The organism is Frigidibacter sp. MR17.24, assembly GCF_037095655.1.
Classification (GTDB): domain Bacteria; phylum Pseudomonadota; class Alphaproteobacteria; order Rhodobacterales; family Rhodobacteraceae; genus Frigidibacter.
In genome coordinates this window covers 89671-201258 of the sequence record NZ_JBAWKE010000004.1, presented here as the reverse complement: position 1 = coordinate 201258, position 111588 = coordinate 89671, and the positions used below count along the sequence as shown (strand labels likewise).

Annotated in this window: 107 protein-coding genes and 1 tRNA gene (2 of these 108 cut by a window edge); 60 read left to right on the top strand and 48 right to left on the bottom strand. The window is 71.7% G+C overall.

Annotation, left to right across the window (positions count from 1 at the left end; translation table 11 throughout):
- Window positions 1–104: the final stretch of an SDR family oxidoreductase gene (locus V8J39_RS15340; protein ID WP_336461803.1), read on the top strand. It extends 637 nt beyond the left edge of the window; only the last 104 of its 741 coding nucleotides appear in the window; the start codon falls outside the window, past its left edge; the stop codon is at window positions 102–104.
- Between the two features lie 37 nt (window positions 105–141).
- Window positions 142–351 carry a tautomerase family protein gene (locus V8J39_RS15335; protein ID WP_336461802.1) on the top strand — a complete coding sequence of 70 codons (210 nt, stop codon included), beginning with the start codon at window positions 142–144 and terminating at the stop codon, window positions 349–351.
- A gap of 30 nt (window positions 352–381) precedes the next feature.
- On the opposite strand, the gene V8J39_RS15330 is transcribed toward V8J39_RS15335, so the two are convergent.
- Window positions 382–585 carry a SlyX family protein gene (locus V8J39_RS15330; protein WP_336461801.1) on the bottom strand — a complete coding sequence of 68 codons (204 nt, stop codon included), beginning with the start codon at window positions 583–585 and terminating at the stop codon, window positions 382–384.
- A 195-nt stretch (window positions 586–780) separates the two neighbouring features.
- Here V8J39_RS15330 and hisS point away from each other — a divergent pair, with 195 nt between their 5' ends.
- The 4 genes from hisS (at window position 781) to V8J39_RS15310 (ending at window position 5314) form a co-directional block, all read left to right on the top strand.
- Entirely contained in the window at window positions 781–2286 is a 1506-nt protein-coding gene (gene hisS / locus V8J39_RS15325) for a histidine--tRNA ligase (RefSeq protein ID WP_336461800.1), read from the top strand.
- Window positions 2283–3410 (top strand): ATP phosphoribosyltransferase regulatory subunit, encoded by a 1128-nt coding sequence (locus tag V8J39_RS15320; RefSeq protein ID WP_336461799.1) that lies wholly within the window; start codon window positions 2283–2285, stop codon window positions 3408–3410. The genes hisS and V8J39_RS15320 overlap by 4 nt, the downstream gene beginning before the upstream one ends.
- Complete coding sequence (hisG, locus tag V8J39_RS15315; RefSeq protein ID WP_336461798.1) at window positions 3407–4096, top strand: ATP phosphoribosyltransferase; 690 nt, start codon at window positions 3407–3409, stop codon at window positions 4094–4096. Before V8J39_RS15320 ends, hisG begins: the two co-directional genes overlap by 4 nt.
- Before the next feature lie 117 nt (window positions 4097–4213).
- Window positions 4214–5314 carry an AbrB family transcriptional regulator gene (locus tag V8J39_RS15310; protein WP_336461797.1) on the top strand — a complete coding sequence of 367 codons (1101 nt, stop codon included), beginning with the start codon at window positions 4214–4216 and terminating at the stop codon, window positions 5312–5314.
- On the opposite strand, the gene doeB is transcribed toward V8J39_RS15310, so the two are convergent.
- Both doeB and V8J39_RS15300 read right to left on the bottom strand, forming a co-directional pair.
- Window positions 5311–6348 carry a N(2)-acetyl-L-2,4-diaminobutanoate deacetylase DoeB gene (doeB, locus tag V8J39_RS15305; RefSeq protein ID WP_336461796.1) on the bottom strand — a complete coding sequence of 346 codons (1038 nt, stop codon included), beginning with the start codon at window positions 6346–6348 and terminating at the stop codon, window positions 5311–5313. The genes V8J39_RS15310 and doeB overlap by 4 nt on opposite strands.
- Window positions 6349–6541: 193 nt before the next feature.
- A complete protein-coding gene (locus V8J39_RS15300) occupies window positions 6542–7261 on the bottom strand; it encodes a GntR family transcriptional regulator (RefSeq protein WP_336461795.1) in 720 nt (239 codons plus the stop codon).
- A gap of 246 nt (window positions 7262–7507) precedes the next feature.
- On the opposite strand from V8J39_RS15300, the gene V8J39_RS15295 reads away from it, so the two are divergent.
- The 6 genes from V8J39_RS15295 (at window position 7508) to V8J39_RS15270 (ending at window position 12799) form a co-directional block, all read left to right on the top strand.
- On the top strand, window positions 7508–8494 hold the full coding sequence (locus V8J39_RS15295) for an ABC transporter ATP-binding protein (protein WP_336461794.1): 987 nt from the start codon (window positions 7508–7510) through the stop codon (window positions 8492–8494).
- Between the two features lie 114 nt (window positions 8495–8608).
- Complete coding sequence (locus V8J39_RS15290; protein ID WP_336461793.1) at window positions 8609–9874, top strand: ABC transporter substrate-binding protein; 1266 nt, start codon at window positions 8609–8611, stop codon at window positions 9872–9874.
- A gap of 76 nt (window positions 9875–9950) precedes the next feature.
- Window positions 9951–10814 carry an ABC transporter permease gene (locus V8J39_RS15285; RefSeq protein WP_336461792.1) on the top strand — a complete coding sequence of 288 codons (864 nt, stop codon included), beginning with the start codon at window positions 9951–9953 and terminating at the stop codon, window positions 10812–10814.
- A 2-nt stretch (window positions 10815–10816) separates the two neighbouring features.
- Window positions 10817–11653 (top strand): ABC transporter permease, encoded by an 837-nt coding sequence (locus V8J39_RS15280; protein ID WP_336461791.1) that lies wholly within the window; start codon window positions 10817–10819, stop codon window positions 11651–11653.
- A 1-nt stretch (window position 11654) separates the two neighbouring features.
- The gene (locus V8J39_RS15275) at window positions 11655–12302 is read left to right on the top strand and encodes an aspartate/glutamate racemase family protein (RefSeq protein ID WP_336461790.1); all 648 of its coding nucleotides are present in this window, start codon (window positions 11655–11657) and stop codon (window positions 12300–12302) included.
- 188 nt (window positions 12303–12490) lie between these two features.
- Entirely contained in the window at window positions 12491–12799 is a 309-nt protein-coding gene (locus V8J39_RS15270; RefSeq protein WP_336461789.1) for a hypothetical protein, read from the top strand.
- A gap of 130 nt (window positions 12800–12929) precedes the next feature.
- Here V8J39_RS15270 and V8J39_RS15265 read toward each other — a convergent pair whose 3' ends face one another.
- From V8J39_RS15265 to panB, 3 genes are all read right to left on the bottom strand, one after another.
- Window positions 12930–13592 (bottom strand): DUF1523 family protein, encoded by a 663-nt coding sequence (locus tag V8J39_RS15265; protein WP_336461788.1) that lies wholly within the window; start codon window positions 13590–13592, stop codon window positions 12930–12932.
- 73 nt (window positions 13593–13665) lie between these two features.
- Complete coding sequence (gene panC, locus V8J39_RS15260; RefSeq protein ID WP_336461787.1) at window positions 13666–14535, bottom strand: pantoate--beta-alanine ligase; 870 nt, start codon at window positions 14533–14535, stop codon at window positions 13666–13668.
- A complete protein-coding gene (gene panB / locus V8J39_RS15255) occupies window positions 14532–15362 on the bottom strand; it encodes a 3-methyl-2-oxobutanoate hydroxymethyltransferase (protein ID WP_336461786.1) in 831 nt (276 codons plus the stop codon). Before panB ends, panC begins: the two co-directional genes overlap by 4 nt.
- A gap of 175 nt (window positions 15363–15537) precedes the next feature.
- Between panB and V8J39_RS15250 the strand changes: the two genes are divergently transcribed.
- A complete protein-coding gene (locus tag V8J39_RS15250; protein WP_336461785.1) occupies window positions 15538–15879 on the top strand; it encodes a cupin domain-containing protein in 342 nt (113 codons plus the stop codon).
- 92 nt (window positions 15880–15971) lie between these two features.
- On the opposite strand, the gene V8J39_RS15245 is transcribed toward V8J39_RS15250, so the two are convergent.
- Entirely contained in the window at window positions 15972–16850 is an 879-nt protein-coding gene (locus V8J39_RS15245; protein ID WP_442902599.1) for a L,D-transpeptidase, read from the bottom strand.
- Between the two features lie 601 nt (window positions 16851–17451).
- On the opposite strand from V8J39_RS15245, the gene V8J39_RS15240 reads away from it, so the two are divergent.
- The 4 genes from V8J39_RS15240 (at window position 17452) to V8J39_RS15225 (ending at window position 21414) form a co-directional block, all read left to right on the top strand.
- Window positions 17452–17799 (top strand): hypothetical protein, encoded by a 348-nt coding sequence (locus V8J39_RS15240; RefSeq protein ID WP_336461784.1) that lies wholly within the window; start codon window positions 17452–17454, stop codon window positions 17797–17799.
- 2 nt (window positions 17800–17801) lie between these two features.
- Entirely contained in the window at window positions 17802–19310 is a 1509-nt protein-coding gene (locus V8J39_RS15235; protein ID WP_336461783.1) for a sulfotransferase, read from the top strand.
- 1 nt (window position 19311) lies between these two features.
- Entirely contained in the window at window positions 19312–20595 is a 1284-nt protein-coding gene (locus V8J39_RS15230) for an arylsulfotransferase family protein (protein ID WP_336461782.1), read from the top strand.
- Window positions 20596–20691: 96 nt separating this feature from the next.
- A complete protein-coding gene (locus V8J39_RS15225; protein WP_336461781.1) occupies window positions 20692–21414 on the top strand; it encodes an SDR family oxidoreductase in 723 nt (240 codons plus the stop codon).
- A 90-nt stretch (window positions 21415–21504) separates the two neighbouring features.
- On the opposite strand, the gene V8J39_RS15220 is transcribed toward V8J39_RS15225, so the two are convergent.
- Window positions 21505–21981 carry an Lrp/AsnC family transcriptional regulator gene (locus V8J39_RS15220; RefSeq protein ID WP_336461780.1) on the bottom strand — a complete coding sequence of 159 codons (477 nt, stop codon included), beginning with the start codon at window positions 21979–21981 and terminating at the stop codon, window positions 21505–21507.
- A 172-nt stretch (window positions 21982–22153) separates the two neighbouring features.
- Between V8J39_RS15220 and V8J39_RS15215 the strand changes: the two genes are divergently transcribed.
- The 4 genes from V8J39_RS15215 to lpdA are packed head-to-tail and all read left to right on the top strand — an operon-like array spanning window position 22154 to window position 27168.
- On the top strand, window positions 22154–23404 hold the full coding sequence (locus tag V8J39_RS15215) for a thiamine pyrophosphate-dependent enzyme (RefSeq protein WP_336461779.1): 1251 nt from the start codon (window positions 22154–22156) through the stop codon (window positions 23402–23404).
- Window positions 23404–24420, top strand: coding sequence for an alpha-ketoacid dehydrogenase subunit beta (locus tag V8J39_RS15210; protein WP_336461778.1), 1017 nt, complete (start codon window positions 23404–23406; stop codon window positions 24418–24420). The genes V8J39_RS15215 and V8J39_RS15210 overlap by 1 nt, the downstream gene beginning before the upstream one ends.
- Before the next feature lie 2 nt (window positions 24421–24422).
- Window positions 24423–25781, top strand: coding sequence for a dihydrolipoamide acetyltransferase family protein (locus V8J39_RS15205; RefSeq protein WP_336461909.1), 1359 nt, complete (start codon window positions 24423–24425; stop codon window positions 25779–25781).
- A gap of 1 nt (window position 25782) precedes the next feature.
- Window positions 25783–27168 carry a dihydrolipoyl dehydrogenase gene (lpdA, locus tag V8J39_RS15200; protein ID WP_336461777.1) on the top strand — a complete coding sequence of 462 codons (1386 nt, stop codon included), beginning with the start codon at window positions 25783–25785 and terminating at the stop codon, window positions 27166–27168.
- 9 nt (window positions 27169–27177) lie between these two features.
- On the opposite strand, the gene V8J39_RS15195 is transcribed toward lpdA, so the two are convergent.
- The 6 genes from V8J39_RS15195 to V8J39_RS15170 form a co-directional block, all read right to left on the bottom strand.
- Window positions 27178–28470, bottom strand: a complete 1293-nt coding sequence (locus tag V8J39_RS15195) for an MFS transporter (protein WP_336461776.1) — start codon at window positions 28468–28470, stop codon at window positions 27178–27180.
- A 256-nt stretch (window positions 28471–28726) separates the two neighbouring features.
- The gene (locus V8J39_RS15190; RefSeq protein WP_336461775.1) at window positions 28727–29107 is read right to left on the bottom strand and encodes a DUF1850 domain-containing protein; all 381 of its coding nucleotides are present in this window, start codon (window positions 29105–29107) and stop codon (window positions 28727–28729) included.
- A complete protein-coding gene (locus tag V8J39_RS15185) occupies window positions 29104–31212 on the bottom strand; it encodes a TRAP transporter permease (protein WP_336461774.1) in 2109 nt (702 codons plus the stop codon). Before V8J39_RS15185 ends, V8J39_RS15190 begins: the two co-directional genes overlap by 4 nt.
- 140 nt (window positions 31213–31352) lie before the next feature.
- The gene (locus V8J39_RS15180) at window positions 31353–32306 is read right to left on the bottom strand and encodes a TAXI family TRAP transporter solute-binding subunit (RefSeq protein WP_336461773.1); all 954 of its coding nucleotides are present in this window, start codon (window positions 32304–32306) and stop codon (window positions 31353–31355) included.
- A 200-nt stretch (window positions 32307–32506) separates the two neighbouring features.
- On the bottom strand, window positions 32507–33796 hold the full coding sequence (locus V8J39_RS15175) for a sigma-54-dependent transcriptional regulator (RefSeq protein ID WP_336461772.1): 1290 nt from the start codon (window positions 33794–33796) through the stop codon (window positions 32507–32509).
- Window positions 33793–35598: a sensor histidine kinase gene (locus V8J39_RS15170; protein WP_336461771.1), complete on the bottom strand. Its 1806-nt coding sequence runs from the start codon at window positions 35596–35598 to the stop codon at window positions 33793–33795. Before V8J39_RS15170 ends, V8J39_RS15175 begins: the two co-directional genes overlap by 4 nt.
- A gap of 295 nt (window positions 35599–35893) precedes the next feature.
- Here V8J39_RS15170 and V8J39_RS15165 point away from each other — a divergent pair, with 295 nt between their 5' ends.
- Complete coding sequence (locus tag V8J39_RS15165) at window positions 35894–36439, top strand: hypothetical protein (protein WP_336461770.1); 546 nt, start codon at window positions 35894–35896, stop codon at window positions 36437–36439.
- 6 nt (window positions 36440–36445) lie between these two features.
- On the top strand, window positions 36446–38995 hold the full coding sequence (locus V8J39_RS15160) for an HWE histidine kinase domain-containing protein (protein ID WP_336461769.1): 2550 nt from the start codon (window positions 36446–36448) through the stop codon (window positions 38993–38995).
- 7 nt (window positions 38996–39002) lie between these two features.
- Here the strand turns inward: V8J39_RS15160 and V8J39_RS15155 are convergent, their stop codons facing one another.
- Both V8J39_RS15155 and V8J39_RS15150 read right to left on the bottom strand, forming a co-directional pair.
- Window positions 39003–42242, bottom strand: a complete 3240-nt coding sequence (locus tag V8J39_RS15155) for an efflux RND transporter permease subunit (RefSeq protein ID WP_336461768.1) — start codon at window positions 42240–42242, stop codon at window positions 39003–39005.
- 3 nt (window positions 42243–42245) lie between these two features.
- Window positions 42246–43481, bottom strand: a complete 1236-nt coding sequence (locus V8J39_RS15150) for an efflux RND transporter periplasmic adaptor subunit (protein WP_336461767.1) — start codon at window positions 43479–43481, stop codon at window positions 42246–42248.
- A 259-nt stretch (window positions 43482–43740) separates the two neighbouring features.
- Here V8J39_RS15150 and V8J39_RS15145 point away from each other — a divergent pair, with 259 nt between their 5' ends.
- From V8J39_RS15145 to V8J39_RS15125, 5 genes are all read left to right on the top strand, one after another.
- Complete coding sequence (locus V8J39_RS15145) at window positions 43741–43926, top strand: zinc-finger domain-containing protein (RefSeq protein ID WP_336461766.1); 186 nt, start codon at window positions 43741–43743, stop codon at window positions 43924–43926.
- 93 nt (window positions 43927–44019) lie between these two features.
- On the top strand, window positions 44020–44484 hold the full coding sequence (locus tag V8J39_RS15140) for a globin domain-containing protein (protein ID WP_336461765.1): 465 nt from the start codon (window positions 44020–44022) through the stop codon (window positions 44482–44484).
- 179 nt (window positions 44485–44663) lie between these two features.
- The gene (polA, locus tag V8J39_RS15135; protein WP_336461764.1) at window positions 44664–47510 is read left to right on the top strand and encodes a DNA polymerase I; all 2847 of its coding nucleotides are present in this window, start codon (window positions 44664–44666) and stop codon (window positions 47508–47510) included.
- Window positions 47511–47931: 421 nt separating this feature from the next.
- Entirely contained in the window at window positions 47932–50871 is a 2940-nt protein-coding gene (gene ileS / locus V8J39_RS15130) for an isoleucine--tRNA ligase (protein WP_336461763.1), read from the top strand.
- Window positions 50871–51338, top strand: coding sequence for a methylated-DNA--[protein]-cysteine S-methyltransferase (locus V8J39_RS15125; RefSeq protein WP_336461762.1), 468 nt, complete (start codon window positions 50871–50873; stop codon window positions 51336–51338). The genes ileS and V8J39_RS15125 overlap by 1 nt, the downstream gene beginning before the upstream one ends.
- Here V8J39_RS15125 and V8J39_RS15120 read toward each other — a convergent pair.
- From V8J39_RS15120 to fsa, 5 genes are all read right to left on the bottom strand, one after another.
- Complete coding sequence (locus V8J39_RS15120) at window positions 51335–52288, bottom strand: hypothetical protein (RefSeq protein ID WP_336461761.1); 954 nt, start codon at window positions 52286–52288, stop codon at window positions 51335–51337. The genes V8J39_RS15125 and V8J39_RS15120 overlap by 4 nt on opposite strands.
- Window positions 52289–52372: 84 nt before the next feature.
- A complete protein-coding gene (locus V8J39_RS15115) occupies window positions 52373–53074 on the bottom strand; it encodes a CDP-alcohol phosphatidyltransferase family protein (RefSeq protein ID WP_336461760.1) in 702 nt (233 codons plus the stop codon).
- Window positions 53075–53259: 185 nt separating this feature from the next.
- On the bottom strand, window positions 53260–54183 hold the full coding sequence (locus V8J39_RS15110; RefSeq protein WP_336461759.1) for a tyrosine recombinase XerC: 924 nt from the start codon (window positions 54181–54183) through the stop codon (window positions 53260–53262).
- On the bottom strand, window positions 54180–54908 hold the full coding sequence (locus V8J39_RS15105; RefSeq protein ID WP_336461758.1) for a DUF484 family protein: 729 nt from the start codon (window positions 54906–54908) through the stop codon (window positions 54180–54182). Before V8J39_RS15105 ends, V8J39_RS15110 begins: the two co-directional genes overlap by 4 nt.
- Before the next feature lie 295 nt (window positions 54909–55203).
- Window positions 55204–55857 (bottom strand): fructose-6-phosphate aldolase, encoded by a 654-nt coding sequence (gene fsa, locus V8J39_RS15100; RefSeq protein WP_336461757.1) that lies wholly within the window; start codon window positions 55855–55857, stop codon window positions 55204–55206.
- Between the two features lie 104 nt (window positions 55858–55961).
- On the opposite strand from fsa, the gene V8J39_RS15095 reads away from it, so the two are divergent.
- The gene (locus tag V8J39_RS15095) at window positions 55962–58181 is read left to right on the top strand and encodes a primosomal protein N' (protein ID WP_336461756.1); all 2220 of its coding nucleotides are present in this window, start codon (window positions 55962–55964) and stop codon (window positions 58179–58181) included.
- A 58-nt stretch (window positions 58182–58239) separates the two neighbouring features.
- On the opposite strand, the gene V8J39_RS15090 is transcribed toward V8J39_RS15095, so the two are convergent.
- From V8J39_RS15090 to V8J39_RS15080, 3 genes are all read right to left on the bottom strand, one after another.
- Window positions 58240–59079, bottom strand: coding sequence for an anti-sigma factor family protein (locus tag V8J39_RS15090; RefSeq protein WP_336461755.1), 840 nt, complete (start codon window positions 59077–59079; stop codon window positions 58240–58242).
- Window positions 59076–59645: a sigma-70 family RNA polymerase sigma factor gene (locus V8J39_RS15085; RefSeq protein WP_336461754.1), complete on the bottom strand. Its 570-nt coding sequence runs from the start codon at window positions 59643–59645 to the stop codon at window positions 59076–59078. Before V8J39_RS15085 ends, V8J39_RS15090 begins: the two co-directional genes overlap by 4 nt.
- 68 nt (window positions 59646–59713) lie before the next feature.
- Window positions 59714–60124, bottom strand: coding sequence for a COG4315 family predicted lipoprotein (locus V8J39_RS15080; protein WP_336461753.1), 411 nt, complete (start codon window positions 60122–60124; stop codon window positions 59714–59716).
- A 212-nt stretch (window positions 60125–60336) separates the two neighbouring features.
- On the opposite strand from V8J39_RS15080, the gene V8J39_RS15075 reads away from it, so the two are divergent.
- The 4 genes from V8J39_RS15075 to V8J39_RS15060 all read left to right on the top strand — a co-directional run bounded on the left by V8J39_RS15075 (window position 60337) and on the right by V8J39_RS15060 (window position 63022).
- Window positions 60337–60918, top strand: a complete 582-nt coding sequence (locus tag V8J39_RS15075) for an adenylate kinase (RefSeq protein WP_336461752.1) — start codon at window positions 60337–60339, stop codon at window positions 60916–60918.
- Between the two features lie 86 nt (window positions 60919–61004).
- Complete coding sequence (msrA, locus tag V8J39_RS15070; protein ID WP_336461908.1) at window positions 61005–61649, top strand: peptide-methionine (S)-S-oxide reductase MsrA; 645 nt, start codon at window positions 61005–61007, stop codon at window positions 61647–61649.
- A 98-nt stretch (window positions 61650–61747) separates the two neighbouring features.
- Window positions 61748–62629 carry a 50S ribosomal protein L11 methyltransferase gene (locus tag V8J39_RS15065; protein WP_336461751.1) on the top strand — a complete coding sequence of 294 codons (882 nt, stop codon included), beginning with the start codon at window positions 61748–61750 and terminating at the stop codon, window positions 62627–62629.
- 81 nt (window positions 62630–62710) lie between these two features.
- Complete coding sequence (locus tag V8J39_RS15060) at window positions 62711–63022, top strand: hypothetical protein (protein ID WP_336461750.1); 312 nt, start codon at window positions 62711–62713, stop codon at window positions 63020–63022.
- Window positions 63023–63194: 172 nt separating this feature from the next.
- Here the strand turns inward: V8J39_RS15060 and V8J39_RS15055 are convergent, their stop codons facing one another.
- Window positions 63195–63386, bottom strand: a complete 192-nt coding sequence (locus V8J39_RS15055) for a DUF1127 domain-containing protein (protein ID WP_336461907.1) — start codon at window positions 63384–63386, stop codon at window positions 63195–63197.
- Between the two features lie 361 nt (window positions 63387–63747).
- On the opposite strand from V8J39_RS15055, the gene ruvC reads away from it, so the two are divergent.
- The 10 genes from ruvC (at window position 63748) to V8J39_RS15005 (ending at window position 74038) form a co-directional block, all read left to right on the top strand.
- Window positions 63748–64311 carry a crossover junction endodeoxyribonuclease RuvC gene (ruvC, locus tag V8J39_RS15050; RefSeq protein ID WP_336461749.1) on the top strand — a complete coding sequence of 188 codons (564 nt, stop codon included), beginning with the start codon at window positions 63748–63750 and terminating at the stop codon, window positions 64309–64311.
- Between the two features lie 3 nt (window positions 64312–64314).
- Complete coding sequence (gene ruvA / locus V8J39_RS15045) at window positions 64315–64998, top strand: Holliday junction branch migration protein RuvA (RefSeq protein ID WP_336461748.1); 684 nt, start codon at window positions 64315–64317, stop codon at window positions 64996–64998.
- Between the two features lie 87 nt (window positions 64999–65085).
- Window positions 65086–65493: a DUF6636 domain-containing protein gene (locus V8J39_RS15040; protein WP_336461747.1), complete on the top strand. Its 408-nt coding sequence runs from the start codon at window positions 65086–65088 to the stop codon at window positions 65491–65493.
- A gap of 145 nt (window positions 65494–65638) precedes the next feature.
- On the top strand, window positions 65639–66583 hold the full coding sequence (gene htpX, locus V8J39_RS15035) for a zinc metalloprotease HtpX (RefSeq protein WP_336461746.1): 945 nt from the start codon (window positions 65639–65641) through the stop codon (window positions 66581–66583).
- Window positions 66584–66670: 87 nt separating this feature from the next.
- The gene (gene ruvB / locus V8J39_RS15030; protein ID WP_336461745.1) at window positions 66671–67711 is read left to right on the top strand and encodes a Holliday junction branch migration DNA helicase RuvB; all 1041 of its coding nucleotides are present in this window, start codon (window positions 66671–66673) and stop codon (window positions 67709–67711) included.
- 189 nt (window positions 67712–67900) lie between these two features.
- On the top strand, window positions 67901–68689 hold the full coding sequence (rpiA, locus tag V8J39_RS15025; RefSeq protein WP_336461744.1) for a ribose-5-phosphate isomerase RpiA: 789 nt from the start codon (window positions 67901–67903) through the stop codon (window positions 68687–68689).
- A gap of 81 nt (window positions 68690–68770) precedes the next feature.
- Complete coding sequence (gorA, locus tag V8J39_RS15020) at window positions 68771–70129, top strand: glutathione-disulfide reductase (RefSeq protein ID WP_336461743.1); 1359 nt, start codon at window positions 68771–68773, stop codon at window positions 70127–70129.
- 67 nt (window positions 70130–70196) lie between these two features.
- Window positions 70197–71390 (top strand): FtsH protease activity modulator HflK, encoded by a 1194-nt coding sequence (hflK, locus tag V8J39_RS15015; protein WP_336461742.1) that lies wholly within the window; start codon window positions 70197–70199, stop codon window positions 71388–71390.
- 1 nt (window position 71391) lies between these two features.
- Window positions 71392–72339 (top strand): protease modulator HflC, encoded by a 948-nt coding sequence (gene hflC / locus V8J39_RS15010; protein WP_336461741.1) that lies wholly within the window; start codon window positions 71392–71394, stop codon window positions 72337–72339.
- 223 nt (window positions 72340–72562) lie between these two features.
- Window positions 72563–74038, top strand: a complete 1476-nt coding sequence (locus V8J39_RS15005; protein WP_336461906.1) for a Do family serine endopeptidase — start codon at window positions 72563–72565, stop codon at window positions 74036–74038.
- Window positions 74039–74152: 114 nt separating this feature from the next.
- Here the strand turns inward: V8J39_RS15005 and V8J39_RS15000 are convergent, their stop codons facing one another.
- The 3 genes from V8J39_RS15000 to V8J39_RS14990 form a co-directional block, all read right to left on the bottom strand.
- Window positions 74153–74611: an SRPBCC family protein gene (locus tag V8J39_RS15000; RefSeq protein ID WP_336461740.1), complete on the bottom strand. Its 459-nt coding sequence runs from the start codon at window positions 74609–74611 to the stop codon at window positions 74153–74155.
- Complete coding sequence (locus V8J39_RS14995) at window positions 74608–74928, bottom strand: ArsR/SmtB family transcription factor (RefSeq protein ID WP_336461739.1); 321 nt, start codon at window positions 74926–74928, stop codon at window positions 74608–74610. Before V8J39_RS14995 ends, V8J39_RS15000 begins: the two co-directional genes overlap by 4 nt.
- An 86-nt stretch (window positions 74929–75014) precedes the next feature.
- Window positions 75015–75524: a peptidoglycan-binding domain-containing protein gene (locus V8J39_RS14990; RefSeq protein WP_336461738.1), complete on the bottom strand. Its 510-nt coding sequence runs from the start codon at window positions 75522–75524 to the stop codon at window positions 75015–75017.
- A 261-nt stretch (window positions 75525–75785) separates the two neighbouring features.
- Here V8J39_RS14990 and V8J39_RS14985 point away from each other — a divergent pair, with 261 nt between their 5' ends.
- From V8J39_RS14985 to purU, 3 genes are all read left to right on the top strand, one after another.
- Window positions 75786–76109 (top strand): 2Fe-2S iron-sulfur cluster-binding protein, encoded by a 324-nt coding sequence (locus V8J39_RS14985; RefSeq protein ID WP_336461737.1) that lies wholly within the window; start codon window positions 75786–75788, stop codon window positions 76107–76109.
- A gap of 2 nt (window positions 76110–76111) precedes the next feature.
- Window positions 76112–76828, top strand: coding sequence for an FG-GAP repeat domain-containing protein (locus V8J39_RS14980; RefSeq protein ID WP_336461736.1), 717 nt, complete (start codon window positions 76112–76114; stop codon window positions 76826–76828).
- 126 nt (window positions 76829–76954) lie between these two features.
- On the top strand, window positions 76955–77839 hold the full coding sequence (gene purU / locus V8J39_RS14975) for a formyltetrahydrofolate deformylase (RefSeq protein WP_336461735.1): 885 nt from the start codon (window positions 76955–76957) through the stop codon (window positions 77837–77839).
- Window positions 77840–77983: 144 nt separating this feature from the next.
- Here purU and V8J39_RS14970 read toward each other — a convergent pair whose 3' ends face one another.
- Window positions 77984–78217, bottom strand: coding sequence for a hypothetical protein (locus V8J39_RS14970; protein ID WP_336461734.1), 234 nt, complete (start codon window positions 78215–78217; stop codon window positions 77984–77986).
- Between the two features lie 247 nt (window positions 78218–78464).
- Between V8J39_RS14970 and V8J39_RS14965 the strand changes: the two genes are divergently transcribed.
- Window positions 78465–78734, top strand: a complete 270-nt coding sequence (locus tag V8J39_RS14965; RefSeq protein ID WP_336461733.1) for a hypothetical protein — start codon at window positions 78465–78467, stop codon at window positions 78732–78734.
- On the opposite strand, the gene purD is transcribed toward V8J39_RS14965, so the two are convergent.
- Window positions 78731–79993: a phosphoribosylamine--glycine ligase gene (gene purD, locus V8J39_RS14960; protein ID WP_336461732.1), complete on the bottom strand. Its 1263-nt coding sequence runs from the start codon at window positions 79991–79993 to the stop codon at window positions 78731–78733. The genes V8J39_RS14965 and purD overlap by 4 nt on opposite strands.
- A gap of 84 nt (window positions 79994–80077) precedes the next feature.
- Between purD and xseA the strand changes: the two genes are divergently transcribed.
- Complete coding sequence (xseA, locus tag V8J39_RS14955) at window positions 80078–81667, top strand: exodeoxyribonuclease VII large subunit (protein WP_336461731.1); 1590 nt, start codon at window positions 80078–80080, stop codon at window positions 81665–81667.
- Here the strand turns inward: xseA and V8J39_RS14950 are convergent.
- Both V8J39_RS14950 and V8J39_RS14945 read right to left on the bottom strand, forming a co-directional pair.
- On the bottom strand, window positions 81664–82101 hold the full coding sequence (locus tag V8J39_RS14950; RefSeq protein WP_336461730.1) for a hypothetical protein: 438 nt from the start codon (window positions 82099–82101) through the stop codon (window positions 81664–81666). The genes xseA and V8J39_RS14950 overlap by 4 nt on opposite strands.
- Before the next feature lie 11 nt (window positions 82102–82112).
- Window positions 82113–83267 carry an alkane 1-monooxygenase gene (locus V8J39_RS14945; protein ID WP_336461729.1) on the bottom strand — a complete coding sequence of 385 codons (1155 nt, stop codon included), beginning with the start codon at window positions 83265–83267 and terminating at the stop codon, window positions 82113–82115.
- A gap of 149 nt (window positions 83268–83416) precedes the next feature.
- On the opposite strand from V8J39_RS14945, the gene ftsY reads away from it, so the two are divergent.
- Window positions 83417–84592, top strand: a complete 1176-nt coding sequence (gene ftsY, locus V8J39_RS14940; protein WP_336461728.1) for a signal recognition particle-docking protein FtsY — start codon at window positions 83417–83419, stop codon at window positions 84590–84592.
- Between the two features lie 26 nt (window positions 84593–84618).
- On the opposite strand, the gene parE is transcribed toward ftsY, so the two are convergent.
- The 4 genes from parE to V8J39_RS14920 all read right to left on the bottom strand — a co-directional run bounded on the left by parE (window position 84619) and on the right by V8J39_RS14920 (window position 88840).
- Window positions 84619–86577: a DNA topoisomerase IV subunit B gene (gene parE, locus V8J39_RS14935; RefSeq protein ID WP_336461727.1), complete on the bottom strand. Its 1959-nt coding sequence runs from the start codon at window positions 86575–86577 to the stop codon at window positions 84619–84621.
- Window positions 86578–86710: 133 nt separating this feature from the next.
- Entirely contained in the window at window positions 86711–87046 is a 336-nt protein-coding gene (locus V8J39_RS14930) for a hypothetical protein (RefSeq protein ID WP_336461726.1), read from the bottom strand.
- 225 nt (window positions 87047–87271) lie between these two features.
- Window positions 87272–87925: a glutathione S-transferase family protein gene (locus V8J39_RS14925; RefSeq protein ID WP_336461725.1), complete on the bottom strand. Its 654-nt coding sequence runs from the start codon at window positions 87923–87925 to the stop codon at window positions 87272–87274.
- 339 nt (window positions 87926–88264) lie between these two features.
- Complete coding sequence (locus V8J39_RS14920; protein WP_336461724.1) at window positions 88265–88840, bottom strand: FMN-dependent NADH-azoreductase; 576 nt, start codon at window positions 88838–88840, stop codon at window positions 88265–88267.
- 139 nt (window positions 88841–88979) lie between these two features.
- Here V8J39_RS14920 and V8J39_RS14915 point away from each other — a divergent pair, with 139 nt between their 5' ends.
- A complete protein-coding gene (locus tag V8J39_RS14915) occupies window positions 88980–89897 on the top strand; it encodes a LysR family transcriptional regulator (RefSeq protein WP_336461723.1) in 918 nt (305 codons plus the stop codon).
- Window positions 89898–89944: 47 nt separating this feature from the next.
- Here V8J39_RS14915 and V8J39_RS14910 read toward each other — a convergent pair whose 3' ends face one another.
- The gene (locus V8J39_RS14910; RefSeq protein WP_336461905.1) at window positions 89945–90367 is read right to left on the bottom strand and encodes an ArsR/SmtB family transcription factor; all 423 of its coding nucleotides are present in this window, start codon (window positions 90365–90367) and stop codon (window positions 89945–89947) included.
- 234 nt (window positions 90368–90601) lie between these two features.
- On the opposite strand from V8J39_RS14910, the gene V8J39_RS14905 reads away from it, so the two are divergent.
- From V8J39_RS14905 to V8J39_RS14885, 5 genes are all read left to right on the top strand, one after another.
- The gene (locus tag V8J39_RS14905; RefSeq protein WP_336461722.1) at window positions 90602–90934 is read left to right on the top strand and encodes an AtpZ/AtpI family protein; all 333 of its coding nucleotides are present in this window, start codon (window positions 90602–90604) and stop codon (window positions 90932–90934) included.
- 3 nt (window positions 90935–90937) lie between these two features.
- On the top strand, window positions 90938–91690 hold the full coding sequence (locus V8J39_RS14900) for a F0F1 ATP synthase subunit A (RefSeq protein WP_336461721.1): 753 nt from the start codon (window positions 90938–90940) through the stop codon (window positions 91688–91690).
- Window positions 91691–91746: 56 nt separating this feature from the next.
- Window positions 91747–91980 (top strand): F0F1 ATP synthase subunit C, encoded by a 234-nt coding sequence (locus V8J39_RS14895; RefSeq protein ID WP_066809443.1) that lies wholly within the window; start codon window positions 91747–91749, stop codon window positions 91978–91980.
- 96 nt (window positions 91981–92076) lie between these two features.
- Entirely contained in the window at window positions 92077–92631 is a 555-nt protein-coding gene (locus tag V8J39_RS14890; protein WP_336461720.1) for a F0F1 ATP synthase subunit B', read from the top strand.
- A gap of 3 nt (window positions 92632–92634) precedes the next feature.
- The gene (locus V8J39_RS14885) at window positions 92635–93189 is read left to right on the top strand and encodes a F0F1 ATP synthase subunit B (protein ID WP_336461719.1); all 555 of its coding nucleotides are present in this window, start codon (window positions 92635–92637) and stop codon (window positions 93187–93189) included.
- 161 nt (window positions 93190–93350) lie between these two features.
- On the opposite strand, the gene V8J39_RS14880 is transcribed toward V8J39_RS14885, so the two are convergent.
- From V8J39_RS14880 to V8J39_RS14870, 3 genes are all read right to left on the bottom strand, one after another.
- Window positions 93351–94118 (bottom strand): FadR/GntR family transcriptional regulator, encoded by a 768-nt coding sequence (locus V8J39_RS14880; RefSeq protein ID WP_336461718.1) that lies wholly within the window; start codon window positions 94116–94118, stop codon window positions 93351–93353.
- A 157-nt stretch (window positions 94119–94275) separates the two neighbouring features.
- On the bottom strand, window positions 94276–94935 hold the full coding sequence (locus V8J39_RS14875; RefSeq protein ID WP_336461717.1) for an OmpA family protein: 660 nt from the start codon (window positions 94933–94935) through the stop codon (window positions 94276–94278).
- 326 nt (window positions 94936–95261) lie between these two features.
- Window positions 95262–96158 carry a methylated-DNA--[protein]-cysteine S-methyltransferase gene (locus V8J39_RS14870; RefSeq protein ID WP_442902598.1) on the bottom strand — a complete coding sequence of 299 codons (897 nt, stop codon included), beginning with the start codon at window positions 96156–96158 and terminating at the stop codon, window positions 95262–95264.
- A gap of 111 nt (window positions 96159–96269) precedes the next feature.
- Between V8J39_RS14870 and nth the strand changes: the two genes are divergently transcribed.
- On the top strand, window positions 96270–96914 hold the full coding sequence (nth, locus tag V8J39_RS14865; protein ID WP_336461716.1) for an endonuclease III: 645 nt from the start codon (window positions 96270–96272) through the stop codon (window positions 96912–96914).
- Window positions 96911–97897 (top strand): adenosine kinase, encoded by a 987-nt coding sequence (locus V8J39_RS14860; RefSeq protein ID WP_336461715.1) that lies wholly within the window; start codon window positions 96911–96913, stop codon window positions 97895–97897. Before nth ends, V8J39_RS14860 begins: the two co-directional genes overlap by 4 nt.
- 40 nt (window positions 97898–97937) lie before the next feature.
- On the opposite strand, the gene V8J39_RS14855 is transcribed toward V8J39_RS14860, so the two are convergent.
- Window positions 97938–99515, bottom strand: coding sequence for an MHYT domain-containing protein (locus V8J39_RS14855; RefSeq protein ID WP_336461714.1), 1578 nt, complete (start codon window positions 99513–99515; stop codon window positions 97938–97940).
- Between the two features lie 288 nt (window positions 99516–99803).
- On the opposite strand from V8J39_RS14855, the gene V8J39_RS14850 reads away from it, so the two are divergent.
- Window positions 99804–100739, top strand: a complete 936-nt coding sequence (locus V8J39_RS14850) for an MYG1 family protein (protein ID WP_336461713.1) — start codon at window positions 99804–99806, stop codon at window positions 100737–100739.
- Between the two features lie 422 nt (window positions 100740–101161).
- Here V8J39_RS14850 and V8J39_RS14845 read toward each other — a convergent pair.
- The 4 genes from V8J39_RS14845 to V8J39_RS14830 all read right to left on the bottom strand — a co-directional run bounded on the left by V8J39_RS14845 (window position 101162) and on the right by V8J39_RS14830 (window position 104734).
- Window positions 101162–101237, bottom strand: a tRNA-Ala gene (locus V8J39_RS14845).
- Between the two features lie 168 nt (window positions 101238–101405).
- Window positions 101406–101741: a TIGR02300 family protein gene (locus V8J39_RS14840; protein ID WP_336461712.1), complete on the bottom strand. Its 336-nt coding sequence runs from the start codon at window positions 101739–101741 to the stop codon at window positions 101406–101408.
- 112 nt (window positions 101742–101853) lie between these two features.
- The gene (locus tag V8J39_RS14835) at window positions 101854–103458 is read right to left on the bottom strand and encodes a DHA2 family efflux MFS transporter permease subunit (protein ID WP_336461711.1); all 1605 of its coding nucleotides are present in this window, start codon (window positions 103456–103458) and stop codon (window positions 101854–101856) included.
- A 4-nt stretch (window positions 103459–103462) separates the two neighbouring features.
- A complete protein-coding gene (locus V8J39_RS14830; RefSeq protein WP_336461710.1) occupies window positions 103463–104734 on the bottom strand; it encodes an HlyD family secretion protein in 1272 nt (423 codons plus the stop codon).
- 192 nt (window positions 104735–104926) lie between these two features.
- On the opposite strand from V8J39_RS14830, the gene V8J39_RS14825 reads away from it, so the two are divergent.
- Window positions 104927–105646: a TetR/AcrR family transcriptional regulator gene (locus tag V8J39_RS14825; protein ID WP_336461709.1), complete on the top strand. Its 720-nt coding sequence runs from the start codon at window positions 104927–104929 to the stop codon at window positions 105644–105646.
- A 111-nt stretch (window positions 105647–105757) separates the two neighbouring features.
- On the opposite strand, the gene V8J39_RS14820 is transcribed toward V8J39_RS14825, so the two are convergent.
- Window positions 105758–108895 (bottom strand): hypothetical protein, encoded by a 3138-nt coding sequence (locus V8J39_RS14820; protein ID WP_336461708.1) that lies wholly within the window; start codon window positions 108893–108895, stop codon window positions 105758–105760.
- A 138-nt stretch (window positions 108896–109033) separates the two neighbouring features.
- Here V8J39_RS14820 and V8J39_RS14815 point away from each other — a divergent pair, with 138 nt between their 5' ends.
- Entirely contained in the window at window positions 109034–109693 is a 660-nt protein-coding gene (locus V8J39_RS14815; protein WP_336461707.1) for a thiamine pyrophosphokinase, read from the top strand.
- On the opposite strand, the gene V8J39_RS14810 is transcribed toward V8J39_RS14815, so the two are convergent.
- Together V8J39_RS14810 and V8J39_RS14805 are read right to left on the bottom strand one after the other, a co-directional pair.
- Window positions 109677–110636, bottom strand: coding sequence for a DMT family transporter (locus tag V8J39_RS14810; protein WP_336461706.1), 960 nt, complete (start codon window positions 110634–110636; stop codon window positions 109677–109679). The two genes, V8J39_RS14815 and V8J39_RS14810, sit on opposite strands and share 17 nt — an antisense overlap.
- Before the next feature lie 103 nt (window positions 110637–110739).
- On the bottom strand, window positions 110740–111588 hold the 3' portion of the coding sequence (locus V8J39_RS14805; RefSeq protein ID WP_336461705.1) for an L-serine ammonia-lyase. The gene runs 531 nt beyond the window's last position; 849 of the gene's 1380 nt are visible here — the last part of the coding sequence; its start codon lies beyond the right edge, outside the window; its stop codon occupies window positions 110740–110742.

Sequence of the window (111588 nt, the reverse complement as noted above, 5' to 3'; positions counted from 1 at the left end):
TCGGCGCGCCGCGCGACATCGCCCCGGTCGTGCGCTTCCTCGCCGGACCCGACAGCGCCTGGGTCAGCGGCCAGGTGATCCGCGTCAACGGCGCGATGCTCTGACCCCCGCCGGACCGTCCCCGATCAACAGGAGACGCAGATGCCCTTCGTCAACATCAAGACCCCCGAGGCCGCGCTGTCGGCCGCCCAGAAGACCGAGATCGCCCACCGCGTGACCGAGATGCTGGTGGGCTACCTGTCCGAGGCCGCGCGCCCCCACACCATGGTCCTGATCGAAGAGGTGAAGGACGGCGGCTACCACCGCGCCGACGAACTCTTCACCATCCCCGCGCCCTACCGCGCCGGCTGACGCCGCGCCGATGTCCCGGGGCCGCCGCGCTCACCAGTGCGGCGGCCGCTGGTCGGCAAGCGGGATCGTGTTCGACGCGTCGGCCTCGCGTTCGGCCTCGCGTTCCATCAGCAGGCCCACCCGGGCGCCCAGGCGCTGGATCTCGCGGTCCTGCCGCGCGACCACGGCGCTCAGCTCGTCGACGGTGCGCAGCAGGTGCGCGACGGTCTCTTGCAGCTTCTCGATCTCGGTCATGGGCTCATCCTGCCGGGCTGTCCCCGTTAACGGCGCGTCGCGGCGGCGCGCGGTGGGGGTGTACGGGGGGTGTACAGGGGGTGCACGCGATGTGCACGGGGTTTTCCGGGCGTTTTCGCCCCTCTCGCTTGTTCGCCATGCCCGCCTCGGCTAAGACCCGCGCGGACCCGTGACCAGACGAACGAGGCGAGGCCAATGGCCAAGGACAAGGCTCCCCGCAGACCGCGCGCCGAAACCCCCCGGGGCTTCCGCGACTATTTCGGCGCCGAGGTGACCGAACGCAAGGCGATGCTCGACGCCATCGCCGGGGTCTACCATCGCCACGGGTTCGAGCCGCTGGAAACCTCGGCCGTCGAGACGGTCGAGGCGCTGGGCAAGTTCCTTCCCGACGTCGACCGCCCGAACGAGGGCGTGTTCGCCTGGCAGGAAGACGCGGAATCCGAAGGGAAAACCGGCGACTGGCTGGCGTTGCGCTATGACATGACCGCGCCGCTCGCGCGGGTCGCGGCGCAATTCCGCAACGACCTGCCCTCGCCCTACCGCCGCTATGCGATGGGGCCGGTCTGGCGCAACGAAAAGCCGGGCCCGGGCCGCTTCCGCCAGTTCTACCAGTGCGATGCCGACACCGTCGGCGCGCCCTCGGTCGCGGCGGATGCCGAGATCTGCGCCATGCTCTCGTCGGCGCTGGAAACCGTGGGCATTCCCCGCGGGGACTACCTGGTGCGCGTCAACAACCGCAAGGTCCTGAACGGCGTGATGGAAACCGCGGGCGTGCTCGACCCCGCCGATCCCGACCGCTTCACCGCCGAACGTGGCATCGTGCTGCGCGCGATCGACAAAATCGACCGGCTGGGCGATGCGGGCGTGCGGGCGCTGCTGGGCGAGGGGCGGCTCGACGAGAGCGGCGATTTCACCAAGGGGGCCGGGTTGTCCCCCGAACAGGCCGAGATCGTCATGGGCTTCATGTCGGCCAAGCGCGCCGACGGCCCGGCCACCGTCGCGCGCCTGGGCGAGCTGATCGGCGTGTCGCAGGTCGGCCGCGAGGGCGTGCAGGAGCTTGAGACCATCGCCGAGCTTCTCGACGCGCAGGGCCTCGGCCCCGACCGGATCGAGATCGACCCCTCGGTGGTGCGCGGCCTCGGCTACTACACCGGCCCGGTCTACGAGGCGGAGCTGACCTTCGAGATCCTCGACGAGAAGGGGCGCAAGCGCTCGTTCGGCTCGGTCGCGGGCGGCGGGCGCTATGACGATCTGGTGAAGCGCTTCACCGGCCAGTCGGTGCCGGCGACGGGCGTGTCGATCGGCGTCGACCGGCTGCTGGCCGCGCTGCGCGCCAAGGGCCGGACCGACGGCGCGACCGCCGGCCCGGTGGTCGTGACGGTGATGGATCGGGACCGGATGGCCGACTACATGGCGATGGCGGGCGAGCTGCGCGCCGCCGGCATCCGCGCCGAGGTCTACCTCGGCAACCCCAAGAATTTCGGCAACCAGCTGAAATATGCCGACAAACGGGCCTCGCCCGTGGCGGTGATCCAGGGCGGGGACGAGGCCGGCAAGGGCACCGTCGTGCTCAAGGACCTGATCCTCGGCGCGAAGATCGCGCAAGGCGCCAGCCTCGAGGAATGGAAGGCCCGCCCCGCGCAGGTCGAGGTGCCGCGCGCCGGGCTGGTCGCGGCGGTGCAGCGGATGCTGGCCGAATGACCGCCGCCCCGACCAGCGGCACCCGCGCGACCAAGGCCGCCGCCCGCGCGACCGGCGAGCGGCTGCTGCAGGCCTTCGCCCTGGCCGGCGCGGCCGAGGTCGAGGCCGACATCCTCCTGCCCGCCGAGGTGCTGCTGGACCTCTATGGCGAGGACATCCGCGCCCGCGCCTTCGTCACCCAGGACCCGCTGCGCGGCGAGATGATGATGCGCCCCGACTTCACCGTGCCGGTGGTGCAGATGCACATGGCGCGCGGCTCGGACCCGGCGCGCTACTGCTACATGGGCGAGGTGTTCCGCAAGCAGGAGCATCGCGGCCCCCGCACCGCCGAGTATTTCCAGGTCGGCTACGAGCTCTTCGCCCGCGCCGCGCCGCCCGAGGCCGATGCCGAGGTCTTCGCGCTGATCTCGCGGCTGCTGGCGCACCTGCCGCTGACGCCGGTGATCGGCGACATCGGCATCCTGACGGCCGCGGTGCGCGGCCTGCCGACGCTCGACAGCCGCAAGGCCGCGCTTCTGCGCCACATCTGGCGCCCGCGCCGGTTCCGCGCGCTGATCGAACGCTATGCCGGCGCGGCGGCGATGCCGCCCGGCCGGCAGGTGCTGCTGTCGGGCGGCGCCGGTTCGGACGCGCCGTTCATCGGCCTGCGCGGCGAGGCCGAGGTCGAGGCCCGCATCGCCGCGCTGCAAGAGGATGCCGCCGCGCCGCCGATCCCGGCGGCCGAGGTCGCGCGGCTGGGCCAGCTGTTCGCGCTCGTGGCGCCCGCGCCCGAGGCGCTGGAGCGGCTGGCGGCGCTGGCGGCCGAGATGCCGGCGATCGCGCCCGCCGTGGCGCAGCTGGGCGCGCGGCTCGCGGCGATGGCGGCGCGCGGCGTCGATCTCGACACGCTGACCTACGACGCCAGCCACGGCCGCGGCACGATGGAATATTACGACGGCTTCGTCTTCGCCCTGCGCCAGACGACCGCCGGCCGGGCCGATCCGCGGCTGCCGCCGGTGGCCACCGGCGGGCGCTATGACGCGCTGACGGCGGTGCTGGGGGCGGCGGCGGGCCACGGCTCGATCCCGGCGGTGGGCGGCGTGATCCGCCCGGGCCTCGTCGCGGAACTGGAGGCGGCGCGATGACGCTGAAACTGGGCGTGCCCTCGAAGGGGCGGCTGATGGAGAAGACCTTCGACTGGTTCGGCGCGCGCGGCATCACCCTGTCGCGCACCGGGTCCGAGCGGGAATATTCCGGCCGTGTCGAAGGGATCGAGGGCGTCGAGCTGGTGCTGCTGTCGGCGGGCGAGATCCCGCGCGAACTGGCGGCGGGGCGGATCCACCTGGGCGTCACCGGCTCGGACCTCGTGCGCGACAAGCTCGCCGACTGGGAGGAGCTGGCCGAAGAGCTGGCGCCCCTGGGCTTCGGCCATGCCGACCTGATCATCGCGGTGCCGGGCTGCTGGATCGATGTCGACACGCTCGAGGATCTCGACGCGGCGGCGGCGGCGTTCCGGCGCGCGCACGGCTTCCGGTTGCGCATCGCGACCAAGTACCACCGGCTGGTGCGCGAGTTCCTGCAGGAGGCGGGCGTCGCCGACTATCAGCTGGTCGACAGCCAGGGCGCGACCGAGGGCACGGTGAAGAACCTCACCGCCGAGGCGATCGCCGACATCACCTCGTCGGGCGAGACGCTGAAGGCCAACCACCTCAAGATCCTGTCGGACGGGCTGATCCATCAAAGCCAGGCCTGCCTGTTCCGCGCCCGCACCGCCGACTGGTCCGAGGCCGGGCGGATCTGGGGCACGCTTGCCGGGCGGCTGGGGCTGTGATCACGGGGGCGGTGTGCCGGTGCGGCATCGCGCCTTGACGCGGCGCGGCGACACGCCTCTAGTGCCGGCCATGACAGCCTGCCGCGCATCGACCTGCCGCCAGACCGGGAGGACCCGATGATCCCCGCAAATCCGCCGCCTCGCGCGCCCGGCCCCGCCACGCGGCTGGGCCGACTGCCGCTGGCGCTGCGCTGGCTGGTGCTGTGCGCGGTGTCGCTGGTGTTTCTCGTCGTGCTCGAACTGGTGGGCCTGCCGGCGGCGCTGCTGCTGGGGCCGATGGTCGGCGGCATCCTGTGCGGCCTTGGCGGCTGCGGGCTGGCGCTGCCCGGGCTGCCCTACCGGCTGGCGCAGGCGCTGGTCGGCTGCATGGTCGCCCAGACGCTGACCACGCCGGTCCTGCGCGAGATCGCGGGGCGCTGGCCGATCTTCGTGCTGGGCGTGTTCTCGGTGATTGCCGCGGCGATGGCGCTGGGCGTGCTGCTGGCGCGGGCGCGGGTGCTGCCGGGCACGACCGCGCTCTGGGGCTCGTCCCCCGGCGGGGCCAGCGCGATGACGATCATGTCGGCGCAGTACGGCGCCGACCAGCGGCTGGTCGCGCTGATGCAGTACAGCCGCGTGCTGGTCGTGGCGAGCGCCGCCGCGGCGGTGGCGCAATACGTCACCGGCGGGCAGGGCGGCACCCAGGTGCACGGCTGGCTCGAGATGCCGCGGGCGGTTCCCTTCCTGCAGACGCTGGCGCTGGCGGCGGGATCGGTGCTGGTGGCGGCGAAGGTGCGCATCCCCTCAGGGCCGCTGCTGCTGCCGATCTTCGTCGGCTCGACGCTGAACAACCTCGGGATCATCGAGATCGAGGTGCCGCAGCTGCTGCTGGCGCTGGGCTATGCCGCGATCGGCTGGGGGGTCGGGCTGCGCTTCGACCGCGAGGTGATCGGCCATGCCGCCCGGGCGCTGCCGCGGGTGGTGCTGATGATCGTGACGCTGGTCGCGATCTGCGCGGGCTTCGCCTTCCTGCTGGTGGAATTCGCCGGCATCGACCCGCTGAGCGCCTATCTTGCCACCAGCCCCGGCGGGCTGGACGCGGTGGCGGTGATCGCGGCCTCGGCCAAGGTCGACGTGGCCTTCGTCATGGCGATGCAGACCGCGCGGGCGGTGGTCGTGATCCTGTGCGGGCCCTGGATCACCCGGATCGCCGTGCGCTGGACCGGCCACCGCGGCTAGGCCTCCGACGGCGCGATCTCGGTCGCGATCACCGCAAGGCAATCGCCCATCTTCACCAGCCCCGGGAAATGGCGTGCCGCCAGCAGCCCGGTCATGGCGGCCGTGACCGTCACCGGCGCGGTCCCGGTGCGCGCGGTGTCGAAGATCAGCGCGATCGGCTCGCCCTGCATCACCGGACTGCCAAGGTCGCGCAGCGGCTGGCACAGGCCCGCGGCCCCGGCGATGTGGAAGGCGCGCGGGTCCGACATGCTCAGCCAGCGCGTCGGCGCGGTTTTGGCGGGGGCGGCCTTGGCGGGCAGGATCCCGGCATGGGCCAGCAGCCCGCGGATGCCGCGCGCGGCGATGGCCGCGCTTGCGGCGGTGACGGTGCCGCCGCCGCCCAGCTCGGTCGTCACGAAGGTCTTTCCCATCGCCTCGGCCGTGGTGTCGAGCATGCCGACCGCGTCCAGCTCGCGCATCTGCATCGAGAACGGCGCCCCGAAGGCGGCGACGGCGGCGCGGCAGCGCGCGCTGTGCTCGGCCTGCGCCAGCTCGTGCGCGGCGGCGAAGGGCAGGAAATCGAGCGTGCGGCCGCCGGAATGGATGTCGAGCACGATGTCGGACGCGGGCAGCAGATGGCGGGTGACATAGTCGGCGATCTTCTGGGTGACGGTGCCGGCGGGGTGGCCGGGAAAGCTGCGGTTGAGATTGCCGCGGTCGATGGGCGAGGTCCGCGTCGCGGCCAGGAAGGCCGGGTGGTTCAGCGCCGGCAGCACGATCACCCGCCCGGCGATCTCGTCCGGGGCGAGGCTGCGCGCCAGATCCCACAGCGCGGCGGGGCCCTCGTATTCGTCGCCGTGGTTGCCGCCGATCAGCAGCGCGGTCGGGCCCGGGCCGTTGGCGATCACCGAGATCGGGATCATCACCGCCCCCCAGGCGCTGTCGTCGCGGCTGTGGGGCAGGTGCAGGTGGCCGTGGCGCGCGCCGTCGTCCGCAAGCGCGATTGTGGCGGTGACGGGCGAGGGCGGCAGGTCGGGGGCGGGTCGGTCGGTCATGGGCCTCCTGGGTGGGGGGCGCGATCGGCCGCGTGGCCCCGCCCGACGCTCGCCGCTGCCGGGCGCGATGGCAAGGGGGCGGCGCGGTGGGGGGGCGGCGCGGGGGGGGGCGCTGCCCCCGTCGCGGCGGGGCCGCGACTCCCCCGGGATATTTGGGCCAATGCGAAAGCGGGAACCGGGTGCGGCGGGGCCGTCAGTCGCGGCGCAGCGCGGCGCGCAGGCTGGGGCTGCCCTCGGGCGCGCCGTGCAGGTCGAGCGAGGACAGCAGGTCGATGAGGTGGCTTTTCATCAGCGCCTCGGCCTGGTCGCCGTCGCGGGCCGCGAGCGCGCGCAGCAGCGCGTCATGGGCATGGCTTTCGCAGATCGCCGTGCGGCGCTGCCAGTAGAGCGAGATGATCAGCGAGGAGCGCGAGATCAGCGAGGTGATGAACTCGCAGATCGTGTCCTGGTCGGCGATGCGCGCGATCTCGACGTGGAACAGGCCCGAGAGCCGCAGCGCCCGGCCGGTGTCGCCCGCGTCGAGCGCCGCGTGCTCGTCGCGGATGTGGCGCTCGAGCGCGGCGAGATCGGCCGGCGTCGCCCGCTCGGCGGCCGAGCGGGCCGTCCGCGGCTCGAGCAGGGCGCGGGCCTCGAAGACCTCGCGCGCCTCGCGGGCGGTGGGCTGCGCGACGAAGGCGCCGCGGTTGCGCTTGAGCACCAGCAGGTGGTCATGCGCCAGCCGCTGGAAGGCGGCGCGGATCACCGTGCGCGAGACGCCGAAGATCTCGCCGACCTCGTCCTCGGACAGCTTGGTGCCGGGCGCGAGCCGGTGTTCGTGGATCGCCAGCGCAAGTTCGGTCGCCACCCCCTCGCTGGTGGCGGGGGCGGGGGCGTCGGGGTCGCGCGCGGCCGGGCTGGTCAGGTCCTGTGACATGGCACGATTCTCGGTCCTGCGCCCCGGACCCGCAAGCGGGCGATGCGTCGCGGCCTCGTATCGGAAAGTGTATACGATTCTTGATGCAATCGAACACCAAAGCCGATCCGATCTGCCCAAGCTTTGGGCAGGAAAGAAATTCGGGCCGAATCGTGCAGTTTTCCCTGCCGGCGCGGCCCCGGTCTGCGCCAGCATCGGCCCCGGAAGCACGGCTGCAGGACGGGGGCGGAAATGGCGGGAACGGGGATGCGCACGGGGCATGATCTCGAGCTGGTGAGCGTCACCAAGCGCTATGGCCAGACCGTGGCGGTGAATGCCGTGACCCACCTGTTCAAGGGCGGCAGCTATGTCTGCCTGCTGGGGCCCTCGGGCTGCGGCAAGTCGACGACGCTGCGCATGATCGCGGGCCACGAGAGCGTGACCGAGGGCGCGGTGGTGCTGGCGGGCTCCGACGTGTCGCAGCTGCCGCCGGCCAAGCGCGGCACGGCGATGATGTTCCAGAGCTATGCGCTGTTCCCGCACCTGTCGGTGGCCGACAACGTCGCCTTCAGCCTGAAGATGAAGGGCGTCGATGCCGAGACTCGCCGCCGGAAGGCGATGGAGATGCTCGAGCTTGTCGACATGGTGCGGCTGGCCGAGCGGCGGCCGGCGCAGCTGTCGGGCGGGCAGCAGCAGCGGGTGGCGCTGGCGCGCGCGCTCATCACCGATCCGCAGGTGCTGCTTCTGGACGAGCCGCTGTCGGCGCTGGACCCGTTCCTGCGGCTGAAGGTGCGGGGCGAGCTGAAGCGGCTGCAGCGCGAGCTGGGCATCACCTTCATCCACGTCACCCACGGCCAGGACGAGGCGCTCGCGCTGGCGGACGAGATGGTGCTGATGAACAACGCCGTGATCGAGCAGGCCGGCGCCCCGCGCGAGATGTTCAACGCCCCGCGCACCGAGTTCGTGGCCCGCTTCATGGGCGGGCACAACGTGATCGCGCTGCCCTCGGGCAAGCTTGCCGTGCGCGCCGACGAGGTGCGCTTTGCGCCGCCGGGGCCGCTGGGCGGCACCGAGGCGGTGATCCGCGCGGTCGAGTACCAGGGCGCGCATGTCGCGGTGACGGCGCAGGCCGCGGGCGAGCAGGAGATCCTGGCGCTGATCCCCGAGGGCGAGTTCTTCGCCGATCCGAAATCCCCCGGCGAGGCGGTCAGCTTCGTCTGGGACGAGGGGCGGGCGCACCGGCTCGAGGCCTGAGGCCGCCCCCAGATCCGAAATCGCCGGGCCCCGTCGCGGGCCCGGCCCGAGACGGCGGCGCGCGATGCCGGCAAGGACGGCGCGCTTGGCCCGAAAAACCACAGGAGAGGACCAATGAAAAAGAACCACTACAGCCGCCGCAGCCTGCTGAAGACCGGCGCGGCCGTCGCCGCCGCCACCGCCTTCCCGGCGCCGATGATCTGGGCGCAGGACATCAAGAACGTCACCCTGCGCCAGTTCGGCACCGGCGTGTCGAACCTCAACGAGGTCGCCGCGAAGGTGAAGGAAGACCTCGGCTTCACGCTCGAGATGACCGCGCTTGACAGCGACGCCGTCACCCAGCGCGCCGCGACCCAGCCGGGCAGCTTCGACATCGCCGACATCGAGTACTGGATCTGCAAGAAGGTCTGGCCGACCGGCAACCTGCAGGCGATGGACGTCTCGAAGATCAAGAACTACGACAAGATCGTCGGCATCTTCAAATCCGGCAAGCTGAACCCCGACAGCGTGATCGCCCAGGGCACCGCGCCCCACACCGTGGGCTTCGTCGAGGGCCAGGGCTCGACCACCTTCGCCTCGGAAGAGACGAACTGGATGACGCTGATCCCGACGATCTACAACGCCGACACGCTGGGCATCCGCCCCGACCTGATCGGCCGGCCGATCGAGAGCTGGACCGAGCTGCTGAACCCCGAGTTCAAGGGCAAGGCCTCGATCCTCGACATCTCGTCGATCGGGATCATGGACGCGGCGATGGTCTGCGAGGCCATGGGCGAGGTCGCCTATGGCGACAAGGGCAACATGACCCGCGAAGAGATCGACAAGACCATGGCGATCTTCACCGAGGCCAAGCGCGCCGGCCAGTTCCGCAGCTTCTGGAAGACCTTCGACGAGTCGGTGAACCTGATGGCCTCGGGCGAGGTGGTGATCCAGTCGATGTGGTCGCCCGCGATCACCGCGGTGAAGTCGCGCGGCATCGACTGCGTCTACCAGCCGCTGAAGGAAGGCTATCGCTCGTGGGGCGGCGGGATCGGCCTGTCGAAGGCGCTGTCGGGCATCGAGCTGGACGCGGCCTATGAATACATCAACTGGTACCTCTCGGGCTGGGTCGGCGGCTTCCTCATGCGCCAGGGCTACTACTCGGCCGTGCCCGCGACCTCGAAGGAGTTCATGACCGAGAACGAGTGGGGCTATTGGTTCGAGGGCAAGGAAGCCACCGACACCATCACCAACCCGCAGGGCCAGCCGATGGCCAAGGCCGGCGAGAAGCGCGATGGCGGCTCGTTCGAGGAGCGCATGGGCCACGTCGCCTGCTGGAACGCCGTCATGGACGAGAACCAGTACATGGTGCGCAAGTGGAACGAGTTCATCGCCGCCTGAGCGCGTGACACGGGCAGGGGGGCTTTCCGCCCCCCTGCACCCCCCGAGGATATTTGAGCAAAGTCGAAGAGGGACGATGGAGCGCCTGCTGAAATCGCGGCACGTGACCGGGTGGCTGCTGGCCTCGCCGCTGGTGCTTGTGCTGTTCTTCTTCCTGATCCTGCCGATCGTCATGATCGTCGTGGTCAGCTTCTGGAGCGCGACCGAATTCTCGATCGTCCCGGATTTCTCGTTCGAGAACTACGCGTTCCTGTTCGGATCCGACGTGACCTACCGGGTGTTCCTCAACACCGCGAAATACGCGCTGATCACCTGGGCGTTCACGCTGGCGATCGGCTTCACCGTCGCCTATTTCCTGGCATTCCACATCCGGTCGACCGGCTGGCAGACGGCGCTGTTCCTGCTGTGCACGATCCCGTTCTGGACCTCGAACATCATCCGCATGATCAGCTGGATCCCCTTCCTGGGCCGCAACGGCATCGCGAACTCGACCCTGCAGGCCTGGGGGGTGATCGACCAGCCGCTGGACTGGCTGCTGTTTTCCGACTTCTCGGTGATCCTGGCCTTCGTCCACCTCTACACGCTGTTCATGGTGGTGCCGATCTTCAACACGATGATGCGCATCGACCGCTCGCTGCTGGAGGCCGCGAACGACGCCGGCGCCACCGGCTGGCAGACGCTGTGGAACGTGATCATCCCGCTGTGCAAGCCCGGCATCATGATCGGCACGATCTTCGTGGTGACCATGGTCATGGGCGATTTCATCACCGTGCGCTTCATGTCGGGCTCGCAGTCGGCCAATGTCGGGCGGCTGATCTCGAACGACATCGCGCTTCTGCAATACCCCTCGGCCGCCGCGACCTCGGTCGTGCTGCTGGCGACGGTGCTGATCACCATCGGGATCATGCTGCGCTTCGTCGACATCCGGAAGGAGCTGTGAGCATGGAGCCGCGTCCGAAGTCCTTCTACCTGCTCGCCGCCGTCTTCGCGCTGTTCCTCGCGTTCCTCTACGGGCCGACGATCACCATCGCCATCCTCAGCTTCCAGGGCCCCGAGGGCGGGCTCACCTTCCCGATGCGCGGGGTGTCGACCTACTGGTTCCAGGACCTGTTCCGCCAGCAGGCGGTGGGCGACATCTGGGGCGCGTTCCGGCGCAGCTTCGCGCTGGGCCTGATGGTGATGGTCGCGACCGTGGTCATCGCGCTGATGGGGGGGCTGGCGTTCCGCAAGCGCTTCGCCGGGTCGGGGGCGCTGTTCTACCTGATCATCACCGCGCTGGTGATCCCGTCGATCCTCGTGTCGCTGGGCGTGGGCCTGATCTTCTCGCAATCGGGGCTCAGCGTGCACTGGGCGACCTCGGGCTTCGGCTCGCAGCTGACCTGGACGCTGCCCTTCGGCCTTCTGATCATGTTCGCGATCTTCAACCGCTTCAACCCGGCCTACGAGGAGGCGGCACGCGACCAGGGCGCCACCGCCTGGCAGACGATCCGCCACGTGGTCGTGCCGATGATCGCGCCGTCGCTGTTCGGGGTCGCGCTGTTCGGCTTCACGCTGAGCTATGACGAATTCGCCCGCACGCTGCTGACCGCGGGCAGTTACAACACGCTGCCGCTCGAGATCTACGGCATGACCACCAACGTCACCACGCCGGTGATCTTCGCGCTGGGCACGCTGACGACGATCTTCTCGTTCCTCGTGATCGGCGTCTTCATGGGCGCGCTGTGGATCAGCGCGCGGCGCCGCGCGCGGCTGGGCTCGGACGCGGGCAAGGGCGTCTGACGTGACCCGCATCCTGTTCATCAACCCGAACTCGACCGAGGCGATGACCGAGGCGATGGTCGAGGCCGCGCGCGCCGCCGTGCCCGGGCCCGAGGTGATCGGCTGGACCAATGCCGAGGGGCCAGCGGTGATCCCGGGCGAGGAGGACGGCGCCGCGGCGGTGCCCGGGATCCTCGCGCGGCTGCCGGCCGCGCGCGCGGCCGGGGCCGAGGCGATCGTGATCGGCTGCTTCGACGACACCGGTCTGGCCGAGGTGCGCGCGGCCGCGCATTGCCCGGTGATCGGCATCGGGCAGGCGGCGTTCCACGTGGCCGCGCTGCTGGGCGCCCGGTTCTCGGTGGTGACCACGCTCGCGGTCTCGGTGCCGGTGATCGAGGCCAACATCGCCGCCTATGGCCTGGCGGGGGCCTGCGCGAGGGTCCGGGCGAGCGGGATCCCGGTGCTGGATCTCGAACCCGCGTCGGCGGCGACGATCGAGCGGCTGGTGGCGGCGCTGGCTTTGGCCGAGGCCGAGGATGCCCCGGCGGCGCTGGTGCTGGGCTGTGCCGGGATGGCGCCGCTGGCCGGTCCGCTGCAGCCGCGGCTTCGCGCGCGGCTGGTCGACGGCGTGGCCGCGGCGGCGCGGCTGTCGGTTGCCCTCGCGGCATAGGCGGCGCCGGGTGAGCGGGGCGCCGCCGGCGGCCCGCGCCGCCAGCCGAAAGTCGCCGAAATCGCATCCTGTGTTTGCGGGACTCAGCCTATGGGTGTTAGCCCTAGAGAACGGCAGAGTCGAAACGCCGCGGCGCCCCCGGGACAATCCCGGGCCAGGGACCCGCGGGAAGACCAGAGGGCACAGGCATGGATATGGAAGGCATCGAGCCCGGGGGCGCCCCGGCGCGCGGCCCGGTCCGCGAAGCGATGTTCCTGGACGCCGAGGCGGAGCGCTTCCTGCTCGCGCGGCTGAACGGGATTTCGGACGTCAATGTCCGGGTGATGGGCGGTGACCCCGTCGCCGGGCCGGAAGTGGTGGATTTCCTGCGCAGCGCGGGGTTCATGGTGACCTCGGAAAGCGTCGAGCGGATGGTTCCGCCGCCGCTGACCCGCTTTGCCCTGCGCTTCGCGGGGCGGTCGGCCACGCTCACCGTCGCACCCGAGGTCGGGGCCTGAAAACGGGGCCCGAGATCTAGGCTTGGGATCGGGGCCTGAGGTCGGGGTCTGAGCCCGGACCCGTACACGCAAGCAGGCCCCGAAACGGGCGCCATCCTTGGTGCGGGGCCGCCGCGGCGGCCCCCTGCGGTCAGGTGAACCAGCTTTTCAGCCGCGCGCGGAAGCGGCCGGTGGCGGTGCGCGCGCGGCGACCGGCGGCGGCGCCGCGGTCCTCGAGCCCCTCCCAGCCCTCGCCGATGCCCTCGAGCGCAGGCTCGATCCGGCGGCGGGTGAAGTTCAGCCACAGCCGGCGCAGCGTGAGCACGCCCAGCACCACCACGATCAGGAAGATGATGTTGAACCACGGCACGATGGTGACGTCCGGCCCGTCGACCGGCCGGATCGCGACCGCGTTCGGGAAGATCGTGAACAGCTGGTTGCGCCAGCCGTAGCGCGTCACCACCACCCACTGCGGCGCGGCCGAGGTCGAGCGCAGGTTCGCCGCCTGCGTCTGCAGGTCGTAGCTGTCGAACTTGAAATAGGGCGGCCAGCCCCAGCCGGTGTCCTCGTTGCGGAAGACCAGCGGCTTGCCGTTCTCGCGCAGCGTCTCGATGAACTTGACGTCGCGGGTCGCCTGCCCGCCGGCCGTGCCGGATTCCGCGGCCTGGAAGAACATCGCGTTCGAGCCGAAGTCGATGCGCCGGGTGTCGGTGTCGACGATGCGCACCACGTCGTGGCGGGGCAGGGTATAGTGCAGGAAGCCCGCCACGATCAGCAGGACCAGCGCCGCAACGCCCCATTTCACGTATCGCATCGCCCGCTCCACCTTTGTTCAGGCTCAATATGGGCGATCGGGTCGCGGGCTGCCACCCCCCGGGCGGGTGGCGTCAGCCGGCGGGGACGGCGATCGGCACGTTGTCGATCAGCCGCACCGGCCCGGCCCAGGCCGCCACGAACAGCCGCGCGGGGCGGCCCTCGATGGCGGGGCCCAGCGTTTCGGCATCGCGCAGCTCGAGATAGTCGATGCTGTCGAACCCCGCGCCGAGGACCGCGGCGCGCGCCGTCTCGAGCACCGGGCCCGGCGCGCGGCCCTCGGCGATCTCGGCCGCCGCGCCCAGCAGCGCGCGCGGCAGGGCCGCCGACATCGCGCGGGCGTCATGCGTCAGGCGCTGGTTGCGCGACGACAGCGCCAGCCCGTCGGGTTCGCGCACGGTGGGGCAGGGCACGATCTCGCAGTCGAGGTTCAGGTCGCGCGCCATCCGGCGCACCACCTGCAGCTGCTGCCAGTCCTTCTCGCCGAACATCGCGCAGTCGGCCGAGGTCATGGTCAAGAGCTTGGTCACCACCGTCGACATGCCGTCGAAATGGCCCGGGCGATACTCGCCCTCGAGCGGCGCGGTCAGGCCCGAGACCGAGACCGTGGTCGCGAAGCCCTCGGGATAGACCTCGTGCTCGGCCGGAACGAAGACGGCGTCGACCGCGAAGGGTTCGAGCAGGACCGCGTCGGCCTCTTCGGTGCGGGGATACTTCTCGTAATCCTCGCGGCTGTTGAACTGGCGCGGGTTGACGAAGATCGTGACGATCACCCGCTCCGCGCGGGTGCGGGCGGCGGCGACCAGGCTGATGTGGCCCGCGTGCAGCGCGCCCATCGTCGGCACGACGGCGATGCGCTCGCCCGCCCGGCGCCAGGCGCGGGTCAGGGCGCGCAGGTCGTCGAGACGGCGCAGGATCGGGACTTCGGGGCTGGTGTCGCTCACGCCTGGGTTCCTTCGTCGGCAAAGCCATGTTCGGGGCCGGGGAAGCGGCGGGCGCGCACGTCCTCGGCATAGGCGGCGACGGCGGCCGTGGCGTCGCGGCCCAGTTCGGCATAGCGGCGCACGAATTTCGGCCGGAACTCGGCGAACAGGCCCAGCATGTCGTCGATCACCAGCACCTGCCCGTCGCAGGCCGCGCCGGCGCCGATGCCGATCGTGGGCACGGCGATCTCGTCGGTGATCCGCTGCCCGAGGCTGGCGGGCAGCTTTTCCAGGACGACCGAGAAGGCGCCGGCCTCGGCCAGGGCGCGGGCATCGGCGGCGATGCGGTCGCCCGCGGCGCCGCGGCCCTGCACCCGGTAGCCGCCCAGCGTGTTGACCGCCTGCGGTGTCAGCCCGACATGGCCCATCACCGGGATGCCGCGGGTCACCAGGAATTCGACCGTCGGCGCCATGTGCGCGCCGCCCTCCAGCTTGACCGCCTGGGCGCCGGTCTCGGCCATCACCCGCGCGGCGGCGGCGAAGGCCTGCTGCGGCCCGGCCTCGTAGCTGGCGAAGGGCAGGTCGACGACCATCGCCGCGCGCGACAGGCCGCGGGCGACGGCGCGGCCGTGCAGGATCATCATGTCGAGCGTCACGCCCAGCGTGTCGGGCAGCCCGTGCAGCACCATGCCGACCGAGTCCCCCACCAGCACGAGGTCGCAGGACTGGTCGGCGATGCGCGCGACCGGCGTGGTGTAGGCCGTCAGGCAGACGATCGGCTCGGCGCCCTTGCGGGCCCGGATCGTCGATGGCGTCTGCCGCCGGCCGGTCTCGGATTGCGCGCTCATGTCTTCCCCCCCCGGGCAGTGCCGTCGCGGCCTTCTAGACCCCGGTTCCCGTCGATCCAACCGTCTTTTCGTCCTGCCCGCGCAGCGGCCGGCTTATCGGGCGGCCCGAACCGGGGTAGATCTGGCCCGGCCGGCGGCCGCGCCCGCCCCGATCCCTGCCGTGAAGGACCCGCCCATGCAGCCCATCCAGATCATCGACCGCTCGACCCTGGTGCCCGAAGTCGACCGCCCCGAGGCCGAGCGCGTGCTTGACGGCGACCCGGTGCACACCACCTGGCTGGCCGAGGAGCGCGACGATTTCTGGAGCGGCATGTGGCAGACGACGCCCGGCACCTGGCGCGTGAACTTCACCGAGTGGGAATTCATCCACGTCCATTCCGGCCTGTCGATCCTGACCGACGAGGACGGGGTCGAGACGCGCCTGTCGGCCGGGACCAGCGTCATCATCCGTCCCGGCTTCAAGGGCACCTGGACCTGCATCGAGACGACGCTGAAGGATTTCGTCATCCGCGCCTGAGGCGTCGGGGACGCGAAAAAGGGCGGCGACCGCGGTCGCCGCCCCTGTCCGATGCGCGGGCCGGTGGCCCCCGTCTGGATCAGCCCGGCAGATCAGCTCGGCGGCTGGTCGTAGATGCCCTGCGCGTTCAGCGCGGCTTCCGAGCCCAGCGAGTTCGAGCCGCTGACCGAGCTGCCGGCGAAGAACGGCGCCCAGGGGGTCTGGCCCATGCGGATCTGGCTCTGCACTTCGGGCGAGAGCGAGGCCATCGGGATCATCAGCCCGTCCGGCCCCTCGACCATCTCGCCTTCCAGCGCCAGCGACTCGTCGGGGGTGCGGACCTTCACCGGCGTGCCCAGATCGGTGCGGCTGTAGAGGTCGAGGATATCCTGGTTGTACAGCCGGATGCAGCCCGCCGAGGTGGCGCGCCCGATCGTCGAGGCGTTGTTGGTGCCGTGGATCCGGTAATAGGTGTCGCGCCCGCCGCGGTAGAGATAGAGCGCGCGCGCCCCGAGCGGGTTCTCGAGCCCGCCGGGCAGGCCGTCCTTCACCGGGCCGTAGACCTCGGGTTCGGTGCGCACCATGTTCGCGGTCGGCGTCCAGCGCGGCCACTCGGCCTTGCGGTTGATCACCGCCGCGCCCGAGAAGCCCTTGCCCTCGCGGCCGACGGCGATGCCGTAGCGCGTGGCCATGCCGCCCTCTTCCACGTGGTAGAGCACGCGGGCATAGGGATCGACGACGATGGTGCCGGGGCTGTCGGGACCGTTGTAGGGCACTTCGGCCCGTACGGTCGCCGCGTTGAGGTAGCCGGTGTTCACCGCGGGGATGACATAGTCGCCGTCGGGCACCGCCTGGTAGCGCGCCACGACTTCGGGCGGGGGGCCTGCGGGCCGGGGCGCGGCGTCGTTGACGGCGCCGCCGCCACAGGCGGCCAGGGCGAGCAGGGAAAGGGCAGCGACCGCCATCTTCGTGCGGGTGTGCAGCAGGATCACCTCGGAATACCTCGTTGGTTCGTTAACAGGCGCCGCCGGCGAGGTCCGGCAGGGAACCGCAGAAGGTCCCGTGCCGGCAAGCGGGCGGGCGACGCCCTATCAGGACATGGGCGAAAGGCCCGTCAACCCCTTGCAGTTCCACGGCGCGGAAAATGAAGTTCCGCCGATGCAGGAATCCTGCGGGCGCACGGCGCGGCGGCGGGCCTGCGCGCCAGCGCCGCCGGCTCGCGCGGGCCGGCTTCGCCTTTCGCGCACTGGGGCTTGCCGGGATTCGGACGCCGCGCGCCGGCGCCGCGTCCCTCGCGCTCGCAGCATCGTGACGGGAATTTCCGCGACCGGCCATTGACCGGGGGGATTTGGCGCGCGCCGCGGGCCGATCCCTGCCGACCCGCCGATGCCCGGCGCGGCTTTCCGCCGGAGCGGGAAATTCACCAGGAACCTTCGCCCCGGGAGAACATAGGTGTCGCACAGCCGGGTCGTCGGGGAAGCATGTTGCGCAACCCGCCCCCCGCGACCGGCCAGACGTCTGTCGACCCCGCGCCGCTTCGGGCGCGGCCGTCCCGGTTCCGGCCCCCGCGGGCCCCCTTGAGGAGTGACGACCATGACGACCAAGGCTGTTTCGACCCTGTCCCCCACCCGCGTCCCTCACCGCATTCCCCGGGCGCTCGTGCCCGCCGCCGCCGCTGCCGTCGCCGTGCTGGCGCTGATGCCCGGCGCCGCCCATGCCTATGTCGGCCCCGGCGCCGGGCTGACCGCGATCGGCACGATCCTCGCGCTGATCGGGGCGGTGTTCTTTGCGCTGGTGGGCTTCGTGTGGTACCCGGTCAAGCGCCTGCTGCGCCGCGGCCGCGCCGCGCCCGGCCCCGTCGCGCCCGGCCCCGTCGCGCCCGGCCCCGTCGCGCGCCCCCCGCACGACCAGCCCGCCGCCAGCGCCCCGCGGGGGCACTGAGCATGGCGACGCTGGTTGCACTCGGCCTGAGCCTGATCGCCTTCGTGACCTCCCTGAAGATGATGCGCGCCGAAGAGGTCGGGTCCGGCCTCGTCGCGACCGCGCGGCGGGCCGGTGCCACCATGTCGTCGCCCGACCTTGGCGACGACGAGAAGGAGGCGGCGATGAAGGCCGCCGCCGGGCGGCTGTTCCTGGGCTTCTTCCGCATCGGCGGCATCGGCCTCGCGGCGCTGGTGATCGCGGGAGCGATCGTCTGGGCCGGGGCGGGGCTGGGGCTCTACACGCTTGACGAGGCGGTGGCGCTTGCATCGAACGGGGTCTTCCTCGTGGCCTCGACGGTGATCGCGGTCGCGCTGTGGCTGGCGATGCCCCGCCGCGGCGTCGCCCCGAGGGTCCGTGACAGGGCCCGTGACAGGGCGCGGCCCGTGGCCAAGGCGCGGCCCGACGACGTTCCCTACGGCGCCATGGACCGGGCGCTGCACCGGCTCGCCTTCTCGGCGCCGGGGCTGCAGAAGGCGCTGGCGCGGGTCGAGACCCAGCGCTTCGCCGACCGCATCGACCCCGAGACCGCGCGCCGCCCGGTCTTCGTGACCTCGCTTGCCCGTGCGGGCACCACGATCCTGCTGGACGTGCTGGCGCGCCAGCCCGACTTCGCCGCCGCGACCTATCGCCAGATGCCCTTCGCGCTGGCGCCGCTGATGTGGTCCGAGATGACGCGCGGCCACCGCAAGGCCGCGGCCGAGGTCGAGCGCGCCCATGGCGACGGGCTGACCGTCGGCTTCGACAGCCCCGAGGCCTTCGAGGAGATGGCCTGGCTCGCCTTTTGGAAGGACCATTACGCCCCCGACCACATCCGTCCCTGGGCCGCCGACGCGTGCAACCCGGCGTTCGAGGAGTTCTTCGCGCTCTACCGCGCCAAGATCGTCGCCACCCGCCCCGGCGCCCTGCGCTATCTGGCCAAGAACAATGCCTCGATCACCCGGCTGGGCTATCTGCGCCGGATCTGCCCGGACGCGACCGTCGTGATCCCGGTGCGCGACCCGGTCGCCCATGTCCGCTCGCTGATGCGCCAGCACGCGCGCTTCACCCGGCTGCACGCGGCCGAGCCGTTCGGGCGGCGCTACATGGAGGGGATCGGGCATTTCGAATTCGGCGCCGCGCTGCGCCCGATCCTGTTCGACGGCGCCCCGCCGCAGGGCGACGAGGCCGACCACCCCGACTTCTGGCTGCGCTACTGGGCCGATGTCTACGAGGGGGTGCTGGCCACGGCCGATCACGACGCGGTCTTCCTTGACCACGACGCGCTTTCGGCCGAGCCGCGCCGCCACCTGCCGGGCCTGGCGCGGGCGGTGGGGCTGGCCGCGCCCGCGGGGCTGGTGTCGCTTGCGCACCGCTTCCGCGCGCCGCGCCCGGTGGCGCTGCCCGCCGAGGCCGATCCGCGGCTGGTCGCGCGGGTGCGCGACATCCACCGCGCGCTGCGCGCCCGCAGCCGCATCACCCCGGAGGCCTGAGATGTCCGACAAAGCCCCCCTCGTGCTGTTCGCGGCCTCGGTCGCGGTGCTGGCGACCGGCTACGGCGTCGTCGCCGCGCGCAACGACTGGTTCCCCAACCCGCAGGTCACGCTGGCGCTGGACACGATCGACGACCTGCGCGCGAACTGGAAGAACGACGTCGGGCTAGAGCCCACGCGCCACCTCGTGCCCGCGCGCAAGCCCGGCGAGGCCGAGCGCTTCACCGTGGCGATGCCCGACCGGGTCACGCCGGGCTACACGCTCGTCGCGGGGCTGTCGCGCGACCAGGACCGCTCGCCCTTCACCGTCACCCTCTTCGACGACCGGGGCCGGACCGTGCACGAATGGCCCATTGATTACGCGAAGGCCGACCCCGAGGGGCCGAACCCGCTCAACACCATGCTCCACGGCATGGAGGTCGAGCCCGACGGCTCGCTCATCGCGACCTTCGACGGCGGCAACGCCATCGCGCGCTTCGATGCCTGCGGCGCGCCGATGTGGTCGACGTTGGGCGAGTTCCACCACGTCATCAGCCGCGACACCGACGGCAACCTGCTCAGCTGGCGCGGCAACATGGCGGTGCACGTCGACCGCGACACCGGCGCGGTCAGCGACCTTGTCAGCGTCGACGACATGATCGCCGCGGGCGGGGGGCAGGAGGGGATCATCGGCATCCGCAGCTTCGTGCAATACGGCGAGAAGCCCCTCGTCTACGAAAGCGACCCGTTCCACGCCAACGATGTCGAGGCGCTGAGCCCCGAGATGGCGGCGGCCTTCCCGCAGTTCGCGGCGGGCGATCTGCTGGTCTCGCTGCGCGAGATCAACATGATCGCGGTGGCGGACCGCGAGACCGGCGCCTTCAAGTGGTACAAGCACGGCCCTTGGCTCAAGCAGCACGACCCCGATTTCGAACCCGACGGCACGATCAGCGTCTACGACAACCATTCCGGCTCGGGCCGGTCGCGGATCCTGTCGGTCGATCCGAAGACCGACGCGGTCAGGGTGATCTTCGCGGGGTCCGAGGCGCTGCCGTTCTACAGCTGGCAGCGCGGCAAGCACCAGACGCTGCCCGGCGGCAACATCCTGATCACCGAGGCCCAGCATGGCCGGGTGTTCGAGATCACCCCCGACGGCCAGCTGGTGTGGGAACGCGACATGGGCTGGGACGAGAACCAGAACCTGATCGTCACCGAGGCGCGCCACGTCGCCCCCGATTTCTTCACGGATGGCCTGCCGCGCTGCGGCGAGGTGACGGCGGCGGCGGGCCACCTGCAGAAGCTGTGACGGCGCGGCGGGGCAGGCCGTGGCTTGTGCCCGGGCGGGGCATCGCTAGTCTCGCCCGCGACGCGCCGATGCCGACACCCCGAGAGGAGACTGCCCATGTCCGCCCCGCTGAAAGCCATCGTCACAGGACACAGCCGCGGCCTTGGCGCGGCGATCGCCGCCGAGCTTGCCGCCGCCGGCGCCGAGGTTCTCGCGATCTCGCGCCGCGCCTCGGGGGCGGCGGGGCTGAAGGAAGTGGCGCTGGACCTATCCGACAGCGCCGCGCTCGCGGACTGGCTCGGCTCGGGGGCGCTGTCGGACTTTCTCGCGGGGGCGGGCGAGGTCGTGCTTGTGAACAACGCGGGCATGGTCGACCCGATCGGGCCCGCGGGCAGCAACGCGCCGGGCGCGGTCGCGACGGCGGTCGCGCTGAACGTCGCGGCGCCGCTGATGCTGGCCGAGGCGGTGATCGCCGCGCGCGCCGGTGCGACGCCGCTGCGGATCTGCCACATCTCGTCGGGCGCGGCGCGCAACGCCTATGCCGGCTGGTCGGTCTATTGCGCGACCAAGGCCGCGCTCGATCACCACGCCGCCTGCGTGCTGGCCGATGCCCTGCCGGAGGTGCGGATCGAAAGCCTCGCCCCCGGCGTCGTCGACACCGACATGCAGGGCACGATCCGCGCCACGCCCGAGGCGCGCTTCACCTCGCGCGCGCGCTTCGTCGCGCTGAAGGAGGACGGCGCGCTCGCCTCGCCCGCGGCGGCGGGGGCGAAGATCGCGGCGCACCTGCTCTCGCCCGGCTTCGGAGAGACGATCGCCACCGACATCCGCAACCTGTGACGTGATCCGGGCCCCCGTCGGCCCTCGTCGGCCCCGTCGGCGCCGCGCCGTCCGACGGCGGCGAACGGGGCGAGCGACGCGCGAACCGGGCTAGTCCGGGACCGCCGCGCTCGTCTGCTTGAGACAGCGCAGCGTGAAGCTGGACCGCGAGTGCCGGATCCCTGGCACGCGGTACAGCTTCGTGCGCAGGAATTCCTCGTAGCCCGCGGTGCCGTTCACCGCGACCTTCAGGAAATAGTCGTATTCCCCGGTGGTCAGCCAGACCTCCAGCACCTCGGGGATCGCCACCATCGCCCGCCCGAACGCCTCGAGCGCCGCGTCGTCGTGGTGATCCAGCGCGATCTCGAGGATCACGGTCTCGGCCGCGCCCAGCAGCCGCTGGTCCAGAAGCGCGGCATAGCCGCGGATGAAACCCAGCGTCTCCAGCCGCCGCGTGCGCTGCCAGCAGGGGCTGGGGGTCAGGCCCACCGCCTCGGCCAGCTGGGCGTTGCTCTGGCGCCCGTCGCGCTGCAGCTCGCGCAGGATCCGCCGGTCGATGCGGTCGAGTCGGTGGCTCTCGCTCTCCACGAACGATCCTTTCGCCGGCTTGGACAATCCCCGGAAGAAGCTTCTGCCAGCTTGGCCCTGCGCTCAAGGATCGGCAGGACATTCCGTGGCGTCTCTGCGAGGCTGGTGCCAACGGGTCCGACCCGGGCGTTTGAGGAGGCGCCCCGGACCCGGCCATGGGAGGAGACCGAAGGTGGCCGACAGCGACCCCCGCATTGCCCCGCTCAGCCTGACCGTTCCGGAACCGGCGGTGCGCCCCGGCGGCCAGCCCGATTTCTCGGGCGTGCCGATCCCGCGCGCGGGCACCGTGCGCCGCCCGGCGGTGGATGAAGAGCCCGAGGCGATGCGCGACCTCGCCTTCACCATCATCCGGGTGCTGAACCGCGACGGCGCGGCCGTCGGCCCCTGGGCCGAGGCGCTGGCGCTGCCCGACGACGAGCTGCTGACGGGCCTGCGCCACATGATGCTGCTCAGGATCTACGACGCGCGGATGATGACGGCGCAGCGCCAGCAGAAGACCAGTTTCTACATGCAGCACCTGGGCGAGGAGGCGATCAGCTGCGCCTTCGCCCGCGCGCTGTCGCCTGGCGACATGAACTTTCCGACCTACCGGCAGGCGGGGCTGCTGATCGCGGGCGGCTATCCGCTGTCCGAGATGATGCACCAGGTCTATTCCAACGACGGTGACCGGCTGCGCGGGCGGCAGCTGCCGGTGCTGTATTCGTCGAAGCCGCACGGGTTCTTCACCGTTTCGGGCAATCTCGCGACGCAGTTCCTGCAGGCGGTGGGCTGGGGCATGGCCTCGGCGATCTCGGGCGATCGCAAGATATCGGCCGGCTGGATCGGCGACGGCTCGACGGCGGAAAGCGACTTTCACGCCGCGCTGGTCTTCGCCTCGACCTACAAGGCGCCGGTTGTGCTGAACATCGTCAACAATCAATGGGCGATCTCGACCTTCCAGGGCATCGCGCGGGGCGGCGCGGGCACCTTCGCGGCGCGGGGGCTGGGCTTCGGCATCCCGGCGCTGCGGGTGGACGGCAACGACTATCTCGCGGTGCGGGCGGTGGCCGACTGGGCGGTGGCGCGGGCGCGGGCGAACCTGGGGCCGACGGTGGTCGAATACGTCACCTATCGCGCCGGCGGGCACTCAACCTCGGACGATCCCAACGCCTATCGCCCGGCCGAGGAAAGCGCGGCCTGGCCGCTGGGCGACCCGGTGGTGCGGCTGAAGGCGCATCTGATCGCGCGCGGCCTGTGGTCCGAGGAGCGTCATGCCCAGGCCGAGGCCGAGATCCTGGCCGAGGTCACCGCGGCGCAGAAGGCGGCCGAGGCGATCGGCACGCTGCACACCGGACGGCGGCCCAGCCCCCGGGACATGTTCGAGGATGTCTATGCCCAGATGCCGCCGCATCTGCGGCGCCAGCGGCAGGAGGCGGGATTCTGATGCCGCGGATGACGATGATCGAGGCGATCCGCGACGCGATGGACGTGTCGATGGCCGCCGACCCCGCTGTGGTCGTCTTCGGCGAGGACGTGGGCTATTTCGGCGGCGTCTTCCGCTGCACCGCCGGGTTGCAGAAGAAATACGGGCCCTCGCGCTGCTTCGATGCCCCGATCTCGGAATCCGGCATCGTCGGCGCGGGGATCGGCATGGCCGCCTATGGCCTGAAGCCGGTGGTCGAGATCCAGTTCGCCGACTACGTCTATCCGGCCTATGACCAGATCGTGTCCGAGGCCGCGCGGCTGCGCTATCGATCGGCGGGGGAGTTCACCTGCCCGATGGTGATCCGGATGCCGACGGGGGGCGGCATCTTCGGCGGCCAGACCCATTCGCAGTCGCCCGAGGCGCTGTTCACCCATGTCACCGGCCTGAAGGTCGTGGTCCCGTCGAACCCGCAGGATGCCAAGGGCCTGCTGATCGCCGCGATCGAGGACCCGGACCCGGTTGTCTTTCTCGAACCGAAGCGGCTTTACAACGGGCCGTTCGACGGCTGGCACGACCGGCCGGTCACGGCCTGGAAAACCCATGCGCAATCGGAGGTTGCCGAGGGGCATTACAGTGTCGCCCTGGGCCAGGCCGCGGTCCGGCGCGAGGGGCGGGCTGTCACGATCCTGGCCTATGGCACGATGGTGCATGTCGCGCTCGCCGGCGCCGAGGCGGCGGGGGTGGATGCCGAGGTCATCGACCTGCGCACGCTGCTGCCGCTCGATCTCGAGGCGATCGTGACCTCGGTCAGGAAGACCGGGCGCTGCCTGGTGCTGCACGAGGCGACGCTGACCTCCGGCTTCGGGGCCGAGCTTGCGGCGCTGGTGCAGGCGGAATGCTTCTACCACCTCGAGGCGCCGGTGCGGCGGGTGGCGGGCTGGGACACGCCCTATCCGCATGTCCACGAATGGATCTATTTCCCCGGCCCCGAACGGGTGGCGCGGGCGCTGACCGAGCTTGTGGAGGAGGCGTGAGCATGGGGATCCTGTCGATCCGGCTGCCCGACATCGGCGAGGGCATCGCCGAGGCCGAGCTTGTCGAATGGCTGGTGGCCGAGGGCGAGGTGATCCGCGAGGACGCGCCGATGGCCGCGGTGATGACCGACAAGGCCACGGTCGAGATCCCGTCGCCCGCCACCGGCAAGGTCGTGTGGCTTGGCGGTGCGCCGGGGCGGATGATGGCCGTGGGGGCCGAGCTGATCCGGCTCGAGGTCGAGGGGCCGGGCAACATGAAGCCCGCGGCGCCCGACACCGCCCCGGATGCGGCCAAGGCCGCGACCGACCCGCCCGCCGCGACCAAAGCCGCGACCAAGGCCGGGCCTGAAGCCGATACCGAAGCCGATAGCGAAGCGGATGCCGGGCCCGGGCCCGCAGCCGAACCTCGCCCCGATGCCGCAAGCAGGGCCCCGGCGCGGGAGACAGCCACGGGCAAGGCATCCGCAGGGTCCGGACGGGCGGTGCCGGCACCGCGGGGTGGCAGCGGGCGACCGCTCGCCGCGCCCTCGGTGCGGGCCCGCGCGCGCGAAGCCGGGGTGGACCTGCGGCAGCTGCGCGGCACCGGCCCCGCGGGCCGGATCACGCGCGGCGACCTTGACGAGTGGCTGGCGGGGGGCGCGCCCGCCCCCCGCTCCGCGCCCGCCGACGGCGCGGTCGAGGAGATCCCGGTGATCGGCCTGCGCCGCCGCATCGCCGAGCGCATGGCCCAGGCCAAGCGCGAGATCCCGCACATCACCATCGTCGAGGAGGTGGACATGCAGGCGCTCGAGGATCTGCGGGCGCGGCTGAACGCCGAGGCGGGCGAGCGGCTGACGCTGCTGCCGTTCCTGATGAAGGCCATCGTCCGCGCGGTGCAGGCGCAGCCCGGCCTGAACGCGCATTACGACGCCGAGGCGGGGGTGATCCGGCGCTTCGGCGCGGTGCATGCGGGCATCGCGACCCAGACCCCGGGCGGGCTGATGGTGCCGGTGGTGCGCCATGTCGAGGCGCTGGGCCTGCGCGAGAGCGCGGCCGAGCTTGCCCGCGTCACGGCCGCCGCGCGCGAGGGCCGCGCCACCCGCGACGAGCTGACCGGCTCGACGATCACCGTGACCTCGCTCGGGCCGCTCGGCGCCATCGCCTCGACCCCGATCATCAACCGCCCCGAGGTCGCGATCGTCGGCGTCAACCGGATGGCGGTGCGCCCGTTCTGGACCGGCACCGCCTTCGAGCCGCGCAAGATGATGAACCTGTCGTGCAGCTTCGATCACCGGGTGATCGACGGCTGGGACGCCGCGGTCTTCGTGCAGAAGCTCAAGACGCTTCTGGAAGCCCCGGCCCTGATCTTCGTGGACGGCTGACATGACGGACCTGACCTGCAAGCTTCTGATCATCGGCGCCGGCCCCGGCGGCTATGTCTGCGCGATCCGCGCGGGACAGCTGGGCATCGACACTGTCATCGTCGACCCCGAGCCGCCGGGGGGCACCTGCCTCAACGTCGGCTGCATCCCGTCGAAGGCGCTGATCCACGCCGCCGAGGAATTCCACCGCGTCGCCACCGCGGCGCAGGGGCCGCTGGGCATCACCGCCGGCGCGCCCGCGATCGATCTTGCGCGGACCACGGGCTGGAAGGACGGGATCGTCGGGCGGCTGACCGGCGGCGTCGCCACGCTGCTGAAGCGGGCGAAGGTGCGCCACGTCACCGGCCGCGCGACCCTGCGCGACGGCAAGTCCGCCGTCGTCGCCACGGCCGATGGCCCGCTGCGGATCGAGGCCGAGACCATCGTGATCGCCACCGGCTCGGCCCCGGTCGAGGTGCCCTCGCTGCCCTTCGGCGGCAGCGTGATCTCGTCGACCGGAGCGCTGGCGCTGACCGAAGTGCCGCGCCGGCTTGCCGTCGTCGGCGGCGGCTACATCGGGCTCGAACTTGGCACCGCCTTCGCCAAGCTCGGGTCGAGCGTCACGGTGGTGGAGGCGGCCGCGCGGATCCTGCCGCAGTACGATGCCGAGCTGACGCGCCCGGTCTCGGCCCGGCTCGAGGCGCTGGGCGTGCGGGTGCTGACCGGCGCCAAGGCCGAGGGGCTGGGCGCGGCGGGCGGGCTGCGGGTCTGGACGACCGATGGCCATGACGAGATCGCCGCCGACCGGGTGCTGGTCACGGTCGGGCGGCGTCCGGTGACCGCGGGCTTCGGGCTCGAGTCGCTGGACCTCGCGATGGACGGGCCGTTCCTGCGGGTGGACGAGCGCTGCCGCACCTCGATGCGCGGGGTCTACGCGATCGGCGACGTGACCGGCGAGCCGATGCTGGCGCATCGCGCGATGGCGCAGGGCGAGATGGTGGCGGGTCTGGTCGCCGGCGAGCGGCTGGGCTGGGACCGGCGCGCGATCCCCTCGGTCTGCTTCACCGACCCCGAGATCGTCAGCGTCGGGCTTTCGCCCGAGGCGGCGCGGGCGGCGGGCGAGACGGTCGAGGTCGCAAGCTTTCCCTTGGCCGCCAATGGCCGCGCGCTGACCACGGGGCGCGAGGACGGCTTCGTGCGCGTCGTCGCCCGCGCCGGGGATCACCTCGTGCTGGGGCTGCAGGCGGTGGGCGCAGGACTGTCCGAGCTGGCCGCCGCCTTCGCGCTGGTGCTGGAGAACGCGCTGGTGCTCGAGGACGTGGCGGGCACGATCCATGCCCATCCGACCGAGGGCGAGGCGCTGCACGAGGCCTGCCTGCGGGCGCTGGGCCGCGGGCTGCACCTCTAGCGGCGCGGATCAGCCGCGCAGGCGCAGCGCGAACAGGCTGCCGCCGATCGCGATCAGCACGAGCACGACTGAGAACACCTCGAAGGCCGGCAGCAGGCCGATCACGTCGCTGAGCCCGCCGATCATCATCGTCGGCACCGAGTTCGCGAGGTAGCCGACGATGTAGAAGCGCGACACCATGCTGGCCCGCCGCTCGGGCGGGGCGGCGCCGGTGACCAGCCCCAGCGCCCCGACGAAGGCCGCGCCGTAGGCCAGCCCGCTGAGCGGCACCAGCACGAACATGGCCGGCCCGATCGCCGCCGGCGCGGCCAGCGCCAGCGCCACCTGCGCGGCGGCGAGGCAGGCGAGCCCCCAGAGCACCGGGCCCCGCGGCCTGAACCGGCCGAACAGCGCCTGGCCGGTGCCGGCGAAGGTCTGGAACAGCGCCGGGATCATCCCCGACAACCCGGCCGAGGCGATGGCGAAGACCTCCTGCGCCAGGGTGGTGCCCATCGCCATCATCGTCGAGCCGACCATCCAGGCGGCGCAGATCGACAGGCAGCCCAGAAGGAACGGCGCCAGCGCCGACCGCGCGGGCGGGGCCGGCGGCGGGACCCCGGGGCCAGCGACCACGGGGGCGGGCACGATGGGGGCGGGCACGGCCGCGGCCGGGTCGGGGGCTGTCGGGGGCGCGGCCGCGGGCTGCGGGTCGGCCCGGCGGCCGGCGCTGGGCCAGCGCGCCCGGCACAGCCCGGCGAAGGCCAGCGCCGCGAGCAGCGCGATGACCACGAAGGGCGTCACCGTCGGCCAGGCGTGCAGCGCGAGCGCGGCCGAGCTGAGCAGCGGCCCGCCCGCGGCGCCGGCGGTGAAGGCGACCGTCGCGAGCGTCGTCGCCGCGCCGCGCCGGTGGGGGGGCGCAAGGTCGTAAAGCGCGGTCGAGGCCATGCCCGCGATCAGCCCGGTGCCGACCCCGTTCAGGCAGCGCCCGGCCAGCAGCATCGCGAGGCTTTGCGAGCTGGCGAAGATCACCGCCCCGGCCGCGGTGATCAGAAGGCCCGGCAGGATGATCCGGCGCAGGTCGCCGACCCGGCCGCCGATCCGCGCGGTCAGCATCAGCGCGATCAGCGTGCCCAGCGAATAGATCGCGTAGATCACCGCGCCGATCCCGTGCCCGACGTCCAGCCGCGCGAGATAGATCGGGTAGAGCGGGCTGGGCGCGGTCGAGCCGATCAGCGCCGTGAACAGCGCCAGCACGCAGGACGCCCGTGCAAGGGCGAAGCTCGCGCGGGCAGGCGGCGCGGCGGGCGCGGCGGGATCGGGCATCTGGTCGGCTTTCGCGGCGGTCTCGGAGGGTGACGCGGGGGTGACGTGGGGGGAGGCGTCGCGGCCCTTCCTCCGCCGCCCGGGCGGGAAAGGCAAGGGGGCGCGGCGGCCCGCCGGCCGCTCGCGCGTCCCGGCGCCGCCCGGCACGGGGTCGCACCCGGTCTTGCGCCCGATTTTCGGGCGGGTCCCGCGTGCCCGGCCGCCGTCGCGCGCCGTGACGCCGGGCCGGTCCGCCTGCGGGGCGGTGGCGCGCCGGTCAGCGGGGATCGGCGGCGCAGACCGGCGAGACCCAGAGCCGGATCGGGTCGGCCTCGGTCGCGCCGAGGGTGCGGCAGCTGCCCGCGGCGCAGAGCGTCCAGCCCGAGGGCGTCCGGCCCGAGGCGGCCAGCAGCACGCTGCGCTGAAGCGGCAGGTGGGGCCGGAACAGCCAGCCGTCGCCGTCCCTGACCGCGCCCTCGGGGATCTCCATCCCCGCGCCGGTGCCGACCACGCGGGCCTCGATCGGGCGCAGCCCGGCGGTGGTGACCTCCCACCGCTCCCACCACTCGACACGCTCGACCGAATGGGTCCAGCTCAGCGTGAAGGACGACACGGCGAGGGCGACCGCCCCCGCCGCGCCGGAGAGGCACAGGCTCATGCCGCGGCGGGGCCGTGGCGGCGCAGGCGCAGCACGTGGATCACCACCACCAGCACCGCGAGCGCGAAGCCGATCTCGTCGGTCAGGGGCACGGCGGCGACGAGGGTCGCCCCGCCCACCAGCGCGATCAGCCGCTCGAGCACGTTCGCCCGGCCGGTGAGGAAGCCCACGACGCCGATCCCCCACAGGCCGACCGCCACCACGGTCTTGAAGAAGATGTAGGCCACGGCCAGCGGATAGCCGATCTCGGCCGCGAGCGGGCCGCCGTCCTGCAGCATCAGCGCGGGGGTGTAGACGGCCATGAACGGCACCACGAAGCCCGCCGCCGCCAGCCGGATCGCCTGCAGCGAGATCTTCAGCCCCGAGGCCTTGGCGATCGGCGCCGCCGCGAAGCAGGCGAGCGCGACCGGCGGGGTCAGGTCGGCCATGATGCCGAAGTAGAACACGAACATGTGGCTGACGATCAGCGGCACGCCCAGCTGTTCCAGCGCCGGCCCCGCGAGCGAGGAGGTGATGATGTAGTTCGGGATCGTCGGGATCCCCATGCCCAGCACGAGGCAGGTCAGCATGGTCAGGATCAGCGACAGGAACAGGTTGTCCTTCCCGATGGCGATGATCGCGCCGATGAAGGTCGAGGCGATGCCGGTCAGCGTCAGCGTGCCGATGACGATGCCGACGATGGCGCAGGCGATGCCCACGGGCAGCGCGTTGCGCGCGCCCTGCGCCAGCGCGTCGCGCAGGATGCCGAGCGTGGGCCGCGCGCCCTTCAGCACCGCGCAGGCCGCCACCAGCGCGCCGATCACCAGGACCAGCAGGTCGACGCCGTATTCCAAGAAGGCCACGCAGGCCAGCGCCACCACCACCCAGAACACGGTCCGGATCGCCGTCGGCCCGATCATCGCCGCGAGGGGCGTGCCGAGGATCAGCACCGAGACCAGCGCAAGCCCCATCGTGCCGGCGAAGATCGGCGTGTAGCCCGCGAACAGCAGGTAGACCAGCGCCGCGAGCGGCAGGATCAGCGGCCACTGGTCGCGCACCGCGCGCCAGGGGTTCGGCAGCTCGCCCTTCGGCAGGCCCTTGAGGTTGTCGCGGCCCGCCTGCAGCCAGACCATCCAGAACACCACCCCGAAATACAGCACGGCGGGCAGGATCGCGGCGGTGACGACCTCGGCATAGGGCACGTTCAGCGTCTCGGCCATGATGAAGGCCACGGCCCCCATCACCGGCGGCATGATCTGCCCGCCCATCGAGGCCGTGGCCTCGACCCCGCCGGCGAAGGCGGGCTTGTAGCCGAAGCGCTTCATCAGCGGGATCGTGAACTGGCCCGAGGCCACGACATTGGCCACGCCCGAGCCCGAGATCGTGCCCATCAGCGCCGAGGACAGCACCGCCACCTGCGCCGGACCGCCGCGCATGCCGCCGACGAGGCCCAGCGCGAAATCGGTGAACAGCTTGAGCATCCCCGCGCGTTCGAGGAAGGCCGCGAAGACCACGAACAGGAAGATGTACGAGGACGAGACATAGATCGGCGTGCCGTAGATGCCTTCGGTGCCGAAGGCGAAATGCTCGATGATCAGCTCGAAGTCGTAGCCGCGGGTGATGAAGGGCGGCGGCAGGTGCTGGCCGAAGAAGCAGTAGGCCAGGAAGATGCCGGCGATGATCGCCAGCGGCCAGCCCATCAGCCGGCGCGCGCCGATGAACACCAGCACGATCAGGATCGTGCCCACCGTGAGGTCGGCATGGGTCAGGAAGCCCGAGCGGCGGATGATGCCGTCGTAGAAGATCCACTGGTAGAGCCCGACGCCCATGCCCACGAGGCCGAGCCCCCACCAGAGCGCCTGCCCGGCGCGGGTCCGCGCCAGCAGGTTGCCGACGAGGCCGAAGCCCAGAAGCAGCAGGAAGCCCACGTGCATCGCGCGGACCACCTGGCTTGGCAGCGTGCCGAAGGCGGCGGTCCAGATCTGGAACAGCGAGAAGGCGACCGCGATCCAGAAGGCCACGCGGCCCATGGTGCCGGTGCCGAAGCCGGGGGGAAGGCCCTCGAGCGCGTCCTCCTGCGCATCGTGCGGCGCGGGGTCGGGGCTGTGGGCGGCGGGGGTGGACATCTGGAGACCTCGCGCGGGGCGGCGGGGGTGCGCGCGGGGGCTTCGCCCCCGCACCCCCGGGAAATTTGTGCCGATGAGAAAGCAGGGGCGCGGCGCCGCCTCCGGGCGCCGCGCGGGGGGCGGTCAGCCCCGGGATGCGGTCACTTCAGGATGCCGGCTTCGCGATAGTACTTCTCGGCGCCCGGGTGCAGCGGGATCGGCAGGCCCTCGGTCGCCTGTTCCAGCTTGATGCCGCCGGCGGCGGCATGGGCCGACTTCAGCCGGTCGAGGTTCTCGAACAGCAACTTCGTCATCTGGTAGGCGGTCTCGTCGTCGACCTTGTCCGAGGTCACGAGGATGTTGCCGACGGCCGCGGTCGGCACGTCCTCGGTCTGGCCGTTGTAGGTGCCGGCGGGGATCGTCGCGGCCATGAAGGGCGCGCCGATCTTCTCGACCACCTCGGCCGGGATCGCCACCACCGAGATCTCGTTGGTCGAGCTGAGATCCTTGATCGAGGCGACGCCGAGGCCCGCGGACTGCAGCGTGGCCTGGATCTGGCGGTTCTTGATCAGCTCGGCGCTTTCGCCGAAGGGCAGGTACTCGACCTTCGAGAGGTCGTCATAGCTCATGCCGGCGGCCTCGAGGATCGCGCGGGCGTTCAGCTCGGTGCCCGAGGCGGGGGCGCCCACCGACATCGACTTGCCCTTGAGGTCCTCGATCGTGGTGATGCCGGCATCGGCGGTGGCGACGATCTGGACGTAGTTGGGATAGATCGCGGCGATGGCGCGCAGGTTGTCGAGCGCGCGGGGGAAGCCCGCCTCCTCGTTGCCCTCGGCCGCGAGCTTGACGCTGTCACCCAGCGCGAAGCCGAGTTCGGCCCGGCCGGCGGCGATGAGGTTGAGGTTCTCGACCGAGGCCTTGGTGGCCTGGACCTGGGTGCGCGCCCCCTCGATGCCCTCGGCGTAGATCTCCGACAGCGCGACGCCCAGCGGGTAGTAGACCCCCGAGGTGCCCCCCGTCGCGACGTTGATGAAGGTCTGGGCCCCGGCGGCCGACGCGGCAAAGGCGGCGGCCACCACGGCCGCCGAAGCGAGCCGGGTGCGAATGGCGATCATGCGATTTCCTCCCTGGAGCATGTCCTGGCCAAAGCCTGCACGGGCGGCGGCGGATTTCCAAAGCGGATTCGCGAATTGCCCGGTTGCTGGGCAATCTCGGAAAAGTGGCTGAAAAGCGGTGAGTTATCGCGCAGGCAGCCGCTGCGATCTGGCGAATGTTCGCCAAGGTTCGGTTTTCGGTGGCGGTGGATCGCCAACGATCAACGCAGGCCGAGCCGTTGCAGCTTTTCGGCCAGGGTCCGGCGCGGGATGCCCAGCGCCTCGGCGGCGGCGGCGACCTGGCCGTCGGCGGCGGCCATCGCGTCGGAGATCATCGCGGCCTCGACCGCGGCGAGGCGCTCGGGCAGGGCGGGGGCGGGCGTCGCCGCGGGGCGCTGGGCGCCGGGCAGCGCAAGGACGCGCGCGAGTGCCGCGGCGCGCAGCTCGGGCAGCTCGTCGGGCCAGGGCCGGGCAGCGATGCGGTCAAGCTCGTCAAGCGCGAGGTCGGGGATCGGGCGGCCGAGCCGGGCCGCGGCCTCCTCGAGCGCGCGCAGGTACAGCAGCGCGATGTCCTCGCGCCGCGCCGCAAGCGGCGGCACGGCGATCTCGGCGGGGGCGAGACGGTGGTAAAGCTCGGGGCGCAGGGCTGCGCGCAGCGCCTCGGGCGGCATTGCGCTTGCGGCGACCAGCCGCAGCTCGGCGCCGCGCGCCTCGGTGCCGCGCTCGGTCAGCGCGCGCACGAGGCGCGCCTGCAGCGGGCGCGGCAGGTCCTCGATCTCGGCGATGTAGAGCGTGCCGCCGGCGGCGGCCTCGATCCGGCCGGCGGGGCGGGGGGCGCCGCGCTCGGCCGGGCGCTCGGCGGGACCGAAGAGGTCGGCCTCGATCTGCGCCTCGGACTGGCCGGCGAGGATCAGCGCCTGGAACGGGCGGCGGGCGCGGCGGCCCGCGTCGTGCAGGGCGCGGGCGGCCTCTTCCCGGCCCGAGCCGGGGCGGCCGGTCAGCAGCAGGTCGACGGGCAGGTCCGCGAGACGCGCCAGCCGGTCGCGCAGGGCGGCCATCGCCGCCGAGGTGCCGGGCAGCCGCGCCTCGATCCGCTCGGCGCTGGCCGGGGCCCAGCGCGGCAGGCCGGTGTCGCGCCGCAGGCGCCGCCGCTCGACCGCGCGGTCGATGGCCGCGACCAGATGCTCGGCCGAATAGGGCTTTTCCAGCAGGTCGAAGGCGCCGGTGCGCATCGCCTCGACCGCGACGGGCACGTCGGCATGGCCCGACAGCAGGATCACCGGCAGGCCGGGATCGGCGGCGCGCAGCTGCTCGAGCACCGCGCGGCCGTCGAGCCCGGGCATGCGCAGGTCGGTCAGCACGCAATCGAGCCGCGCGGGGTCGATCGCCTGCAGCGCCGCCGCCGGGTCGGTGAAGGTCGCGATCTCGAAGCCCGAGGCGCCAAGCCAGTCGGCCGCCGCCTCGCACAGCCGGGGCTCGTCGTCGATGAAGGCGATGGCGCCGCGGCTCATGACGGCACCGGGGTGGCGACGAAGGGCAGGGTGACGGTGGCGCGGGTGCCGCCGCCGGACGCAGGCGCGAAGGCGAGCCGCCCGCCGCAGTGATCGAGGATCGAGCGCACGATCGCGAGGCCAAGGCCCAGCCCCTCGCCGGGGCGGCCGGTGACGAAGGGTTCGCAGATCTCGGCCGCGCGCGCCGGCGTGAGGCCGGGGCCCTCGTCGGTCACGGTCATCGCCAGCCGGTCGCCGTCGCGCCCGAGGCGGATGACGACCCGGGCGCCGCCGGCGGCCGCCGTCGCCTCGAGCGCGTTCAGCACGAGGTTCACCGCGACCTGTTCCAGCTGCACCGCCTGCCCCGGCACCGGCGGCAGCGCCGGCGCGGGCTCGGCCGTCAGCGCCAGCCCCAGCTCGCGGGCGCGGGGCTCGGTGATCTCGACCGCGGCGGCCAGCACCTGGGCCATGTCCACCGGCTCGGGCGGGGCGGGGCGCTGGCGCGCGCCGAAGCTTTTCAGGTGGCCGACCATCTTCTGCATCCGCGCCAGAAGCCCGCGCGCGGCCGCGAGGCTGCGCGTGGCGCGCGCCGCGTCGTCGCGGCCCACGTGCAGCTCGGCCGCCGCGAGCGTCGCGTCGAGCGCCGAGAGCGGCTGGCTCACCTCGTGCACGATCGCCGCCGACATCCGGCCCAGCGCGGCGAGCTTCGCGGCATGCACGAGGCTTTCATGCGTGCGCCGCAGGTCCTCTTCGGCGCGCTTGCGCACCTCGATCTCGTGCGCAAGCTCGGCCGTGCGCTCGGCCACGCGGGTCTCAAGCTCGCGCGCCTGGGTCAGGCGCAGCCGCACGAGCTGGCGCCGCTGCGCCGCGATCACCGCGAGGACCGAGGCAAGCAGCACCGCCAGCGCCGTCACCGCCGCGACCAGTCGCGCGGTCGCGGCCACCGGCGCGACGGGCAGGCCCAGGATCAGCTCCCAGCCGTCGGGTTCGATCCGGGCGCGCGCCAGCCGCAGCGCGGCGCCCGTCGCATCGGTCAGCCGGCCCTCGGCCGAGAGCGGCTCGGCCGCGACGACGTCGAGGCCCTGATAGAGCCGCGCCCCGGCGAGCCGGTCGCGGTCGGCCGCGGTCAGCGGCGCCAGCGGGCGATAGCGCCACGGGCTTTGCCCGGTCAGGAACACCACGCCCGAAGCATCGGCGAGCGCGACGGATTCGTTGGCCTCGGCCCAGGTCCGCTCAAGCCCCTGCATGTCCAGCTTGACCACGCCGACCCCGGCGGGATGCCCGGCCGGGCCAAGGCGGGCCGACAGGAAATAGCCCGGCTTGCCCGTCGTCACCCCCACCGCGTAGGTGCGCCCGCGCCCGGTGGCCATCGACTGGGCGTAATAGGGCCGGAAGGAATAGTCCTGCCCGACGAAGCTGCCGGGCTCGTTCCAGTTCGAGGCCGCGACGGTGCGCCCGGCGGGGTCGAGCACGTAGACCTCGTCGGCGCCCGACAGGTTGCGCAGCGTCTCGAGATAGCGGTTCGCCTCGGCCTGCCGCATCCGGTCCGCCGGCGCCGCGAGCAGGCCCGCGACCCGCGCGTCGAGGCCGAGCGCGGCGGGCAGGTAGGCCAGCCGCTCGACCTCGGTCGTGACCGCGTGGCGGGTGACGGTCAGCCGATCGGCGAGCAGTCGGTCGAGCCGCGCGAGGCCGATGCGCTGCGCGAGGTGATAGGCCCCGAGGCTCGTGCCCAGCATGACGAGCGCGAGCGCCCCGGCGCGCAGCGCGCCGGGCAGGCTCGGGGCGCCGGGCAGGCGCCGGGGGGCGTCATCGCGTCGGGTCATGTGCTGCTTTTTGCCGCATCCCGCGCCCGGCGGAAAGGGTGTGCCGCGCGGTGGCCGACACAGGCGGCCGACTCGGGCGACCGACTCGGGCGGCGCCGGGGGGGCGGGAGGGTCGTTCCGCACCCGCTGCGCGGGCCCGGCAAAAGATTCGCGCCGAGTGCGAATTTTCGGGAACCCATTCCCCCCGCCCCGGGTTATGTGCCGATGACCGGAATTGACCCCAAGGACCACTCGCAGCATGCCGTCTGAGGCGCCGGAAGGCCCCGCATCCGCCGGGGGTGCAGACAGTTTGAGGATGCGGCTTCAGCGCGACACGCGGGCCGCGCATGACCGGTTGGATGCCGCGCTCGCCCGGATCGACCTCGGCTCGGCCTCCGGGCTCGCGGCGTTCCTGCAGGTGCAGGCCGAGGGCTTCGCGATGCTGCGCGCCGGGCTCGGCGATGGCGCCGGCGATCCCGGTCTGGCGCCCGGTCTGTCGGACCTTCTCGACGAGATGACTGCCGCGCTGGCCGCCGATGTCGGGCCCGTGGCGCGACCCGCACAGGTCCCGCCGCTGTCGCCCGACGCGGTGGCCTATGTCACGCTGGGGTCGCGGCTGGGCACGCGCGCGCTGGCGCAGCGCTGGGCCGCCGGGGTCGCGGGTAGCCGCTATTTCGCGCTGCCGTCGCGCGGTGCCGAGTGGCGCGATCTCGTCGCGCGGCTGTCCGCCCGCCCCGCGACCGGGCCCGCGGCCGACCGCGTCACCGCCGATGCGCTGACCTGCTTTTCCCTGTTCGACGAGGCCGCCGAGCGCCGCGGCCTTGCCGGCTCCACCCGCGCGACCGTCTCCAGCGCGGCCTGAGGATTCATGACCGAACCGCTTCCCTACGACGTCGACCTGACCAACTGCGACCGCGAGCCGATCCACCTTCTGGGCCGGGTCCAGAGCTTCGGCTGCCTTGTCGCGATCTCGTCCGACTGGATCATCCAGCACGCCTCGTCCAACTGCGCCGAAGTCCTGGGCGTGGATTTCGTCGCCGCGATCGGCACGCGGCTGCAGGACCACGTCCGCGACGAGGTTCTGGCGCGGCTGCGCGGCCGGATGCAGGCGCTGGCGCATGGCAACGACAGCGTGCGGATCTTCGGGCTGGACCTGGTGGGCGACGGCTGCCGCTATGACGTCTCGCTGCACCAGTCGGGCCGCAGCTTCGTGCTGGAATTCGAGCGCAAGATGGATCTCGACGAGCGCGACGACCTTGCGCAGGTGCATCCGCTGATCGCGCGGATCCGGTCGGGCAACGGCGTGCAGGGCATGGCGCACGAGGCCGCGCGCGGGCTGCGGGCGCTGTCGGGTTTCAGCCGGGTCAAGGTCTACCAGTTCGCCGCCGACGGCTCGGGCACCGTGATCGCGGAATCGCGCGACCCTTCGCAGGACAGCTATCTGAACCTGCGCTTCCCGGCCGCCGACATCCCCGCCCAGGCGCGCGAGCTCTACCGCCGGTCGCTGCTGCGGCTGATCGGCGATGTCGAGGATCCCGGCGCGCCGGTGCTGCCCTACCGCAACCCCGAGGGCGAGCCGCTGGACCTGTCGCTGGCGGTCACCCGCGCGGTGTCGCCGATCCACATCGAATACCTCAAGAACATGGGCGTCGGCGCGTCGATGTCGGTGTCGATCCTGCACCGCGGCCGGTTGTGGGGGCTGTTTGCCTGCCATCACCACGAACCGCTCTACATCGACTACGAGCGGCGCACCGCGGTCGAGCTGTTCGCGCAGCTTTTCTCCTATGAACTGATCCAGGCCGAGAGCGACGCCGAGCGCGATTCAATGCTGACGGCGCAAAGCACCCATGACCGGCTGATGTCGCGGCTGTCGTCGGGCGAGGGGCTGGCGGCAAGCTTCGACGTGCTCGCCGACGAGATCGCCGCGGTGATCCCGCACGACGGCATCGCGCTCTATGCCGACGGGCAGTATTTCCACCGCGGCCAGACCCCGACCGAGGAAGAGTTCCTGGGCCTCGCGCGGTTCCTCAACACCGCCGCGACCAGCCGGATCTTCGCCACCGACTCGATCGTGTCGCGCTTCCCCGGCGCCGAGGTGTTCCGCGACCGCGCCGCGGGGGTGCTGGCGCTGCCGATCTCGCGCACGCCGCGCGATTTCATCGTGCTGTTCCGAGGCGAGATCGCGCAACAGGTCGCTTGGGCGGGCAATCCGGGCAAGGTCTACGAGACCGGCGCGCACGGGCCCCGCCTGACCCCGCGCAAGAGCTTCGAGATCTGGCGCGAGGTGGTGAAGGACCATTCCGCCCCCTGGACCGAGGCCGACCTGCGCACCTCGGAAAGCTTGCGGGTGACGCTGCTCGAGGTCGTGCTGAAGCTGACCGACGCCGCCAATGCCGAGCGGCTGCGCGCACAAGAGCAGCAGGAACTGCTGATCGCCGAGCTGAACCACCGCGTACGCAACATCCTGTCGCTGATCCGCGGCCTTGTCTCGCAAAGCCGCGACGGGGCCGAGGATGTCGCCAGCTTCACCGACCGGCTGGACGGGCGGATCCAGTCGCTGGCGCGGGCGCACGACCAGCTGACCCGCAAGGAGTGGACGCCGGTCTCGCTCAAGGGGCTCGTCGATGTCGAGATGGGGGCCTATCTCGATGCGAACGGGCGGCTCGAGGTGTCGGGGCCCGACGTCCTTCTGGTGCCCGACGCCTTCTCGACCATGGCGCTGGTGATCCATGAACTGGTGACGAACTCGGCCAAGTACGGTGCGCTGTCGGTCGCGGCGGGGACGGTGCGGCTTGCGATCGCGCCGCAGCCCGACGGGGCGCTGGTGCTGGGCTGGGCCGATGTCGGCGGCCCCGCCGTGCGGCCGCCGAAGCGGCGCGGCTTCGGCACGACGATCATCGAGAAGTCGATCCCCTTCGACCTGCAGGGCGAGGCGGCGCTGCAGTTCCTCGTCACCGGGGTCGAGGCGCGGTTCATGATCCCGGCGCGCTTCGTCATGCCCGCCCCCGACGGCACCGCACCCGGGCCGGCGCCGGTGCTGGCCGTGCCCGCGACATCGGTCGTCGCCAAGCGCGTGCTGGTGGTCGAGGACACGATCATCATCGCGATGGACGCGGCCGACATGCTGGGCGACATCGGCGCGACCGAGGTCGACACCGCCTCTGGCGTGGCCGAGGCGATGCGGCTTCTCGACCGCGCGCGCTACGATTTCGTGCTGCTGGACGTGAACCTCGGGCGCGAGACCTCGCGCCCCGTGGCCGAGCGGCTGCGGGCCGAGGGCGTGCCCTTCGCGCTGGCCACGGGCTATGGCGACAGCCCCGAGGTGCGCGACGGCTACCCGCGCTCGCCGATCCTGCAAAAGCCCTACACCGTCGACATGGTGCGCCGGGTGATGGCCGAGGCGCTGGCGAACAACTGACCCGCGGCTATTCGGCCGCGCGGTGCCGCCGCGCGGTCTCGAGCCCGGCGAGACGGTCCTTCAGCTGTGCTATCTCGGCCGCCATCTCCTCGGGCGTGGGCGGCGGCGTCTCGGCCTCGCGCGGGCCGACGAGGCCGCGCGCAAGCCGCCCGATCAGGCGCGAGAGGTCGTCCATGATCAGGTAGAAGGACGGCACCACGATCAGCGACAGCACGGTCGAGACGATGATCCCGCCGATCACCGCGATCGCCATCGGCGCGCGGAAGCTGCCGCCCTCGCCCACGCCCATGGCCGAGGGCAGCATCCCCGCCGACATCGCGATCGAGGTCATGACGATCGGCTGCGCGCGCTTGCGCCCGGCCTCGACCATCGCCTCGAACCGGGGCAGGCCGCGCGCCTGCATCTCGATGGCGAAATCCACCAGCAGGATCGCGTTCTTGGTCACGATCCCCATCAGCATCAGGATCCCGATCAGCACCGGCATCGACACGGCCGAGCCGGTCAGGATCAGCGCCGCCGCCACGCCGCCGATCGCCAGCGGCAGCGAGAACAGGATGGTGAAGGGCTGGATCACCGAGCGGAACAGCAGGATCAGCACCGACATCACCAGCAGCAGCCCCAGCAGCATCGCGTTCTGGAACCCCGCCACCACCTCCTGCTGCACCTCGGCATCGCCGCTTTCGCGGATCCGCGCGCCCGCGGGCAGGTCGACGCCCGCCGCGATCTCGCGGAAGCGCGCGGTCGCGGTGTCGAGCGCGACGCCCGGCGGCAGGTTCGCCCCGATCGTCGCGCGCCGCTCGCGGTTCAGCCGGTTGATCGCGCTCGGGCCCTCGGCGATCTCGATCTCGGCCACCGCGTTCAGCGGCACCGTCCCGCCCGCCGCCGTCGGCACCCTGAGCGCCGAGATCCGCGCTAGGTCGTCCTTGATCGCGGCGCCCAGCTGCACCCGGATCGGGATCAGCCGGTCGTCGAGCGCAAGCTTGGCCAGCGCCGCGTCGTAGTCGCCGATCGTCGCGACCCGGATCGTCTCGGCGAGGTCCGCGGTCGACACGCCCAGCCGCGCGGCCTCGTCTGACCGCGGCCGCACCTGGATCTCGGGCCGGGGCAGGGCGCCCGAGGTCGACACGTCCGCCAGCGCCGGGTCGCCGCGCAGCGCCGCCTCCAGCCGGGCGACGGCCTCGTTCAGCCCGGCCTCGTCCTGCGCCAGCACCGAGAAGCTGACGTCGCGCTCGCCGCGGTCGTTGAGCTTGTAGGCCCGCAGGTCGGGGGTGCGCGACAGGATCGCGAAGACCTCGGCCTCGATCGCCGACTGCGGCCTGAGCCGCCCCTCCGAGGCCGGCACCGGCACCAGCGTGCCCACCAGCGGCGCGCGGTGCGCGATCTCGGCGATCCGGCGCAGGAGCGAGTGGTCGAGCTTTTCCAGCAGCACCGAGATCGAGGCCCGGCGGATGTCCATCTCGCCCGTGGGCGACGAGCCGCCAAGGACGAAGACGTCCGCGACCCCCTCGACCGCGGCGATGCGCTGGCGCAGCGCCTCGGTCGCGCGGTCGGTCTCCTCGAGCGAGACGCCGGGCGGCAGCTCGGCCGAGATCGAGATCCGGCTGACGTCCTCGGGCGGGATGAACGATCCCGGGATGCGGACCATGAAATAGACCGACACCGCGAGGATCGCGATCGCGGCCAGCAGCGTGAGGTAGCGCATCCGCATGGTCGCCGCGACGACGCGGGCATAGGCGCGGATCACCCCGCCCTCGGTCTGCTCGTGGTGGGCGTCGCGGGCGCGCATCAGGTAGGCGGCCATCATCGGCGTGATCAGCCGCGCGACCAGCAGCGAGAACAGCACCGCGATCGCCACGGTCAGGCCGAACTGGCGGAAGTACTGTCCCGGGATGCCGGGCATGAACGACACCGGGGCGAAGACCGCGACGATGGTGAAGGTGGTGGCGATCACCGCCAGCCCGATCTCGTCCGCGGCGTCGATCGCGGCGCGGTAGGGCGACTTGCCCATGCCGATGTGGCGCGAGATGTTCTCGATCTCGACGATGGCGTCATCGACGAGGATGCCGGTGGCGAGCGTGATCGCGAGGAAGCTCACGAGGTTGAGCGAGAAGCCCAGGATGTCCATCAGCCAGAAGGTCGGCACCGCCGAGAGCGGCAGCGCCACCGCCGCGATCAGCGTCGCGCGCCAGTTGCGCAGGAACGCGAGCACCACGAGGATCGCCAGCACCGAGCCCTCGATCAGCGTGTGCAGCGCGGCCTCATAGTTGCCGTAGGTGTAGAAGACGGTGTCGTCGACGGGCGTGATGCGGATCTCGGGATGGTCGGCGCGGATCTGCGCGAGCGTGGCGCGGGTGACCTCGTCGACCGACACCTCGGAGGCGCCCTTGGCGCGGAACACCGCGAAGGTCACCACCTGCTGGCCGTTGAAGCGCGAGAAGCTGCGCAGCTCTTCGTAGGTGTCGATGACGGTGCCGATGTCGCCCAACCGCACGAACCGCCCCGAGGGCAGCGCGATCGAGGTCTGCGCCAGTGCCGCGACCGCCTGCGCGTCGCCCAGAAGCCGGATCGCCTGCTCGCCGCCGCCGATCTCGGCCCGCCCGGCGCCGAGATCGGCGTTGGTGGCCCGGATCTGGCGGCTGACCGTGGCGGCGGTGATGCCGTAGCTGTCCAGCAGCCCCGGGTCGAGTTCCACCCGGATCTCGCGGTCGGCGCCGCCGTAGCGGTCGACGCGGCCGATGCCGGGCTGGCCCTGCAGCGCCCGCGTCACCACGTCCTCTACGAACCACGACAGCTCCTCGATCGTCATGTCGGGCGACGAGACGGCATAGGTCAGGATCGCCTGCCCCTCGACGTCGATGCGCGACACGATCGGCTCCTCGACATCGCCGGGCAGGTCCGAGCGGATGCGGTCGATCGCGTCCTTCACGTCGGTCACCGCCTGATCGGTCGGGATCTCCATCCGGAATTCGACCGAGGTCTGCGAACTGCCGTCGGCGACGGTCGAGATGATGTTCTTCACCCCGTTCACGCCCGCGACCGCGTCCTCGACCAGTTTCGTCACCTGGCCTTCCAGCTCGGCCGGCGCCGCGCCGGGCTGCGCCACCGAGACCGAGACCAGCGGCACGTCGATGTTGGGGAAGCGGGTGACGGGCAGGGCGTTGAACGCCTGCCAGCCCAGCGCCATCAGCAGCACGAAGCACAGGATCGGGGCGATCGGGTTGCGGATCGACCAGGCCGAGAAATTCATCGCTCAGTTCCCGGCCGCGGGCGTGTCGGGCGTATCGGCAGCGTCGACCGGGTTGATCCGGTCGCCGGGTCGCACGAAGGCGCCGGCGCGCGCCACGACCCGGTCGCCCGCGAACAGGCCCTCGCGGATCTCGACCCAGGCGCCGTCGCGGATGCCCAGCGTGACCGGCGCCACCTCGACCGTGCCGTCGGCGCGCACGCGCTTGGCCTCGGCCCCGGCGGCCCCGGTGGCGCTGCCGCCGCGGGCGATCGCGGCGGCGGGAAGCGCCAGCGCCTCGCGCCGCTCGACCAGGATCTCGGCCTCGGCGAACTGGCCCGCGCGGATGCGGTCGGTGGCGTCGATGCCGATGCGCACCCGGCCAAGGCGCGTGGTGGCGTCGACCGTGGGCTCGACCAGCCGTACGGTGCCGGTCAGCGGCTCGGCCACGCCCGCGGGGTGCAGGCTGACCGCCTGGCCGGGGGCGAGGCGGCCGATGTCCTGTTCGGCGACGTCGGCGCGCAGTTCGAGCGCGCCGTCGCGGATCAGTGTGAACATCGGCTCGCCCTGGGCGGTGGCGACCGCGCCGACCTGCGCGGTCCGCTCGGTGACGATGCCCGCGACCGGCGCCGCGACCAGCGTGCGCTGCAGCCGCAGGTCGACATCCGCGATCTGCGCGTCGACGAGGTCGCGCTGGGCCTGCGCCGCGCGAAGCCCCTCTTCGGCGGCGGTGACGCGCGCATTCGCGGCATCGGCGCTGGCCTGGGCCTGGTCCAGCGCGGCCTGCGCCGTGGTGCCCTGGTCGCGCAGCGCCTGCGTGCGCCGCAGCACCCGTTGCGCCTCGAGCGCCGAGGCCTGCGCCTCGACCCTCTGCGCCTCGGCCTGCGCGATCGAGGCGACGGCGGCGGCGCGGCTGGCGACGTACTGGCTGCGCTGCAGGTCGAGCGTCGCGCCCGACAGCCGGGCAAGCGGCTGCCCGGCCTCGACCCGGTCGCCGACATCGACCATGAGCGAGTCGATCGGCTGCCCCTCGATCAGCGGCTGGACCTGCACCTGTTCGACCGGCTGCACGAGGCCGGCGGCGCGGATCCGGTCCGACAGCGCGCGGCGCGCGACCGTCACCACCGAGATCGCGGGCAGGGCCGGCGCCTCGGCGCGCGGGGTCTCGGCGGCATCCGGCGCGGCCACCTGCGCGGGGGCCGGCGCGGCCTGCACGGCAAGGGCGGCCAGGAGAAGGGCGGGGAGGCTGGCACGTCGGGGCATCTTGGTGTCTCGAACTGTCCGGTTCGATGGGACCATAGTGCAAAGTTAATACCGAACACATAGGAAAGCGCTGCATCCTGCCGCTTTCCGTGGCGGCGATGCGCCGACGGTCTTTGCCAAGGGCCTTCGGTGCGGGCCAATGGTGTGGGCCGGGGCCGACGGGAAGGGACGGACGGCGACGAAACGTCGCGGCCAAGGCTTGCCCGTGCCGGGCTTTCAGCTATGATTTCCAGCGCTTCAGGAACGGATGGACCTTGAGATGAGCATTGCCGCCCCGGAAACCCAGGTCGTCACCAAGTGGAAGGTCGCCTGCGATGGCGGCGAAGGCGCGCTGGGCCATCCCCGCGTCTGGCTGACGATCCCGCAGGACACCGGATTCGTCGAATGCGGCTATTGCGACAAGCGGTTCGTCATCGACCGCGACCACGCGCACGACGACCACTGATCCCCGCAGGACCGGCATCGCGACGGGCGGGATTAATCCGGCCTTAGCCGTTTGCGTCGTTCCCTCGTTTCCGCATGGACGAGGGAATGGGCGATGTTTTCTTCCGAGGATATCGAGGCGGTGCGGTCAAGCTTCGCGGCCGCGCTGGAACGCGAGCCGGAGCTGATCCTGCTGTTCTACGAACGGCTGTTCCGTGCCAATCCGCACCTGCGCAGCCTGTTCCCGCGCACGATGAAGGATCAGGCGCACAAGCTGCACCTGACGCTGGACATCGCGATGGCGGGGCTGCGCAAGCCGCAGGCGCTCGAGTCGCCGCTGCGGGCGCATGGCAGGCGCCACGCGGCGATGGGGGTGCGCTCGCCCGACTACCAGCTGGTCGAGACGGTCCTGGTCGAGGTTCTGGCCGAGCTTGCGGGCCCGGACTGGACCCCGGCGGCGGCCGCGGGCTGGGACCGGCTGCTGGGCTTCGTCAGCGCGACGATGATCGCCGGCGCGACCGAGGAGCGCGCCCGCCCGGCCTTCCCCGGCGTGCCGCAGCCGATGCGCCCCGCCGGCTGAGGCCCGCCTCCAAGGCCCGCCCGTCGAAGACCGCCAGATGAAGCCCGCCGGTTGAAGACCGCCGGCCCGGTCGCCGCCGGCGCGTTCCGGCGGTGGCGGCCGCAAGCCTGCGGACTGGAAGCCTGCGGCCCTTTGTGTCACTCCTGCGCGACAAGCCGACGCGACACGGAGGGGCCGAGATGTCCGCAGACTTCACCAAGGACAGCCACCTGCACCTGATCGACGGCTCGGCCTTCATCTTCCGTGCCTACCACGCGCTGCCGCCCCTGACGCGCAAGTCCGACGGGCTGCCGATCGGCGCGGTCGCGGGCTTTTGCAACATGCTCTACCGCTATGTCTCGGGCAATTCCGGCCCCGACGCGGCCAGCCACGTGGCGGTGATCTTCGACTATTCCTCGAAGACCTTCCGCAACCAGATCTACGACCAGTACAAGGCCCACCGCCCCGAGCCGCCCGAGGACCTGCGCCCGCAATTCCCGCTGACGCGCGACGCGACCCGCGCCTTCAACATCGCCTGCATCGAGACCGACGGCTACGAGGCCGACGACATCATCGCCTCCTACGCCTGCCGCGCGCGCGAGGCGGGCGGGCGGGTGACGATCATCTCGTCCGACAAGGACCTGATGCAGTTGGTGGGCGACGGGGTCGAGATGCTCGACCCGATGAAGGACCGCCGCATCGGCCGCGAGGAGGTGTTCGAGAAGTTCGGCGTCTACCCCGAGCGCGTCGTCGACGTGCAGGCGCTGGCGGGCGATTCGGTCGACAACGTGCCCGGCGCCCCCGGCATCGGCATCAAGACCGCGGCGCTGCTGATCAACGAGTTCGGCGATGTCGAAAGCCTGCTCGCCCGCGCGGGCGAGATCAAGCAGCCCAAACGCCGCCAGACCCTGATCGACCACGCCGAGATGATCCGCATCTCCAAGCGCCTCGTCACGCTCGACTGCGACACCCCGCTGGACGAGCCGCTCGCCGATCTCGCGATCCGCGCACCCGAGGCCGAGACGCTGATGGGCTTCCTCAACCAGATGGAATTCCGCACGCTGACCAAGCGGGTGGCCGACAGCTTCGGCGTCGCCGCGCCCGCCATGCCCGAACCCGCCGCGGCCGCCGCCCCGGCCGATCGCGCCGCCACCCCCGGCGCCCCGCCGCCCGAGCCCGAGCGCCTGCCCTTCGACGCCGCCGGCTATGCCTGCATCACCACGGCCGCGGCGCTCGCGGACTGGATCGCCGAGATCGCCGACCGCGGCCTCGTCGCCTTCGACACCGAGACGACCGGCCTCGACGAGATGCGCGCCGATCTGGTCGGGATCTCGCTTGCCACCGCGCCGGGGCGGGCCTGCTACATCCCGCTCGGCCACCGCGCCGGCGGCGACGACCTGTTCTCGGCCGAGGCGCCCGCGCCCGACCAGCTGCCGCTCGACGAGGTGATCGCCGCGCTGAAGCCGGTGCTCGAGGACCCGGCGATCCTCAAGATCGCGCAGAACGCCAAGTACGACGTGAAGATGCTCGGCCGGTACGGGATCGATGTCGCCCCGGTCGACGACACGATGCTGATGAGCTACGCGCAGAACGCGGGCCTGCACAACCACGGCATGGACGAGCTGTCGGACCGCTACCTCGGCCACCAGCCGATCCCGATCAAGGAGCTGATCGGCTCGGGCAAGAGCCAGATCACCTTCGACCGCGTCCCGGTGGCCGAGGCGGTCAAATACGCGGCCGAGGATGCCGACGTGACCTTCCGCCTGTGGCAGGTGCTCAAGCCCCGGCTGCACCAGGCCGCGGTGACCACGGTCTACGAGACGCTGGAGCGCCCGATGGTGCCGGTGCTCGCGGCGATGGAGCGCGCGGGCGTGCTCGTCGACCGCGACACGCTCTCGCGGATGTCGAACGCCTTTTCCCAGAAGATGGCGGGCCTCGAGGCCGAGATCCACGAGCTTGCCGGCCAGCCCTTCAACATCGGCTCGCCCAAGCAGCTGGGCGAGATCCTGTTCGACAGGCTCGGTCTTTCGGGCGGGTCCAAGGGCAAGACCGGCGCCTATGCGACCGGGGCCGAGGTGCTCGAGGACATCGCCGCCGACGGCGATGTCGAGGCCGGCCGCACGCTCGCGGCGCGCGTGCTCGACTGGCGGCAGGTCTCGAAACTGAAATCGACCTACACCGACGCGCTGCAGACCCATATCCACCCCGAGACGGGGCGCGTGCACACCTCCTATTCCATCGCCGGCGCCGCGACCGGGCGGCTGGCGTCGACCGACCCGAACCTGCAGAACATCCCCGTGCGCACCGAGGAGGGCCGCCGCATCCGCGAGGCCTTCGTCGCCGGCCCGGGCCGCCGGCTGGTCTCGCTCGACTACAGCCAGATCGAACTGCGCATCCTCGCCCATGTCGCCGACATCCCGGCGCTGAAGGAGGCGTTCCGCGACGGCATCGACATCCACGCGATGACGGCAAGCCAGATGTTCAACGTGCCGCTCGAGGGCATGGACCCGATGGTCCGCCGCCAGGCCAAGGCGATCAACTTCGGCGTGATCTACGGCATCTCGGGCTTCGGCCTCGCGCGCAACCTGCGCATCCCGCGGGCCGAGGCGCAGGCCTTCATCGACACCTATTTCGAACGCTTCCCCGGCATCCGCGAATACATGGACGCGACCGTGGCCTTCGCGAAGCAGACGGGCTACGTCCAGACCCTCTTCGGCCGCAAGATGCACACGCCCGAGATCAACGCGAAGGGCCCGACCGCCGGCTTCGCGCGCCGCGCCGCGATCAACGCCCCGATCCAGGGCGCCGCTGCCGACATCATCCGCCGCGCCATGGTCCGCATGCCCGGCGCCATCGCCGACCTGCCGGCGACGATGCTGCTGCAGGTCCACGACGAACTGCTGTTCGAGGTCGACGAGGCCGCGGTCGACACGCTGATCGGTCGCGCCCGCGCGGTGATGGAGGGCGCGGCCGATCCCGCCGTCGCCCTCGACGTGCCCCTGGTCGTCGACGCGGGCCAGGGCGCCAACTGGGCCGAAGCGCACTGACGCCCTCTCCGCCCCCCTCGACTTTGTCCAAATATCCCGGGGGGCGCCGCAGGCGCGGGGGCAGCGCCCCCTCGGCACGGCTTTCGCCTTGGACGAAATGTCCCGGGGGGCCGCGGCCCCGGCCGCGGCGGGGGCAGCGCCCCCTCCCACTTGCCCAGCCCCGCGACGCTGCCTATAACGCCCGCCATGAACCGGATGGTCTTCACCGCCGCGCCGATCGCGCGAATTACCGGCCCGGCGCTCTGATCCTCAGGGCGGCCGGGTGATCCGACGTCCGGGGCCGGTCGCGCGATGCCGCCGTCCCGGGCGCCCGTTGCAGAAGACCTCTCCGGGACCCGTCCCGGACCCCGTTCCCAGACAGCCCCCGATCGCCGGCCGCGCCGGCGCGCCGCCGGGGCCCCGTTTCCAAGGATGTCCGCCGATGTGCGCCGATACCGTCCCGCCCGCCGAGACCACCGCCCCCGACTACCGCGACACCGTCTTCCTGCCCGAGACCGCCTTCCCGATGCGCGCGGGCCTGCCGCAGCGCGAGCCGGGCTGGCTGGCGCGCTGGGCCGAGATCGGCGTCTACGACCGCCTGCGCGAGAAGCCGGGCCGGGCGCCCTTCACGCTGCATGACGGCCCGCCCTATGCCAACGGCCACCTGCACATCGGCCACGCGCTGAACAAGGTGCTGAAGGACATGGTGGTGCGCAGCCAGCAGATGATGGGCCGCGACGCGCGCTATGTCCCGGGCTGGGACTGCCACGGCCTGCCGATCGAGTGGAAGATCGAGGAGCAGTACCGCGCCAAGGGCCTGAACAAGGATGACGTGCCGGTCGTCGATTTCCGCCAGGAATGCCGCCGCTTCGCCGAGGGCTGGATCGACATCCAGCGCGAGGAGTTCAAGCGCCTCGGCGTCACCGGCAACTGGGCCGACCCCTACCTGACCATGGACTTCCACGCCGAGGCCGTGATCGCGCGGGAATTCATGACCTTCCTGATGAACGGCTCGCTCTACCAGGGCTCGAAGCCGGTGATGTGGTCGCCGGTCGAGAAGACCGCGCTGGCCGAGGCCGAGGTCGAATACCACGACCACACCAGCCACATGATCTGGGTGCGCTTCCCGATCGTCGCGGGCGCGCCCGCCGACATGGCCGGTGCGAAGGTGGTGATCTGGACCACCACCCCCTGGACGATCCCGCAGAACCGCGCCGTGGCCTTCGGCCCCGCGATCTCCTACGGGCTCTACGAGGTCACCGGCCGGCCCGAGCAGAGCCAGGCCACGATCGGCGAATACCTCGTGCTGGCCGATACGCTGGCCGGCCAGGTGATGGCGCAGGCCAAGCTTGACGACACCATGTACCGCCGCCTGCGCGACGTGGGCGCCGAGGAACTCGGCGCGCTGACCCTCGCCCATCCCTATCGCGGGATCGAGGGCGGCGCCGGCGAATGGGACTTCGACGTGCCGATGCTGCCGGGCGACCACGTCACCGACGACGCGGGCACGGGCTTCGTGCACACCGCGCCCAGCCATGGCGACGACGACTATCAGCTGGGCCTGAAGTTCGGCCTGCCGATGACCTACAACGTCGAGCCGGACGGCAGCTACCGCACCGACCTGCCGGTGTTCGGCGGCCAGGCGATCATCCTGCCCGACGGCAAGGAAGGCCCGGCGAACGTCGGCAACATCAAGGCGCTGGCGGGCCAGGGCGCGCTGCTGGCCAAGGGCAAGCTGAAGCATTCCTACCCGCACAGCTGGCGCTCGAAGGCGCCGCTGATCTACCGCAACACGCCGCAGTGGTTCGTGGCCATCGACCGCGACCTGAACGACGGCATGGATAGCTACGGCACCACGATCCGCGCGCGGGCGCTGAACTCGATCAACCGGCTGGTCGAATGGACCCCGGCGGGCGGGCGCAACCGTCTGCACTCGATGATCGAGAGCCGCCCGGATTGGGTGCTGTCGCGCCAGCGCGCCTGGGGCGTGCCGCTGACCTGCTTCGTCAAGGCCGGTGCCAGGCCCACCGATGCCGACTTCCTGCTGCGTGACGCCGCCGTCAACGCCCGCATCGCCGAGGCCTTCGAGGCCGAGGGCGCCGATGTCTGGTACACCGAGGGCTTCAAGGACAAGATGCTGGACGGCATCGTCGACCCGGCGGCCTACACCCAGATCTTCGACGTGCTCGACGTGTGGTTCGATAGCGGCTCGACCCATGCCTTCGTGCTGCGCGACCGCAAGGACGGCACCGCGGACGGGCTTGCCGATCTCTACCTCGAGGGGACCGACCAGCACCGCGGCTGGTTCCATTCCTCGATGCTGCAGGCCTGCGGCACCAAGGGCCGCGCGCCCTATCGCGGCGTGCTGACCCACGGCTTCACGCTGGACGAGAAGGGCATGAAGATGTCCAAGTCGCTCGGCAACACCGTGGCCCCGCAAGAGGTCATCGACCAGTACGGCGCCGACATCCTGCGGCTGTGGGTCGCGCAGTCCGACTACACCGTAGACCTGCGGATCGGCAAAGAGATCCTGAAGGGCACCGCCGACAGCTACCGGCGGCTGCGCAACACGCTGCGCTTCCTGCTCGGCTCGCTCAACGGCTTCACCGAGGCCGAGCGCGTCGCGCCCGAGCAGATGCCCGAGCTGGAGGCCTGGGTGCTGCACCGGCTGGCCGAACTGGATGGCGAGGTGCGCAAGGGCTATGCCGCCTATGACTTCCAGGGCGTGTTCCAGAAGCTGTTCACCTTCTGCACGCTCGACCTGTCGTCGGTCTATTTCGACATCCGCAAGGACGCGCTCTATTGCGACGCGCCCGACTCGCTGCGCCGGCGTGCCGCGCGCACGGTGATGGACCTGCTGTTCCACCGGCTGGTGACCTGGCTGGCCCCGATCCTCGTCTTCACGATGGAGGAGGTCTGGCTCGAGCGGTTCCCGGGCGAGCGATCCTCGGTCCATCTCGAGGACATGCCCGAGACGCCCGCCGCCTGGCTGAACCCGGGTCTCGCCGCCAAGTGGGACGGCATCCGCCGCACCCGCCGCGCGGTCACCGCCGCGCTCGAGGTGCAGCGCACCGCCAAGGAGATCGGCGCCAGCCTCGAGGCGGCCCCGGTGGTCCATGTCGAGGATGCCGATCTTCTGGCGGCGCTGAAATCGGTCGATTTCGCCGAGGTCTGCATCACTTCGGCGCTGGCGCTGACCGGCGATCCGGCCCCGGCCGAGGCGTTCCGCCTGGGCGACGTGCCCGGCGTGGGCGTCGTGTTCGAAAAGGCGATGGGCGAGAAATGCGGCCGGTGCTGGCAGATCCTGCCCGACGTCGGCAGCCATGCCCATCCCGGCACCTGCGCGCGCTGCGACGCCGCGCTGGGCGCGACGGGGCGCTGATGCCCGAACTGGCGGTGACCGGTCCGTTCGGGCGGGTCACCGTCACCGAGACCGCCGGCCGGATCACCCGGCTGCGCTGGTCCGACCTGCCGGCGACCGACGAGACCCCGCTGCTGGCCGCCGCGCGCGACCAGCTGGCGGCCTATTTCGCCGGCCGCCTGCGGCGGTTCGATCTGCCGCTGGACCTGGGCGAGGGGTTCCGCGCGCGGTTCCTTGCGGCGCTGGTCGCGATCCCCTTCGGCGCCACGCGGCGCTACGGCGATCTCGCGCGCGATCTGGGGGTCTCGGCGCAGGCGATCGGTCAGGCCTGCGGCGCGAACCCGATCCCGATCATCGTGCCCTGTCACCGGGTCCTCGGGACCGGGCACCTCGGCGGCTTCTCGGCCCCCGGCGGGATCGAGACCAAGCTTTCCCTGCTGCGCCTCGAGGGCGCCGAGATCCCGGGGCAGGGCGGGCTGCTGCTTTAGGCGGCCTTCGCCTCGCGGGCGCGCTTGACCGCCTGTTCCACCGCGTTGGTGACGTCGAGATGGCCCGACAGCTCGGTGTTGGTGTGGTGCCAGGCGCCGGGGATGATGAAGTCGGTCTCGATCTCCTTGTCCGAGTTCATCTCGCCGTAATTGTCCTGCTCACCCATGATGGTGACGGCGCGGAAGCCCTCGGGCAGCGCGATCCGGGTCGAGATCTGGATCACCGTCAGCGACTTGGCCAGCGCCGCGGCCTTGTCGGGCTGGCTGTCGGCCAGAATCGACAGCGCGTCCGAGATCACGACATTGCCCTTGGAATGGCCGACGATCACCTCGAACGGGTGGTCGGCCAGGATCGCGGCGACGGTCTTGGCATCCTGTGCGCCCGTCGCCTCGTCAAGGCCGGGCACCTTGGAATAGGCGAAGGTCGATCCGTGCGGCCGCGACAGCAGGTCGAGCATCTCGAACTGGTGGCGGTTGCGCATCAGCTGGGTGAACCACAGCATCCCGCCCATCACCTCGGTCATCAGGTCCGACACGCCATAGCCCGAGACCACCGCCAGCACCGGCGCGTCCAGTGCGTCGCCGACGTTGCGGGCGAAGGCCGCGGCCCCCAGCGCCGACGAGCCGCCGCCCGCCACCACCAGCGCCTTGCAGGCCTGGCTGTGGCGCGAGGCGCGGAAATCGTCGAAATGGTCGAAGCGTTCGACATCGGGGTGGTCGGAATTGCCGACCATCAGCACCGAGCCGGGCGCGGCATAGCGCGGCGCCATCTCGGCCGCTTCGTGGTTGTGCAGCTTGTCGAGGTCGTAGAACAGCCAGTCGAGCATCGCGTTGCGCTCGCGCGGCAGCTCAAGCAGGGCCTCGCGCATCGGGTTCGGCCGGTTGGCCTGATCGGCGATGGTCATCAGCCGGGCGGTCTGCGCGGCGTGAAGGATCGCGAGGGATTGCATGGCGTTCTCCGGATCTGGCTGCCTTCCGCCGCAGGATGATCCGGTTTCCCGCGCCCGGCAAGAGCACCTGCCACCGGCTTCGCGTCAATTGTGCGCGCGTGCCTTCGGAAACAGCTCTTGCACGATGCCGGCGAGCAGCAGGTAGAGCGACGTGATCACCAGCCCCCAGTGCGCCCAGCTCTGCGGATCGAAATCGACCCAGGCGGCCCAGCCCGCGAAGAAGGTCCAGCCCAGCGCCATCGGCAGCGACAGCCAACGCCAGCGCTCGGTCCGCACCGGGTGGATGAACTTGAGGTTGAGGAACATCGCGACCGCCAGCGCCACGACCAGCGCGAGCGTGATCCAGAACGGCGGCTTTAGCGCGAACAGCACCAGCACCACCATGTTCCAGCAGCCCGGGAACCCGGCGAAGCTGTTGTCCTTCGTCTTCATCCGGGTGTCGGCGAAATAGACGACCGAGCCGTAGACGATGACGATGATCGCGGTCCATCCGGTCCAGCCCGGCAGCAGGTCCGACTTGAACAGCGCATAGGCGGGGATGAAGACATAGGTCAGGTAGTCGACGATCAGGTCCATCAGGACGCCGTCATAGGTGGGGAAGTTCTTCTTCACCTCGTAGCGGCGGGCCAGTGGCCCGTCGATGCCGTCGACGAACAGCGCCACCACCAGCCACCAGAACATCTTCGCCCACTCGCCCTCGACCGCCGCCAGCAGCGCGAGCATGGACAGGACCGCGCCGGTGGCGGTGAGAAGGTGGACCGAGAGGGCCTTGAGGCGCAGCGACATGGGCCCCCTGATGACTGAAAAGTGACGACTCCGCAACCAAGCCCTGAGGTCCGCGCGAAGTTCCCGCAGGTTTCGGCAAGCGCGGCGTCACGCGGGCCTTCGACAGGGGGCGGACGCGGGCGAGGAAGGCGTCTCGGGGCCCCGACACGGCGGCCACTGTCCCGTCCCCGGGCGAAGGCGCCGGTTCAGGCGCGCGGGTGCGCGGCCTCGTAGACCTCCAGCAAGCGGGCGGCATCGACGGCGGTATAGGCCTGGGTCGTCGACAGCGAGGCGTGGCCCAGCAGCTCCTGGATCGTGCGCAGGTCGCCGCCGGCGGCCAGCAGGTGCGTGGCGAAGCTGTGGCGCAGCGCGTGCGGCGTTGCCGTCGCCGGCAGCCCGAGGCCCATCCGCGCCGTTTCCATCGCCTTGGCGACGATGCGCGCGTTCAGCGCCCCGCCGCGCGCGCCGCGAAACAGCGGCCCCGCGGGATCGCGCGCAAAGGGCGCGGCGGCAAGATAGGCCTCGACCGCGCGGGCCGCCGCCGGCAGCACCGGCACCAGCCGTTCCTTGCCGCCCTTGCCGCGGATCCGCAGCACCTCGGCCAGCGGCGCATCGGCCCCGGTCAGGCCCAGCGCCTCGGAGATCCGCAGCCCGCAGCCCCACAGCAGCGTCAGCACGGCCGCGTCGCGCGCCGCGATCCAGGGCTCGAGCGCCTGCACCTCGACCGCCTCGATCATCGCGCGGGCCGCATCGGGGGCGAGCGGCCGGGGCAGCGGCTTCTTGAAGCGCGGCGAGCGCGCGGACAGCACCACGGTCGCGTCGAACCCCTCGCGGTCCGACAGCCAGCGGTAGAAGCTGCGCACCGACGACAGCTGCCGCGCAAGGGTGCGGGCCCCGACGCCGCCGTTGCGCTGGTGCGCCATCCAGGCCCGCAGGTCCGCGGCCGAGATCCGCCCAAGCGGGCCGGGCGCCACCGGCTCGTCCCAGTGCCCGGCCAGGAAGCCCAGGAACTCCGACACGTCGGCGCGATAGGCGGTGACGGTGCGCGGCGCCGCGCCCTCGAGCGCGCCAAGATGCGTGCCCCAGGCCTGCAGCGCGTCGCGCAGGGCCGGGGTCAGCATCAGGCTCATGCGAGCCAGCGCCGCATCGCCCGCTCGAAGGCGCCGGCGAAGAAGCCCAGCAGGTCGGTGCCCTGCGACGGCTTGAAGTGATGCGGGTCCTCGGAGCCCAGCACCAGCATCCCCGGCAGCCGTCCCGGCCCGAGGTTCAGCCGCAGCACCGCCTCGGAGCGGACGAAGTCGGCCCGCTCGCCATAGACGCCGTCGGTCGTCGGCCGGGTCTGGCGCAGCACCACGTCGCGCACCGCGCCGTTGCGGGGGCCGCGCATGTAGGCGGCGACAAAGCCCGGCTCGGCGATGCAGAGCACCTCGCCCAGATGCGCCAGCGCCGGATCCTCGTCCGACTGGCGGCTCTCCAGCACCAGGCGCAGCGCGTCCAGCCGCAGCAGCCCCTGCAGCCCGCCCTCCAGCTCGGCCAGGAAGTCCTCGAAGGTCGCGGGCTCGAGGATGCTGAGGACGGCGCGGTGGATCTGGGTGGTGCCGGCGAGGTTCTCGTAGGCCGCCGCGATCACCGAGCGGTGCGTGTCCTCGAGCCGGTCGAGCCGCTGCTCGAGCCGCGCCATGGCGATGCCGCGCAGATCGACGATGTTGGCGCCCATCGCGCGCTCGTTCGCCGCGACCAGCGCCTTCATCAGGTCGCGGTCCTCCAGCACCACCTCGGGCTGGGCGATGACCAGCGCGCGCAGCCGCGCGGCGATCACTTCGGGGGAATCGGTCTTCTCGGCGGGATCCACCATGCCTGCCATCCTTGGTCTGCTGCTCGCGGGTCCTTGATCGGACCTCGTTGGGCGGCAGGGTAGCGGCTTGGCCGCGGGGCGGCAATCGCCCCGATCGTGGCGGCGGGGCAGGCGCGGCGGATCGGCAACGGCCCGCTCCGCCCCCCGGTCGGCGCCCGGGGATCGTCCGGGGGCACGCGGTCCGGCGGGGCAGGCGCGGCGGATCGGCAACGGCCCGCTCCGCCCCCCGGTCGGCGCCCGGGGATCGTCCGGGGGCACGCGGTCCGGCGGGGCAGGCGCCCCGCCGGCACGGTGGTCAGAGAATGCTCTGGCCGGTCGCGGCCCAGTCCTTGGTGAACTGCTCGAGCCCCTTGTCGGTCAGCACGTGGTTCGCCATCGCCTTAATCACCGCGGGCGGGGCGGTCATCACGTCGGCGCCGATGCGGGCGCATTCGATCGCGTGGTTCACCGTGCGCACCGAGGCCGCCAGGATCTCGGTCTGGAAGTCGTAGTTGTCATAGATCGTGCGGATGTCGTTGATCAGCTCGCAGCCGTCGATGCCGTTGTCGTCCAGCCGGCCGACGAAGGGCGAGATGAAGGCCGCGCCCGCCTTGGCGGCCAGCAGTGCCTGCCCGGCCGAGAAGCAGAGCGTGACGTTGACCATCTTGCCCTCGGATGCGAAAGCCTTGCAGGCGGTCAGCCCGGCCCAGGTCAGCGGCACCTTGATCGCGATGTTATCGGCAATGGCGGACAGTTTCATGCCCTCGGCGATCATGTCCTTGGCCTCGGTGGCCACGACCTCGGCCGACACCGGGCCCTCGACCAGATCGCAGATCTCCTTGGTGACCTCGAGGATGTTGCGCCCCGACTTCAGGATCAGCGACGGGTTGGTGGTCACGCCATCGACCATGCCAAGGGCGTGCAGCTCCTTGATGGCGGCGATGTCGGCGGTATCGACGAAGAATTTCATGTCCGGCCTCCTTGGGGCGGGGGACCGTTTGCCTGCCCCCCTGACAAATCGTGCACCTGATAGCGCAACCAGCCGCGTCGCGGAAGCCCCGAGGCCCGCGCGGCATGGCTGATCTGCCGCTTTTCACCGATGGCCCGCCGGCCGAATTCCCCGAAGGCGCGCGGGTCGCCGTGCTGACGGCCGAACCGGTGGGGCGGGTTCTCGACTATCTGGCGCCCGAGGGCGGCTGCGACGCGGGGGCCTATGTGGCGGTGCCGCTCGGGCCGCGGCTGGTGCTGGGCGTGGTCTGGGGCCCGGGCGAGGGCGGGTTCGACGCGGCGAAGCTGCGCCGCGTGAACCGGGTGCTGGATGCGCCGCCGATGCCCGGGCCGCTGCGCGACTTCCTGGTGCGGGCGGCGGACTACACGCTGACCGCGCCCTCGGCGATGCTGCGGCTGGCGACGCGCGCGCCGGGCCTGGGCGAGCCGCCGGGCGTGCGGCTGCTGTACCGCGCGAACGGCCATGTGCCGGCGCGGATGACCGAACCGCGCGAGCGCGTGCTCGAGGCGATGGCCGAATACGACGGCGCCGCCCTGACCCTGTCCGAGATATCGGCGGCCTCGGGCGCCTCGAGCGCGGTGGTGAAGGGCCTCGTGAAGGCCGGCGCCATCGACGAGATCGAGGCGCCGCGCGACCAGCCGTTCCCGCCGCTCGATCCCGGCCGGCCCGGCAAGGCGCTGGCGCCCGACCAAGCCGATGGCGCGGCGCGGCTGGCGGCGGCGGTGGCCACGGGGCGCTACGGCACGACGCTGCTGAAGGGGGTCACCGGCTCGGGCAAGACCGAGGTCTATCTCGAGGCGGTCGCCGAATGCCTGCGGCAGGGCCGGCAGGCGCTGGTGCTGCTGCCCGAGATCGCGCTGACGGCCGAGTTCCTGACCCGGGTCGAGGCGCGCTTCGGCGCGCGGCCCGCCGAGTGGCATTCGGGCGTGACCCAGACCGAGCGGCGCCGGGTCTGGCGCATGGTGGCCGAGGGCCAGGCGCAGATGGTGATCGGCGCGCGATCAGCCCTTTTCCTGCCGTTTCGGGATCTCGGGCTGATCGTCGTCGACGAGGAACATGACGGATCCTACAAACAGGAGGATGGCGTCCTTTACAATGCGCGCGACATGGCGGTGCTGCGCGCGGCGCTGGCCGATGCGCAGGTCGTACTGGCCTCGGCCACGCCGTCGCTGGAAACCTGGGTGAATGCCGACACCGGCAAATACGCCCGCATCGACCTGCAGTCGCGCTTCGGCGCCTCGGTCCTGCCCGAGATGGCGACGATCGACATGCGCGAGGAGCGGCTCGAGGCGTCGACCTGGATCTCGCCGGCGCTGGCGCGGGCGGTGACGGCGCGGATCGCGGCGCGGGAACAGTCGCTGCTGTTCCTCAACCGCCGCGGCTTCGCGCCGCTGACGGTCTGCCGTGCCTGCGGCCACCAGATCGGCTGCGACCAGTGTGACGCGCGGATGGTCGAGCACCGGTTCCAGAAGCGCCTCGTCTGCCACCAGTGCGGCGAGACGAAGCCGATCCCGCAGGCCTGCCCCTCCTGCGGGGTCGAGGGCAAGCTCGCCCCGGTCGGGCCCGGGGTCGAGCGGCTGGCCGAGGAGGTCGCGGCCAAGTTCCCGGATGCGCGCGTGGCGGTGCTGTCCTCGGACCTTTTCGGCTCGGCCCGGGCGCTGAAACAGGCGATCACCGACATCGCGGCAGGGGGCGCCGACATCATCATCGGCACGCAACTCGTGGCCAAGGGCCACAATTTCCCGCTGCTGACGCTGGTGGGCGTCATCGACGCGGATCTTGGCCTGCAGGGGTCAGACCTGCGCGCGGCCGAGAAGACCTTTCAGCTGATGCGGCAGGTCGCGGGCCGCGCGGGCCGGGCCGAGAAGCCCGGCGTGGCGCTGTTGCAGACCTTCCAGCCCGAACATCCGGTGATCCGCGCGATCCTGTCGGGCGACGAGGAGGGGTTCTGGCGCGCCGAGGCCGAGGGCCGCCGCGCCGCCGGCATGCCGCCCTTCGGCCGGATGGCGGGGATCATCCTGTCCTCGCCCGATCTCGGCGCGGCGCATGACCTTGGAACAGAACTGGCGCGCCGTGCCGACCCGCTGCGCCGCATCGGGGCCGAGGTCTGGGGACCGGCGCCGGCGCCGATCGCGCGGGTGCGCGGGCGCCACCGGATCCGGCTGCTGGTCAAGGCCGACAAGGGCGCGCCGCTTCAGGCCGCGATCGCCGAGTGGATCGCGCAGGTGAAGGTGCCCAACAACGCGCGCCTCGCGGTCGACATCGACCCGCAAAGCTTCCTTTGATCGGATTTGTGCAACTCAGGGGCGATCTCTGGCCGGTCTTCTGGCCAGAAGATCGCGTTCATCCAAGCTGGCTGTGCACGGCCGAGGCGAGGTTCTCGATCACCGAGCGCGGGAAGGTGCCGACGACGGCATAGCCCATGCCGCGGTCGATCCACCAGAAGCCCTGCATCCCCTCCTTGTCGACGAAGCGGAAGGCGGTCTCGGTCCCCGCGGGCTGGGGCGCGACGTAAAGCGTGGCGCGGTGGCCCGCATCGTCTTCGTAGATGAACATCGCCGCGACGCTGTCCATCGGGCCCTGATCCATCGGCACGATCCGCCCGCCCATCAGCCGGAACCCGAGCGCGCCCAGATCCGGCGCCGCGATCTCGTGCCCGAGCCGCTTCGACAGCCAGCTTTCCAGCTGCGGGCGGTTGTCGCCGGTGACCTCGACCGCGCGGATCGGCTCGACCGCGAAGGCCTCGTGCGCGCGCATTGCGGCGGTCGAGACCGACATCGGCGCGGGCGCGCCCCCCGGCCGCATCGTCACCGCCGCCCCCCAGCCGCCCGCCGCGCCAAGGCCCAGCAGCGCGACCGAGGCCGCGATCCTGCGCAGCCCGGACAGCGCGCGTCGTGGCGCCGGCGCCGGCTGTGGCCGCGCAGGCGCGCGCAGCGGCGCCTCGGCCCGCCGCGCGGCCTCGAGCGCCGCGGTCATCGCGGGCGGCAGCGGCTCGGCGGCGACCGGGTCGTAAAGCGCGGCCAGCGCATCGTCCTGCGCGTCCCAGTCGGCCAGCACCGCCAAGGCCGCCGGGTCGCGGTCGACGCGGGCCTGCAGCGCCCGGGCCTCGGCCGCCGACAGCCGCCCGTGCCTGAGCGCGATCAGCGCCAGATCCCCGATCCTGTCGCGATCTCCGCCGCTCATTGCCGTCCGCTCCCGTCCATGACCCGCCGCGCGCCGGGGCGCGGCTCGGGCGTCTCGCCCGTCATCTCGCGCAGCGCCGCGCGGGCACGGCCCAGTCGCGACACCAGCGTGCCCTCGGGCACCTCGACCACCGCGGCGGCCTCGGACAGGCTCAGCCCCTCGATCGCCACCAGCAGCAGCGCCTGGCGCTGGTCCTCGGGCAGGCGCTGCATCGCCGCCTCGACCTCGCGCAGGCGCAGGTGGCCGTCCTGTCCGCCGCTGACCGCCCGCTCGGGCAGGCTGTCGGTCTGCACCAGCCGCACCCGCGCCGCCTGCCGGCGCAGCCCGTCGCGGTGCAGGTTCACCATGATCCGGAACAGCCAGCCCTTGAGCGATCCCTCGCCGCGCCATTGCGCCCGAGTGGCGAGCGCGCGTTCCAGAACGTCCTGCACGAGGTCGTCGGCGGCCGCGGCGTCGCCCAGCATCGCCCGGGCGTGCCGCCGCAACGCCGGCAGCAGCGCCGCGATCCCGTCGATCGTGACGCCCGCCCCCGTGCCGCTCTCCGTCCCGCCGCCCCTCAGCGCCAAACCCGCATTCCTTCTCGTGGCCAGACGCGCCGCCGGGGCCGCGACCCCGGCGGTCCCGTCGGTCCCGGTCAGGGCTTGGCCACGTGCCACACGCCGTTCATGCCGTCGCCCGACATGTCTCCGGCCATCTTGTCCTTGGCCCATGTGTAGAGCGGCATGCCCCGGAAGGTCCACTGCTTCGCACCGTCGCGCCGCTCGGTCAGCGCGAGATCGCCCTCGGCCATCGCGCCCTCGGCCGCAAGCGCCGGCGGCCAGTTCATCGCGCAGTCGTCATAGCAGGCCGACATCCCCTGCGCGTCCTTGTCGAAGGTGTAAAGCGTCATGCCCTCGGCATCGGTCAGCATCTTGTGCATGCCCTCGCCCTGCATCATCGGCATCGCGCCGCCCATCGCCATCTCGGCCGCGGCCGGCATCGCGCCCGCCAGTGCCGCGACCGCCGCCACCACCGGTGGCAGGCGCTTGATCGTCATCAGGCCCATCGTCGCACTCCCTCTCGATCTGCGGACCCGACTGCCGGATCCGGCCGGCCCCATCGCGTGGAACCCGTCTGCAACGACGCGGCCGGCGCGGGCGGCATCCCGCCGCTCACGCGAAGGTGAGCCGGGCAGGGGACTCGCCGGTTGGGTCAGGCCGTGTTACCAATTTGATAACCGAGTGACTCGATGGTCTTGCATGGGCGGAGGCTGCGCGGGTGAGGATACTTGTGATCGGGGCCAGCGGCTCCGGAAGCTCGACACTGGCGCGCGCCTTGGCCGGCGCCCTCGAGACCCAGCACTTCGAGGTCGACGATTTCTTCTGGAAACCCACGGACCCGCCGTTCCGCGAGCGCAGGCCCGCCGAGGAGCGCGTGCGCCTGCTGCGGGAGATGGTGCTGCCGCGCGGTGACTGGGTGCTGGCGGGATCGCCGATGGGCTGGGGCGACGCGGCGGTGATCCCGCGGCTGAGCCACGTGATCTTCACCACGCTCGACCCGCAGGTGCGGCTGGCGCGGCTGTCGCGGCGCGAGCGCGTGCGCTATGGCCCGCGCATCGACCCGGGCGGCGAGCGGTACGAGAGCTATCGCGCCTTCATGGACTGGGCCGCGGGCTACGACCGGGCCGATTTCCTCGGGCGCAGCCGGCTGGCGCACGACAGCTGGCTCGACGACCTGCCCTGCCCGGTGCTGCGGCTGGATGCGCGCGCGTCGCGCGACCGGCTGGTGCAGGTCGCGCTCGACTGGCTGGCCAGCGGGCTGCCCGCGCCCCGGGCGCAGCAGGCGATCGCGCGGTCCTGAACCGCACGGGGCTGGTGGCGGCGCCCGCCAGTGACTAGATGCAGCCCATACCAGAGTTCCATCCTGCGGAGGACACGATGCTGAACATGCTTTTCGGCAAGCCCGCCGAGATGCCGACCCGCGCCGAGGCCCTGCCGGGCCGGCCCGAGCCGATCCCGACGGCCGAGACCCATTTCCTGTCCGGCCTGCCGTTGCGCGCGCCGGTGCCCGACGGCATGGCCGAGGCCATGTTCGGCATGGGCTGCTTCTGGGGCGTCGAGCGGATCTTCTGGAACACCCCGGGCGTGTGGCTGACCATGGTCGGCTATGCCGGCGGCCTGACCCCGAACGCGACCTACCGCGAGGTCTGCACCGGCCTCACCGGCCACAACGAGGTCGTGCGCGTCATCTTCGACCCGGCCGTGATCAGCTACGAGCAGCTGCTGAAGGTGTTCTGGGAAAACCACGACCCGACGCAGGGCATGCGCCAGGGCAACGACCGCGGCACGCAGTACCGTTCGGGCGTCTATGCCTACACGCCCGAGCAGGAGGCCGCGGCCCGCGCCACCCGCAGCAAGTACGCGGTGCAGCTGGCCTCGGCCGGATATGGCGCGATCACGACCGAGATCCTGCCCGCGCCCGAGTTCTTCTTTGCCGAGGACTATCACCAGCAGTATCTCGCCAAGAACCCCGAGGGCTATTGCGGCATCGGTGGCACCGGCGTGACCTGCCCGGTCGGCCTCGCGGTCTGACGGCGCGGCGCCGCCCGCCACCCCTCGCGGCCATTGACCCTGTGGCCGCGGGGGCCTAAGGCCGGTCCGGCATTCCGCCGCTGGACACGAGGCCCGCCATGACTACCTTCACCGCCCTGACCACGCTCGCCGGCCGCGAGCCCGCCGAGGCGCTCGGCGAGGCGATGGAGGACATGGAGCCCGAGCCCACCGGCGTCGGCGTCTTCGAGATCGAGGACGGCTCGGGCCGCTGGGAAGTCGGCGGCTATTTCCTCGATCGTCCCGACGATGTCGAGCTTGCGCTGCTGGCCGCGGCCTATGGTGCCCAGCCCTTCGTCGTCTCCGAGGTCCCCGAGACCGACTGGGTCGCCCATGTCCGCCGCGACCTGCACCCGATCGAGGCCGGGCGCTTTTTCATCTACGGCGCGCATGACGCCGACAAGGTGCCCGCGCAGGCGCTGCCGCTGCTGATCGAGGCCGCGATGGCCTTCGGCACCGGCCACCACGGCACCACGCAGGGCTGCCTGCTGGCGCTCGACACGCTGGTCAACGACGGCTTCGCGGCCCGCAGCGTCGCCGACATTGGCTGCGGCACCGCGGTGCTGGCCATGGCCGCGGCCCGGGTCTGGGGGGCAGAGGCCACGCCCGAGATCCTCGCCTCGGACCTCGACCAGATCGCGGTCGAGACCGCGCTCGCCAATGCCGAGGCCAACGGGCTTGGCGACCGGCTGTCCTGTTTCGAATGCGCGGGCTTCGACCACCCCGCCTACGAGGGGCGCCGCTTCGACCTGATCTTCGCCAACATCCTCAAGGGCCCGCTGATCGAGCTTGCCCCCTCGGTCGCCGCCCATGCCGCGCCGGGTGGCCGCGTGATTCTGTCGGGCATTCTGAACCCGCAGGCGGACGAGACGCTGGCAGCCTACGTCGCCGAGGGCTTTGTCCTCGATGTGCGCAAAGAGCTGGGTGAATGGACGACATTGGTTCTTTCCGCGAAACCCTGACCGGACGGGCTTCCCGCGCCGCGGCGGCTGCTGTTAAGGTGATCGGACGTGCGCACCGAGGACAGGATGTCAGATCCGAACATGGCCAGATTCCAGCTTAGGCTGGCCCGGATCGAGCAGGCTCATGCAGAGCTTGCCTCGGTCGAGGAGCGTCTGGCCTCGCCGCGCAGCGGACGCGCGCTGCGCACGATCGCGCGCAGCCTCGCGATCATCGTCATGGCGGTGATGGTGCTGAAGATCGCGATCGTCGCCCATATCGGCGAGGCCGCCTATGAGGCGCGCGTCGCGGCGCTGCGAGGCGGCAAGTCGATCGATCGCACCGGCGCGATCGTGCTCGCGCTCGATCCCGTCAGCCGTGGCGCCGCGCGCCTGATCGCCGGCCGCCGGAACTGACCCCGCTGGCGCCCGCGCCGTCTGTCTCTGACTGACTCAAGCACAGTGTCGGGCGACCGTCGGGGCGTGCCGTGCACGCCCTGCCCGAACCGGGATCATCGCCCCCGGAAACGACAAAGGGCCGCGCATCGCTGCGACGGCCCCGTCCGTGTGGTCGGCTCGTTTCGGCGGATCAGCGGGCGCTGATCATGTCGATGTCGCCCCGGCTCAGCCCGATATCGTCGAGCTCGCGGTCGCTGAGGCGGGCAAGCGCCTTGCGGGTGACGCGGGCATCGTTCCAGGCGGCGACGGAGGCAACGAGCCGTCCCACGATCCCAACACCGGCGCCCGGAGCAGCCAGGCGGTTCGTTTCAAAGGCGGCCATGTCGTTCATCCTTGTTTTCAAACTGCCGAAATCTTCGGCATCGCTTTCGATGAGCGGCAGATAATCCGGGCGCTTTGACAAAACAAGCGGGCGTCATGGCATACGAGGGCTGCTTGCCGTGCATAGCTCGGCAGGTCGGTTAAGGCGCTGTCAGGCAATCACAAATCTGCCATGATCCCTGTCGTGATCGGGCCTCTGCGTGTCGCTTTCCGACCGGTTTCGCCGCCCGGCCGTCGCGAAGCCGCCGCAAAGGCTTCCGGCTGGTGAATGTTCGCGTTTCGTGCTAGTGGGTCGGAAAAGACACGAAACGCCGGTCACCGGCGGCAAGGGGCAGGCAGTGACAGCTCAGACAGCGGCTCGGATGCGAATCCTGGGGCTCGATCCGGGGCTTCGGACCACCGGATGGGGGGTGATCGACGTCGAGGGGTCGCGACTCACCCATGTCGGGAACGGCACCTGCACCTCGGGCGAGGGCGACCTCGCGCAGCGGCTGCTCGCGCTGTTCGAACAGATCGGCGACGTCGTCGCCCGCTTCGCGCCGACCCATGCCGCGGTCGAGCAGACCTTCGTCAACAAGGATGCCTCGGGCACGCTGAAGCTGGGCCAGGCGCGCGCCATCGCGCTGCTGGTGCCGGCGCGGGCGGGGTTGAGCGTCGGCGAATACGCCCCCAACGCGGTGAAGAAGGCCGTGGTCGGCGTCGGGCATGCCAACAAGGACCAGATCGGCCACATGATCCGGGTGCACCTGCCGGGGGCCGAGGTCGCGGGGCCGGACGCCGCCGACGCGCTGGCCATCGCCATCACCCATGCCCACCACCTGCAAAGCGCGGGCCGCGTCTCGGCCGTGGTCAAGGCCGCGCGCCGGGCGCCGGCGGCGAAGGGATGGGCCGAGATTGCCGCGAAACGCGCCGTGAAGAGGGCCTGAGAGATGATCGGACGCATTGCCGGCGTGATCCTGCACCGCGCCATGGACCACGTGCTGATCGACGTGCGGGGGGTGGGCTACATCGTCCACGTCTCCGAGCGCACGGCCGCCGCGCTGCCGCCGGTCGGGCAGGCCTGCGCGCTCTACACCGACCTGCTGGTGCGCGAGGACCTGCTGCAGCTGTTCGGCTTTCCCAGCCTGCTGGAAAAGGAATGGCACCGGCTGCTGACATCGGTGCAGGGGATCGGCGCCAAGGCCTCGCTCGCGATCCTCGGCACGCTGGGGGCCGAGGGCACGGGCCGCGCCATCGCGCTGGGCGACTGGGGCGCGATCCGCAAGGCGCCCGGGGTCGGCCCGAAGCTGGCGCAGCGGGTCGTGCTCGACCTCAAGGACAAGGCACCGAAGGTGATGGCGATGGGCGGGGCGCTGACCGTCGACGTCTCGCTGCCCGACGACGCCGTGATCGAGGCGCCGGCCGCGCCGGGCCCGCGTGCCGCCAAGGCCGCGCCGCCGCCGCCGCCGGCCTCGGCCCAGGCGACGGCCGATGCGCTTTCGGCGCTGTCGAACCTCGGCTACGGCGCGTCCGAGGCCGCCGCCGCCGTGGCCGAGGCCTCGGGCGCCGATCCCGAGGCCGGGACTGCCGCCCTGATCCGCGCCGCGCTGCGGCTGCTTGCGCCCAAGGACTGACCCGGCCGGCCCCGGTCGCCCGGCTTGACCGGCGGCCGGTCCCCCGGCACGCTCGGGGAACCGGTGTGTCGCAAGGGGGGAAGGGAGATGCGCGCGTTCGTCGTCGCCGCCACGGTGCTGGCCGCAGGGCCCGCCGCGGCCGATGTCTTCACCTTCGAGACCCCGTCCGAGAACATCCAGTGTTCGGCCGGGGTCGAGGCCGACGGCTCTGACGTCATCTGCATCATCATCGAGCGCGCGGGTCCGCCGGCGGCGCCGCGCCCGGCGGGCTGCGTGTCGGACTGGGGCCACAAGTTCGCGATGACCGACCGCGGACCGGTGCAGATGCTGTGCGAGCCGCTCGACCGCTCCCGCGACGGGTTCGACACCGCCGGCTACGGCGTCACCGCGCAGTTCGGCGCGATCAGCTGCCTGTCGTCGCGCGAGGGCCTGCGCTGCGCGAACCGCGACGGTCACGGCTTTTTCCTGTCGCGCCGCAGCCAGCAGGTGTTCTGACCCGCCGGCCGGCGCCGGTCCCCGTCCCGCCCCCGTCCCGCCCCCGTCCCGCATGCCCGGCGCGATCCGGCTTGAGACGGAGCCCGCCCGGGCCCATATCCGGCAGGCGCGGGAACTGCCGCGCGCGGCACGAGGCAGGAGAGCGATGGGCTACGTGAAGACGGCGATGCTGATGGCGGCGATGACGGCGCTGTTCATGGGCGTGGGCTATCTGATTGGCGGCTCGGGCGGCGCGGTCATCGCGCTGGTCGTGGCGGGCGCGATGAACCTGTTCAGCTACTGGAACTCGGACAAGGCGGTGCTGCGGATGCACAACGCGCGGCTGGTGACCGAGCGTGACGCCCCCGACTATGTCGGCATGATCCGCGAGATGACGACGCGTGCGGGCATGCCGATGCCGGCCTGCTACGTGATCGACACCGATCAGCCCAACGCCTTCGCGACCGGGCGCAACCCCGAGAACGCCGCCGTTGCCGCGACCACCGGCCTGCTGCGCCGCCTCAGCCGCGAGGAGGTCGCGGGGGTGATGGCGCACGAGCTTGCCCATGTGCGCAACCGCGACACGCTGATCATGACGGTGACCGCGACCTTCGCCGGCGCGATCTCGATGCTGGCGAATTTCGCGCTGTTCTTCGGCGGCAACCGCGACCGGCAGGGCGGGCTGATCGGCACGCTGGCGCTGATGATCCTTGCCCCCTTCGCCGCGGCGCTGGTGCAGATGGCGATCAGCCGGGCGCGGGAATACGAGGCCGACCGCGGCGGGGCCGAGATCTGCGGCCAGCCGCTGTGGCTGGCCTCGGCGCTTGGCAAGATCGACGCCTTCGCCAGGGGGATCGAGATGCCCGCGGCCGAGCGCAACCCCGCCACCGCCCACATGTTCATCATCAACCCGCTGCACGGGCAGGGCGCGGACAAGCTGTTCTCGACCCACCCGAACACCGCCAACCGCATCGCCGCGCTGCAAGAGCTGGCGGCCGCGGGCGGCGGCGGCCCCGCGGCCAGGGCCGCTGCCCCGCGCCCGGCCGGCCTGCGCGAGAGCCGCATCCCCCGCACCGGCCGCGACGCGCCCCAGCGCGGCCCCTGGCCCTGACAGGGACGGAACGGGACGGCAGGGGCGGGGGCTTGCGCCGCCCGCCCATCCGGGTGAGAACGGATCGGAAACAGCGAGAGGCCCGCGATGCCTGCCCCCGATCCCACCCTGCGCGCCGCCGCGCTCCCGGACGAGACGCCGGGCGCGGACCGCGCGCTGCGCCCGCAGGGGCTCGAGGAATTCGTCGGCCAGGCCGAGGCCCGCGCCAACCTGCGCGTCTTCATCGAAAGCGCGAAGCGGCGCGGCGAGGCGATGGACCACACGCTGTTCCACGGCCCTCCCGGCCTTGGCAAGACGACGCTGGCGCAGATCATGTCGCGCGAGCTTGGCGTCAACTTCCGCATGACCTCGGGCCCGGTGCTCGCCAAGGCCGGCGATCTTGCGGCGATCCTCACCAACCTCGAGGCGCGCGACGTCCTGTTCATCGACGAGATCCACCGCCTGAACCCGGCGGTGGAAGAGGTTCTCTATCCGGCGATGGAGGATTTCGAGCTGGACCTCGTGATCGGCGAGGGTCCGGCCGCGCGCACCGTGCGCATCGAGCTGCAGCCCTTCACGCTGGTCGGCGCCACCACGCGCCTCGGCCTGCTGACGACGCCGCTGCGCGACCGCTTCGGCATCCCGACCCGGCTGCAGTTCTACACCGAGGCCGAGCTTGACCTGATCGTCGCGCGTGGCGCCCGCCTGCTCGGCATCCCGTCCGAGCCCGAGGGCACGATGGAGATCGCCCGGCGCGCCCGCGGCACCCCGCGCATCGCCGGCCGGCTGCTGCGCCGGGTCGTCGACTTCGCGCTGGTCGAGGGCGACGGCCGCCTGACCCGCGCCATCGCCGACAGCGCGCTGACGCGGCTCGGGGTCGACCGGCTCGGGCTCGACGGCGCCGACCGCCGGTACCTCACCCTGATCGCCGAGCACTATCTGGGCGGCCCCGTGGGGGTCGAGACGATCTCGGCCGCGCTCTCGGAAAGCCGCGACGCGATCGAGGAGGTGATCGAGCCCTACCTGCTGCAGCAGGGCCTGATCCAGCGCACGCCGCGGGGCCGGATGCTCGCCCCCCGCGCCTGGACCCATCTCGGCCTGCCGCCGCCACCGCCGCCCGGCGCCGCCCAGACCGAGCTCTTCGAGTGATCTGCTTTCGCATTGGTCCAAATATCCCGGGGTCCGGGGCATCGCCCCGGCGCCCGCCGCCAGTGTCGCCGCCAGCTTCGTCGCCAGTGTTGCTGCCATCGGGACCGCGCCGGGAATTCGCCTCTCGCCCTCGGCCCCCCCTTTCCCTATAACCGGGCTGACGCCCCCATCCGCCGACGGAGCCCGCCCATGCCCGCCGACCTGTCCCCGATCGACAAGGCCAAGTTCGCCGCCGCCAGGCGCGCGGTCGATCACGTCCAGGACGGCATGCGGCTCGGGCTCGGGACCGGCTCGACCGCGGCCTGGATGGTGCGCTGCCTGGCCCGGCGGGTGCACGAGGAGGGGCTGCGGGTCACCGGCGTGCCGACCTCGGCCCGCACCGCCGAACTCGCGCGCGAACTCGGCATCCCCGTCGTCGGGCTCGACGAGGCGAAATGGCTCGACCTGACGATCGACGGCGCCGACGAATTCGACCCGCAGCTGACCCTGATCAAGGGCGGCGGCGCGGCGCTGCTGCAGGAGAAGATCGTCGCGACCGCCTCGGACCAGATGATCGTGATCACCGACGCCGCGAAGGCGGTGGCCCAGCTTGGCGCCTTCCCGCTGCCGGTCGAGGTCGTGCCCTTCGGCTGGCAGACCACCAAGGCGCTGATCGAGGAGACGCTGGTGTCGATGGACGTGCTGGGGCGCGACACCTCGGTGCGGATGAACGGCGCCCATCCCCTCGTCACCGACGAGGGCAACTACATCATCGACCTGCACCTGCGGCGGATCGGCAACCCGCGCCAGCTGGCGCTGGTGATGAACCAGATCCCCGGCGTGGTCGAGACGGGCCTGTTCATCGACATCTGCGACATGGTGATCATCGGCCACGGCGACGGCCGGCTCGAGATCCGCGACGTGAACCAGGGCACGGTCGAGCACGATCACATCGACTTCGCCGAAGACCGCAACATCTTCGCCGATCTCGGCGAGTGACTGGATAACAAGCAAGCGACAGACGACGACACCGCGGCAGGGGAGGGCCGTGGCGGGAACAGACCGGGAAGGCACAGGATCATGGACTTCGACTACGACCTCTTCGTCATCGGCGGCGGCTCGGGCGGCGTGCGCGCGGCGCGGATCGCGGCGGGCGAGCACGGCGCGCGCGTGGCGCTGGCCGAGGAATACCGCATGGGCGGCACCTGCGTGATCCGCGGCTGCGTTCCCAAGAAGCTGATGGTCTTCGCCTCGTCCTTCCCGGCGGCGATGGAAGAGGCGCGCGCCTACGGCTGGTCGGCCGATGTCGGACGCTTCGACTGGACCGCCTTCCGCAGCAAGCTCGACGCCGAGCTCGACCGGCTGGAGCGCGCCTACCGCTCGGGGCTGAGCGGGGCCAAGGTCACCGTCTACGACACCCGCGCCACGATCTCGGGCGCGCACGAGGTCACGCTGGCCACCGGCGAGACCGTGACCGCCAAGCACATCCTGATCGCCACCGGCGGCCGGCCCTATGTTCCGGCCTTCCCGGGCTCGGAACATGCGCTGACCTCGAACGACGTCTTCCTGATGGACGCGCTGCCCGACAGCGTGCTGATCGTCGGCGGCGGCTACATCGCCTGCGAATTCGCCTGCATCATGAACGGTCTCGGCGTGAAGACCACGCAGTACCAGAGGTCGGCCCACGTGCTGAAGGACTTCGACGCCGAGGCCCGCGACCTTGTCGAGGCCGGCATCCGCGCCAGCGGCATCGACCTGCAGACCGGCACCGAGGTCGCCTCGATCACCCCCGAGGGCGGCGCGTTCCGCGTCGTGACCAAGGACGGGCGCGAGGCGGTGTTCGGCGCCGTGATCCACGCCACCGGCCGGGTGCCGAACGTCGAGGGGCTGGGCCTCGAGGCGGTCGAGATCGCGCTGGGGCCGAAGGGCCAGATCCCGGTCGACGACTGGAGCCAGACCCGCGTGCCCTCGATCTTCGCGGTGGGCGACGTCACCGACCGCATCGCGCTGACGCCGGTGGCGATCCGCGAGGGCCACGCCTTCGCCGACACCGTCTTCGGCGGCACCGCGCGGCAGGCCGACCACGCGCTGGTGGCCTCGGCCGTCTTCACCCAGCCGGAACTGGCGTCGTGCGGCATGACCGAGGCCGAGGCCGCGGCGCGCGGCCCGATCGAGGTCTATTCCGCCGGCTTCAGGCCGATGCGCACCTCCTTCGCGGGCCAGCCCGACAAGGTGCTCTTCAAGCTCGTGGTCGACGCGGCGAGCCGCAAGGTGCTTGGCTGCCACATCGTCGCGCCCGAGGCGGGCGAGATGATCCAGATGGTCGCGATCGCGATGAAGATGGGCGCGACCAAGGAAGATTTCGACCGCACCTGCGCGGTGCATCCGACGATGGCCGAAGAGCTGGTGACCATGCGGAAACCGACGCGCAGCAGTTGAATTTCGGGCGGGCGTCCCCAAGTGCGGAACACGCCCGGTGAACAGGACGTGAAGGGAAGAATTTCTGATGACGAACGGAGGCCCCTGGGGGGGCGGCGGAGGCGGCGGCAACCGGAATGACGACGACAAGGGGCGTGGCGGCAAACAGCGCCCCGAGGGTCAGCTTCCCGAGATCGAAGAAATCATGCGCAAGGGGCAGGAGCAGCTCCGCGTGCTGATGGGCGGGCGGGGTCCCCGCGGACCCCAGCCGCCCAATGGCAACGGCGGCGGTCCGCGCATGACCACGCCCCCGATCGGTCGTGGCACCATCGGCATCGGCATCCTTGCCGCGGTCGGCCTGTGGGCCTTCGCGTCGTTCTACACGGTGCGCCCCGAGGAACAGTCGGTCGAGCTGTTCCTGGGCAAGTTCTCGAGCCTTGGCGAGCCGGGCCTGAACTTCGCGCCCTGGCCCTTCGTCACCGCCGAGGTGATCCCGGTCACGCCGGAACGCACCGTCGACGTGGGCATGGCCCGCGCGGCCAACGGCAGCTCGACCCAGGCGGCCGATGCCGGGCTGATGCTGACCGGCGACGAGAACATCGTCGACATCGATTTTCAGGTGGTCTGGAACGTCAACGACGCGCAGAACTTCCTGTTCAACCTGCGCGACCCGGAACAGACCGTGCGCGCGGTGTCGGAATCGGCCATGCGCGAGATCATCGCCCAGTCGGAACTGGCGCCGATCCTCAACCGCGACCGCGGCGTCATCGCCGACCGGCTCGAGGAACTGGTGCAGTCCACGCTCGACAGCTATTCGTCGGGCCTGCACATCGTGCGCGTGAACTTCGACCGCGCCGACCCGCCGTCCGAGGTCATCGACGCCTTCCGCGAGGTCCAGGCGGCCGAGCAGCAGCGCACGCGCCTGCAGAACGAGGCCGACGGCTATTCGAACCGGGTCCTTGGCCAGGCCCGCGGCGACGCGGCCGAGATCGTCGAGGCGGCCGAGGGCTATCGCGCCCAGGTCGTCAACCAGGCCGAGGGCGAGGCGAGCCGCTTCTCCGCCATCCGCGAGCAATACGAGTTGGCCCCCGAGGTCACCCGCCGCCGTCTCTACCTCGAGACGATGCAGGAGGTGCTGGGCCGCGTCGACAAGGTGCTGATCGATCCGGGCGCCGTCGGCGCGCAGGGCGTTGTACCGTTCCTGCCGCTCAACGAACTGGCGGGAAGCGCCGCGCAGCGTGGCGGTGCCGCGCAATCGGGTACTCAGGCGGGGGGCAACTGAGATGAGGAAGACAACGTTCATCCTGCCCGCGATCGTGATCCTCGCCGCGCTGGGCCTGTCGTCGATCTACATCGTCGACGAGCGCGAGAAGGCGCTGGTGCTGCAGTTCGGCCAGATCCGCGACGTGAAGACCGAGCCCGGGCTGGGCTTCAAGATCCCGCTGATCCAGCAGGTCGTGAAATACGACGACCGGATCCTGTCGCGCGACATCGACCCGATCGAGGTCACGCCGCTCGACGACCGCCGCCTGGTGGTCGACGCCTTCGCGCGCTACCGCATCGCCGACGTGGTGCGCTTCCGCCAGGCCGTGGGCGCCGGTGGCGTCAGCCTGGCCGAGGGCCGGATCGGCAACATCCTGACCTCGCGGCTGCGCGCGGTGCTGGGCTCGGTCTCGTCGGATGCGATTCTGTCGTCGGACCGCGCCGCGCTGATGACCCAGATCCGCGACAGCGCCCGCGCCGAGGCCGAGGCGCTGGGGATCGAGATCGTCGACGTGCGGCTGCTGCGGTCGGACCTGCCCGAGCAGAACCTCGACGCGACCTTCGCCCGGATGCGGGCCGAACGCGAGCGCGAGGCCGCCGACGAGATCGCCCGCGGCAACGAGGCCGCGCAGCGCATCCGTGCCCAGGCCGACCGCACCGTGGTCGAGATCGTGTCGGACGCCCGGCGCCAGTCCGAGATCATCCGCGGCGAGGCCGACGCCCGCCGTTCGGGGATCTTCGCCGATGCGTATGGCGCCGATCCCGAGTTCTTCGGCTTCTACCGCTCGCTCGAAGCCTACCGGGCGTCGATGCAGGCCGGGAACTCGACGCTGGTGATGTCGCCCGACAGCGATTTCTTCACCTATTTCGACTCTGTTGGCGCCGCCGAGCCCCCGTCTATGCCCGGCTCGCGCAGCCCGGCAGAGGCGCCCGCGGCCCCTGCCGCTCCGGCCGCGCCCGCGCCCTGAGCGCCCCGATTGGGCCCGCCCCCGGCACCGTCGTGCCGGGGGCGGGCCACAACCTCCGCGGGCCTTGCATCGCCTTCACCGGCATGTGAGGCTTCGCGAGACAGCGTGCATTGCATTGCGCCGCACCTTCCCGGCTAGCTGGACCTGATACGGTTCGCGCCCGGCCGGGCAGGCCGTCGAGCAGAAGGAGAGCAGCATGGCGGCACGGGCCCAGACCCGCATCATGGCGATCAACCCGCAGGACCAACTGCGCCGCGGTTTCGGCGCGCTGCTCTGGGCCGGGGCGCTGGGGCTGGCACTGGTCATCGGCGAGGCCGGACGCAGCGACGCGCGCGCCGCCCCCGACAGCTTCGCGGGTCTCGCGGAACAGGTGAGCCCGGCGGTGGTGAACATCACCACCTCGACCACCGTCGCCGCCCCCCTCGGCCCCGACGGACCGCAGCTGCCGCCCGGCTCGCCGTTCGAGGAATTCTTCCGCGACTTCATGAACCCCGACGGCCCCGGCGGCCAGCGCCGCGCGCCGCAGCATTCGAACGCGCTCGGGTCGGGCTTCATCATCTCGGAAGACGGCTACATCGTCACCAACAACCACGTCATCGACGGCGCCGACGAGATCGAGATCGAGATGTTCTCGGGCCGCCGGCTGGACGCCGAGCTGGTCGGCCGCGACGAGCAGACCGACATCGCGCTGCTGAAGGTCAAGAGCGACGAGCCGCTGCCCTTCGTGCCCTTCGGCGACAGCGACCAGATGCGCGTCGGCGACTGGGTGATGGCGATGGGCAACCCGCTCGGCCAGGGCTTCTCGGTCTCGGCCGGGATCGTCTCGGCCCGCAACCGGGCGCTGTCGGGTACCTATGACGATTTCCTGCAGACCGACGCCGCGATCAACCGCGGCAACTCGGGCGGGCCCTTGTTCAACATGGACGGCCAGGTGATCGGCGTGAACACCGCGATCCTGTCGCCCAACGGCGGCTCGATCGGGATCGGGTTCTCGATGGCCTCGAACGTGGTGTCGAAGGTCACGACCCAGCTGCGCGACTTCGGCGAGACCCGCCGCGGCTGGCTGGGCGTGCGGATCCAGGACGTCACCCCCGACGTGGCCGAGGCGATGAGCCTGTCGGCCGCCGAGGGCGCACTGGTGACCGAGGTGCCGGACGGCCCGGCCAAGGATGCGGGCATGCAGTCGGGCGACGTCATCACCAGCTTCGACGGCCAGGCGGTCAAGGACACGCGCGAGCTGGTGCGCAAGGTCGCCGACACCGAGGTCGGCCGCGCCGTCCGCGTGGTGGTGCAGCGCGCCAACCGCAGCGAGACGCTGCTGATCACGCTGGGCCGCCGCGAGGAGGCCGAGGCCACCGCGACCCCGGCCGCGGCGCAGGCCCCGGCCGAGCCGCAAAGCCTTGATGTGCTGGGCATGACCCTGATCCCGCTCGATGCCGACGCGGCCGACCAGATGGGCCTGCCGGCGGATGCGACGGGTCTTGTGATCCGCGACATCGATGACGGCAGCACCGCCTACGAGAAGGGGCTGCGGGCCGGCGACGTGATCGCCGAGGCCGGCCAGCAGAAGGTCGCGCGCCTGTCCGACCTGCAGGCCCGCATCGACGAGGCGAAGCAGGCCGGGCGCAAGTCGCTGCTGCTTCTCGTCCGCCGCGAGGGCGAGCCGCGCTTTGTCGCGCTGTCGGTCGAGGAAGAGTGACGGACGCCACGGCTGGCGGGCTGCCCCGCCGTCCGGGACGATGACGTGAACGGGCGCCGCCGCGAGGGGGGGCGCCCGCTTTCCGTCGCGGCGGCGGTCGCGGCGCCGTGGCGCCTACATCGGCACGCCGGTTCCGGTCTCGAGGAAGGACTTCAGGCTGGAAAGCACCAGCGGCCAGCCCTCGGAGATCCCGGCCAGCATGCCGCCGCCCGGCTGAAGATCCTCGTGCGTGACGGTCAGCCGGACGATGCCGTCGGGCCGCGGGGCGATGTCGAAGCTGACCCGGCTGTAGGCGGCGGGGTCCTCCTGCTGGCTCTGGTTCGCCCAGCTGATCACCAGCCGGTGCGGCGGATCGGTTTCGATCACCTTGCCGACAAGGTCGACCTCGCCGGTCGCGTGGCGCACATGCTGCCACCCCGACCCGGTCTGCCAGTCCGAGACGTTCTCGTGGCACCAGTAGCGGCGCGTCACCTCCGGGCGGGTCAGCGCCTCGAAGACCTTCTCGGCCGTGGTGCGGATATAGGTGACATAGACGAAGCGGGCCGACCTGTCGGCCGTGGATGGGGTGGTCATGGGGCATCCCTCTCGAGCGCCTGCTTGAGGTCGTGCAGCAGGCCAAGGCGGTTCTCCTCGAACTTGGCGATCCATCGGTGGAAGACCTCGTAGAGCGGAACCGGGTTGATGAAGTGCAGCTTCTCGCGGCCCCGCCGCTCGGTGCTGACGAGGTTCGCCTCTTCCAGCAGGCCAAGATGCTGGGTCACGGACTGGCGCGTCATCTGCATCGACGCGCACAGCTGGCCAAGCGTCTGCCCGTTCGTCTCGCACAGAAGGTCCAGAAGCCGGCGCCGCCCGGGATCGGCCAGCGCCTTGAAGACCTTGTCATCCTCCATCGGTCTCCTCCGGTCCTGGGCCCAGTTATGCAGGTGTTTGCCTGCCTGTCAAGAAAGGCAGTCATCCGCCTGCCTTTTTGCCGGGGTCAGTCGGCCCCCACCACCGGGATCAGGCCCAGCTCCTGCGCGGCGCTCAGCGACAGCTTGCCGCTGTTGAGCCCGCGCGGCCGCTGGAAGGCGCGGATCGCCGCCTCGGTCGGGCGGTCGATCGCGCCGGTCGGCGGCGCCCGGTACAGGCCCCGCGCCGCCAGCGCGCGCTGCAACCCGGCGACGACGTCGGGCGACAGCTCGGCGGGGCAGGGGCTGCGGAACCAGACGGCCGAGCGGTCGCGGACGATGCGCTGGCGCTGCACGCTGCGATAGCGCGCCGGGGCCACCAGCGCGCCCGCGGCGTCGCGGCGCTCGGGCGCGACCAGCTCCTGCTCGGTCACCGTCTCGATCACGGCGGGGGTCGCGTCGTGGTCCCAGCAGGCGCCCGCCGGGCCCTGCGGCCCCGGCGCCCCGGGGGCGCGGTAGACAAGCTCGCCCTCGAGGCTGCGCAGCGTGTCGGGCGCGGCGACCGGCACCGCCTGGCAGGCCGTCAGCAGGGCCGCCAACAGGGCTGCCGGCAGCGCCTTCGGTGCGGCGGGAAGGAGGGGCGGGAAGGGGCGGTGCCGCATCGGTCGGGATCTGTCCTTGGTCGTCCGGCCGTACCATAGGCTGCGCTCCGGCACTGCGGAAGGGTGCGGTCGCGCCTGCGACACCGGGGCGGGGGCGCGGCCCACGGCACTGGCGGCGCGGCGCGCCATCCTCTATGTCGGAAGCGGGGCCGCGGCGGGCGGCCCGCTCCCCGGCACGACCAAGGAAGCGGATAGGACATGGCGAAGATCACCTACGTGGAACACAACGGCACCCGGCACGAGATCGAGGTGGCCAGCGGCCTGACCGTGATGGAGGGCGCGCGCGACAACGGCGTTCCGGGGATCGAGGCCGATTGCGGCGGCGCCTGCGCCTGTTCGACCTGTCACGTCTATGTCGATCCCGCCTGGGTCGACAAGCTTCCCGCAAAGGAGGCGATGGAAGAGGACATGCTCGACTTCGCCTGGCAGCCCGACCCGGCCCGCTCGCGCCTGACCTGCCAGGTCAAGGTGACCGACGCGCTGGACGGGCTGGTGGTGCAGCTGCCCGAAAAGCAGATCTGACCATGGCGCGGCGCGCGATCGCCGCGATCGGCGCGGCGCTGCTTCTGGCCGCGCCGGCCCTTGCCGGTCCGCGCATCCTCGAGGCCGCCTATGACGACGCGACGACGCGCTATCCGCACGGCGCGCTGGGCGATGACGAGGAATGGGGCACGCTGCGCCTGACCACCGAGGCGGGCGAGACCCGGTTCGAGCTTCCGGCGCGGATGGTGTTCGAGGATCTCGCGCCGCGGCTCGCCGATCTGGACGGCGACGGCGCGCCCGAGGTGATCACGGTCGAAAGCGACCGCGACCGCGGCGCGCGGCTGGCGGTCTGGGGGGCGGCGGGGCGGATCGCGGCGACCGAGTTCCTTGGCCGGCGCTACCGCTGGCTGGCGCCGGTGGGCGCGGTGGATCTCGACGGCGACGGCCGGGTCGAGCTGGCCTATGTCGAGACGCCGCACCTGCGCTACCGGCTCAAGCTGGTGCGGCTCGAGGCGGGCGTGCTCGTGCCGGTGGCCGAGATCGAGGGCGTGACCAACCACCGCTTCGGCGACAGCTTCCTGCAGGGCGGCATCACCGCCTGCCCGATGCCGGTGCTGCGGCTGGCGGATCCGACATGGGGCCTCGTGCGGCTGGTGGCCTGGTCGGGCACCGGCGAGGGGGCGGGGCTGGCGATGGCGGACCTCGGGCCCTACCGCGGCCCCGGCAGCCTCGACCCGGCGCGCGGCTGCCGGCCCTGAGCGACATGGCGGCGTCGGTCGTCGCTGTCGCCTTTCGTTGCATCGCGGTCGCATCGGGGCTGGCGCGACGGGCCCGCCCGGCGGAATGATGCGCCCGTTGCCGCCCGCGAAAGGACGCCCCCGCCGATGACCACCTATGTGCTGACCGTCACCTGCCCCTCGACCCGCGGCATCGTTGCCGCCATTTCGGGCTTCCTGGCCGAGAAGGGCTGCAACATCACCGATTCGGCGCAGTTCGACGATGCCGAGACCGGGCGCTTCTTCACCCGCACCACCTTCGTGTCCGAGACCGGCGCCGGGCTAGAGGCCCTGCGGGCCGAGTTCGCCGAGGTCGCGGCGCCCTTCGACATGGACTGGGCGATCCATGACGGGGACCACAAGATGAAGGTCCTGCTGATGGTGTCGAACTTCGGCCACTGCCTGAACGACCTGCTGTACCGCTGGCGCATCGGCGCGCTGCCGATCGACATCGTCGGCGTGGTGTCGAACCACCTGACCTACCAGAAGGTCGTCGTGAACCACGACATCCCCTTCCACCAGATCAAGGTGACCAAGGAGAACAAGCCCGAGGCCGAGGCCCGCCTGCTGGCGCTGGTCGAGGAGACCGGGGCCGAGCTGATCGTGCTCGCGCGCTACATGCAGGTGCTGTCGGATGCGCTCTGCCGCAAGATGGAAGGCCGGGTGATCAACATCCACCACTCGTTCCTGCCCTCGTTCAAGGGCGCCAACCCCTACAAGCAGGCGTTCCAGCGCGGGGTGAAGCTGATCGGGGCGACGGCGCATTACGTCACCGCCGATCTCGACGAGGGCCCGATCATCGAGCAGGACACCGTGCGCATCACCCATGCCCAGTCGCCCGACGACTACGTCTCGCTGGGCCGCGACGTCGAGGCGGCGGTGCTGAGCCGCGCGATCCACGCCCACATCCACCACCGGGTGTTCCTCAACGGGAACAAGACCGTGGTCTTCCCGGCCTCGCCGGGGTCCTACGCCTCGGAGCGGATGGGCTGACGCTCACCCGGCCGGGGGGGCCTCCCCCCCTGCTCCCCCGGGGCACCCCTGCGAAAACGCGAAAGGCCCTCCGCGAGGAGGGCCTTCGTCGTTCTGCCGTCCGGCAACGAGGGAAGAAGCGGCGGCAGCGGACCTTGCGCGGGCTCAGGCCTCTTCGGTGGCGCGCGCGACGACGGCGATCAGCGCCACGAAGGCCGACAGCAGGGCGACGCCCAGCGCGCCGTGGGTCAGGATGGCGGCCGTGCCCCGGATGCCAAGCGCGGCGATCCAGTCCTCGGCGGCGATGATCGTGCCGACGCCCAGAACGAAGATGGCGGCGTAGACGACGGCGATGACGGCGTCGAGGTTCAGCGGGGTCTTGGCAACGAGCGTGCTCATGGCATCTGTCCTTGGGGTGGCGGCGCGTCGTCGGAACGGGCCTGCGATCTGTTGCCCCCTAGATGCGCCTTGCGGGGCGATCGCACCACGGACGTTTCGCGATTCCCGTCTTGCACGATCCGCAGGGCTCGCGACGCAAATCGCATGGCCGCCCTGCAGCGATCGGGAACCTTGGCCCGGCCTCGCGCGTCCTAGCCGGAGGACATCCCCCATGGCCACCGCCATGGATACCCCCGGAGGACCCGCCATGACCGCCCGCCGCAGCCTTGCCAGCCTTGGCCTTCTCGCCGCCCTGCCGCTCGCGCTCGCCGCCTGCGAGCCCAACCGCACCACGATCACCCGCACCGACCGCGTCGTCGCGGCGCCGGTCGTGACCACCGGCGCCAACGGGCGCACCGTCACCTTCGGCGACGGCTGCGTCGTCACCTACTCGACCGCCGGCGTCGCCACGACCCGCAGCGCCATGTGCTCGACCGAGCAGATGACCCAGGCGCAGGCCGTGGTGATGGCGCGTTAAAGCGCGCGCCAGCCGATGTCGCGGCGGCAGAAGCCGCCCGGCCAGTCGATCGCGTCGACCATGGCATAGGCACGTTCGCGCGCCTCTGCGAGGCTCGCCCCGCGGGCGGTGACGTTCAGCACCCGCCCGCCCGCGGCGATGATGCCGCCGTCGCGCCGCGCGGTGCCGGCATGGAAGACCATGTTCATGCTGTCGTCGGGCAGCTCTTCGAGGCCGCGGATCTGGCTGCCCTTGGCATAGTCGCCCGGGTAGCCGTTCGCGGCCATCACCACCGTGATCGCGTGATCGTCGGCCCAGACCGGCGCCACCTCGGCCAGCCGGCCCTCGGCGCAGGCCTGCAGCAGGTCGAGCGCCTGCGCCCCCAGCCGCATCATCAGCACCTGGCATTCCGGGTCGCCGAAGCGGACGTTGTATTCCACCAGCCGCGCCCGGCCGTTCTCGATCATCAGCCCCGCGTAGAGAACGCCCTCGAACGGCGTGCCGCGGCGCGCCATCTCGGCGACGGTCGGGCGCACGATCTCGGCCATCGCCTGCTCGGTGATCGCGTCGGTCAGGACCGGCGCCGGCGAATAGGCCCCCATGCCGCCGGTGTTCGGCCCGGTGTCGCCGTCGCCGACCCGCTTGTGGTCCTGCGCGCCGCCGATCGCCAGCGCGGTCTTGCCGTCCGACAGCACGAACAGGCTCGCCTCCTCGCCCGCCATGAACTCCTCGATCACCACCTCGGTGCCCGCGGCCCCGAAGGCGCCGCCGAAGATCTCGTCCAGGCCCGCCAGCGCCTCGTCCAGCGTCATCGCGACGATCACGCCCTTGCCGGCGGCCAGCCCGTCGGCCTTGACCACGATCGGCGCGCCCTGCGCGGTGACATAGGCCTTCGCGGCCGCGAGGTCGGTGAAGCGCGCATAGGCCGCGGTCGGCGCGTTGCAGGCGTCGCAGACCGCCTTGGTGAAGGCCTTCGATGCTTCCAGCCGCGCCGCCTCGCCCGAGGGTCCGAAGGTCAGCAGGCCCGCGCCGCGCAGCGCGTCGGCAACCCCGGCCGCCAGTGGTGCCTCGGGGCCGACGACCACGAAGTCGATCGCGTTCTCGCCGCAGAATTCCACCACCGCCGCACCGTCGAGGATGTCGAGCGCCGCGCAGTCGGCGATCTCGGCGATGCCCGCGTTGCCGGGCGCGACGATCAGCCGGTCGCATTTCGGGTTCTGCTTGATGGCCCAGGCCAGCGCGTGTTCGCGCCCGCCGCTGCCGAGGATCAGAATGTTCATGGCGCTGTCTCTATCGGTTGGCTTGGCCTCGCTCGCCCGGCGTTCTAAGGTCACGGCCATGACCGCACAAGACTGCCGCCCGCGATGAGTGACCTTTTCGAAGACGATGCCCCCTCCGCCCCCGGCAATGCCCACGACTACTCGGTCTCCGAGATCGCGGGCGCCGTCAAACGGGTGATCGAGGGCGAGTTCGGCCGCGTGCGCGTGCGCGGCGAGATCGGGCGCGTCTCGCGCCCCGGATCGGGGCATCTCTACTTCGCGCTGAAGGACGACCGGGCCACGCTCGACGCCGTGGCGTGGAAGGGGCAGGCGGCGAAACTTGCCGTGAAGCCCGAGGAGGGGATCGAGGTCATCGCCACCGGGCGGATGACCACCTTCCCCGGCTCGTCGAAATACCAGCTGGTGGTCGAGGCGCTCGAGATCGCGGGCCAGGGCGCGCTGATGGCGATGCTGGAGAAGCGCCGCGTGCAGCTTCAGGCCGAGGGGCTGTTCGACCCGGCCCGCAAGCGGCCGATCCCGTTCCTGCCCGAGGTGATCGGCGTCGTCACCTCGCCCTCGGGCGCGGTGATCCGCGACATCCTGCACCGGCTGCGCGACCGCTTCCCGCGCAAGGTGCTGATCTGGCCGGTGGCGGTGCAGGGCCAGGCCTGCGCGCCCGACGTCGCCCGCGCGATCGCGGGCTTCAACGCGCTGACCCCCGGCGGCGCCCTGCCGCGGCCCGACCTGCTGATCGTCGCGCGCGGCGGCGGCTCGATCGAGGACCTCTGGGGCTTCAACGAAGAGATCGTGGTGCGTGCCGCCGCCGCCTCGGCGATCCCGCTGATCTCGGCGGTGGGGCACGAGACCGACACCACGCTGATCGACTTCGCCGCGGACCTGCGCGCGCCCACCCCCACCGCGGCGGCCGAGATGGCGGTGCCGGTCCGGGCGGAACTCGCGGCGCTGATCGCCGAGCAGGGCGCGCGGATCGCCCGGGTGATGACGCTGTCGGCCGACCGCCGGCGCCAGCGGCTGGCGGACCTGTCGCGCGCGCTCGGCCGGCCCGAGGCGCTGACGGCGCCGTCGCGCCAGCGGCTGGACCTGACCGCCTCGCGGCTCGACCCGGCGCTGCGCGGCGCGACCGCGGCCAAGCGCGCGGCCTTCGCGCGGGTCGGCGGGCGGGTCGGGCCCTCGCTGCTGGCGGGTTTCATCGCCGCCGAGACCCGCGATCTCGCGCGGCTTGCCGGGCGGCTGGCGCCGGGGCTGTCGCTGCGGGCCGAGCGCACGCGCGAGCGGTTCGACACGCTGGCCGCGCGGCTGGACCGGGCGCAGGCCAACCGCGCCGCCGAGGCCCTGCGCGAGGTCGCCCGCGGGCGCGAGCGGCTGGGCCAGATCGAGGCGCGGCTGGCGGCCGCGCTGCCCGCGCGCCTGGTGCGCGAGCGCGAGCGGCTGGCCGCGCTCGACCGGATGCGCGCGACGCTGGGCTATACCGAGACGCTGGCGCGCGGCTATGCCGTGGTGCGGGCGGGCGAGGCGCTGGTGACGCAGGCCGGCACCGCGCGGGCCGCGCCGCGGCTGGAGATCGAATTCGCCGACGGCCGCGTCGCCGTGCGCCCCGAGGAGGCGCCGCCGGGCAAGCCCGCGGGCGCCGCGCGCCCGAAGACGGGCGGCGACAGCCAGGGGTCGCTGTTCTAGACGCCGACGTCGGGCATGCAGGGCAGGGGCTGGTCGCTGTCCTGCACCGCGATCAGCGGGTCGCCCGCCGGGTCGCCGCGGAACTTCGCCGCGATCCCGCCCGGGGTCTGGAAGAAGGTCCAGCACTGCAGGTCGGCGACATCCTCGTAGGCAAAGCAGATCTCGTCGCCCTCGGGGAACCAGTGGCCGCTCTTGCAGACATCGCCGGTGAAGGCCCAGATCACGCGCCGGTTCGGCAGGTACTGCTCGGTCCCGTAGACCCGGCCGCCGGCGGCATAGGTCAGCGTGCGCCCGACCGAGAGCGCGTCGAACTCCTCGGCGGTCAGCGGCTTGGCCTCGTCCGCGGCCTCGGTGGTGGCCGCCGGCGCGACCTGCGGCAGCAGCACGGCGGCCAGCACCAGTGCCTGCAGCCCCTTGGCAAGGCTCGCGCCCATCGTCATCTCCTTCATCCGTCGCGCGAGAGCCTGCCAGAGCCCGGGCGGCCTTCGCAACCCTCGCGGCCCGCGCCCGGGGTCACGACCCCGTGGTCGCCCTGCCGGGCCTGCCACCGCGCCAGCCGCGGGTCCATCACCCGCCGCCAGGCCGGCGGCACCAGCGCCAGCGTCGCCATCAGCGGCAGCGATCGCGGCAGCATCGGCGTCGCCCCGCGCGTGATCCGCAGCGCCGGATAGGGTCGCCCCGGGTGCAGGTGGTGGTCGGCATGGCGCGGCGCGTGCAGCATCACCAGCCCCGAGAAGGCCTGCGGCGCATCCCAGCTGTGCGCGGGCCCCACCGGCTCCCACCGGCCGCGGTCGTCGCGGGCGCGCTGCAGGCCGTAGTGCTGCACGTAGTCCGACAGCATCAGCTGCGCCTGGGCATAGGCCGCGAAGCCCAGGTGCGCGGCTACCCCGCCCCAGCCGAAGGCCGCGAGCCCGAGCCCGAGGCAGGCCGCCCCGCCGGCAAGGTAGACCGCATAGGGATGCAGGCCGCGCCCGCGGCCGGCGGCGCGGGCGCGCAGGGCGGTCTCGGCCCGCCAGCCGCCGCGGAACTCGCCCCACCAGGCGCGGGGCAGGAACGCCCAGAACCCCTCGCCCGCGCGGGCCGTCGCCGGATCCTCGGGGGTGGCGACGAAGCGGTGGTGCACCAGCCGGTGGCCCGAGGCGTGCTGCCCGTGCAGCAGCGTGACATAGACCGCGACGCCCAGCCGGTAGAGCCCGCGGCGGGTGCGGTGGATCAGCTCGTGCGCGTTCGAGTTCGAGACCTGCCCGAACCACAGCCCCGCCGCGACGAACAGCCCCGCCCGCGCGGGGCCGGGCAGGCCGGTCGCGCCGCAGGTGCCGGCGATCGCCAGCGCCAGCACCGCCGGATGCACCACCGCCAGCGCCACCGACAGGGCGTCGGCGGCGGGAAACTCGGCCTCGCCGTCCGCGCCGCCGCCCTCGCCGAAGGCCGCGATCAGCCGGTCGAGCGCATAGGTCAGCGCCGTCATGTACCCCAGCGCCGCCCAGACCCAGCCGCCGCCCGCCAGCGCCGCCAGCGCGATCAGCCCGGCCGGCGCCAGCGTCGCCGCGGCGAAGGCCGCCACCGGGGCGGGGCGGGGGGCAGGGGGGGCATCGGTCATCACGGCTGCCACCCTAGCTCCTCGCGCGCCGCCCCGGAAGGGCCGCCCGGTTGCGCCAGCCCCTTTCCACGCGCGCCCGCGTGGCTTAGGTGGGAAGGGATGCGCCCCGGTCCCGGCTCGGGCGGGGCAGGAACAGCGCCGGAGGCCCGATGTCGTTTTTCTCCAAGCTCCGCGAACGGCTCGGCCGGTCCTCGTCGCGTCTCGGCGAGGGGCTTGAGGCGATCGTCGAGGATGGCGGCAGCGCGGGCACGCCCGAGACGCCCGAGCTGCCCCCCGCCGCGCCGCCCGAGCGCCCGGTGACGCCCGAGCCCGGGCCCGCGCCGGTGCCCGAGGAAGTGCCCGGCACGACCCCGCCGGAATGGACCCCGCCGCCGCCCGACCGCCTGCCCGAGCAGGGGGGCGGAGCCGAGGCGCCCGCCGCCCCGCGCGGCGGCGTGCTGGGCCGGCTCTTCGGCCGCCCGGCGGCCGCGCCCGAGGCACCGGTCCTGCGCCGGGTGCTCGACGACGAGATGCTCGAAAGCCTCGAGGAGCTGCTGATCCAGGCCGACATGGGCGTCGAGACCGCGCTGCGGGTCGCGGCGAACCTTGCCCAGGGGCGGATGGGCCGGCGGATGTCGGTCGAAGAGATCAAGGCCGCGCTCGCCGCCGAGATCGCGGGCATCCTCGAGCCGGTCGCGCGGCCGCTGCCGATCTATCCGACCAAGCCGCAGGTGGTGCTGGTGGTGGGCGTCAACGGCTCGGGCAAGACCACGACGATCGGCAAGCTTGCCAGCCAGTTCCGCGCCGCCGGCAAGTCGGTGGTGATCGCCGCGGGCGACACGTTCCGTGCCGCCGCCGTCGACCAGCTGAAGGTCTGGGGCGAGCGCGCGGGCGTGCCGGTGCTGACCGCGCCCGAGGGGTCCGACCCCGCGAGCCTTGCCTTCGACGCGATGGTGAAGGCCCAGGCCGAGGGTGCGGACCTTCTGATGATCGACACCGCCGGGCGTCTGCAGAACCGCGCCGACCTGATGGAAGAGCTGGCCAAGATCGTGCGGGTGATCCGCAAGAAGGACCCCGACGCGCCGCACAACACGCTGCTGGTGCTGGACGCGACCACGGGCCAGAACGCGCTGAGCCAGGTCGAGACCTTCCGCAAGCTTGCCGATGTCTCGGGGCTGGTGATGACCAAGCTTGACGGCACGGCCCGCGGCGGCGTGCTGGTGGCGCTTGCCGACAAGTTCGGCCTGCCGATCCACGCGATCGGGGTGGGCGAGCAGATCGACGACCTGTCGCCCTTCGATCCGGACGATTTCGCCAAGGCCCTCGTGGGGGCGGCGGCGCGCTGAGGCGCCACCCCCCTTTCGGTCGCGCCTTACACGTCCAGCTCTTCCACGAACCGCGCGTTCTGCTGGATGTACTGGAACCGCAGCTCGGGCTTCTTGCCCATCAGCCGCTCGACCAGATCCGAGGTCTCGCCCGGCGCATCCTCGTCGATCGAGACCCGGATCAGCTTGCGGCTCTTGGGGTCCATCGTGGTCTCCTTCAGGTCCTTGGCATCCATCTCGCCAAGACCCTTGAAGCGCTGCACGTCGATCTTGCCCTTGCCGCCAAGGCCCTTGGCCAGCGCGGCCTCCTTCTCGGCATCGTCGGCGACATAGATCCGCCGCGCGCCCTGCGTCAGCCGGTAGAGCGGCGGGCAGGCAAGGTAGAGGTGCCCCTTGTCGATCAGGGGCCGCATCTGCGTGTAGAAGAACGTCATCAGCAGCGAGGCGATGTGGGCACCGTCCACGTCCGCGTCGGTCATGATGATGATCTTGTCATAGCGCAGGTCGTCGACCTTGAACTTGGTGCCCATGCCGACACCGAGCGCCTCGCAGATGTCGCGGATTTCCGAGTTGTCGTTCAGCTTCGACGAGGCCGCGCCCAGCACGTTCAGGATCTTGCCCTTCAGCGGCAGCAGCGCCTGCGTCTCGCGCGAGCGTGCGCCCTTGGCCGAGCCGCCGGCCGAGTCGCCCTCGACGATGAACAGCTCGGTCCCCTCGCGGTTCTTCGCGGTGCAGTCCGTGAGCTTGCCGGGAAGCCGCAGCTTCTTGGTCGCGGACTTGCGCGCGGTTTCCTTCTCCTGCCGGCGGCGCATCCGCTCCTCGGCGCGCAGCACGAGGAAATCGAGGATCGCGCCCGCGGTCTTGGTATCCGCCGCAAGCCAGTTGTCGAAATGGTCGCGCACGGCGCTTTCGGTCCAGCGCACGGCCTCTTCGGTCGACAGCCGGTCCTTGGTCTGGCCGACGAACGAGGGCTCGCGGATGAAGATCGAGATCAGCGCGCAGCCGCCCGTCAGCATGTCCTCGCGGGCGATGTCCTTGGCCTTGCGGTTGCCCGCAAGCTCGCCGTAGGCCTTGATGCCCTTCAGCATCGCGCCCCAGAAGCCCGCCTCGTGCGTGCCGCCCTCGGGCGTGGGCACGGTGTTGCAGTAGGAATGGATGAAGCCGTCGCGCATCGCCGACCAGTTGATCGCCCATTCGATCCGGCCCGGAACGCCGAACTTCTCCTCGAAGCTGACCTTCCCGGCAAAGGGCCGGTCGGCATAGGTCGAGGTGCCGGCCATGGTCTCGTTCAGGAAGTCGGCAAGGCCGTTGGGGAAGTGGAACGTGGCCTCGGTCGGGGTCTCGCCGTCGTCGATCGCGGATTTCCAGCGGATCTCGACGCCCGAGAACAGGTAGCCCTTCGAGCGGACCATCTTGAACAGCCGCGCCGGCTTGAACTTCAGCTCGCCGAAGATCTGCGCGTCGGGGTGGAAGTAGACCGAGGTGCCGCGGCGGTTCGGCGCCGGGCCGACCTTCTCGACCGGGCCCTGCGGCACCCCGCGCGAGAAGCTCTGCACGAACAGCTCGCGGTTGCGCGCGACCTCGACCCGCATCACGTCCGACAGCGCGTTCACCACCGACGAGCCGACGCCGTTCAGGCCGCCCGAGGTCGAATAGGCCTTGTTCGAGAACTTGCCGCCCGCGTGCAGCGTGCACAGGATCACCTCGAGCGCGGACTTGCCGGGGAACTTCGGGTGCGGGTCGACGGGGATGCCGCGGCCGTTGTCCTTGACCGTCAGCCCGTAGTCGGCGTGCAGCTCGACCTCGATGCGGGTGGCGTGGCCGGCGACGGCCTCGTCCATCGCGTTGTCGAGGATCTCGGCCACCATGTGGTGCAGCGCCCGCTCGTCGGTGCCGCCGATATACATGCCCGGGCGCTTGCGGACCGGCTCCAGCCCTTCGAGCACCTCGATCGAGGAGGCGTCGTAGGTGGGCTCGGACTGGCTGCTGAGCAGGTCTTCGGGCATTGAATCGGGCTCGCGGTGGGGAAGGGCTTGGGGTCGTTCTTACACCACAGCGGCGCGATAATCGCAACGTTTTGCGGTCACCCCTCGCAAAACCGCGAGGGATGGCGCGTTTCTGCCCGTTTGGCCGGCGCGGTCAGGCCCCGCGGGCCATCAGCGCCAGCGAGGCGAGCGCGCAGCCGATGCCCAGCCAGTCGCGCGGGGCGAGCGTCTCGCCGAAGCAGACGACGCCCAGGCCGACCAGCGCCAGCAGCGAGAACACCGCCACCGCGACCCCGCTCTGGGCAAGGGTCATGTGCTGGAAGGTGAAGTACCAGGCCACCGCCGACAGGGCATACAGCAGCCCGGCGGCGGCCAGCGGTCGCGAGGTGAGGGGGTGGCCGCTCTCGACGGCGAGCTTCACGAAATAGTCGCCGAGCAGAACGATGAGCGAGGCCAGCGCGCACAGCGCGTAGCCCTGAACCGGAAACATGGCAAACCTCATAAAAAACGGGACGGCAAAAAACGGGACGGCAAGAAAGGGGGCAGCGAAAAAGGGATTTGGGTCGAACAGGTCGTCAATCCACCCGCTATAGGCGAGTGCCGCGGGCCGGGTCAAGCCGCCCCGCGGCATTCGAGACATCGCACCCGCAGCGGTGGCGGGCGCGAATGCGTCAGGCTCGGATGCGTCAGGCGCCGATGCGTCAGGCGTGGCGCCTCACTCGGCCAGGCGGCGCCCGGTCACCGCGGCATAGGCCGGGCGGGCGTGGCAGCGGTCGTACCAGGCGGCGAGCGCGGGGAACTCGTCGATGATCGGGCGGTAGGCCTCGGCATAGCGCAGGCATTCGGCGACGGTGACATCGGCCACGGTGAAGCGGTCGCCCACCAGGTAGTCATGGGCGGCAAGATGCCCGTCAAGCACCTGCAGCGGGCGGCGCAGCTTCTCGCAGGCGCCGGCGATCACGGCCTGGCCGACGGGGGTGTCCTGCTCGGCGCGGCGGAAGGTGAAGGTGATCTCGAGCGCGGGCGGCTCGACCGAGGTCATCGCGTAGAGCGTCCACATCGTCATCTCGGCATCCTCGGCCAGCGTCGCGGGCGCGAGCGGGCCGCCGTGCTTCTTGGCGAGGTAGAGGTTGATCGCGCCGGATTCGTGCAGCACCAGCCCGTCGTCCTCGAGCGTCGGGATGAAGCCGGCGGGGGCGATCTTCAGGAAGTCGGGCGAGCCGGTGTTCAGCGGCGCCTCGCTGGCCAGCGGATCGGCGAGCTTGCCCTTCTGGATCACCGGCACCGCCTCGATCCGGATGCCAAGCTCTTCCGCGAGCCAGTAGGTGCGCGCCGCGCGCGAATTGTAGATGCCGTAGAGGCGGGTCATCGTGGGCTCCTCGTGCCGTGGGTGCGCCAGTGCTAGCACCGGGGCGGGCAGGGGGGAACCGGGTCGAGTGGCAAGGGGCGCGGCCCGTCGGCGAGGGTGCCCCGCGGCGTGTCCAGAAGCCGGCCGCGCAACCCGGGTCCCGGGCCGTCGCCGGGGCCGCCGGAGGGGGGTGTCCGGCGTGCGCCCCCTGTGCGCCCCCCGTGCACCCCCTGTACACCCCCAACGCGCGCCGGCGCAGGAAACCGTTAGGCTTCGGGCCGGCCGCGGGCGCCGCGCCCCCGACGCGAAAAGGCCGGTCGCGGGGACCGGCCTTTCCGAAGCGGGTGGCGTCTGCCGGGATCAGGCGGCCAGCGCGGCGATCTGCGCCTTGGCCTTCTCGATCGCGGCTTCCTCGCCCATCGCCACGCCCTCGGCGGCGACGAAGGTCACGTCGGTGATGCCGATGAAGCCCAGCACCTGGGTCACGTAGCTGGAGGCCAGGTCGTAGCCCGACTTGTGCGGCACGCCGCCCGAAGCATAGGCGACATAGACCTTCTTGCCCGTCAGCAGGCCTTCCGGGCCGGCCTCGGTGTAGCGGAAGGTCTCGCCGACGCGGCAGATCATGTCGATCCAGGCCTTCAGCGGGCCGGTGACGCCGAAGTTGTAGAGCGGCATGCCGATCACGATCACCTCGGCGGCGCGCAGTTCGGCGATCAGCGCCTCGGAGAGCGCGAGCAGGTCCTTCTGCTCGGCGGTGCGGGCCTCGGCGGGCGTGTAGGCCGCGCCGATCCAGGCGCCGTCGATCAGCGGGATGCCGACGGTGTCACGCTCGGTCACCTCGGCGTTGTCGATGCGGGCGACGAGCAGGTCGGTCAGCTTGCGGGTGACCGAGGCCGGGCCCTTGATCGAGCTGTCGATGCGCAGAACTTTGGTCATGGGAGGGTCCTTTCGGAGAGAAACGCGGGGATGTGGAACGGCTTGGCCGCCCCGTAAACCTGTGCTGCACAAGATCATCGTTGCATTCCGTCACACAAGACAGATACTCGCACCGCCAATGTTGAAAGGCGCACAGAGAATGTCCTTCCAGAACTGGGACGAGATCCGCACCGCCTATCAGGTGGCCCGGATCGGCACGGTCTCGGGCGCGGCCGAGGTGCTGGGCGTGCACCATGCGACCGTGATCCGCCACATCGACGCACTTGAGGCCCGGCTGGGCGCCAAGCTGTTCCAGCGCCATGCGCGCGGCTACACCGCGACCGAGGCCGGGCAGGAGCTGCTGAAGGTGGCGCAGGCGACCGAGGACCAGTTCGGCCAGCTGGCCGCGCGGATCAACGGCGCCGGATCGGAGATGGCCGGCGAACTGGTCATCACCTCGATCCCCGGGCTGTCGAAGGTGGTGACGCCGGTCATCGCCGGCCTGATGGCCGAACATCCCGAGCTGATCGTGCGCTATGTCACCGACCTGCGCGTGTTCCGGCTGGAATACGGCGAGGCCCATGTGGCGATCCGCGCCGGCTCGGCCCCGACCGAGCCCGACAACGTCGTGCAGCGCCTGCACGAGCATCAGGTCGCGCTGTACGCGACGCCGGATTACCTGGCGCGGCACGGCACGCCCAAGACCGATGCCGACCTGTCGACGCACCTGTTCATCGGCCACGAGAATCCCACCTCGCGCGCGCCGTTCTATCGCTGGTTGTCGGGCGTCGTCGCCCGCAACCAGGTCGTCTATCGCTGCAACGACAGCGAGGCGGTCGAGGACGCGGTGCAGGCGGGGCTGGGGCTGGGCTTCCTGCCGGTCGCCTCGGGGCGGGCGCATCGCGGCTTCGTCGAGGTGCTGGGCCCGCGCGAGGACTGGGTGTCGCCGCTGTGGCTGGTGACCCATGTCGACCTGCACCGCACCACCAAGGTCCAGGCCTTCCTGACCGCGATCAAGGCCGCGGCCAAGCACTGGCCCGCGATCTGCACCCAGCCCGAGCACGCCGCCGCGGGCTGATCCCGCCCGCGGGACGTCTGGGGGCGGGGCGCGGTTCAGGAGGAGGTTCAGGGCAGCGGCGGCGGCTCGGGGTCCGGGCCATCGGCATCGGCGCCGATCGCCTCGAGTTCGGCCTCGAGGAAGCGTTCGAACGCGTCGAGGTCGAGCCGGTCGAACTGGCCGAAGCCCTGCATCCAGACCGAGGCGTCGCGCAGGGATTCCGGTTCGAGCTTGCACCATTTCACCCGGCCGCGCTTTTCCTGGCTGATCAGCCCGGCCTCGGCGAGGATCGCGAGGTGCTTCGAGACCCCGGCGAGCGACATCGCGAAGGGCTCGGCCACGTCTGTCACCGCCATGTCGTCTTCCAGAAGCATCGACAGGATCGCGCGGCGCGTCGGATCGGCCAGCGCCGCGAACACCACGTCGAGCCGCGCCGGCCCGCGGCCCGGGGCGGCAGGGGGCAGGGGCGGGGGGAGGTCGTCTTCGGCCATGTCCATGCCCGCCATCTACCGGCGCCCGGCGCCAACAATCAACCGCCCGGTTGAATATGCGATTTCGCCGCGCCGCGACGAAACCGGGGTGCCTCACGCGGTGCGTGACATCGCGGGTGCCTGAATTTCCATTGTTTTACAGTATGATGTGCGCGCCTTAAGGTGGCGCTAACCTGCTTGACTCACTGGCTGGTGAACCCTAGGAAGTCCGGGACCGTCGAACGGGGCGAAAACATGGCCGAAGATCCTGATCACGAGCGGCTCAGGCGTCTTGAGGCCAAGCTGCGCGAGACGAAGCTCGGCCGCGAGAAGCGCACCCGCGGTGACGAGCATTTCAGCCAGGCGAACATGGCCTGGCGCATGGTTATCGAGCTGGTCTCGGGTCTCGGGATCGGCTTCGGCATCGGATATGGGCTGGACCTGGTCTTCGGGACCTTGCCGTTCCTGCTGGTGCTGTTCGTATTCCTGGGCCTCGCGGCCGGCGTGAAGACGATGCTTCGCACCGCCGCCGAGATGCAGGACAAACGTCAAGCCGAGCAGGAAGCTGCTCGCGATGAGGGGATGTAGGACGTGGAGCACGAAGCAGAAGCCGGCACCGGCCTTGCCTTCCACCCGATGGACCAGTTCCTGGTCAAGCCGCTGTTCGGTGGCCACGAGATCCATTGGTACACGCCCACGAACGTGACGCTGTGGATGGGCCTGACGGTGCTGGCGATCGTGCTGGTGCTGGTCGTCGGTTCGCGCGGCCGGGCCATCGTGCCCTCGCGCAGCCAGTCGGTCGCCGAGCTGACCTTCGGCATGGTCCACAAGATGCTGGAAGACATCTGCGGCAAGGACGGGCTGAAGTACTTCCCCTACGTGCTGACGCTGTTCTGCTTCATCGTCTTCGCCAACTTCCTGGGCCTGCTGCCCAAGAGCTTCTCGACCACCTCGCACATCGCGGTCACCGCGGTGCTGGCGATCCTGGTCTTCCTCGGCGTGACGATCCTGGGCTTCGTCAAGAACGGCAGCCACTTCCTCGGCCTGTTCTGGGTGACCTCGGCGCCGCTGGCGCTGCGCCCGATCCTGGCCGTGATCGAGCTGATCTCGTACTTCGTGCGCCCGGTCAGCCACTCGATCCGACTTGCGGGCAACGTCATGGCCGGCCACGCCGTGATCAAGGTCTTCGCGGGCTTCGCCGCCGTCGCCGCGATCATGCCGGTCTCGGTGCTTGCGATCACCGCGATGTACGGGCTCGAGGTGCTGGTCGCGCTGATCCAGGCCTACGTCTTCACCATCCTCACCTGCGTCTACCTCAAGGACGCGCTGCACCCCGGCCACTGAGCCGCGGACCGCAGTCAGAGACACGAACACAACCCTTTCAATCCAGGAGAATACCCATGGAAGGCATCGCTCAACTCGGTCAGTACCTCGGCGCGGGCCTCGCCTGCATCGGCATGGCCGGCGCTGCAATGGGCGTGGGCAACGTCGCGGGCAACTACCTCGCCGGCGCGCTGCGCAACCCCTCGGCCGCTGCCTCGCAGACCGCCACGCTGTTCATCGGCATGGCCTTCGCCGAAGCGCTCGGGATCTTCTCGTTCCTCGTCGCGCTGCTGCTGCTGTTCGCAGTCTGATCGCTTCCTGAACGGATGGCCGGGCGGGTGCCGAAAGGTGCCTGCCCGACAGTTTGACGGGCCCGCTTGAGGGCCGGGGGAAACGAGATGGCAACGATGACAGAGGGAGCTGCGGGTCACGCGGCCGCCATGCTGCCGGGCACCGATGCGCACGGGTCTGCCGTGGGCATGCCCCAGCTGGTGTTCGAGACCTTCCCGAACCAGATCTTCTGGCTGCTGGTCACGCTGGTCGTGATCTACCTCGTGCTGTCGCGCGTGGCGATCCCGCGGATCGGCAGCGTGCTGGCCGAACGCGCCGGCGTGATCACCAACGACATCGCGACGGCCGAAGAGCTGAAGCTGAAGGCCCGCGAGGCCGAGGCCGCCTATACCAAGGCGCTGGCCGATGCCAAGGCCGAGGCGGCGAAGATCATCGCCGCGACCAAGGCCGACATCCAGGCGGATCTCGACAAGGCGCTGGCCAAGGCCGATGCCGAAATCGCCGCCCGGACCGCCGAGTCCGAGGCCCGGATCACCGAGATCCGTGCCGGCGCGGAAGCGGCCGTGAACGAGGTGGCGCGCGACGTGGCGGCCGAGATCGTGGCGTCCTTCGGGGCGCCGGCCGATGCGGCGGCGATCGACGCGGCGGTCTCGACCCGGATGAAAGGCTGAGCGATGCGGAAACTGACGGTTCTGTTCGCGCTGAGCGCGAGCCCGGCGATGGCGGCCACCGGCCCGTTCTTCTCGCTGCACAACACCGACTTCATCGTCACGATCGCCTTCCTGGTGTTCGTGGGGGTGCTGCTGTACTTCAAGGTGCCGTCGATGGTCGGCAAGCTGCTCGACAAGCGGGCGGCGACGATCAAGGGCGAACTCGACGAGGCGCGCGCGCTTCGCGAGGAAGCCCAGACGGTGCTGGCCTCCTACGAGCGCAAGCACAAGGAGATGCTCGCCCAGTCCGAGCAGATCGTGGCGAACGCCAAGAAGGAAGCCCAGGCGGCGGCCGAGAAGGCCAAGCAGGATCTCGCGCAGTCGATCGAGCGGCGTCTCGCGGCGGCCGAGGGCCAGATCGCTTCGGCCGAGAAGGCCGCGGTGGCAGAGGTCCGCAACCGCGCCGTCGCCGTGGCCGTCGCCGCGGCGAGCGAGGTCATCGCGACGAAGATGGGCACCGGCGAGAAGTCGGCCCTGATCGACAGCGCCATCGGCGAAGTCGAGACCAAGCTTCACTGACGGGATCACGGCCCCCGGCGAACGAGGCGGCCGACCGACAGGATTGGGACAGTGACGAAGGGCTCCGCACCGCGGGGCCCTTTGACCTTTGCGGGCCGCGTCTTCGCGGGTCCTGCCCGCCCTTCCGCGCCCGCCCTTCCGCGCCCGGCCCTCTGCCGGGGTCAGTCCTTCTCGGCCTCGTGCGCCAGCCGCAGCCGCGCGACCACCTCGTGCGCCTCGGCGCGGCGATGCGCCTCGAGGGCGGCGCGCACGTAGTCCATGTGGGTCTCGACGGCGATGCGGGCGCCCAGCGGATCGCGGGCCTGGATCGCGGTGTTGATCGCGCGGTGCTGGTCCATCAGCGTCGCCCGGGCCTGCTTCTGGCGGAAGATGATCTGGCGGTTGTAGAACACCCCCGTCGTCAGCAGGTCGTACATCGAGCGCATCATGTGCAGCATGACCACGTTGTGCGCCGCCTCGACGATGGCCATGTGGAACTGCGCATCGATCGCGGCATCCTCCTCGGCCGAGCGGCGGCCGGGCGCCTCCATCCGGGCGAAGGCGGCGGCGATGACCGACAGGTCGGTGGCCGATCCGCTCTCGGCCGCCCGCGCCGCCGTCATCCCCTCGAGATCGCGGCGGAAGTCGAGATAGTCGAACAGCGCCGCGTCGTGGCGCGCGAACAGCCGCACCAGCGCCGGCGAGAAGGCCGAGCCCAGCACGTCGGCGACATAGGCGCCCGCGCCGGGGCGCGTCTCGATCAGGCCGTCCTCGGCCAGCGCCGCCAGCGCCTCGCGCAGAGAGGGCCGCGAGACGCCGAGCCGCTCGGCCAGCTCGCGCTCGGCCGGCAGCCGCTCGCCGGGGCGCAGGATGCCTTCCAGCACCAGCCGCTCGATCTGGCGCTGCACGGCCTGGGCCAGCTTCTCGGGGTCGACCTTCTGGTAGGGCATGGGTGTCTGGCGGCTTTCAGTCGGTATTGGTCGGGTTTTATGACCGCGCGCGGAGAGTCGCGCAAGAGAAAGGCCGGGCGTTGCGGCCCGGCCCCCCCCCAATGGGTCCACCAGTGGGTCCACCAGTCGGTCCACCGGTGGTCGCGATCGCGCGGTCTCAGCCCGTCGGCGTGATGACGATCTGCACCCGGCGGTTCTGCGCCCGCCCGGCGTCGGTCTCGTTGGTGGCGATCGGCTGGCTCTCGCCGCGGCCGATCGGGGTGATGCGCGCGCCCGAGACGCCCGACTGCACGAGGATCTGCGCCACCGACGAGGCGCGGCGCTGCGACAGGTCCATGTTGTAGGCATCCGACCCGGTCGAGTCGGTGTGGCCGATGATCTGCACGGTCGAGTTCGGGTAGCGGTTCAGCGAGGCGCCGAGTTCGTAGAGGTTCTGGGTGGCGCCCGACGAGACGGCGGTCGAGTCGACCGAGAACAGCACGTCCTGCGGCATGTTCACCACGAGGTTCGAGCCATTGTTGACCACGGTGGTGCCGTTGCCGCCGATCGAGCTTTGCAGCTCGGCCGCCTGGCGGTCGAGGAAGTTGCCGGCCAGGCCCCCGATCGCGCCGCCGACCACGGCGCCCGCGGCGGCCTTGGTCAGGCGTTCGTCGCCGTCGGCGGTCGCGCCGAGCAGGCCGCCGACCACGGCGCCGGCGATGGCGCCGTTGCGCGTGTTGTTGGGCTGGGTGTTGGTGTAGCCATAGGGGGTCGCCTGGCAGGCGGCGAGCGCGGTCGCGCCGGCCAGGGCCAGGAGGATCGTGAATTTCGGTGTCATGCTCTGCCGCCTCGTTTCTGTGGTCCGACGGACCCGGACGCTGGCAGGATTAGCATGGAACGGGCTGCGGGGAAGGGCCGGGGGCCCCGGCGGCGGGATTTCGCGCATCACCTTGCGGCGAGGGCGGGGCACGGGCGCAGGCGGGGCCTTGGGCGGGGCTCGGGCGGGGTCTTGGGTGAAGCCTTGGCGCAGGCGGGATGCGGCGCGGGGGCTTTGGCCGGGGAGGGGGCGCTGCCCCCGCGCCTGCGGCGCCCCCCGGGATATTTGGGCCAATGCGAAAGCCGGGCCGTGGTCGGGTGCCGGAGATCCGCGGTGCAGGGGGCGGCTCAGGCGGCGTCGGCGCGGGCGGCTTCGCGCGCGAGCATGGCGCGCTTGACCGGCAGGCCCCAGTGGTAGCCGGTGAGCGCGCCGCTGCCGGCGATCGCGCGGTGGCAGGGGATCAGGCAGGCGATCGGGTTGCGCCCGACCGCGGCGCCGACGGCGCGGCCGGCGGTCGGGCGGCCGATGGCGCGGGCGATGTCGCCGTAGGTGGTGACATGGCCCGAGGGAATGGCGAGCAGCGCCTCCCAGACCTTGACGTGGAACGGCGTGCCGACCAGCTGCAGCGGGATCTCGGTCGCGGTTCCCGTTTCGGCGCCGAAGGCGGCGGCGATCCAGGGGGCGAGGGCGGCGGGATCCTCGGTCAGGGTGGCGGCGGGCCAGCGCCGGGCGAGGTCGTCGAAGGCCGCAGCCTCGCCTATCTCGGCCGCGAAGCCGAGCCCGCAGAGGCCGCGCGCCGTGGCCATGGCGATCGCCGGGCCGAAGGGCGTGTCGAACCGGCCCCAGCGGATCGTCAGCCCGGCGGCGCCGCTGGCGAAGTCGCCGGGGCTCATCGCTTCCCAGCGCAGGAACAGGTCGTGCAGGCGGCCGGTGCCCGACAGGCCGGTTTCGGCGGCGGTGTCGAGCAGGGTGCGCCGGTTCGCCAGCAGCTCGCGCGCGAGGCCGAGGCGCAGGTACTGCTGGTAGCGCTTGGGCGAGACCCCGACCCAGGCCGAGAAGGTGCGCTGGAAATGCGCCTCGGAGAGGCCGAGCTCGGCCGCGAGGGCGGCGAGCGTGGCGGGGGCGTCCGGCGCCTCCATCCGGCGCAGGGCGCGGGCGATGACGCGGTAGTGGTAGCGGTCCTCGGGGGCCGTGGCGGGGGCGGGGGCCGTGGCGGGGGTGGTTTTGGGGGCGATCTCTGGCATCGGCGGTCTCCTTGCCAGCCATCCTAGGCGGGCGCGGGGCGCGGGGCGACCCGGAAGCTGCGGCTTCGCGGCCCTTGCCGTGCCCGCGCCCGGGGTGCATAGCTGGCGCCGATGGCACGACAGCTCGATTATCCCACGATCCACAGCATCTTCGCGCGGTTCCGCGAGATCGAGCCCGAGCCCAAGGGCGAGCTCGAGCATGTGAACGCCTTCACGCTGGTCGTGGCGGTGGCGCTTTCGGCGCAGGCCACGGATGCAGGCGTCAACAAGGCCACGCGCCGGCTGTTCGAGGTGGCCGACACGCCCGAGAAGATGCTCGCCCTCGGCGAGGAGGGCGTGACCGAGCACATCAAGACGATCGGGCTGTTCCGCCAGAAGGCCAAGAACGTGATCAGGCTGTCGCGGATCCTGGTCGAGCAGTACGGCGGGCAGGTGCCTTCGTCCCGCGCGGCGCTGACCAGCCTGCCGGGGGTGGGGCGCAAGACGGCGAACGTGGTGCTGAACATGTGGTTCCGCCACCCGGCCCAGGCCGTCGACACCCACATCTTCCGCGTCGGCAACCGCACCGGCATCGCGCCGGGCAAGGATGTCGACCAGGTCGAGCGCGCGATCGAGGATCACGTGCCCGCGGAATTCCAGCAGCATGCCCACCACTGGCTGATCCTGCACGGCCGCTACATCTGCCAGGCGCGCAAGCCCCGCTGCGGGATCTGCCCGATCGAGACCCTCTGCCCCTTCGAGGAGAAAAGCTTTTGACTGACCAACGCTACCAGATCGTCGGCATCGGCAATGCCATCGTCGACGTGCTGACCCAGTGCGACGACCACTTCCTTGACCACATGGGGATCGAGAAGGGGATCATGCAGCTGGTCGAGCGCGAGCGGGCCGAGCTGCTGTATGCCGCGATGCGCGAGCGGGTCGAGGCGCCGGGCGGCTCGGTCGGCAACACGGTGGCGGGGGCGGCGGCGCTGGGGGCCGCGACCGCGTTCATCGGCCGGGTGCGCGACGACGCGCTGGGGCGCGGCTATGCCGAGGGCCTGGGCGGCAGCTTCCCCAACCCGCCGGTGACGGGGGGCGAGCTGCCGACCTCGCGCTCGATGATCTTCGTCACGCCCGACGGCGAGCGGTCGATGAACACCTATCTCGGGATCTCGGCGGAGCTTGGCCCCGAGGACGTGAGCGAGACGGTGACGGGCGCGGCCGAGGTGCTGTTCCTCGAGGGCTATCTCTTCGACAAGGACAAGGGCAAGGAAGCGTTCCTGAAGGCCGCGCGCGCGACCAAGGCGGGCGGCGGCAAGGCCGGCATCGCGCTGTCGGACCCGTTCTGCGTCAACCGCCATCGGGTCGACTTCCTGCGGCTGATCCAGTCCGAGCTGGACTATGTCATCGGCAACCGGCTGGAATGGTGCGCGCTTTACGAGACCGAGGATCTGGAGGAGGCGCTGGCCAAGGCGCGCGCCGACTGCCCGCTGGTCGTGTGCACCCGCTCGGGCGAGGCGGTGGTGATCATCGCCGGCGACGAGCGGATCGAGGTGCCGGTGCGCACCGTGGTGCCGGTCGACGCGACCGGGGCCGGCGATCAGTTCGCGGCCGGGTTCCTGTTCGGGCTGGCGACCGGGCGCGACCTGGCGACCGCGGGGCGGATGGGCTGCGTGATGGCGGCCGAGGTGATCGGCCATTTCGGCGCCCGCCCGACCGGCGACGTGCAGGCGATGTTCCGCGCCGAGGGCCTGCTGTAACGCAGGGCCACGCGCCCGGGGGACCGGGCGCGCCGGCGGTTCAGCCGGCCAGGCGCAGCTGCGGCAGCGGGGTGGCGGGGGCCTCGGACCCGGCGGCGTCCTGCGGGGCTGCCACCGCGTCCTGCGGCAGGCTCAGCGTGAAGCGTGCGCCCGCCCCGGGGCGGCTGGTGACCGTCAGCTCGCCGCCATGGGCCAGCGCGATCTTGCGGCAGATCGCCAGCCCCAGCCCGGTGCCGCCCTCGTGGCGGTTGTCGGCATTCTCGAGCTGCTGGAAGGCGAGGAAGATTCGTTCGAGATCCGCCTCGGCGATGCCGCGGCCATTGTCCTCGACCTCGATCGCGAGGCCGGTGTCGGTGCGGCGGGCGCGCAGCACCAGCGTGTCGGCCTTCGAGAACTTCAGCGCGTTGTCGATCAGGTTCGCGAGCACCTGGTCGCAGCGGCCGCGGTCGGCATGGGCCCAGGTCGCGTCGGCCTCGACGGTGATGCGCATGCCGCGCGCCAGCGCGAGCGGCCGGAACCGCGCGTCGGCATCGGCGAGCAGGTCGGCCAGCGCGAAGGGCGCGCGCGACAGCCGCGAGTCGCCCAGCTCCATGTTCGTGTAGTCGAGGATCTGGTTGATCAGCGCCAGCAGGTTGTTCGCGGCCTGGGTGATCTTCTGGCCGTACAGTTCGGCCTGGTCGCCCATCTGCCGCAGGTGCAGGTCGAGCGTCTCGTCGGGCAGGCGCGCGGCCGCGGCATGGCGCTGCTTCAGCCCGGTCATGATCCCGGCATAGCCCAGCACGATGGTCAGCGGCGTGCGCAGCTCGTGGCTCAGCACGCTCATGAACTCGGACTTGGCGCGGCTGGCGGCCTCGGCGGCGTTGCGCGCCGCCGTCAGCTCGGTGATGCTTTCCATCCGGGTCCGGATCTCGACCGCATAGGCGAAGAGCCCGCCCATCACCACCAGCGCCGCGATCCCGGCAATGGCCAGCGCCAGCATCTTGAAGGCGGCGGGGTTCGAATAGTCGCCGGGAAGGGCCAGCGGCGCGACGCGGAACGCGGTCATCCCGGTGAAGTGCAGCCCGACGATGCCCAGCGTCAGCGACAGCGCCATCCACAGTTCGGACCGGCGGTCGTCGCGGCTGCCGAAAGTCATCGCGAGCGCCGAGAAGCCGGCGGCCAGCAGGATCGAGGTGACGAGATAGCCGTGGTCCCAGGACACGAGGCCCTGCACGCGGTAGGCGATCATGCCCGAGTAGTGCATGCCCGAGATCGCGAGGCCGAGCAGCGCGCCGCCGATGGCGGGCGCGAAGCGCAGCCGCACCGTGGCCGCGAAGGCGATGGCGACGGCGCTGCCGACGATGGCGACCACCAGCGAGATCACCGTGAGCGCGAGATCGAAGCTGACCGGCACCTGCGGCTGGAAGCCGAGCATCGCGACGAAATGGGTGCACCAGATCGACACGCCGGCGGTCGTGGCGGTCATCAGGTACCACAGGGCCGACTGCCCGGGGCCGCGGTGGCGCGCGTGGCGATAGAGCCGCGACATCGCCCAGCTGCCGAACGCGCAGAGCAAAGCCGCGATCACGACCAGGCTGGGGTCGTGCTGAACCGAAATGCACGAGAGAACATTCAACAAGGGCGTGATCCTTCAGGGAGGCGGCTTTGTCTTTGTTATCTCGGTGGAAACCGTGGCGAACCTGCGGCAGAACCGGGCATTAACTATGGTGTGCAAACAATTCATCTTTCGGCTGTGGGTGGCGGTTCCGGCGCCCCTGCGGTTGTGCGGCGCCGTCGCGGCGCGGTTCACAGCCCGCGGCTTCTGTGGCATGTCTGCGCGCGACGCCGCGGCCGCGGCCCGCCCCTCCGCCCCCTCCCCGCCGCCCGCCCCTCGCGCCGGGCGGCTTCCAGCAAGGATCCCCGCCCCGTGACCATCGACTATCTCGTGACCCACAACGGCGGCTTCCATGCCGACGAGCTTCTGTCCTCGGTCGTGCTGACCCGGCTGCATCCCGGGGCGCGGCTGGTGCGCAGCCGGGCGAACGACTGGATCACCCCGGGCGCCGATCGCATCATCTACGACGTCGGTCGCGACCATGACCCGGCCCGGGGCATCTTCGACCATCACCAGCCGAACCCGCCCAAGCGCGAGGACGGCACCCCGCTCAGTTCGTTCGGGCTGGTCTGGGGCGCGTTCGGCCGCGACTACCTGCGGGCGCTGGCGGTGCCCGAGCGGGATCTCGAGGTGATCCACGAATCGGTCGACCGCGGCTTCGTGCGGCCGATCGACCTGGTGGACAATGGCGCGCTCAGCCCCGCGGCGGCGGGGCCCGAGCTGGCCGAGCTGGTGCTGCCGGCGCTGCTGGAAAGCCTCAAGCCCGTGTTCGACGCGCGCGAGGACGGGGCCGAGGACCGCGCCTTCGAGGGGGCGCTGGCGGTGGCGCGGGCGTTTCTAGAGGCCGCGGTCGCGCGGCGGGCGGCGAAGTGGCGCGCCGACGGCATGGTGGTGGCGGCGATCGCGGCGGCGGGGGCGGGGCGGGTGCTCGAGCTGCCGATGGGGATGCCGTTCCGCTCGGCGGTGGTGCGCGAGGGGGCGGACCACCTGCTGTTCGTGGTCGCCCCGCGCGAGACCGACTGGTCGATCACCGGCATCCGCCAGGCCGAGGAGGGCTTTGCCCTGCGCGCCGACCTGCCGGCCCGCTGGGCCGGGCTGACCGATGCCGCGCTCGAGGCGGCCTCGGGGGTCGAGGGCGCGCGCTTCTGCCACAACGCGCGCTTCATCGCGGTGGCCGCGACGCGCGAGGCCGCGCTGCGGATGGCCGCGATCGCGGTGGCCGAGGCCGAGGCCGGCGTCGCGGGCTGATCCCCGCGCCCGCCCCCGCAACGCCGGCAGTCGCGCCGGTGCCGGGGGGGCGTGGCCGGGCAGGGCCCGGCGATCGCATGCCGCGTCCGGCCAATTCCATCACGTCCGGTCCGTCCGGCGGCGCGCCTGGCCTCGGGAGCGGCCGGGTGGACGCATCGCGAGGGCCTCGGCTGCCGGGTCTGGCGATGGGGCAAACCATCGGCAGGACGAAGGCCGACGGCGCCTTGCACATCGCAGAGGATCGGGGTGCCGGGCGAGGCCGCCGGCTTGAGGTCCGGCCCGGGGAGGCGCGGGGCCGAGGGGTCGGATCCGGCGTCAGCGCGGCACGGGATCAGAAGGCGACGACAGCCGCCGCCAACGCGTCAGGCGCGATGTCCCGGACGAGATCAGCGACGCTATCTTATTCTGTTCGTTGGGAAGATTGGTGGAGCCAAGGAGGATCGAACTCCTGACCTCTTGCATGCCATGCAAGCGCTCTCCCAGCTGAGCTATGGCCCCACTATCTGGTGTGGGTCGTTTCCGACCCCGGGTCCGGACCGTCTGGCGTTGCCGCCGCGCCGTCCGTGGAGCGCTGTCTAAGGGGATCGTCGGGCGGGCGCAAGAGCGAATTTCGACCCGCCCGACGATAAATTCAGCTGCCCTTGCGGCAACCCCGGACGGGCCGGATCAGCTCTCGTCCTCGTCGCCCGAGACGTCGGCCAGGTCGTCGAGCGAGACGTTCTCGTCGTCGTCCTCTTCCAGCAGATCGTCGTCCAGATCGACGTCGTTCGAATCGTCATCGATCGAATCGTCGTTGCCCAGATCGTCGATATCCGGCTCGGCGGTGGTGCGCGCCGCGGTCTTGGTGTCGGCGATCATCGAGCGGCCGCGGCTGGCCACGAGGCTGTCGGCGGTGAAGCCGTGGCCGCATTCGGGGCAGGTCATCGGGTCGCGCTGCAGGTCGTAGAAGCGGCTGCCGCAATGCGGGCAAAGGCGCTTCGTGCCCCATTCTTCCTTGGGCATGCTCGTCCTCTCAGTCTGTCTTGGGTTCAGAGTCGATGCCCAGTGCCACAACGACACTGGGGTGTCAAAGCCTTTCGGGGCCGGTTTCCGGCAGGTTTCGCGGGGGCGCGGGTCAGTGCCCGCCGCCGCCGCCGCCGCCGCGGGGGGCGGGTTTGCGCATCGCCAGCGCGGTCACCGAAAGGCCCGCGAACAGCAGCGCGATCAGGAAGAAGACGTCGATGAACGACATCACCATCGCCTGCCCGGTCACCTTCCCCACCATCTGCGCGAGCGCCGCGCGGTCATCGGTGATGCCGTTCGCCGCGAGGTTCGCGCCCATCGCCGACAGCTGCGACACCGCCTCGGGGTTGGACCAGCTGACCGACTCGGCCAGCCGGTCGTAGTGCAGCGCCTGCCGGTCGCTCAGCAGCTGGTTGATGATGGCGAGGCCGACAGCGCCGCCGAGGTTGCGCGTCAGGTTGTAGAGCCCCGAGCCGCCCTTCATCTTGTCGGGCGTGAGCGTGCCCAGCGCGAGGTTGTTGATCGGGACCATGCAGGTCATCAGCGCCATGCCCCGCAGCACCTGCGGCAGCAGCAGTTCGCCGAAGTCCCACTGGTCGGTCAGCCCGGTGAGCATCCAGGTCGAGGCGGCGAACAGCAGGAAGCCGCCCATCAGCATCACCCGCAGGTCGAGCTTCGAGGACAGGAACCCCGCGATCGGCGCCATGATGAACATGGCAAGGCCCGAGACGAAGACCGTCTCGCCGATCATCAGGCTGTCGTAGCCGCGCACCCGCCCGAGGTAGAGCGGATAGAGATAGGTCAGCCCGTAAAGCCCGATCCCCATGACGAAGCTGAAGACCGAGCCGACGGTGAAGTTGGTGTCGCGATAGGCCGACAGGTCGACGATCGGCTCGTCGCGGGTGAGCGCGCGCCAGAAGCTGACGATGCCGCCCACCACCATGACCACGGCCAGGATCGCCACCGCCTCGTCGGCGAACCAGTCGTTCGAGGGCCCTTCCTCGAGCACGTATTCCATGCCGCCGAGGAAGGCCGCGAGCGCGAGCAGGCCCCACCAGTCGAAGCGGTCGAACAGTTTCCAGTTCGGGCGGTCGAAGTCGATCAGCAGGAAGGCCCCGACGGTGACGCCGATGCCCGGGATCACGTTGACGAGAAACAGCCAGTGCCACGAGAAGGCGTGGCTGAGATAGCCGCCGACGGTCGGCCCAACGGTCGGCGCCAGCGTCGCCACGAGCCCGATCATCGGCGAGACGATGTTGCGCCGCGCCGGGGGGATGATGGTGAAGGCGGCGGCGAAGACCGAGGGGATCATGCCGCCCCCGAGGAAGCCCTGCAGGCCGCGCCACAGGATCATCTCGCCGATCGAGCTGGAGCCGGCGCAGGCCAGCGAGGAGAGGGTGAATCCCGCCGCCGCCAGCGTGAACAGGATCCGCGTCGACATCATCCGCGCGAGGAAGCCCGAGAGCGGGATCATCACCACCTCGGCGATCAGGTACGAGGTCTGGACCCAGCTGATCTCGTCGGGGCCGGCGCCGAGGCCGGCCTGGATCTCGGCCAGCGAGGCCGAGACGATCTGGATGTCGAGGATCGCCATGAACATCCCGAACACCATGATCAGGAAGGCGAAGGCGCGGCGCCCGGTGAAGGCGTCGTCGGCCGCCGCCGCGGGCGCCGCCGGCGCCGAGGAGGCCTGTGCCGGTGCGGTGGCCGAGGTCATGGCGTCAGTTCCGTGCCACGCCCGGCGCCGGGACCAGCGCCACCGTCTCGGCCGCGTCGCGGCTGGCGGTCGGGGTTTCGGCCGGCGTCCGGTCGGGCGTGCCGTCGGGCGTCTTGGCGGCGGGCGCGGTCTCGACCGGGCGGCCCGAGCCGGTGCGGCTGTCGACGGTGGCGACGGTCGACAGGCCCGCGCGCAGGTGGCCGGTGGCGACCGCATCGGCCGGGATCGAGATCCGGACCGGCACCCGCTGCACGACCTTGGTGAAGTTGCCGGTCGCGTTCTCGGCCGGCAGCAGCGAGAACACCGCCCCCGTCGCCGGGGCGAGCGAGGTCACGTGGCCGGTGAAGTCGCGGTCGGGCAGGGCGTCGAAGGTCAGGTGGACCTCGGCCCCGACCGTCACGCCGGGAAGCTGCGTTTCCTTGTAGTTCGCCTCGACATAAAGCCCGCCGTCGGGAACCAGCGCCGCGAGTCGGGTGCCGGGGCTGACGAGGTCGCCCGGCTCGAGGTCGATGTTGGCGATCACGCCGTCGGCCGGCGCGCGCAGCACGGTCTTGTCGAGATCGCGCTGGGCCTGATCCACCGCCAGCTGCAGCTCGCGCCGGTTGCCCTCGGTCTCCTTGCGCTGGGCCGCGAGCACGGCGACCTGCGCCTCGGCCGAGGTCACGGCGGCCTTCGCCTCGGCAAGGCCCGCCTCGGCGGTGTCGAGCGTCTCGTTCGCGGTGTCGAGCTGGGCCTGCGACACGACCCGGGTCGCGGCCAGGCTGCGGATCCGCTTGGCATTCGTCCGCGCGTTCGTCAGCTGCGCCTGGGCGGCGTCCTGGCTTGCCTCGGCCTGGGCGACGGCGGCGCGGGCGGCGTCGATCTGCGCGTCGATCCGCGCCAGCGTGTCGCCCGCGGTGTCGAAGCGGCTTTGTGCCGTGCCAAGCGCGATGCGGTAGTCGCCGTCATCAAGGCGCAGGATCACCTCGCCGGCGGTGACATGGCTGTTGGCCCGCACCGGCGCCTCGGCCACATAGCCCTCGACCCGGCTCGAGATCAGGGTGATGTCCGACTGCACGTAGGCGTCGTCGGTCTCGACCATGAAGCGCCCCTCGGTCCAGTAGCCGTAGCCCCACCAGGCCGCACCGACCAGCGCGACCACCGCCACCGTGGCGAGGATCTTCTTCCTGCGGCCCGTGCCCGCGGATTTCTCGCCGGTCTTTTCGGCGGTCTTTTCGGCAGGCTTCTGGGTCGCGGAGGAGGGGGCGGCGGGGGTGTTCTGCGCGTCGTCTGCCATCGGGGGCCTCTGGGAATCCATCGCCCGGCTGTGGGCGGATCTCGGTTTTGGCTGAGTCGTTGACCGAACCGTTCGGTTCAAAACCACTTAGGGGATCGAAAAGTCGTGTACAAGGCTTCATCGAACCGCGGGGTTCGATTATGTGGGGATAAAGCGCGGAACCTTCGCGCGGTTCCAAAGAAGGGGTGACGGATGGAGACGACGGAGGGCGGCACGCCCTGTCCGGCGGTGCAGGCGGCGGCCGCGCCGCCGCGGCGCCACGCGGCGGGGGCCGATCCGGCGAAGCGGGCGCAGATCCTGGCCGGGGCGCTGCAGCTGTTTCTCGACCGCGGGTTCGAAGCGGCGAGCATGGGCGACATCGCCCGCGCGGCCGGCGTGTCGAAGGGAACGCTCTACGTCTATTTCCAGAACAAGGAAGACCTGTTCGAATCGCTGATCGAGGCCAAGCGCGACCGCATGTTCCAGGGGCTCGAGCAGGCGCTGGCCGAGCACGAGACCGTCGAGGCGCGGCTTCTGGCCTTCGGGAAGCGGCTGGCGGTGATCCTGTGCTCGGACGAGGTGCTGCGGGCGCAGCGGATCGTGCTTGGCGCGCTCGAGCGGATGCCCGAGCTGGGCGAGCGCTTCTATGCCAAGGGCGCCGAGCGGTCGAAGGGGGCGCTGGCGGCCTGGATGGCGGCCGAGGTCGCCGCAGGGCGCCTTGCGATCCCCGACGTCACGCTCGCCGCCTCGCAATTCGCCGAGCTGTGCACCGCGGGGATCTGGCGCCGCCGCCTTTTCGGGCGCGAGACCGGCCCGTCCTCGGAGGCCGAGATGGAGGCGGTGGTCGCCTCGGCGGTGCGGATGTTCCTGGCGGCCTACGGCACCGGCCAGGGCGACAACGCGGGCGCGGAGACGGGCCCTGCCGGGCGCTGAGGCCGGGTTTTTCACATGAAAACGGCCCCCGGGTGGGGGCCGTGATCGGGTTTCGGTGTCCTCGCGTCCCTGATGGCCTGGCGCGCCCCGGGCGCCCCCGGGCGGCCTTGGTCACTGGGCCGCGCGGCGCCCCTCGCTGACGAAGCGCGACTGCGGCGTGATCGCGAACTGGCCGCGGCGGACCTTCTGGATCTTGCCCTGGCGCAGCAGCATGCCGAAGCTGCGCAGCCCCGCCTCGCGGGTGAAGCCATCCTCGACCGAGACCTTCTTCATGATCTGCGGGCGCGAGAAATGCGGCCGGCCCTCGATGGTCGAGGTGTAGACGGCGGCTGCCTCCAGCAGCTCGCTCAGGCCCTGGGCGCCGAGCTGCGCCGCGAAATCGGCGAAGCTGCGCGCCTCTTCCGGCGTCGGCGGGGTGAAGTCCTCGTCCTCGTCGATCTCGGTCGGCAGCGGGCCGAGACCCTCAGAGGCGACGCGGCGCGGCCGGATCGGCTGCACGGGCGCCTGTGCGGCGGCGGGCTGGGCGGCGGGCTCATCGGCGGTTTCGGCGCCCGAGGGCGCGTCGCTGACACGCTGGGCGCTGACCAGCACCAGCGGCGCCGGGCGCTGCTGGGCAGGACGCTCGGCCGGCGGGCGCGGCGTCGCGGGGCGCACCGGGGCAAGGGCGTCGGGCGCGCCGGCCTCGGGGCGGCGCGGCCGCACGATCTTGGTCAGGTCGTCGCGATAGGCCTCGGTCGCGTCATCCTCGCGGGTGCTGCGGCCGCCGAAGATCCGGTCGGCGGCGGTCGCGACGACGGCGGCCTTCAGATGCGCGATGGCCGAGTAGCGGCGGCGATGCTCGGGGCCGGTCAGCTCCTTGTTGGCGGTCTCGATCAGGCGCGACACCGCGGCGTCGTCGGCGGGCATCCGGCGCAGCTGGGCGCCGGCCTCGGGTTCGGGCTGGGGCGCGGGCTCGGCCTCGACCGGGCGGGCGGCGGGCATCGCGGGGCGGCGCGGCACGATCGTGCGCACCGCTTCCTCGGCGGCGGCAAGCTTGGCGGCAAGCTCGGCATCGGCACCCGTCGAGGATTCCGAGCGGGCAATCGCCGCCAGCAGGCTGTCGTCGCCTTCCGGCACGCGCGTGGCCTCCCGCCGCAGCGACGGGCGCGTGGCCTGGACGGCGGGGGCGGGCTCGGGGGTCGGCTCGGGGGCGGGCTCGGGCGCCTTGCGGGCGACGGGCGCGGCGACCGGTTCCGCGGCGGGGGCCGGGGCGGGTTCTTCGGCCGGGGCCTGCGCGGCGACCGGCTGGTCATCCGTCTCGAGATCGGCGCGGCGCACCTTGACGACGCGGGCCCGGGCGCGGTCGATGACCGAGCGCAGCGAGGTGCCTTCGCGCTGTGCCGCCGGCTGCGCCGCCGGTGCGGGTATGGCCTCCGGCGCGATGTCGGCGGGCTGCGCGTCCTCGGGGACCTCCGCGGCGTCGGCGTCGGCGACGGCTTCGGGCAGGCTCTCGGCCGCCGGTTCGACCGCTTCGGGCGCGACGGCTTCGGGCGCGATCGCCGCGATCTCGACCTCGGTCTCCTCGATCTCGATTTCGACTTCGGCAGCCTCGGGCTCCTCGCCGCGGGCGAGGGCGATCTCGGCGGCGATGGCGGCCAGCTCGGCCTCGAACTCGTCAAGCTCGGGGGTGGGCGCGGCCGCGATCTCGGCCCCGGCTTCGGCTTCGGCGGGTTCGGTCGCCGCGGGCGCCATGTCGGCCTGCAGCAGCGCCACCACCGAGGCGATGTCGTCCTCGGGCGCGGCGTCAGTCTCGGACGCGGCTTCGGCTTCCGTCTCGGCTTCCGTTTCGGCGGTCACGTCGTCGGTCGGCAGATCGGCGACGGGCGCGTCCTCGGCGGCCGGCTCCGGGGCCGGGGCATCCTCGGCGACGATGCGGGCCAGGAGTTCGTCGAAATCATCGCGCTCGGCGGTATAGACCTCGTCCGCGAAGGACGCGGCTGGGGCAGGGGCCGGCGCTTCGGCGACGGGGTCGGCCTCGGCCTCGGCTTCGACTTCAGCCTCGGCTTCGGCTTCGACTTCGACTTCGGCGGCCGGCGCGATGTCGGCGGGGGCCGCGAGATCCGCAAGGATGCCCGCGATCGGGTCTTCCTCGATGCCCGGTGCCTCGGCCGTCAGGGCGGCCAGCTGCTCGGCGTCGACGATCAGGTCGGCGGGTTCGGCCTCGGCCGGCTCTTCCGCCACCGGCGCGTCCTCTGCCGGCTCGGCGACAGTGTCGACAGCGGCTTCGGCGGGTTCGGCGGCGGTGTCGACGACCGCTTCGGCGACGGGTTCGACGGTGGGCTCGGCAACAGGCTCGACAGCAGCCTCTGCGGCCATCTCCTCGGGCTGCGCGTCTTCGGCGGGCTCGGTGGCGGGCTCTTCCGCGACGGGCTCTTCCACGGCGGGCGCATCCGGTTCCGCGGCCGCGGCGATGACTGCCTCGGGCGTGACCTCCGGTTCGGTGGCCAGGTCGGTGGCCAGTTCGGGGGCCGATTCGGGCGCCGGTTCAGGCTGGGCCGCGGCGGGCTCCTCGACCATGGGGGGGGCGGCCGGTGCCTCGGGGGCCGGAGTGGCGACGGGAGCGGGGGCGGGGGCGGTGGTGGGGGCGGACTGCGCGAAGAAGGCCTCGGCCTCGTCCTCCTCGTCCTCGGCCAGCGCGGCGGCGGCGGCGGCCGACAGCGGCACGGCGAAGGGATCGGTCGCGTCCTGGCGCGCCTTCACATCGGCGACGGCCGCACGAATGCGGGCAAGCTTCTGCGCGACGGTCTCGGCCTGGGCGGCGGGGCGCACCGGCAGCACCGGCATCTGCCATTCCGGCTCCTGCGCCTCGGCGGCCGCGGGCGCCTTCGCCGGGGCCTGTTCCGAGGTCGGAGCCGGCTCCTGAACCGGGGCCTGAGCCGGGGCGGGGGTCGGCCGGGCCCGGGCCACCACCGCGGCCGGCAGTGCCGGCGGGGCTTCGGCGGGCGCGTCGGAATGGCCCTCGGGGCGCAGGATCACGCCATTGGCCTGGATCTTGGCCTCGACCCGGCGGTGAATCTCGCGCTCGGCGATCTTGTGCAGCATCTCTGCGTCCGGGGTCGGGGGCTCGGCCCCGAAGTACCTGTCCTCGGCCGCAAGGTCGCGGAAGTATTCGGCGATCGCCTTCATGGTCGAGAAGGGTTCGTCGAATCCCTCGAGCGTGCACGAGAACGTGCCGTAGGACACCGTAAGGATCTTACTCGCACCGATCATCTGCTCATGCCTTTATGCGTTTCTTTCCTGAGACCTTCCTGTCGAATGCGATCGCTCGCATGATTGGATTGAGGAAAATCCAAGGAAATGTTCCGGCCGTGATTGTGTCCGGGCGCCATAATCGACATCAGTATCCGCATGACCGCCCCTATTGTCCAATCACGCGATGGAATCACGCTGCTGGGCGCGGGGGCCGTGGGGCCTGAAGATCTGGAGCTTGCGCTGGCCCATGCGCCGGTGCTGGTGGCCGCGGACGGCGGTGCCGCGGCGGCGCTGGCGGCGGGCCACCTGCCCGAGGCGGTGATCGGCGATCTCGATTCGCTGCCGGAGGCGGCGCGCGCGGCGCTGGGCCCCGGGCGGCTGCACCGCGTGCCCGAGCAGGAGACCACCGATTTCAACAAGTGCCTGCGGCTGACCGCAGCGCCGTTCCACCTGGCGGTGGGCTTTCTGGGGCGGCGGTTCGACCACACGCTGGCCGCGATGACCGAACTTGTCCGCGCGCCCGGGCCGGTGCTGGCGCTGGGCGAGGAGGACGTGATCTTCCGCGCCCCGCCGCGGCTGGCGCTGGACCTGCCGGCGGGCACGCGGCTGTCGCTTTATCCGATGGGGCCGGTCAGCGGCGCGTCGGAGGGGCTGCGCTGGCCGGTCGACCGGATCGGCTTCGCGCCGGCGGGACGGATCGGCACCTCGAACGAGGTGACCGGGCCGGTGCGGCTGGCGCTGGTCGGGCCGATGCTGGTAATCGTGCCGCGCGCGCAGCTGGGCGCGGCGGTGCGGGCGCTTACTGCGGCAGGATGACCCGCGCGCGGCGCGCGACGACGCGTTCGCGGTGGATGACATAGAGGCCCGAGGCGACGATCACGCCGATGCCGGCCCAGGTCATCCCGGCGGGGAAATCGCCGAAGAACAGATAGCCAAACAGCGTCGCCGTCACGATCTCGAGGTAGTGCAGCGGCGCGAGCGTGGCCGAGGGGGCGAATTTCAGCGCGTAGGTGATCGCCATGTGGCTGACGGTGGCGGCGAGCCCGACACCGGCGCACCAGCCCCAGATCGCGGGGTCCGCGGGCAGGGCGACGGCGAAGGCCGGCACGCCCGAGACCGCGCCCGCGGCCATCAGCGGCAGGCAGCCCAGCCCGGCGAAGAGCGCGGTGTGGAACTGCATCGGCACCGGGTGCATCTCTCGCGAGAGCCGCCGGGTGATCAGCATGTAAAGCGCGAAGGTCACCGCGGTGCCCAGCGGGAACAGCGCCACCGCGCCGAAATTGGCGAACGAGGGCTGGATCACCACCAGCGCGCCCAGAAAGCCCACGGCGCAGGCGGACAGTCGGCGGGGGCCGACCTCCTCGCCCATGGCGAAGCGGCCGATCATCAGGATCACGAAGGGCTCGACGAAGGCGATGGCCAGCGCGTCGGCGATCGGCATCACCTGCACCGCGGCGACGAAGCTGAAGGTCGAGACGATGGCGCAGGCGCCGCGCAGCGCGGTCAGCCCGGCGGCGCGGGCGGTGATGCGGAAGCCGGGGCCCAGCAGCGCCACGACCGGCGCCATCAGCACCGCCTGCACCACGAAGCGGCCGAAGGTGACGGTCGCGACCGGCGCCCCCTGCGCGGCGGCCTTCGACGAGACGTCGATCAGCGGCGCGATCAGGCAGAACAGCACCATCAGCCCCATCCCGGCCAGCACGCGGTCGGTCGGGGGCGGGGCGGCGGTGGCGAGCGGGGCGGCGGGGCTGACGGTCATGGCGCCTGATAGCCGGGCGCCGTCACCGCCGCCATTCCGAAAGCGACATCCTGCCGCAGGCGGCGCGACGGCGGCGGCGAAGACACCTGTGGTGGCGGCCGTCTCAACAGTTCGGCACGTTCACCGCGAGGCCGCCGAGCGAGGTTTCCTTGTACTTCTCGTGCATGTCGCGCCCGGTCTGGCGCATCGTCTCGATCGCGGCATCAAGCGGCACGAGGTGCTGGCCGTCGCCCCTGAGCGCGAGCGAGGCCGCCGACACCGCCTTGATCGCGCCAAGCCCGTTGCGCTCGATGCAGGGCACCTGCACCAGCCCCTTCACCGGGTCGCAGGTCATGCCGAGGTGATGCTCGAGCGCGATCTCGGCCGCGTTCTCGATCTGCTCGGGCGTGCCGCCCAGCACCGCCGCCAGCCCCGCCGCGGCCATCGCCGCGGCCGAGCCGACCTCGGCCTGGCAGCCGCATTCCGCGCCCGAGATCGAGGCGTTGGTCTTCACCAGCCCGCCGATCGCGGCCGAGGTCAGCAGGAACTCCCCGATCCGCGAGCGGCTCGCCCCCGGCACGTGGTCGAGCCAGTAGCGGATCACCGCGGGCATCACCCCGGCGGCGCCGTTGGTGGGCGCGGTGACGACCTGGCCGCCGGCGGCGTTCTCTTCGTTCACCGCCATGGCGTAGGTCGACATCCAGTCGTTGATCGCGTGCGGCGCGGTCAGGTTCACGCCGCGCTCGGCCAGCAGCGCGTCGTGGATGCCCTTGGCGCGGCGGCGCACCTTGAGGCCCCCGGGCAGGATGCCGTCGGTCACGAGGCCGCGGTCGATGCAGGCCTCCATCACCGACCAGATCCGCCGGATGCCCGCATCGATCTCGGTCTCGGTGCGGAACACGCGTTCGTTCGCGCGCTTCATCGCGGCGATGCTCAGCCCCGTGGCCTTCGCCATCTCCAGCATCTCGGCCGC

Coding starts and splice junctions, on each gene's coding strand:
- V8J39_RS15335 (WP_336461802.1), top strand. CDS start 142: ATGCCCTTCGTCAACATCAAGACCCCCGAGGCCGCGCTGTCGGCCGCC.
- V8J39_RS15330 (WP_336461801.1), bottom strand. CDS start 585: ATGACCGAGATCGAGAAGCTGCAAGAGACCGTCGCGCACCTGCTGCGC.
- hisS (WP_336461800.1), top strand. CDS start 781: ATGGCCAAGGACAAGGCTCCCCGCAGACCGCGCGCCGAAACCCCCCGG.
- V8J39_RS15320 (WP_336461799.1), top strand. CDS start 2,283: ATGACCGCCGCCCCGACCAGCGGCACCCGCGCGACCAAGGCCGCCGCC.
- hisG (WP_336461798.1), top strand. CDS start 3,407: ATGACGCTGAAACTGGGCGTGCCCTCGAAGGGGCGGCTGATGGAGAAG.
- V8J39_RS15310 (WP_336461797.1), top strand. CDS start 4,214: ATGATCCCCGCAAATCCGCCGCCTCGCGCGCCCGGCCCCGCCACGCGG.
- doeB (WP_336461796.1), bottom strand. CDS start 6,348: ATGACCGACCGACCCGCCCCCGACCTGCCGCCCTCGCCCGTCACCGCC.
- V8J39_RS15300 (WP_336461795.1), bottom strand. CDS start 7,261: ATGTCACAGGACCTGACCAGCCCGGCCGCGCGCGACCCCGACGCCCCC.
- V8J39_RS15295 (WP_336461794.1), top strand. CDS start 7,508: ATGCGCACGGGGCATGATCTCGAGCTGGTGAGCGTCACCAAGCGCTAT.
- V8J39_RS15290 (WP_336461793.1), top strand. CDS start 8,609: ATGAAAAAGAACCACTACAGCCGCCGCAGCCTGCTGAAGACCGGCGCG.
- V8J39_RS15285 (WP_336461792.1), top strand. CDS start 9,951: ATGGAGCGCCTGCTGAAATCGCGGCACGTGACCGGGTGGCTGCTGGCC.
- V8J39_RS15280 (WP_336461791.1), top strand. CDS start 10,817: ATGGAGCCGCGTCCGAAGTCCTTCTACCTGCTCGCCGCCGTCTTCGCG.
- V8J39_RS15270 (WP_336461789.1), top strand. CDS start 12,491: ATGGATATGGAAGGCATCGAGCCCGGGGGCGCCCCGGCGCGCGGCCCG.
- V8J39_RS15265 (WP_336461788.1), bottom strand. CDS start 13,592: ATGCGATACGTGAAATGGGGCGTTGCGGCGCTGGTCCTGCTGATCGTG.
- panB (WP_336461786.1), bottom strand. CDS start 15,362: ATGAGCGCGCAATCCGAGACCGGCCGGCGGCAGACGCCATCGACGATC.
- V8J39_RS15250 (WP_336461785.1), top strand. CDS start 15,538: ATGCAGCCCATCCAGATCATCGACCGCTCGACCCTGGTGCCCGAAGTC.
- V8J39_RS15240 (WP_336461784.1), top strand. CDS start 17,452: ATGACGACCAAGGCTGTTTCGACCCTGTCCCCCACCCGCGTCCCTCAC.
- V8J39_RS15235 (WP_336461783.1), top strand. CDS start 17,802: ATGGCGACGCTGGTTGCACTCGGCCTGAGCCTGATCGCCTTCGTGACC.
- V8J39_RS15230 (WP_336461782.1), top strand. CDS start 19,312: ATGTCCGACAAAGCCCCCCTCGTGCTGTTCGCGGCCTCGGTCGCGGTG.
- V8J39_RS15225 (WP_336461781.1), top strand. CDS start 20,692: ATGTCCGCCCCGCTGAAAGCCATCGTCACAGGACACAGCCGCGGCCTT.
- V8J39_RS15210 (WP_336461778.1), top strand. CDS start 23,404: ATGCCGCGGATGACGATGATCGAGGCGATCCGCGACGCGATGGACGTG.
- V8J39_RS15205 (WP_336461909.1), top strand. CDS start 24,423: ATGGGGATCCTGTCGATCCGGCTGCCCGACATCGGCGAGGGCATCGCC.
- lpdA (WP_336461777.1), top strand. CDS start 25,783: ATGACGGACCTGACCTGCAAGCTTCTGATCATCGGCGCCGGCCCCGGC.
- V8J39_RS15195 (WP_336461776.1), bottom strand. CDS start 28,470: ATGCCCGATCCCGCCGCGCCCGCCGCGCCGCCTGCCCGCGCGAGCTTC.
- V8J39_RS15190 (WP_336461775.1), bottom strand. CDS start 29,107: ATGAGCCTGTGCCTCTCCGGCGCGGCGGGGGCGGTCGCCCTCGCCGTG.
- V8J39_RS15185 (WP_336461774.1), bottom strand. CDS start 31,212: ATGTCCACCCCCGCCGCCCACAGCCCCGACCCCGCGCCGCACGATGCG.
- V8J39_RS15180 (WP_336461773.1), bottom strand. CDS start 32,306: ATGATCGCCATTCGCACCCGGCTCGCTTCGGCGGCCGTGGTGGCCGCC.
- V8J39_RS15175 (WP_336461772.1), bottom strand. CDS start 33,796: ATGAGCCGCGGCGCCATCGCCTTCATCGACGACGAGCCCCGGCTGTGC.
- V8J39_RS15170 (WP_336461771.1), bottom strand. CDS start 35,598: ATGACCCGACGCGATGACGCCCCCCGGCGCCTGCCCGGCGCCCCGAGC.
- V8J39_RS15165 (WP_336461770.1), top strand. CDS start 35,894: ATGCGGCTTCAGCGCGACACGCGGGCCGCGCATGACCGGTTGGATGCC.
- V8J39_RS15160 (WP_336461769.1), top strand. CDS start 36,446: ATGACCGAACCGCTTCCCTACGACGTCGACCTGACCAACTGCGACCGC.
- V8J39_RS15155 (WP_336461768.1), bottom strand. CDS start 42,242: ATGAATTTCTCGGCCTGGTCGATCCGCAACCCGATCGCCCCGATCCTG.
- V8J39_RS15150 (WP_336461767.1), bottom strand. CDS start 43,481: ATGCCCCGACGTGCCAGCCTCCCCGCCCTTCTCCTGGCCGCCCTTGCC.
- V8J39_RS15145 (WP_336461766.1), top strand. CDS start 43,741: ATGAGCATTGCCGCCCCGGAAACCCAGGTCGTCACCAAGTGGAAGGTC.
- V8J39_RS15140 (WP_336461765.1), top strand. CDS start 44,020: ATGTTTTCTTCCGAGGATATCGAGGCGGTGCGGTCAAGCTTCGCGGCC.
- polA (WP_336461764.1), top strand. CDS start 44,664: ATGTCCGCAGACTTCACCAAGGACAGCCACCTGCACCTGATCGACGGC.
- ileS (WP_336461763.1), top strand. CDS start 47,932: ATGTGCGCCGATACCGTCCCGCCCGCCGAGACCACCGCCCCCGACTAC.
- V8J39_RS15125 (WP_336461762.1), top strand. CDS start 50,871: ATGCCCGAACTGGCGGTGACCGGTCCGTTCGGGCGGGTCACCGTCACC.
- V8J39_RS15120 (WP_336461761.1), bottom strand. CDS start 52,288: ATGCAATCCCTCGCGATCCTTCACGCCGCGCAGACCGCCCGGCTGATG.
- V8J39_RS15115 (WP_336461760.1), bottom strand. CDS start 53,074: ATGTCGCTGCGCCTCAAGGCCCTCTCGGTCCACCTTCTCACCGCCACC.
- V8J39_RS15110 (WP_336461759.1), bottom strand. CDS start 54,183: ATGAGCCTGATGCTGACCCCGGCCCTGCGCGACGCGCTGCAGGCCTGG.
- V8J39_RS15105 (WP_336461758.1), bottom strand. CDS start 54,908: ATGGTGGATCCCGCCGAGAAGACCGATTCCCCCGAAGTGATCGCCGCG.
- fsa (WP_336461757.1), bottom strand. CDS start 55,857: ATGAAATTCTTCGTCGATACCGCCGACATCGCCGCCATCAAGGAGCTG.
- V8J39_RS15095 (WP_336461756.1), top strand. CDS start 55,962: ATGGCTGATCTGCCGCTTTTCACCGATGGCCCGCCGGCCGAATTCCCC.
- V8J39_RS15090 (WP_336461755.1), bottom strand. CDS start 59,079: ATGAGCGGCGGAGATCGCGACAGGATCGGGGATCTGGCGCTGATCGCG.
- V8J39_RS15080 (WP_336461753.1), bottom strand. CDS start 60,124: ATGGGCCTGATGACGATCAAGCGCCTGCCACCGGTGGTGGCGGCGGTC.
- msrA (WP_336461908.1), top strand. CDS start 61,005: ATGCTTTTCGGCAAGCCCGCCGAGATGCCGACCCGCGCCGAGGCCCTG.
- V8J39_RS15065 (WP_336461751.1), top strand. CDS start 61,748: ATGACTACCTTCACCGCCCTGACCACGCTCGCCGGCCGCGAGCCCGCC.
- V8J39_RS15060 (WP_336461750.1), top strand. CDS start 62,711: ATGGCCAGATTCCAGCTTAGGCTGGCCCGGATCGAGCAGGCTCATGCA.
- V8J39_RS15055 (WP_336461907.1), bottom strand. CDS start 63,386: ATGGCCGCCTTTGAAACGAACCGCCTGGCTGCTCCGGGCGCCGGTGTT.
- ruvC (WP_336461749.1), top strand. CDS start 63,748: ATGCGAATCCTGGGGCTCGATCCGGGGCTTCGGACCACCGGATGGGGG.
- ruvA (WP_336461748.1), top strand. CDS start 64,315: ATGATCGGACGCATTGCCGGCGTGATCCTGCACCGCGCCATGGACCAC.
- V8J39_RS15040 (WP_336461747.1), top strand. CDS start 65,086: ATGCGCGCGTTCGTCGTCGCCGCCACGGTGCTGGCCGCAGGGCCCGCC.
- htpX (WP_336461746.1), top strand. CDS start 65,639: ATGGGCTACGTGAAGACGGCGATGCTGATGGCGGCGATGACGGCGCTG.
- ruvB (WP_336461745.1), top strand. CDS start 66,671: ATGCCTGCCCCCGATCCCACCCTGCGCGCCGCCGCGCTCCCGGACGAG.
- rpiA (WP_336461744.1), top strand. CDS start 67,901: ATGCCCGCCGACCTGTCCCCGATCGACAAGGCCAAGTTCGCCGCCGCC.
- gorA (WP_336461743.1), top strand. CDS start 68,771: ATGGACTTCGACTACGACCTCTTCGTCATCGGCGGCGGCTCGGGCGGC.
- hflK (WP_336461742.1), top strand. CDS start 70,197: ATGACGAACGGAGGCCCCTGGGGGGGCGGCGGAGGCGGCGGCAACCGG.
- hflC (WP_336461741.1), top strand. CDS start 71,392: ATGAGGAAGACAACGTTCATCCTGCCCGCGATCGTGATCCTCGCCGCG.
- V8J39_RS15005 (WP_336461906.1), top strand. CDS start 72,563: ATGGCGATCAACCCGCAGGACCAACTGCGCCGCGGTTTCGGCGCGCTG.
- V8J39_RS15000 (WP_336461740.1), bottom strand. CDS start 74,611: ATGACCACCCCATCCACGGCCGACAGGTCGGCCCGCTTCGTCTATGTC.
- V8J39_RS14995 (WP_336461739.1), bottom strand. CDS start 74,928: ATGGAGGATGACAAGGTCTTCAAGGCGCTGGCCGATCCCGGGCGGCGC.
- V8J39_RS14985 (WP_336461737.1), top strand. CDS start 75,786: ATGGCGAAGATCACCTACGTGGAACACAACGGCACCCGGCACGAGATC.
- V8J39_RS14980 (WP_336461736.1), top strand. CDS start 76,112: ATGGCGCGGCGCGCGATCGCCGCGATCGGCGCGGCGCTGCTTCTGGCC.
- purU (WP_336461735.1), top strand. CDS start 76,955: ATGACCACCTATGTGCTGACCGTCACCTGCCCCTCGACCCGCGGCATC.
- V8J39_RS14970 (WP_336461734.1), bottom strand. CDS start 78,217: ATGAGCACGCTCGTTGCCAAGACCCCGCTGAACCTCGACGCCGTCATC.
- V8J39_RS14965 (WP_336461733.1), top strand. CDS start 78,465: ATGACCGCCCGCCGCAGCCTTGCCAGCCTTGGCCTTCTCGCCGCCCTG.
- purD (WP_336461732.1), bottom strand. CDS start 79,993: ATGAACATTCTGATCCTCGGCAGCGGCGGGCGCGAACACGCGCTGGCC.
- xseA (WP_336461731.1), top strand. CDS start 80,078: ATGAGTGACCTTTTCGAAGACGATGCCCCCTCCGCCCCCGGCAATGCC.
- V8J39_RS14950 (WP_336461730.1), bottom strand. CDS start 82,101: ATGGGCGCGAGCCTTGCCAAGGGGCTGCAGGCACTGGTGCTGGCCGCC.
- V8J39_RS14945 (WP_336461729.1), bottom strand. CDS start 83,267: ATGACCGATGCCCCCCCTGCCCCCCGCCCCGCCCCGGTGGCGGCCTTC.
- ftsY (WP_336461728.1), top strand. CDS start 83,417: ATGTCGTTTTTCTCCAAGCTCCGCGAACGGCTCGGCCGGTCCTCGTCG.
- parE (WP_336461727.1), bottom strand. CDS start 86,577: ATGCCCGAAGACCTGCTCAGCAGCCAGTCCGAGCCCACCTACGACGCC.
- V8J39_RS14930 (WP_336461726.1), bottom strand. CDS start 87,046: ATGTTTCCGGTTCAGGGCTACGCGCTGTGCGCGCTGGCCTCGCTCATC.
- V8J39_RS14925 (WP_336461725.1), bottom strand. CDS start 87,925: ATGACCCGCCTCTACGGCATCTACAATTCGCGCGCGGCGCGCACCTAC.
- V8J39_RS14920 (WP_336461724.1), bottom strand. CDS start 88,840: ATGACCAAAGTTCTGCGCATCGACAGCTCGATCAAGGGCCCGGCCTCG.
- V8J39_RS14915 (WP_336461723.1), top strand. CDS start 88,980: ATGTCCTTCCAGAACTGGGACGAGATCCGCACCGCCTATCAGGTGGCC.
- V8J39_RS14910 (WP_336461905.1), bottom strand. CDS start 90,367: ATGGCCGAAGACGACCTCCCCCCGCCCCTGCCCCCTGCCGCCCCGGGC.
- V8J39_RS14905 (WP_336461722.1), top strand. CDS start 90,602: ATGGCCGAAGATCCTGATCACGAGCGGCTCAGGCGTCTTGAGGCCAAG.
- V8J39_RS14895 (WP_066809443.1), top strand. CDS start 91,747: ATGGAAGGCATCGCTCAACTCGGTCAGTACCTCGGCGCGGGCCTCGCC.
- V8J39_RS14890 (WP_336461720.1), top strand. CDS start 92,077: ATGACAGAGGGAGCTGCGGGTCACGCGGCCGCCATGCTGCCGGGCACC.
- V8J39_RS14885 (WP_336461719.1), top strand. CDS start 92,635: ATGCGGAAACTGACGGTTCTGTTCGCGCTGAGCGCGAGCCCGGCGATG.
- V8J39_RS14880 (WP_336461718.1), bottom strand. CDS start 94,118: ATGCCCTACCAGAAGGTCGACCCCGAGAAGCTGGCCCAGGCCGTGCAG.
- V8J39_RS14875 (WP_336461717.1), bottom strand. CDS start 94,935: ATGACACCGAAATTCACGATCCTCCTGGCCCTGGCCGGCGCGACCGCG.
- V8J39_RS14870 (WP_442902598.1), bottom strand. CDS start 96,158: ATGCCAGAGATCGCCCCCAAAACCACCCCCGCCACGGCCCCCGCCCCC.
- nth (WP_336461716.1), top strand. CDS start 96,270: ATGGCACGACAGCTCGATTATCCCACGATCCACAGCATCTTCGCGCGG.
- V8J39_RS14840 (WP_336461712.1), bottom strand. CDS start 101,741: ATGCCCAAGGAAGAATGGGGCACGAAGCGCCTTTGCCCGCATTGCGGC.
- V8J39_RS14835 (WP_336461711.1), bottom strand. CDS start 103,458: ATGACCTCGGCCACCGCACCGGCACAGGCCTCCTCGGCGCCGGCGGCG.
- V8J39_RS14830 (WP_336461710.1), bottom strand. CDS start 104,734: ATGGCAGACGACGCGCAGAACACCCCCGCCGCCCCCTCCTCCGCGACC.
- V8J39_RS14825 (WP_336461709.1), top strand. CDS start 104,927: ATGGAGACGACGGAGGGCGGCACGCCCTGTCCGGCGGTGCAGGCGGCG.
- V8J39_RS14820 (WP_336461708.1), bottom strand. CDS start 108,895: ATGATCGGTGCGAGTAAGATCCTTACGGTGTCCTACGGCACGTTCTCG.
- V8J39_RS14815 (WP_336461707.1), top strand. CDS start 109,034: ATGACCGCCCCTATTGTCCAATCACGCGATGGAATCACGCTGCTGGGC.
- V8J39_RS14810 (WP_336461706.1), bottom strand. CDS start 110,636: ATGACCGTCAGCCCCGCCGCCCCGCTCGCCACCGCCGCCCCGCCCCCG.